General features: G+C 65.5%; 109 protein-coding genes, 2 tRNA genes and 1 pseudogene (2 of these 112 only partly in view). 30 read left to right on the forward strand and 82 right to left on the reverse strand.

The features are described from left to right. The 10 genes from IV088_RS00395 to IV088_RS00440 form a co-directional block, all read right to left on the reverse strand. On the reverse strand, nt 1-508 hold the start of the coding sequence (locus IV088_RS00395; RefSeq protein WP_291096512.1) for a phage integrase family protein. It extends 1,484 nt beyond the left edge of the window; 508 of the gene's 1,992 nt are visible here — the first part of the coding sequence; its start codon is at nt 506-508; the stop codon falls past the left edge of the window. A 7-nt stretch (nt 509-515) separates the two neighbouring features. Then, complete coding sequence (locus tag IV088_RS00400) at nt 516-965, reverse strand: hypothetical protein (protein ID WP_291096514.1); 450 nt, start codon at nt 963-965, stop codon at nt 516-518. Nucleotides 966-991: 26 nt separating this feature from the next. Then, entirely contained in the window at nt 992-1,576 is a 585-nt protein-coding gene (locus tag IV088_RS00405) for a hypothetical protein (protein ID WP_291096516.1), read from the reverse strand. Between the two features lie 4 nt (nt 1,577-1,580). Further along, nucleotides 1,581-2,729, reverse strand: coding sequence for a PFL_4669 family integrating conjugative element protein (locus tag IV088_RS00410; RefSeq protein ID WP_291096518.1), 1,149 nt, complete (start codon nt 2,727-2,729; stop codon nt 1,581-1,583). Between the two features lie 20 nt (nt 2,730-2,749). After that, nucleotides 2,750-3,199 carry a hypothetical protein gene (locus IV088_RS00415; protein WP_291096520.1) on the reverse strand — a complete coding sequence of 150 codons (450 nt, stop codon included), beginning with the start codon at nt 3,197-3,199 and terminating at the stop codon, nt 2,750-2,752. Nucleotides 3,200-3,339: 140 nt separating this feature from the next. Further along, nucleotides 3,340-5,361: a hypothetical protein gene (locus tag IV088_RS00420; protein ID WP_291096522.1), complete on the reverse strand. Its 2,022-nt coding sequence runs from the start codon at nt 5,359-5,361 to the stop codon at nt 3,340-3,342. Nucleotides 5,362-5,400: 39 nt separating this feature from the next. Further along, nucleotides 5,401-6,108, reverse strand: coding sequence for a hypothetical protein (locus IV088_RS00425; protein WP_291096524.1), 708 nt, complete (start codon nt 6,106-6,108; stop codon nt 5,401-5,403). A 28-nt stretch (nt 6,109-6,136) separates the two neighbouring features. After that, on the reverse strand, nt 6,137-6,751 hold the full coding sequence (locus tag IV088_RS00430) for an STY4526/YPO1902 family pathogenicity island replication protein (protein WP_291096526.1): 615 nt from the start codon (nt 6,749-6,751) through the stop codon (nt 6,137-6,139). Nucleotides 6,752-6,790: 39 nt separating this feature from the next. Beyond that, on the reverse strand, nt 6,791-8,419 hold the full coding sequence (locus tag IV088_RS00435; protein ID WP_291096528.1) for a ParB N-terminal domain-containing protein: 1,629 nt from the start codon (nt 8,417-8,419) through the stop codon (nt 6,791-6,793). 196 nt (nt 8,420-8,615) lie between these two features. Beyond that, nucleotides 8,616-9,572 carry a ParA family protein gene (locus IV088_RS00440; RefSeq protein WP_291096529.1) on the reverse strand — a complete coding sequence of 319 codons (957 nt, stop codon included), beginning with the start codon at nt 9,570-9,572 and terminating at the stop codon, nt 8,616-8,618. A gap of 331 nt (nt 9,573-9,903) precedes the next feature. Between IV088_RS00440 and IV088_RS00445 the strand changes: the two genes are divergently transcribed. Further along, nucleotides 9,904-10,029, forward strand: coding sequence for a hypothetical protein (locus tag IV088_RS00445; protein ID WP_291096531.1), 126 nt, complete (start codon nt 9,904-9,906; stop codon nt 10,027-10,029). A 39-nt stretch (nt 10,030-10,068) separates the two neighbouring features. Here IV088_RS00445 and IV088_RS00450 read toward each other — a convergent pair. Then, nucleotides 10,069-10,320, reverse strand: a pseudogene (locus tag IV088_RS00450) (substrate-binding domain-containing protein); the annotation flags it as partial. A 13-nt stretch (nt 10,321-10,333) separates the two neighbouring features. Here IV088_RS00450 and IV088_RS00455 point away from each other — a divergent pair. Beyond that, the gene (locus tag IV088_RS00455; protein ID WP_291096533.1) at nt 10,334-10,753 is read left to right on the forward strand and encodes a nucleotide-binding domain containing protein; all 420 of its coding nucleotides are present in this window, start codon (nt 10,334-10,336) and stop codon (nt 10,751-10,753) included. A 141-nt stretch (nt 10,754-10,894) separates the two neighbouring features. Here the strand turns inward: IV088_RS00455 and IV088_RS00460 are convergent, their stop codons facing one another. The 8 genes from IV088_RS00460 to mltG form a co-directional block, all read right to left on the reverse strand. Then, a complete protein-coding gene (locus IV088_RS00460; protein WP_291096535.1) occupies nt 10,895-12,406 on the reverse strand; it encodes a tripartite tricarboxylate transporter permease in 1,512 nt (503 codons plus the stop codon). A 15-nt stretch (nt 12,407-12,421) separates the two neighbouring features. Beyond that, nucleotides 12,422-12,910 (reverse strand): tripartite tricarboxylate transporter TctB family protein, encoded by a 489-nt coding sequence (locus IV088_RS00465; protein WP_291096536.1) that lies wholly within the window; start codon nt 12,908-12,910, stop codon nt 12,422-12,424. Nucleotides 12,911-13,042: 132 nt separating this feature from the next. Beyond that, entirely contained in the window at nt 13,043-13,699 is a 657-nt protein-coding gene (locus IV088_RS00470; RefSeq protein WP_291096538.1) for an ankyrin repeat domain-containing protein, read from the reverse strand. A gap of 25 nt (nt 13,700-13,724) precedes the next feature. After that, on the reverse strand, nt 13,725-14,537 hold the full coding sequence (locus tag IV088_RS00475) for a TatD family hydrolase (protein WP_291096540.1): 813 nt from the start codon (nt 14,535-14,537) through the stop codon (nt 13,725-13,727). A gap of 59 nt (nt 14,538-14,596) precedes the next feature. Continuing rightward, a complete protein-coding gene (locus IV088_RS00480) occupies nt 14,597-14,968 on the reverse strand; it encodes a PilZ domain-containing protein (protein WP_291096542.1) in 372 nt (123 codons plus the stop codon). A gap of 43 nt (nt 14,969-15,011) precedes the next feature. Continuing rightward, nucleotides 15,012-16,049 carry a DNA polymerase III subunit delta' gene (locus IV088_RS00485; protein WP_291096544.1) on the reverse strand — a complete coding sequence of 346 codons (1,038 nt, stop codon included), beginning with the start codon at nt 16,047-16,049 and terminating at the stop codon, nt 15,012-15,014. Then, complete coding sequence (tmk, locus tag IV088_RS00490) at nt 16,046-16,738, reverse strand: dTMP kinase (protein ID WP_291096546.1); 693 nt, start codon at nt 16,736-16,738, stop codon at nt 16,046-16,048. Before tmk ends, IV088_RS00485 begins: the two co-directional genes overlap by 4 nt. Nucleotides 16,739-16,744: 6 nt before the next feature. Continuing rightward, on the reverse strand, nt 16,745-17,755 hold the full coding sequence (mltG, locus tag IV088_RS00495; RefSeq protein WP_291096548.1) for an endolytic transglycosylase MltG: 1,011 nt from the start codon (nt 17,753-17,755) through the stop codon (nt 16,745-16,747). A gap of 100 nt (nt 17,756-17,855) precedes the next feature. On the opposite strand from mltG, the gene IV088_RS00500 reads away from it, so the two are divergent. Continuing rightward, nucleotides 17,856-18,794, forward strand: a complete 939-nt coding sequence (locus IV088_RS00500; RefSeq protein WP_291096550.1) for a folate-binding protein — start codon at nt 17,856-17,858, stop codon at nt 18,792-18,794. Between the two features lie 16 nt (nt 18,795-18,810). After that, nucleotides 18,811-19,656, forward strand: a complete 846-nt coding sequence (locus IV088_RS00505; RefSeq protein ID WP_291096552.1) for an NRDE family protein — start codon at nt 18,811-18,813, stop codon at nt 19,654-19,656. An 8-nt stretch (nt 19,657-19,664) separates the two neighbouring features. Here IV088_RS00505 and IV088_RS00510 read toward each other — a convergent pair whose 3' ends face one another. Then, entirely contained in the window at nt 19,665-20,534 is an 870-nt protein-coding gene (locus IV088_RS00510) for a YbgC/FadM family acyl-CoA thioesterase (protein WP_291096554.1), read from the reverse strand. Beyond that, entirely contained in the window at nt 20,535-21,518 is a 984-nt protein-coding gene (locus IV088_RS00515) for an alpha/beta hydrolase (protein ID WP_291096556.1), read from the reverse strand. A 115-nt stretch (nt 21,519-21,633) separates the two neighbouring features. On the opposite strand from IV088_RS00515, the gene IV088_RS00520 reads away from it, so the two are divergent. Beyond that, nucleotides 21,634-22,770, forward strand: a complete 1,137-nt coding sequence (locus IV088_RS00520) for an iron-containing alcohol dehydrogenase (protein ID WP_291096558.1) — start codon at nt 21,634-21,636, stop codon at nt 22,768-22,770. Nucleotides 22,771-22,828: 58 nt separating this feature from the next. On the opposite strand, the gene IV088_RS00525 is transcribed toward IV088_RS00520, so the two are convergent. The 5 genes from IV088_RS00525 to IV088_RS00545 all read right to left on the reverse strand — a co-directional run bounded on the left by IV088_RS00525 (nt 22,829) and on the right by IV088_RS00545 (nt 26,061). Further along, nucleotides 22,829-23,335, reverse strand: a complete 507-nt coding sequence (locus IV088_RS00525; protein ID WP_291096560.1) for a hypothetical protein — start codon at nt 23,333-23,335, stop codon at nt 22,829-22,831. A gap of 150 nt (nt 23,336-23,485) precedes the next feature. Next, nucleotides 23,486-24,085, reverse strand: coding sequence for a DedA family protein (locus IV088_RS00530; protein ID WP_291096561.1), 600 nt, complete (start codon nt 24,083-24,085; stop codon nt 23,486-23,488). Then, on the reverse strand, nt 24,082-24,495 hold the full coding sequence (locus IV088_RS00535; protein ID WP_291096563.1) for a hypothetical protein: 414 nt from the start codon (nt 24,493-24,495) through the stop codon (nt 24,082-24,084). Before IV088_RS00535 ends, IV088_RS00530 begins: the two co-directional genes overlap by 4 nt. Nucleotides 24,496-24,534: 39 nt before the next feature. After that, the gene (locus IV088_RS00540) at nt 24,535-25,512 is read right to left on the reverse strand and encodes a DUF533 domain-containing protein (RefSeq protein WP_291096565.1); all 978 of its coding nucleotides are present in this window, start codon (nt 25,510-25,512) and stop codon (nt 24,535-24,537) included. 93 nt (nt 25,513-25,605) lie between these two features. Beyond that, a complete protein-coding gene (locus IV088_RS00545; RefSeq protein ID WP_291096567.1) occupies nt 25,606-26,061 on the reverse strand; it encodes a hypothetical protein in 456 nt (151 codons plus the stop codon). A 165-nt stretch (nt 26,062-26,226) separates the two neighbouring features. On the opposite strand from IV088_RS00545, the gene IV088_RS00550 reads away from it, so the two are divergent. From IV088_RS00550 to IV088_RS00575, 6 genes are all read left to right on the forward strand, one after another. Further along, entirely contained in the window at nt 26,227-26,778 is a 552-nt protein-coding gene (locus tag IV088_RS00550; RefSeq protein ID WP_291096569.1) for a septation protein A, read from the forward strand. Further along, on the forward strand, nt 26,778-27,056 hold the full coding sequence (locus IV088_RS00555; protein ID WP_291096571.1) for a BolA family transcriptional regulator: 279 nt from the start codon (nt 26,778-26,780) through the stop codon (nt 27,054-27,056). The genes IV088_RS00550 and IV088_RS00555 overlap by 1 nt, the downstream gene beginning before the upstream one ends. A 76-nt stretch (nt 27,057-27,132) precedes the next feature. Then, entirely contained in the window at nt 27,133-27,912 is a 780-nt protein-coding gene (locus IV088_RS00560) for a peptidylprolyl isomerase (RefSeq protein WP_291096573.1), read from the forward strand. A 170-nt stretch (nt 27,913-28,082) separates the two neighbouring features. Beyond that, complete coding sequence (locus IV088_RS00565) at nt 28,083-29,426, forward strand: glutamine synthetase family protein (RefSeq protein ID WP_291096575.1); 1,344 nt, start codon at nt 28,083-28,085, stop codon at nt 29,424-29,426. A gap of 14 nt (nt 29,427-29,440) precedes the next feature. Further along, a complete protein-coding gene (locus IV088_RS00570; RefSeq protein WP_291096577.1) occupies nt 29,441-30,826 on the forward strand; it encodes an aspartate aminotransferase family protein in 1,386 nt (461 codons plus the stop codon). Beyond that, nucleotides 30,823-31,470: a GntR family transcriptional regulator gene (locus IV088_RS00575; RefSeq protein ID WP_291096578.1), complete on the forward strand. Its 648-nt coding sequence runs from the start codon at nt 30,823-30,825 to the stop codon at nt 31,468-31,470. Before IV088_RS00570 ends, IV088_RS00575 begins: the two co-directional genes overlap by 4 nt. Before the next feature lie 6 nt (nt 31,471-31,476). On the opposite strand, the gene IV088_RS00580 is transcribed toward IV088_RS00575, so the two are convergent. Next, nucleotides 31,477-32,232 carry a heparan-alpha-glucosaminide N-acetyltransferase gene (locus tag IV088_RS00580; protein ID WP_291096580.1) on the reverse strand — a complete coding sequence of 252 codons (756 nt, stop codon included), beginning with the start codon at nt 32,230-32,232 and terminating at the stop codon, nt 31,477-31,479. A 9-nt stretch (nt 32,233-32,241) separates the two neighbouring features. Then, nucleotides 32,242-33,000, reverse strand: coding sequence for an alpha/beta hydrolase (locus tag IV088_RS00585; protein ID WP_291096582.1), 759 nt, complete (start codon nt 32,998-33,000; stop codon nt 32,242-32,244). Between the two features lie 94 nt (nt 33,001-33,094). Here IV088_RS00585 and IV088_RS00590 point away from each other — a divergent pair, with 94 nt between their 5' ends. Further along, a complete protein-coding gene (locus IV088_RS00590; protein ID WP_291096585.1) occupies nt 33,095-35,074 on the forward strand; it encodes a U32 family peptidase in 1,980 nt (659 codons plus the stop codon). A gap of 94 nt (nt 35,075-35,168) precedes the next feature. Here IV088_RS00590 and IV088_RS00595 read toward each other — a convergent pair whose 3' ends face one another. The 3 genes from IV088_RS00595 to IV088_RS00605 all read right to left on the reverse strand — a co-directional run bounded on the left by IV088_RS00595 (nt 35,169) and on the right by IV088_RS00605 (nt 36,430). Next, nucleotides 35,169-35,459, reverse strand: coding sequence for a hypothetical protein (locus tag IV088_RS00595; protein WP_291096587.1), 291 nt, complete (start codon nt 35,457-35,459; stop codon nt 35,169-35,171). A gap of 113 nt (nt 35,460-35,572) precedes the next feature. Further along, nucleotides 35,573-35,863: a hypothetical protein gene (locus IV088_RS00600; RefSeq protein WP_291096589.1), complete on the reverse strand. Its 291-nt coding sequence runs from the start codon at nt 35,861-35,863 to the stop codon at nt 35,573-35,575. A 195-nt stretch (nt 35,864-36,058) separates the two neighbouring features. Beyond that, entirely contained in the window at nt 36,059-36,430 is a 372-nt protein-coding gene (locus IV088_RS00605) for a hypothetical protein (RefSeq protein ID WP_291096591.1), read from the reverse strand. Nucleotides 36,431-36,559: 129 nt separating this feature from the next. On the opposite strand from IV088_RS00605, the gene IV088_RS00610 reads away from it, so the two are divergent. Both IV088_RS00610 and IV088_RS00615 read left to right on the forward strand, forming a co-directional pair. Then, a complete protein-coding gene (locus IV088_RS00610) occupies nt 36,560-36,931 on the forward strand; it encodes a hypothetical protein (RefSeq protein ID WP_291096593.1) in 372 nt (123 codons plus the stop codon). 68 nt (nt 36,932-36,999) lie between these two features. Beyond that, nucleotides 37,000-37,914 (forward strand): hypothetical protein, encoded by a 915-nt coding sequence (locus IV088_RS00615; RefSeq protein ID WP_291096595.1) that lies wholly within the window; start codon nt 37,000-37,002, stop codon nt 37,912-37,914. 6 nt (nt 37,915-37,920) lie between these two features. Here the strand turns inward: IV088_RS00615 and IV088_RS00620 are convergent, their stop codons facing one another. The 5 genes from IV088_RS00620 to IV088_RS00640 form a co-directional block, all read right to left on the reverse strand. Next, entirely contained in the window at nt 37,921-38,454 is a 534-nt protein-coding gene (locus IV088_RS00620; RefSeq protein WP_291096597.1) for a hemerythrin domain-containing protein, read from the reverse strand. A gap of 126 nt (nt 38,455-38,580) precedes the next feature. Continuing rightward, nucleotides 38,581-39,546: a DUF808 domain-containing protein gene (locus IV088_RS00625; protein WP_291096599.1), complete on the reverse strand. Its 966-nt coding sequence runs from the start codon at nt 39,544-39,546 to the stop codon at nt 38,581-38,583. 78 nt (nt 39,547-39,624) lie between these two features. Beyond that, entirely contained in the window at nt 39,625-40,443 is an 819-nt protein-coding gene (locus IV088_RS00630; protein ID WP_291096601.1) for a phytanoyl-CoA dioxygenase family protein, read from the reverse strand. A 4-nt stretch (nt 40,444-40,447) separates the two neighbouring features. Further along, nucleotides 40,448-44,455, reverse strand: a complete 4,008-nt coding sequence (purL, locus tag IV088_RS00635) for a phosphoribosylformylglycinamidine synthase (RefSeq protein ID WP_291096602.1) — start codon at nt 44,453-44,455, stop codon at nt 40,448-40,450. Between the two features lie 200 nt (nt 44,456-44,655). Then, a complete protein-coding gene (locus IV088_RS00640; protein ID WP_291096603.1) occupies nt 44,656-45,306 on the reverse strand; it encodes a hypothetical protein in 651 nt (216 codons plus the stop codon). A 116-nt stretch (nt 45,307-45,422) separates the two neighbouring features. On the opposite strand from IV088_RS00640, the gene map reads away from it, so the two are divergent. Genes map through IV088_RS00655 form a run of 3 tightly spaced genes read left to right on the forward strand, consistent with a single transcriptional unit; the run spans nt 45,423 to nt 49,778 of the window. Next, nucleotides 45,423-46,244: a type I methionyl aminopeptidase gene (gene map / locus IV088_RS00645; protein ID WP_291096604.1), complete on the forward strand. Its 822-nt coding sequence runs from the start codon at nt 45,423-45,425 to the stop codon at nt 46,242-46,244. A 15-nt stretch (nt 46,245-46,259) separates the two neighbouring features. Continuing rightward, the gene (locus IV088_RS00650) at nt 46,260-48,956 is read left to right on the forward strand and encodes a [protein-PII] uridylyltransferase (protein WP_291096605.1); all 2,697 of its coding nucleotides are present in this window, start codon (nt 46,260-46,262) and stop codon (nt 48,954-48,956) included. Nucleotides 48,957-49,001: 45 nt separating this feature from the next. Continuing rightward, nucleotides 49,002-49,778: an SDR family NAD(P)-dependent oxidoreductase gene (locus IV088_RS00655; RefSeq protein WP_291096606.1), complete on the forward strand. Its 777-nt coding sequence runs from the start codon at nt 49,002-49,004 to the stop codon at nt 49,776-49,778. 15 nt (nt 49,779-49,793) lie between these two features. Here IV088_RS00655 and IV088_RS00660 read toward each other — a convergent pair whose 3' ends face one another. From IV088_RS00660 to def, 4 genes are all read right to left on the reverse strand, one after another. Continuing rightward, the gene (locus IV088_RS00660; protein ID WP_291096608.1) at nt 49,794-52,946 is read right to left on the reverse strand and encodes an efflux RND transporter permease subunit; all 3,153 of its coding nucleotides are present in this window, start codon (nt 52,944-52,946) and stop codon (nt 49,794-49,796) included. A gap of 10 nt (nt 52,947-52,956) precedes the next feature. Continuing rightward, nucleotides 52,957-54,102 (reverse strand): efflux RND transporter periplasmic adaptor subunit, encoded by a 1,146-nt coding sequence (locus IV088_RS00665; protein WP_291096609.1) that lies wholly within the window; start codon nt 54,100-54,102, stop codon nt 52,957-52,959. Continuing rightward, nucleotides 54,099-55,517 carry an efflux transporter outer membrane subunit gene (locus tag IV088_RS00670; RefSeq protein WP_291096611.1) on the reverse strand — a complete coding sequence of 473 codons (1,419 nt, stop codon included), beginning with the start codon at nt 55,515-55,517 and terminating at the stop codon, nt 54,099-54,101. Before IV088_RS00670 ends, IV088_RS00665 begins: the two co-directional genes overlap by 4 nt. Before the next feature lie 155 nt (nt 55,518-55,672). Beyond that, a complete protein-coding gene (def, locus tag IV088_RS00675; protein WP_291096613.1) occupies nt 55,673-56,212 on the reverse strand; it encodes a peptide deformylase in 540 nt (179 codons plus the stop codon). A gap of 113 nt (nt 56,213-56,325) precedes the next feature. On the opposite strand from def, the gene IV088_RS00680 reads away from it, so the two are divergent. After that, nucleotides 56,326-56,649, forward strand: a complete 324-nt coding sequence (locus IV088_RS00680; protein WP_291096614.1) for a hypothetical protein — start codon at nt 56,326-56,328, stop codon at nt 56,647-56,649. A 7-nt stretch (nt 56,650-56,656) separates the two neighbouring features. On the opposite strand, the gene ligA is transcribed toward IV088_RS00680, so the two are convergent. From ligA to IV088_RS00725, 9 genes are all read right to left on the reverse strand, one after another. After that, nucleotides 56,657-58,744, reverse strand: coding sequence for an NAD-dependent DNA ligase LigA (gene ligA, locus IV088_RS00685; protein WP_291096616.1), 2,088 nt, complete (start codon nt 58,742-58,744; stop codon nt 56,657-56,659). Between the two features lie 121 nt (nt 58,745-58,865). After that, on the reverse strand, nt 58,866-60,011 hold the full coding sequence (locus IV088_RS00690) for a cell division protein ZipA C-terminal FtsZ-binding domain-containing protein (RefSeq protein WP_291096618.1): 1,146 nt from the start codon (nt 60,009-60,011) through the stop codon (nt 58,866-58,868). A gap of 34 nt (nt 60,012-60,045) precedes the next feature. Continuing rightward, entirely contained in the window at nt 60,046-63,567 is a 3,522-nt protein-coding gene (gene smc, locus IV088_RS00695) for a chromosome segregation protein SMC (RefSeq protein WP_291096619.1), read from the reverse strand. A gap of 80 nt (nt 63,568-63,647) precedes the next feature. Beyond that, entirely contained in the window at nt 63,648-64,100 is a 453-nt protein-coding gene (locus IV088_RS00700) for a DUF126 domain-containing protein (RefSeq protein ID WP_291096621.1), read from the reverse strand. A 61-nt stretch (nt 64,101-64,161) separates the two neighbouring features. Then, nucleotides 64,162-65,454, reverse strand: coding sequence for an aconitase X catalytic domain-containing protein (locus tag IV088_RS00705; protein WP_291096622.1), 1,293 nt, complete (start codon nt 65,452-65,454; stop codon nt 64,162-64,164). 39 nt (nt 65,455-65,493) lie between these two features. Then, nucleotides 65,494-66,297: an IclR family transcriptional regulator gene (locus IV088_RS00710; RefSeq protein WP_291096624.1), complete on the reverse strand. Its 804-nt coding sequence runs from the start codon at nt 66,295-66,297 to the stop codon at nt 65,494-65,496. Between the two features lie 101 nt (nt 66,298-66,398). Further along, nucleotides 66,399-67,388: a tripartite tricarboxylate transporter substrate binding protein gene (locus tag IV088_RS00715; protein ID WP_291096626.1), complete on the reverse strand. Its 990-nt coding sequence runs from the start codon at nt 67,386-67,388 to the stop codon at nt 66,399-66,401. A gap of 32 nt (nt 67,389-67,420) precedes the next feature. Then, nucleotides 67,421-69,136, reverse strand: a complete 1,716-nt coding sequence (locus IV088_RS00720) for a dihydroxy-acid dehydratase (RefSeq protein ID WP_291096628.1) — start codon at nt 69,134-69,136, stop codon at nt 67,421-67,423. 67 nt (nt 69,137-69,203) lie between these two features. Further along, on the reverse strand, nt 69,204-70,652 hold the full coding sequence (locus IV088_RS00725; protein ID WP_291096630.1) for an FAD-dependent oxidoreductase: 1,449 nt from the start codon (nt 70,650-70,652) through the stop codon (nt 69,204-69,206). Between the two features lie 155 nt (nt 70,653-70,807). On the opposite strand from IV088_RS00725, the gene IV088_RS00730 reads away from it, so the two are divergent. The 8 genes from IV088_RS00730 to IV088_RS00765 all read left to right on the forward strand — a co-directional run bounded on the left by IV088_RS00730 (nt 70,808) and on the right by IV088_RS00765 (nt 79,757). Continuing rightward, a complete protein-coding gene (locus IV088_RS00730; protein ID WP_291096632.1) occupies nt 70,808-71,842 on the forward strand; it encodes a tripartite tricarboxylate transporter substrate binding protein in 1,035 nt (344 codons plus the stop codon). A gap of 47 nt (nt 71,843-71,889) precedes the next feature. Continuing rightward, on the forward strand, nt 71,890-73,113 hold the full coding sequence (gene dapC, locus IV088_RS00735) for a succinyldiaminopimelate transaminase (protein WP_291096634.1): 1,224 nt from the start codon (nt 71,890-71,892) through the stop codon (nt 73,111-73,113). 56 nt (nt 73,114-73,169) lie between these two features. Continuing rightward, the gene (dapD, locus tag IV088_RS00740; protein WP_291096636.1) at nt 73,170-74,003 is read left to right on the forward strand and encodes a 2,3,4,5-tetrahydropyridine-2,6-dicarboxylate N-succinyltransferase; all 834 of its coding nucleotides are present in this window, start codon (nt 73,170-73,172) and stop codon (nt 74,001-74,003) included. Nucleotides 74,004-74,140: 137 nt separating this feature from the next. Beyond that, nucleotides 74,141-75,301 (forward strand): PilT/PilU family type 4a pilus ATPase, encoded by a 1,161-nt coding sequence (locus IV088_RS00745; protein WP_291096638.1) that lies wholly within the window; start codon nt 74,141-74,143, stop codon nt 75,299-75,301. After that, the gene (gene dapE / locus IV088_RS00750; protein ID WP_291096640.1) at nt 75,301-76,470 is read left to right on the forward strand and encodes a succinyl-diaminopimelate desuccinylase; all 1,170 of its coding nucleotides are present in this window, start codon (nt 75,301-75,303) and stop codon (nt 76,468-76,470) included. The genes IV088_RS00745 and dapE overlap by 1 nt, the downstream gene beginning before the upstream one ends. A gap of 5 nt (nt 76,471-76,475) precedes the next feature. Continuing rightward, complete coding sequence (gene prmB / locus IV088_RS00755) at nt 76,476-77,369, forward strand: 50S ribosomal protein L3 N(5)-glutamine methyltransferase (RefSeq protein WP_291096642.1); 894 nt, start codon at nt 76,476-76,478, stop codon at nt 77,367-77,369. Beyond that, nucleotides 77,366-79,381 carry an ABC-F family ATP-binding cassette domain-containing protein gene (locus IV088_RS00760; protein ID WP_291096644.1) on the forward strand — a complete coding sequence of 672 codons (2,016 nt, stop codon included), beginning with the start codon at nt 77,366-77,368 and terminating at the stop codon, nt 79,379-79,381. The genes prmB and IV088_RS00760 overlap by 4 nt, the downstream gene beginning before the upstream one ends. A gap of 127 nt (nt 79,382-79,508) precedes the next feature. Further along, complete coding sequence (locus IV088_RS00765; protein WP_291096646.1) at nt 79,509-79,757, forward strand: GlsB/YeaQ/YmgE family stress response membrane protein; 249 nt, start codon at nt 79,509-79,511, stop codon at nt 79,755-79,757. 97 nt (nt 79,758-79,854) lie between these two features. Here IV088_RS00765 and IV088_RS00770 read toward each other — a convergent pair. The 7 genes from IV088_RS00770 to tolB form a co-directional block, all read right to left on the reverse strand. Then, nucleotides 79,855-79,930, reverse strand: a tRNA-Lys gene (locus IV088_RS00770). Between the two features lie 75 nt (nt 79,931-80,005). Further along, a tRNA-Lys gene (locus IV088_RS00775) sits at nt 80,006-80,081 on the reverse strand. Between the two features lie 44 nt (nt 80,082-80,125). Then, nucleotides 80,126-80,932 carry a tRNA threonylcarbamoyladenosine dehydratase gene (locus IV088_RS00780; protein WP_291096648.1) on the reverse strand — a complete coding sequence of 269 codons (807 nt, stop codon included), beginning with the start codon at nt 80,930-80,932 and terminating at the stop codon, nt 80,126-80,128. Continuing rightward, complete coding sequence (locus IV088_RS00785) at nt 80,929-82,041, reverse strand: YeeE/YedE family protein (RefSeq protein ID WP_291096650.1); 1,113 nt, start codon at nt 82,039-82,041, stop codon at nt 80,929-80,931. The genes IV088_RS00780 and IV088_RS00785 overlap by 4 nt, the downstream gene beginning before the upstream one ends. A 69-nt stretch (nt 82,042-82,110) precedes the next feature. Beyond that, the gene (ybgF, locus tag IV088_RS00790) at nt 82,111-82,884 is read right to left on the reverse strand and encodes a tol-pal system protein YbgF (protein WP_291096652.1); all 774 of its coding nucleotides are present in this window, start codon (nt 82,882-82,884) and stop codon (nt 82,111-82,113) included. 25 nt (nt 82,885-82,909) lie between these two features. Beyond that, nucleotides 82,910-83,485, reverse strand: coding sequence for a peptidoglycan-associated lipoprotein Pal (pal, locus tag IV088_RS00795; RefSeq protein WP_291096654.1), 576 nt, complete (start codon nt 83,483-83,485; stop codon nt 82,910-82,912). A 68-nt stretch (nt 83,486-83,553) separates the two neighbouring features. After that, nucleotides 83,554-84,864: a Tol-Pal system beta propeller repeat protein TolB gene (gene tolB, locus IV088_RS00800; RefSeq protein ID WP_291096656.1), complete on the reverse strand. Its 1,311-nt coding sequence runs from the start codon at nt 84,862-84,864 to the stop codon at nt 83,554-83,556. Nucleotides 84,865-85,096: 232 nt separating this feature from the next. Here tolB and msbA point away from each other — a divergent pair, with 232 nt between their 5' ends. Further along, nucleotides 85,097-86,857: a lipid A export permease/ATP-binding protein MsbA gene (gene msbA / locus IV088_RS00805; protein WP_291097064.1), complete on the forward strand. Its 1,761-nt coding sequence runs from the start codon at nt 85,097-85,099 to the stop codon at nt 86,855-86,857. A gap of 44 nt (nt 86,858-86,901) precedes the next feature. Here the strand turns inward: msbA and IV088_RS00810 are convergent, their stop codons facing one another. From IV088_RS00810 to IV088_RS00850, 9 genes are all read right to left on the reverse strand, one after another. Then, nucleotides 86,902-87,540, reverse strand: coding sequence for an outer membrane beta-barrel protein (locus tag IV088_RS00810; protein WP_291096658.1), 639 nt, complete (start codon nt 87,538-87,540; stop codon nt 86,902-86,904). A 49-nt stretch (nt 87,541-87,589) separates the two neighbouring features. Then, nucleotides 87,590-89,140 carry a ribonuclease G gene (gene rng / locus IV088_RS00815; RefSeq protein ID WP_291096660.1) on the reverse strand — a complete coding sequence of 517 codons (1,551 nt, stop codon included), beginning with the start codon at nt 89,138-89,140 and terminating at the stop codon, nt 87,590-87,592. 39 nt (nt 89,141-89,179) lie between these two features. Then, nucleotides 89,180-89,797: a nucleoside triphosphate pyrophosphatase gene (locus IV088_RS00820; RefSeq protein ID WP_291096662.1), complete on the reverse strand. Its 618-nt coding sequence runs from the start codon at nt 89,795-89,797 to the stop codon at nt 89,180-89,182. A gap of 100 nt (nt 89,798-89,897) precedes the next feature. Beyond that, nucleotides 89,898-90,365: a 23S rRNA (pseudouridine(1915)-N(3))-methyltransferase RlmH gene (gene rlmH / locus IV088_RS00825; protein ID WP_291096664.1), complete on the reverse strand. Its 468-nt coding sequence runs from the start codon at nt 90,363-90,365 to the stop codon at nt 89,898-89,900. Further along, a complete protein-coding gene (gene rsfS, locus IV088_RS00830; RefSeq protein ID WP_291096666.1) occupies nt 90,362-91,150 on the reverse strand; it encodes a ribosome silencing factor in 789 nt (262 codons plus the stop codon). The genes rlmH and rsfS overlap by 4 nt, the downstream gene beginning before the upstream one ends. After that, the gene (nadD, locus tag IV088_RS00835) at nt 91,147-91,821 is read right to left on the reverse strand and encodes a nicotinate (nicotinamide) nucleotide adenylyltransferase (protein ID WP_291096668.1); all 675 of its coding nucleotides are present in this window, start codon (nt 91,819-91,821) and stop codon (nt 91,147-91,149) included. The genes rsfS and nadD overlap by 4 nt, the downstream gene beginning before the upstream one ends. Then, on the reverse strand, nt 91,818-92,732 hold the full coding sequence (hemF, locus tag IV088_RS00840) for an oxygen-dependent coproporphyrinogen oxidase (protein ID WP_291096670.1): 915 nt from the start codon (nt 92,730-92,732) through the stop codon (nt 91,818-91,820). Before hemF ends, nadD begins: the two co-directional genes overlap by 4 nt. 14 nt (nt 92,733-92,746) lie before the next feature. Further along, nucleotides 92,747-94,021: a phosphoribosylamine--glycine ligase gene (gene purD, locus IV088_RS00845; protein WP_291096672.1), complete on the reverse strand. Its 1,275-nt coding sequence runs from the start codon at nt 94,019-94,021 to the stop codon at nt 92,747-92,749. Further along, nucleotides 94,018-94,743 carry a YebC/PmpR family DNA-binding transcriptional regulator gene (locus IV088_RS00850; protein ID WP_236965484.1) on the reverse strand — a complete coding sequence of 242 codons (726 nt, stop codon included), beginning with the start codon at nt 94,741-94,743 and terminating at the stop codon, nt 94,018-94,020. Before IV088_RS00850 ends, purD begins: the two co-directional genes overlap by 4 nt. A gap of 89 nt (nt 94,744-94,832) precedes the next feature. On the opposite strand from IV088_RS00850, the gene IV088_RS00855 reads away from it, so the two are divergent. From IV088_RS00855 to IV088_RS00865, 3 genes are read left to right on the forward strand one after another with little or no spacing between them, the layout of a single operon-like run. Further along, complete coding sequence (locus IV088_RS00855) at nt 94,833-96,374, forward strand: helicase HerA-like C-terminal domain-containing protein (RefSeq protein ID WP_291096676.1); 1,542 nt, start codon at nt 94,833-94,835, stop codon at nt 96,372-96,374. After that, on the forward strand, nt 96,371-96,874 hold the full coding sequence (locus tag IV088_RS00860; RefSeq protein WP_291096678.1) for a DUF1499 domain-containing protein: 504 nt from the start codon (nt 96,371-96,373) through the stop codon (nt 96,872-96,874). The genes IV088_RS00855 and IV088_RS00860 overlap by 4 nt, the downstream gene beginning before the upstream one ends. A gap of 27 nt (nt 96,875-96,901) precedes the next feature. Next, complete coding sequence (locus tag IV088_RS00865) at nt 96,902-97,675, forward strand: SGNH/GDSL hydrolase family protein (protein WP_291096680.1); 774 nt, start codon at nt 96,902-96,904, stop codon at nt 97,673-97,675. 80 nt (nt 97,676-97,755) lie between these two features. Here the strand turns inward: IV088_RS00865 and clpA are convergent, their stop codons facing one another. The 17 genes from clpA to nifD all read right to left on the reverse strand — a co-directional run. After that, a complete protein-coding gene (clpA, locus tag IV088_RS00870) occupies nt 97,756-100,092 on the reverse strand; it encodes an ATP-dependent Clp protease ATP-binding subunit ClpA (RefSeq protein WP_291096682.1) in 2,337 nt (778 codons plus the stop codon). Nucleotides 100,093-100,184: 92 nt separating this feature from the next. Then, entirely contained in the window at nt 100,185-100,550 is a 366-nt protein-coding gene (gene clpS / locus IV088_RS00875; protein WP_291097066.1) for an ATP-dependent Clp protease adapter ClpS, read from the reverse strand. Nucleotides 100,551-100,902: 352 nt separating this feature from the next. After that, the gene (locus IV088_RS00880) at nt 100,903-101,361 is read right to left on the reverse strand and encodes a nitrogen fixation protein NifQ (protein WP_291096683.1); all 459 of its coding nucleotides are present in this window, start codon (nt 101,359-101,361) and stop codon (nt 100,903-100,905) included. Nucleotides 101,362-101,367: 6 nt separating this feature from the next. Next, a complete protein-coding gene (fdxB, locus tag IV088_RS00885; RefSeq protein WP_291096685.1) occupies nt 101,368-101,682 on the reverse strand; it encodes a ferredoxin III, nif-specific in 315 nt (104 codons plus the stop codon). Nucleotides 101,683-101,795: 113 nt separating this feature from the next. Next, the gene (locus IV088_RS00890; protein WP_291096687.1) at nt 101,796-101,993 is read right to left on the reverse strand and encodes a CCE_0567 family metalloprotein; all 198 of its coding nucleotides are present in this window, start codon (nt 101,991-101,993) and stop codon (nt 101,796-101,798) included. Between the two features lie 143 nt (nt 101,994-102,136). Continuing rightward, entirely contained in the window at nt 102,137-102,625 is a 489-nt protein-coding gene (locus tag IV088_RS00895; protein ID WP_291096689.1) for a NifX-associated nitrogen fixation protein, read from the reverse strand. Next, complete coding sequence (gene nifX, locus IV088_RS00900) at nt 102,622-103,032, reverse strand: nitrogen fixation protein NifX (RefSeq protein WP_291096691.1); 411 nt, start codon at nt 103,030-103,032, stop codon at nt 102,622-102,624. Before nifX ends, IV088_RS00895 begins: the two co-directional genes overlap by 4 nt. Before the next feature lie 140 nt (nt 103,033-103,172). Then, nucleotides 103,173-104,576 (reverse strand): nitrogenase iron-molybdenum cofactor biosynthesis protein NifN, encoded by a 1,404-nt coding sequence (gene nifN, locus IV088_RS00905; RefSeq protein WP_291096693.1) that lies wholly within the window; start codon nt 104,574-104,576, stop codon nt 103,173-103,175. 24 nt (nt 104,577-104,600) lie between these two features. After that, nucleotides 104,601-106,103: a nitrogenase iron-molybdenum cofactor biosynthesis protein NifE gene (gene nifE, locus IV088_RS00910; RefSeq protein ID WP_291096695.1), complete on the reverse strand. Its 1,503-nt coding sequence runs from the start codon at nt 106,101-106,103 to the stop codon at nt 104,601-104,603. 134 nt (nt 106,104-106,237) lie between these two features. Continuing rightward, nucleotides 106,238-106,717, reverse strand: coding sequence for a ferritin family protein (locus IV088_RS00915; RefSeq protein ID WP_291096697.1), 480 nt, complete (start codon nt 106,715-106,717; stop codon nt 106,238-106,240). A 14-nt stretch (nt 106,718-106,731) separates the two neighbouring features. Then, on the reverse strand, nt 106,732-107,088 hold the full coding sequence (locus IV088_RS00920; RefSeq protein ID WP_291096701.1) for a hypothetical protein: 357 nt from the start codon (nt 107,086-107,088) through the stop codon (nt 106,732-106,734). Further along, entirely contained in the window at nt 107,085-108,791 is a 1,707-nt protein-coding gene (locus IV088_RS00925) for an ATP-binding protein (protein WP_291096703.1), read from the reverse strand. The genes IV088_RS00920 and IV088_RS00925 overlap by 4 nt, the downstream gene beginning before the upstream one ends. Nucleotides 108,792-108,810: 19 nt before the next feature. Then, nucleotides 108,811-109,296 (reverse strand): hypothetical protein, encoded by a 486-nt coding sequence (locus IV088_RS00930; RefSeq protein WP_291096705.1) that lies wholly within the window; start codon nt 109,294-109,296, stop codon nt 108,811-108,813. Nucleotides 109,297-109,473: 177 nt separating this feature from the next. Then, nucleotides 109,474-109,848: a hypothetical protein gene (locus tag IV088_RS00935; RefSeq protein ID WP_291096706.1), complete on the reverse strand. Its 375-nt coding sequence runs from the start codon at nt 109,846-109,848 to the stop codon at nt 109,474-109,476. 2 nt (nt 109,849-109,850) lie between these two features. Beyond that, entirely contained in the window at nt 109,851-110,198 is a 348-nt protein-coding gene (locus IV088_RS00940) for a 2Fe-2S iron-sulfur cluster-binding protein (RefSeq protein ID WP_291096708.1), read from the reverse strand. Between the two features lie 147 nt (nt 110,199-110,345). After that, the gene (gene nifK, locus IV088_RS00945) at nt 110,346-111,905 is read right to left on the reverse strand and encodes a nitrogenase molybdenum-iron protein subunit beta (protein ID WP_291096710.1); all 1,560 of its coding nucleotides are present in this window, start codon (nt 111,903-111,905) and stop codon (nt 110,346-110,348) included. Nucleotides 111,906-111,976: 71 nt separating this feature from the next. Next, on the reverse strand, nt 111,977-112,257 hold the end of the coding sequence (nifD, locus tag IV088_RS00950; protein ID WP_291096712.1) for a nitrogenase molybdenum-iron protein alpha chain. Its footprint extends 1,183 nt past the window's final position; the window shows 281 of its 1,464 coding nt (coding positions 1,184-1,464); its start codon lies beyond the right edge, outside the window; its stop codon occupies nt 111,977-111,979.

Consider the following 112,257-nt stretch of genomic DNA (forward strand, 5'->3'; position numbering starts at 1 on the left):
GGACGATGCTCAGTGCGCGCAGCACCGCATCGGTTGAAGCAACTGGGGCTCTGGTGTTAGCGGCTGCAGGCAACGTCGCCAGCTGCTCGCCATAGCGTTCCTGGTACAGCTCCTGGATCTCCCGCTCGCTAAAGTCCTCTGCACCGATCTCCTCGGCGAACTCGTCAAGGCTGGGTACTTTGGGAACTGATTGAGCGGTAGCTGGGTTTTCGTAATTCGTTGAATTAACTTGTGATTTTGTGAATTTGGCGAAATTCACCAGCTCGCGCGCAAGCCCTTGCTCCCCGTGGCCACCGAGGATGTCGCTCGCCATCTCAACCACGCGGCGCAGATATGCACCGGCTACTCGCTCGTCTGCCACCAACTCAGGCAGGTAGCGCTGCGCCGCCACTGCTGGCGCCAAGCCCTGCACGACGGCCCGCACGAAAGACAGATCGTGAAGCCGCAGGCCCGCCTCGCGCCAGACCTGGGCTTTGCCGGGTGGTCGCCCGCCACGGGTGGTGGGCATGGCGAGTTCACACGTCAAGATAACTTCCATTATCTTGACGCACGAAAAACCCCTCTAAATCGGCTATCTGAAAAGTGCGCAGGTTGGCCATGATCGATTTATCGTTTTGAATCAAGCACTTGATTGCCGTAGAGCGTTGAATTTCTGAGAAAATGCCGTCGGCACGCTGCCACAACCCATTTCCTGTGTTGAGCATTCCAACGATGCGGCAGCGTGTCACCTTCATTTCAATGGGCGCCAGTTCAGCAGTCCCGGTTCTGACGCAAGCGACTGTCGGCTGAATTCCAGAGGACTCGGGACCGTGGTCCGGGACCGCCGTGACCCCCACACGTTTTGCCTTCGAATCGCTGACTTGAAGCGCGGCACACCATCCGTTCAGTCCACCAAAGATCAGCTCCGAGAAGTCTTCCGGGGTCATGCCTGATTCCTTGGCGGCCAATGTGACGACGTCCTCCATGAATGACATTTGTGATGGCACTTGGGTCACGGCTTCGTTCTTTCCAATGAAATCGGTCTTGCGAATACCGCGGATGTTTTCCTCATGACCACCTTGCGTGCGGTGGCAATTGCGCGGCGCAGATCTTTGTGTCGCTCGTTGAGCGTCATGGCCTGCTCGGTGGCCTGTCGATACCAATCTCCCACGTCCAGGGTGAGACAGGTGATCCGGTCCTGTGCCTCAGGCCAGGGCACATGTCTGCATGCACCTGTCCGCTCCCGCCAACGAAGGAAGGTCAAACCCGTGGCCGTCTTCACGTGCAGCATCAGGTACATCTGCGCGTCTTGAACCAGCTTGGTGATATCGGACAAGTGCTTCATGGCCTCGACGGTCACGTCCAGCTCAGTCAACAGTTGGCGCAGTTCCAGCAATTTGCCCCTACCCGTAAAGGCTTTTGTGTCAGCCTGGTTTTGACAGGCCTGCTCCTTCACAGCCTGTCTCGCCCACTGGGCCGGATTGACGATGGGCTCCATGCGCGTCTTGCTGCTCTTACCGGCCCTTTCAAACAGAACCCTTTCAACATCAAAGGCCCTTTCATCCAGGGCGTTTGATTGCGGCAGATTCATGTTCATGGCTTCACACCAGCTTTTCTGCAATTTCGTTCATGCCCGCGTCATCGAGTTCACCTGCCTCTGCAGCTCGCTCCATGCGCAGCATTTCGCTGCTGATGACCTGCAGGAGCTTTCGCTCGGCCGTGGAAATCTGGATACGCCGGCGTGAATGGCGCGGTTGCAGCTTGCCGGCGTAGACCTCCGAAGGGCATGGCCCGAAGACCTCTGCCGCAAACTGAACACGTTTGACCCCCAACGGGTCACCATCCGGCACAAAGTCGGTCCGGCACAGTCCCTTCATTTCTTCGCGCATGAGCCAACGATCGAACCGAGCCGTTTCGTTGAACACCCGGCGAATCACGCGCGTCGTCTCGGTGATGATCTGTCGCACCTGAGCGTCCGAACGCAGGTTCTTGCGCTCCAAGGTCTTCTGAAGCCGAACGAAGAAGTCGAAGTCCGAAACCAGCTGGGCCACGGCATAGCCATAGGGCGACTTGAACCCCAGGTTCAATACCTGAGGGCTCGATGACTGCAGCACGGAGAAGGTGAGTCCCCGAGACTTCTGCTGATCCAGGGCTTCACGAGCCTCTTTGATGTGCTTTTCCAGGAGCTTGCCGACCTCCTTCATCGTCTGCTCATGACGCAGCAGTCCCCAGTCGGCGTAGGGGTTGTCATTGCTGGTGAGCATCCACAGCGCCCGCAAGGCTGCGGCGACACGCTTGCCACCGATGATCGGCTGCAGCTGTTTGCCTGGATCGCGCGCGCGGCCCATGAACATTCGGAACGCTTCCTTGGTGTGGAGGGCCATTTGGTCCACCTGCTCATCCACCAGTGACCCCAGGAAGTTCATCGAGATGGCTTCTTTTTGCTCCACCACAGACTCGGCGCCTTTGCGTGACTGGTAGCTCGCCTGCATGGTTTCCAGACGGTCCTGTCGGTCGATCATTTCGATGTAACGGTCATACATCGGGTCAAGCTCGTTGAGCATCCGACCTTCATCCGAGAGGAATTCAGCCAATGCTGCCTTTTCACCCTCGATGCTGTAGCCATCGGAGAACGGTGAATTGGCAGAAGTGGCGTACAGCATCTGCTTGGAAGCGGGTACCGGGACCTCAGAGATGCTCGCTGCATCCTTGGTTTTGGTTGACTTGGCCGTCTTCGCGGTTGTTGCCATGTTGTTTCCTCCTTCAGGTTTCAGGTGTGTTGAACGGGTTGAGGCACGACCTCGGGTTTGAGCGGCTCATTGGCCGCGTCGGCCGATCCGGCCGTTGTTTGAGCGGCTTTCCATTCGTCAAGGAAGGGAAAATGACGTTCATCAATGCCGGGCAGGTTTCGGGGCAACGGCTTGGCCAGCAGCGCAAGCACAGCCTCGCGATTGACCGTGAAGTGGGTTCGTGTGTTGGCGTGAACTCGGGTCGAAATCAAGCCCAGTTGGCTCAGCCGATCAATCGATCTCTGAACCTCCCACCTATTCAGACACCCTGCAAGTGCGTCAAGGGCTACCTTGACAGCTGTTGACTTGAACTCCGTTTCGTCAGCACCTTGACGAAGTAGGTAGTGCAGCAACATTGCATCGCTGTATTTGCCGTCCTCGTGTTTGCGCAAGCGATGGAGCAATTCATTGAAAAGCGCTTTACTGTCCATGGTTCATCTCCCTAAAAAATATGGCCTGTCTCGGGATTCTTTGCACCGGGCGCCTAGTTGCGCGTTTTGCGCTACCCGGCACGGCGTGCCAAGTGGCGCAAATTGCGCTACCTGTTCTTGTTCGATGTTTACGTGCGACTTCATTTCAGGTCACCCCGCGATGTTGTGAACTCCGCCTTGAGCTCCAGCAGGCGCTGCCGATGGGTGCGCTTGATCTCGGAATCCAAAGGCGCTGGTTCAACTTCACGGCCCTGCGTGCTCGTGGGCATTTGTTGCTCAGTACTGCAAGCGACCACCCCGGCAAGCCGCTCCTGGTGCCGGCGCTGACGAGCTCTCAGGTCCGCGACTTGGGGTGCCATGGCCAGATCAACGAAGCCCTCGGCGTGGCGCCGAATCAGGCTGTGCAGCCAACCGGCTGGGTTGTGGATCTTCTTGCTGGGTATCGCCAGGTGACCAGCAAGCTCGTCCAGAAACGCCTGCCTCAGTTCACTGGGAGCCTGAGCCACAGTGGCCAGCACCCCCGCACGAAGCGAGGCATCCAGCCGACTCGGCAGAACGAGTTCCGTTGCCTGCTTGCCGATTGACCTCGGTTCTTGCCCCGATGGACATTCGAGGCTTGCGGGCGACTTCCCAGGCTTGCACCCATGAATTCCGACGGCATTGCTTGGATTGCCACCGACCTCCTGAGGTGAACCGCCATCGTCGATCTGGTGAACGACAGTTGCCTTCGGTCGTTCGGTTTCATCTTTTTCAACCCGACGACGACGAGACGCGCTGTGCTCCGAGTTGTCCACAGACTGCGATGTTGTCGTTTGAAAATACCTTGGAATACCTTGTTCTTTAGAGTTTCGACAAAAGGGCAAATTCGGTTCGACAAAACGGCGGATCGGGTACGACAAAAGGGCAATTCGACCAACAGATGCAAGCGCGTCTGTGGACAACTCGATGGACACCGGACCGTTTGGCACAGCAGCGAGCACACCAGGCGACAGCGATCTGTGTTGAATTGCCGCAGATTCTTGTGGTTGTGTGCGCTCGACCCCTGCTGGTGCAAACAGAGACATGACCAACCCTGCTGGTGAGTCCGATGCCGCAAAGCGTGTGTTGACCAGTGTTGCGGCATCGTCCTGAGGTGCGAGGCGGTCATTGGCTACCCGGTCGAGATGCCATTTGGAAATCAAACCTACCGGCGAAAACAGGTGGAGTTGCCGTTGCGGCAGGGTCGTGCCTGTCCTGTTGAGCAGAGCGGCACCGCCAAGCAGATTGGTTCCAGAAGGCACCACTGCGAGTTCGTGAACGGCAACTCGTACCGACCGCTTCCTGGGTGCGGTCCTGCGAATCGCGCGCTCACCCTGGGCCTGAAGACACGAAGCGATGGCAGCCAAGTTCACACGGGTCGCCACCATTTCTTGAATGGAACGACCTTCTCGAATGAACCCAGCAGCCTTGAGCTTTTCGCGCGCGTTGCGCTGTGCCTTGCTGCCAAGGCACAGTGCGATGCGAGCTTGTTCTGGGCGGTAGACAAACTCTCCAGGGAACATCTCGACTGCAGCGCTGCTCGTCTCTGGGTTGCGCATCGCGAACGACTGACGCTGCAACAGATACGACAGGTACAGACCAGCGCCTACGCTGCCACAGATGTCAACAAGTGGCTTGTAGAAGCGTATGCACGAACGGAACAGCTCGGTCATGCTGGCCCAGGTCAAGTCAGGCTGTCCCAGCAACTTGGCCGTTCGCCCCAGATCCACTTTGAAGTGCATCACAGCTGGGCGTCCGGCAAGGGCTTCCAGCAAGAGACCGCGCTCGACCAGCGCTGACCGGATAGAAACCTGTTCGCGCGTGGACAAGCCTGTGGCCTGTGTCCACTGCGCTGCGCTCATGAAGAACCAACCTTTGCGTTGCGGTTGAATTTGCGCCAGGTGTTTTGACCAGTACAGGGCATGACCCAAGAAGATGGCTGCCTTGAAGTCGTCTAGCCGCTGCGCAAGCAACGGGTGGAATTGAATGAAGCCACGGGCATTGAGGTGGCTCAACGCAATGTCATGGGCACGCATGTCTCCCAGATCTGCCTGATCAGTCGGCACCATGAAAGGGTGGTTGTTCGACAAGCCAGCGTCCCAATCTGGTTCAGGCGGCTTCAACAAAAATGGGGTGCGGAACAAGTCTGTGGCCCTGTGAGCGTGCGAAAGGTGACTTGTTTCTCATGCGCGGCGGCGCATTGAACGAGCCTGGGCCTGTCGCTCAAGCGCCTGAACGTCCAAGGTTGGTGCCAAGGCCGCCGAGTGCCTCACCATCTCCGCCAAACCTTCGCTGCGAGCCAACAGCAACGCTGTGAGCTTTCGCAGATCCAGCTTGAAGGTCGGAGACGGGGTTCTGCTTGGATGTGTTTCGTTCTTCTTGGAATAGCTGACAGACAGGACGCCGGCTTTGACCAATTGCCTGTGAGCCTTGCGCTGCTCAGATTCAGTCAAGCCTGTTTCAGCTTCACACTGGGTTCTGGCAAGGGTGAAGTTGTGGATGCCCGTGGCACCAATTTGCTCGCTGGAGATACCTGACATGCGCGAGAGCACCAACGACAGCCAGACTGCGGCTGTCACGCTTCCGCTGATGTCCACATAGATTCGATGAAATGCGATGGGCTGTTGGCCCAGCCAATCGAGAAGAATTGCCTGCGTGAGGCTTGAATCGGCTAGTCGTAACGCATCCACGCCCTCCTCCACAGGTGATGGAAATGATGGCAAGGTTGGCAAAGCTGTTGGAGCGTCAACGGCTTGTCCGGCAATTCGGCCGCCCCAACTCACGGGTGTGAAGTCAGGGCGAACAACCTTCGCTCGTCGTTGCCGACGATTCTTAAAGACAGGACGCTCCTGCACATAGGTCGAGATCGTGATCGGGAGATTCAATGCCATGGATTCACTCCTGTGAGGGTGCCGAGATTCAGGTGGTGGCAGAGTCCAGGACCACGGAGGCCTGGATCAACTCGCGCGTGCCGCTGCCCAGTTCTTTGAATTCATCGGTGCAGCGGTGAATGGACGCCATCGAGTACGTCGGGAACTTTTGATGCAGCCTCCACAGGCGTTCACGTTCGGGCTCATCCTTGAAGCTGTGGCAGATCGCATGCCATTCGCAATGGATGTGGTCCCGGATCGCTGTCGGAGGAAGTCGGGGCCGACCGTTCGTTGCCTTCTCAGTCAGGTCCAGTTCAACGCGCAAGCGTTGAAGCTCTTGCTTGGACAACGTGAACAGCGTGCGCAGCAAAATGATCGAAGCGCCATGTCGTACGAAATACTCCTTGAGCATTTCATCGCGGCGCGCCCGGTCTCGCATCCACAGACAGGACATCAGCTTTTGTGTGTCGATGGACACCTTGATGGCCAAGCCCTCAAACTGAGCTGCATGGAAGAAGTCCCGTGTCGGTCGCTTGCGCAAATCGTCAATCAGTTCAGGGCTGAAACCGTTGGCCAGCAAGCTGTCCAATCCGCCTGAGTCAACCTGTTCGACCAGGTGCTCCAGAACCATGCGCTTGATCGTCGTATTGATGATGTTGAACATCTATTTTTTCCCCTGTCGTTGGTTTGTGAAATCGGTGGTCTATCGCGGGAGGTCTGGATCGGGTGTGACAGCCCTGACGAATCGCTCAGGGTGATCCAGGCGCAATTGCTCCATGGCGCGCAGCAGTTGCACGGTGAGATAGCCCAGCTCGGTCTGGCTGAACATGACGTAGACCTCAGCCAGCAACATTGCTGGGTCTCCACTGTCTGCGGTCACGCCTCTCAGGGCTCGTACATAGTTCTGACGGAAAACGTCGGGGCCAGCTTTGGCAAAACGTGTCCAGTTCGAGATGTCTTCACTGACATGCGTAAACCACTGCGGGTCGAGCTGCCCGCTGAGTGAAGCCAAGAACTTCCATGACGCGGCGCGGATTTGTACCTGCCCATCCGGCAATGCTTCATCGCCCATCTGTTCAAGGTTTTTGGGCAAGTCCATGCAGTACCCAAATGGCATGTCCTTGACATGCAGGATGCAGTCATGAAGCAACGCCAGGTCACTGATGTCCAGCACCAGACTCAAGACATGAGCAGTAGGGTCGTCCGTCCCAACGTTTTCTGGCAATCCTGGATTGCGCTGACGCGAAGAAACAATGGGTACGCTCTGGTCTTCTTGGCCCATGGAGGCCTGTGAAGCTGAGCGTGCTGCCGGAGTTTGGTTGGTAGGTGGGATTGGCGGTGCTGCTGGAGCTGGCGGCACTCCAGCGAGCATGCCTGTCAACAAGCGCTGCTGTCCCTGGGAAGCATTGGCGTTTGATGCGTTCAGCGCAGGAGGCTGTTTTGGCTCAATAGGCTTGCGGATCTGTATGGCCTTCAGTTCCTCCGATGTGATCCTGCTGTTCGACTCCACCGCGCTGATCATCAGCGGCATGATTTCGGGCGTGACGCCTACGGCCATTGCCAAGGCCTCATGCAAGTCCGCCACGAGGTCCGCAGCGTCCAGCTCGACCGGTTTTCGCTGGGATTCTTCCGCCTCCTTGTTGTAGGTGATGGTGGCAAGGACTTGATCCCGGTGCTTTAGCAGAACGGGTTCAAAGATCGACCGTTGCAAATCGAACTTGGTTGCTACGGTCATCGCGCCCGATATAGCTGGACGAAGGATTTCGTTGACCTCCGTTGCCTTGAGCCAGGGACCGATGGGTGACAGGTGCTCCACAGCGAAGGCAAAGTTCTGGATGACCCGAACCCCGAAATTGATCCCATGGGATTTCAGTTCACGGCCCAGGTCCCCGGTGCTGAGAACCGCACCGTGTTCCTTTTCGTGCGCTTTCTTGAAGGTGGCTACGCCCTGGGCTTTCTCCCAGAATGAAATGTCCCCTCGGTTTTCGTTTTCAGCGAGGTGAGCCGAGATGACGTTGGCATCACCTGGCCACGCCTTGACGATGACCTTGAGAGTGTTGAATCGGGTATCACCACTGGCCTGCAATTCCTTGACAATGGCCAGCCTCGTGTTGCCGCCGCCGTAGGGGTGGTATTTAGACGACTCAGGCCGGCGCGTGACGGTGATCGGGTTTGTGATTCCGTCCGCAATGATGCTCGCACGGATGTCGTCATACCTTGGGTTGTTACCGGTTCGAGGGTTGTACTCATAGGTCTCAACCTCGCCAATTGGCAAGATTGAAAACGAGTCGTCTGCATCGGCACGAGGGTCCAGCGACGGGATCGGGGTCATGAGCTTGCTCGACCGACCAATCTGACCAAGATTCGCCCGTGCTTGATCTGCAACAGCCGCGTTTCTGGCTTCAGTTCTCGAAGTGCTCTGGGGCCTGGGTAAAAGGCTTAATCGAGGCAATGGCGCTCCATTGCGAGCCAGCGTCGCTGCACGCTCAACGGCTGTCAGCGTTTCGGGAGTTTTCCGGCTGGCCATTTCACACCTCCGTTGCGAGGTCTGTGTCTGGCTCGTGGGTTGCAACGGCTCGCGAAAGCACAGTCAAATCACCCTTGTGGTTTGGCGTGAACTTCCCCTCCAGAGAGGGGATGAGTTCCCACATCAACCGGTGCATGATGTCTCCTGCTTTGCCCGGGTCTATCCAGTGAACTGGTACTTGTGCAGTCGAGGCTTTCGGAAAAGCAGCGATGGCAGGAACCATCGTGTCCATCACGGTCACCTTTCCTCGCAGCTCGATGAACTGCTCACGAATCAGGGTTGTGATCGTGCGGCTGTCTACCGTGTTCTGGTAGTGGTTGATCACCGCCTTCATAGGGGGAACCGAGTAACCCATGTTCCCGGCAGATTCGTGACGGTCGATCAGTAGGAGTGAGCCCGAGATGAATTCACGGGCAGACACGATGTCCGGCTTGGCCGGTATCAGCAGCATGTCGGCAGCATTCACCGCTGCATCCTGCAGGTGCCCTACGGCACCCTGCGTGTCGATGATCACAACGTCATATTTGGCCGAAACAGCGTCGTTTTTGATGGCCATCCGAATTCTGACCAGGCGGTCCAATCTGTTCGCAAGCCAGTCTTGAAGAGCGCTGTCGTACTTGAATACCCCGCGCTCTTCATCCCAAGTTTGGGTATCTGAGCGAACCAAGTGCAGGAAGCCACCCCGGACATTGAGTACGGAGATGTCACCCCGGAAGGTTTCGGGTGGGAGGCTTACGTGGCTGATGCAGTCGTCGGCGAGAGCGCCGCGCTGGAGCATGGTCGTGAGGCCATGCTCTGCCACATGAGAAAGCTGAAAGTGGCGCGTCAGGGCCGGCTGGATGTCGGCGTCGATAAGTAAGACACGGTATCCCATGTCCGCCAACAACCCGCCAATGTTGGCACAGAGTGTGGTTTTGCCTACGCCGCCTTTGGTTGCGACTACTGAGAGTGTGAGCATTCGATCCTCGCTGAACTGGGTTAAACCTGTTCAGACGAAATCGACGCTTATTTATCAATCACACTTCGTATATGCGTACTTAATGTTCTACTATTTATCAAATGTATCGATAAAAGTAATCCAATAATATACATCGTGGAATATAAAAACCGAAAATCCATCGCCACTCAGATGCAACTGGAGACACTTCTTACTGGAGATCACCCAAGACCGCTCAAGCCCTGAAGCGATGTAGCCGAACACATGAAGACAAGAACACTCGCGACGAACTTCACATGTCGGCACGGCCCCGGTTCACTTGACTTTCAGCTTCTACAAGGAAGGTATCGCTATGTTCCGCATGTCTGACCACATTGCCACCGCGTTCGAGCTTCTGATCTTTTGGGCCGTTGCGCTGTCGCCTGTCTGGCTGTTCATGCAGTTGCTGATCTGGGCGGCGAGTCACATACCCGCTTGAGCCCTGTGCTTCGCGAAATCACACAAAAAGTCGGCTGAGTCACGGCAGGTTTTCGCGAAAGATCACCTGGCTGCGTGTCGTCTCCACGCCGCTGGTCGGCTCACGCCCATCGCGCAGGTTGGCAAAGATGCGCACGCAGCTCATCACCGCACCCTGCGGGTTCTGGGTGATGACAGCGTCCATGGTGCCGTCGATCAGCAAGGCGCGGGTGTCGGGCGTGAGGCCGTGGCCGATGAAGACGACCCTGCGGTCAGCCCCGGCCTCTTTCAGGGCCTGGCCGACGCCTTCTGCGCAGCGCATCGCCGTGGACGCGCAGCGCCTCAGCGACGATGCGGCGTACGCCCAGACCATTCAGGACGGCATCTGCGCCGGGCTGCGATCCGGCCAGCATGTCCTGGCCTACACCGCCCCCGCCAACGGCCAGGCGACCAACACCGCATCGGCGGCCCGCGTTGCCCAGGCCAGCGCCGACCTGATCGCGCGTGTGGTGCAAGCCCGGACGGACCACGGCACGCCGCTGCGTCGAGTGGGCATTGCCGGGGGGGACACCTCCAGCCATGCCGTGCAGGCCTTGCGGCTCTGGGGCCTGTCCTATCTGGCCACCATCTGCCCTGGCGTCACCCTGAGCCGCGCCCACACGGCCCGGGACGGCCTGGAGTTGATGCTGAAGGGCGGGCAGATGGGGGGCGTGGATCTGTTTGAGCAGCTGCTCGGGGGTTTCTAGTTCGGGGTGCCCTCCACCAGCCCGTGGTGCTGGCGGGTGCAGCAGATCCATTTGCGTTTTGCCGCTGGAATCCAAGGTGTCGCAGGCATGAAAAAAGCCGGCGGGCTTGGCACCCGCCGGCTGGTTCGACGCAGACCTTGGTCAGTCTTCGACGAAGGCTTCTTCGCGCTTCTTCTTGATCGACGGCAACAGCACAACGGTCAGCAGGATCGCGGCCACCGCCAGCAAGCTGGCCGACAGCGGACGGGTCACGAACACCGACCAGTCGCCCCGCGAGATCAACAGCGCGCGGCGCAGGTACTCTTCCATCATCGGACCCAGGATCAGGCCCAGCAGCAAAGGTGCGGGTTCGCAGCCCAGCTTGATGAACAGGTAGCCGATGAAACCGAAGATGGCGACCATCCAGATGTCGAAGCTGTTGTTGTTGGTCGAGTACACACCGATCGCACAGAACAGCAGGATGGCCGGGAACAGCCAGCGGTATGGCACGGTCAGCAGCTTGATCCAGATGCCGATCAGCGGCAGGTTCAGGATCACCAGCATCAGGTTGCCGATCCACATCGAGGCGATCAGGCCCCAGAACAGCTCGGGGTTGCTGGTCATGACCTGCGGACCGGGCTGGATGTTGTGGATGGTCATGGCACCGACCATCAGCGCCATCACGGCGTTGGGCGGAATGCCCAGCGTCAGCAGCGGGATGAACGAGGTCTGCGAACCGGCGTTGTTGGCCGACTCGGGCGCTGCCACACCGCGGATGTTGCCCTGGCCGAACGGCACTTCGCCGGGCTTGAGCTTGGTCTTCTTCTCGATCGTGTAGGCCGCAAAGGCCGACAGCAGCGCACCGCCACCGGGCAGGATGCCCAGCGCCGAGCCCAGCGCCGTGCCGCGCAGCACGGCCGGCACCATGTTCTTGAAGTCTTCCTTGGTCGGCATGATGCCTTCCACCTTGCCGGTGAACACCTCGCGATGCTCTTCCGGTTGCGACAGGTTGTTGATGATCTCGCCGTAGCCGAACACGCCCATCGCGATCACGATGAAGCTGATGCCGTCGGTCAGTTCGGGGATGTCGAAGCTGAAACGCGCCACGCCGGAGTTCACGTCGGTGCCCACCAGGCCCAGCAGCAGACCCAGCAGGATCATGGCCAGGGCCTTGATCAGCGAGCCGGACGCCAGCACCACGGCACCGATCAGGCCGACGATCATCAGCGAGAAGTACTCGGCGGGGCCGAAGTTCAGCGCCATCTCGGTCAGCGGCGGCGCGAAGGCGGCCACGATCAGCGTGCCCACGCAGCCGGCGAAGAACGAGCCCAGACCGGCCGCCGCGAGAGCGGGGCCTGCCCTGCCCTTGCGCGCCATCTGGTAACCGTCGATCACGGTCACGACCGACGACGATTCACCCGGCAGGTTCACCAGGATGGCGGTGGTCGATCCGCCGTACTGCGCACCGTAGTAGATGCCGGCCAGCATGATGAGCGCGGCCACGGGTGGCAGACCGTAGGTGGCGGGCAGCAGCATGGCGATGGTCGCCACGGGGCCGATGCCTGGCAAGACGCCGATCAGCGTGCCGAGCAGGCAGCCGACGAAGGCGTACATCAGGTTCTGAAGGGTGAACGCAACGCTGAATCCCAGCGAGAGGTTGTCAATCAATTCCATGGTCGTTCCTTGTGATCAGTTGGTCAGGAACGCAGGCCACACGGGGAACTGCAAGTTCAGCAATTTGACAAAGGCGCCGTAGCTGCCGGCGGCCAGGATGGTGGCGAGGATGAGCGTCGACTTGAACTTCATGCCCGGCTGCGCCATGCTGGCGATGAACACCAGGGCGTAGATCGCGACGATCAGGCCCATCGCTGGGAAACCGAGCGATGGCAATCCGACCAGCAGCGCACCGAAAGCCAGGTTGGCCCCGAGCACAAAGCCCAGCGGGCGCCAGGCGAACGAACCGATCTTGTCGCCGCTAGGCCCTCCCTGGGTGAACGACTTGAACGTGATGATCACGCCCAGAATCGCCAGGATGATGCCCAGCATGAGTGGGAAATAACCGGGTCCCATGCGGGCGGCACCGCCCACCTGGTAGCTTTGGGCTCCCCAGGCAAAGCTTCCACCTACTGCGGCGAACATGAGTCCCGAAAAAAAGTCTTTTTGACTGGCGATGGCCATGGCTTGTCTCCTCGGATAAAGAACATGCGCGATTCTGGGGGGCTTTGGCCCTGAGGGGCATGTGGGTTACACCTACAGCAGCCCCTCCAAACGACGCCGAGGTGATGGCGCACCCGCCTTCACCTGGGTTTTTTACCGACCCTTGGTTTGCCGTGCGCGCAGCGCGGCCGCCAACAGTTCGGCCATGTCGTCCCGGCGCGCCCGCCGTGCGAAGTCCACCGCGGTCAGCCCTTGTTCGTTGCGCAGCGAAGGATCGGCGCCCTCCTCCAGCAGCAGGCGCACCACGTCGCTGTAACCGTAGTGCGCAGCCATCATCAGCGGTGTGCTTTTGTTCGGAGATTCGGCATCGATGTAGGCATGGTGTTGCAGCATGAGGCGCACCATGTCCACGCCATCGGGTTCGGTGCGCGAGGCCGCGTAATGCAAGGGCGTCCAGCCCGTCTTGTTGACCTCGGCACCGCGCTCGATCAACCGCTTTGCCGACGCCAGCTGGCCCCTGATGGCAGCGATCATCAACGGGCTTTCCCCTTGAGCATTGCGCGACTCCACTTTCACCGTGCGCTGGCTGAGCAGGAAATTCACCACCTTGATGGAATCTTCGCGCAGGGCCACGTGCAGCGCGTGGTCGCCTCGCTCGTTGCGGGTATTCAGGTCGAAGCCGCGCAGAGCCAGCTGGACCATGGCCGACTCGTTGTCGAGCTCGGCGGCCTTGAAAAAGTCGTCAAATGAGCCCGCAGACGCGGCGAAAGAAATCCAGAAAAGAACATTGAAAACAATGTTCTTTTTCAAGTTCTTGAAGTGATACATCTGCATTTCAGCACACCACCCGGTTGAACAGCTGCTCAAAATTGCGGCTGGTTGCTTCGCCCACTTCGGCCACGCTCAAGCCCTTGATCTCGGCGATCTGTTGCGCCACGTGCGGCACGTAGGACGGGTTGTTGGTTTTGCCACGGTGAGGCACCGGTGCGAGATACGGGCTGTCGGTCTCGATGAGCAAACGGTCCAGTGGCACGAACCGGGCCACTTCACGCAGGTCGCTGGCGTTGCGAAACGTCAGAATGCCTGAGAAGGAGATGAAGAAGTCCAGCTCCAGCGCTGCACGGGCCACGGCCTCGGTTTCCGTGAAGCAATGGAACACGCCACGGGATCGCGGCAGCGCTTCACCGCTCGCGGTGGAGGTGAACCCGCCCTCGTCTTTCAGAATGGCCAGGGTGTCGTCGGAGGCGCTGCGGGTGTGAATCACGAGCGGCAGGTCGGTCTGGCGACCTGCCTGGATGTGGACCCGGTAGCGGTCACGCTGCCATTCCATGTCGGCGACGCTGCGCCCATTCAGGCGGTAGTAGTCCAGGCCGGTTTCGCCAATGCCCACCACACGCTGGCGCGCCGCACGCTCCAGCAGGTCTTGCAGGCTGGGCTCCTGAACGCCTTCGTTGTCGGGGTGCACCCCCACGGTGGACCACAGGTTGGCGTGGTCGCGCGCCAGCGCGTGCACCGCCTCGAACTCTTCCAGGGTGGTACAGATGCAAAGGGCGCGGTCGACCTGTGCCTGTTCCATGGCCGAGAGAATGGCCGGCAACTGGGCGGTGAGCTCGGGAAAGCTCAGGTGGCAATGGGAGTCGGTGAACATGCAGGGGAACCGGGTTCAAGGCGCGCAGGCCAGGCGGCCCGGCCTGGGCAACAGACGGGTCAGATGGTCTGGGTGGCGCGGTCAGAACCCAGGCTCGCGCCCAGGATCTCTTCGATCTTGATCTTGAGGTGCCTGGACTTTTCGTCGGCAGGGAAGCGGATGCCCACGCCCTGGGTGCGACCGCCTTGCGCCTTGGCCGGCGTCACCCAGGCCACCTTACCGGCCACCGGATACCGCTGGGGATCGTCGGGCAGGCTGAGCAGCACGTACACATCGTCGCCAATGCGGTAGTCGCGCGACGAGGGAATGAAGATGCCGCCCTCGGTGAACAGGGGGATGTAGGCGGCATACAGAGCCGCTTTCTCCTTGATGGAGAGTTGAATCACGCTCGGCCGCGACGACGCTGGGGTAGGGACGGGGCTGGTGCTCATGGCGTTGAAGTTTAGCGGCAAACCCGGCCCGTGGCGCCTGGCATCAGGTTCGCGGAGACGTGCGCGCGAGTGCCTGTCGCGTCGCCGCGACCCAGGCCTCCTGCATCAGGCCCGGGTTGTAGGGGTGCTCCACCGTGCGGGCGGCCTGCATCAGCGCACTCGACCAGCGCGCCAACGCCATCCAGCGCGGCGCGGGCGGCAGGCTGTCGGCGGGAAAGAAACGTGGCGACGCACCGGCGGCCACCGACATCAGGTCGTGACACAGCTTTTGCAGCAGCTCCAGCTGTTGCGCGGCGGTCCAGTCGGACAGCAGGGACCAGTCGCCCTTGGCCAGCGCGCGCGGCAACTCGCTCCAGCGCGAGGCCGCGAGGCCGCTGCGCCCCCAGGCCAGCGCGTCGTCGGGTCGCCCGCCTGCCGCCTGCAGCCACACACGCGCCTGTTCGGGGCCGGGGTCTTTGGCGCCATCTGCCCGCGCCCGTGCCTGCAGCCAGTCGAGCGCTTCGGCTTCGGCGGGCCAGGTCATCGCGTGGGTCTGGCAGCGGCTGCGGATGGTGGGCAACAGCTGGTGGGTGGCTTCGCTCGCGAGCACGAAGCGGGTGTCGCCGGCCGGTTCTTCCAGCGTCTTGAGCAAGGCGTTGGCGGTCACGTGGTTCATGCGCTCGGCCGGGTACACCAGCACCGCCGTGCCGCGCCCGCGTGCGCTCGTGCGCTGCGCGAAGGCCACCATGTCGCGCATGGCGTCGACGCGGATTTCCTTGCTGGGCTTGCGCTTCTTGTCGTCGATCTCTTTCTGGGCGGATTCCGAGAGCGGCCAACCGCGCTCCAGCAGCACCGTCTCCGGCATCAGCACCACCAGATCGGGGTGCGCCCGGCTGCCGACCAGGTGGCAACTGCCGCAGGTGCCGCAGGCGCCCGCCGGCGTGGGGTTTTCGCACAACCAGGCCTGGGCCAGACCCATGCCAAGATCGTATTGACCCAGGCCGGACGGTCCCTGCAGCAGCCAGGCGTGGCCGCGCTGGCCGAGCAACTGGGACAGCTGCCGCTGAATCCACGGCGCGGCGATGGCAGGTGTGTTGCTCATCGGGGACCGCTGTTGGCCGGGACCATGATGGACAACCAACCGCGCCGCACGAAGGTGCTGGTGAGCTGTTGCCAGACCAGGTGGCGGGCCTGATCGGCCTGGATGCGGGCAAAGCGCGTTGGATCGGCCGCGGCCCGCGCCGCGTAACCGGCGGCCACGTGGCGGAAGAAGTCCAGCGGCTGAGCCTCGAACCGGTCGGGCGCACGCGCGTCGGCCAGTCGGGCGGCGGCCGTTTCGGGCGGCAGGTCGAACCACACGGTCAGGTCCGGCTGGCGCAGCGCGCCCTCGCCCACCGCAGGTGTGGCCTGCACCCAGCGCTCCAGGGTCCCCAGCACATCGAGATCAAAGCCGCGTCCGCCACCCTGATAGGCAAAGGTCGCGTCGGTGAAGCGGTCGCACAGCACCACCTCACCGCGCGCCAGCGCCGGCTCGATCACGTTCATCAGGTGGTCGCGCCGGGCGGCAAACACCAGCAGCGACTCGGTGAGTGGGTCCATCGAATCGTTCAACAGCAGTGCGCGCAGCTTCTCGGCCAGTGGCGTGCCACCGGGCTCGCGCGTCAGCGTGACAGTGCGGCCCTGGCCCCGGAACGCATCGGCCAGCCCGGCGATGTGGGTGGACTTGCCGGCGCCGTCGATGCCTTCGAAGCTGATGAAGAGGCCTCGGGCCTGGGGATTCGGGTGGGGCATATATGTTCAGCGCTGCAGCTGGTATTGCCGCACCGCAGCATTGTGCTCTTCCAGCGTGGCGCTGAAGGCGCTGCTGCCGTCGCCGCGCGCCACGAAGTACAGCGCCGGCGTGGTGGCCGGCTGGACGGCGGCCTTGAGCGACGCCCAGCCCGGCATGGCAATGGGCGTGGGCGGCAACCCCGCGCGGGTGTAGCTGTTGTAAGGGGTGTCGGCCAGCAGGTCGGCGCGCCGCAGGTTGCCATCGAAGCGTTCGCCCAGGCCGTAGATCACGGTCGGATCGGTCTGCAGCCGCATGCCGATGCGCAGCCGGTTGCTGAACACGCCGCCCACCATCGCGCGATCGGCTTCGGTACCGGTTTCCTTTTCAATGATGCTCGCCAGGATCAGCGCCTCGTCGGGAGCGCGCAGCGGCGAGGCCGGGTCGCGTTGCGCCCAGGCCTGGCCCAGCCGCTCCTCCATCGCCAGGGCGGCCTGGCGCAACACGCTGGAGGCTGCCGCGTGGCGCACCATGCGGTAGGTGTCGGGGAAAAACCGGCCTTCGGGATGGCGACCGGGGAAGCCGATGCGCGCCATCACGCCGGCCGCGTCCAGTCCCTCCAGGTCTTGCGTCAAGTCGGGCGAGCGCCGCACGGCGGCCAGCAGCTCGCGGAAGTTCCAGCCTTCCAGCAGCGTGAGGCTGCGCAGCGCCTGCTCGCCCTTCACCAGCTGGTTCAGCAGGCCGCGCGGGGTGGTGCCGGGCTTGATTTCATAGGTGCCGGCCTTGATGCCCCGCGCCTGGCCCGACCACCGGAACCAGGCGTACAGCAGGGCGGACGGCGTGTTCACGCCCGCCTGGGTGACCGCTTCGGCCGCGCCGCGTGCCGACGACCCGGGGGCGATCTGAAACTCCAGCGGCGCGGCCGCACTCGTCCCGGCCGGCAACGGCAGCGGCTGCCCCAGCCACCACCAGGCGCCCGCGGCGGTCACACCGGCCAACAACGTGGGCACCAGCAGGAGCCAGACAAAAAAACGTTTCACAGCAAGGAGGTCAGGGACTGGGCGCGCGGCGGGCGCTGAAAAGGTCGGCGGATGATAATCGACCGCACTGTTTTCACCCCACGAACCCGATCGCTCGCGAATGACCACCAGCCCCACCGGACTCCCTCCCGCCACCGCCCTCCACGGCGTGTCGCTCCTGCCCCACCTGGGCGTGATCCGCGCTCAAGGCGAAGAGGCGGCGAAGTTCCTGCACGGACAACTGACCAACGACTTTTCACTGCTCGGCCTCTCGGAAGCGCGCCTGGCCGGGTTCTGCTCGGCCAAAGGGCGCCTGCTGGCCAGCTTCATCGGATTCAAACGGGCTCACGACGACATTCTTCTGGTGTGCAGCGCCGACCTGCTGCCGGCGACGCTCAAGCGCCTGTCCATGTTCCTGCTGCGCGCCAAGGCCAAGCTCAGCGACGCCAGCGCGGAGTTCCAGCTCTGGGGTCTGGTTGGCGATGCCGTGCCGGCCGCGCTGCCCGCCAGTCCCTGGAGCAAGCTCGACGCCGATGGCGCGCAGCTGGTGCGGCTGTATCCGGGTGCGGGCGTGGGCCGCGCGATGTGGGTGGCGCCGGTCGACACGCCGGCTCCTGGCGGCGAGCGGCTGGGTGAGGCCCAGTGGCGCTGGCTGGAGGTGATGAGCGGCGTGCCCACGCTGTCGTTGCCGGTGGTCGAGGCCTTCGTGCCGCAGATGCTCAACCTCGAATCGGTCGGTGGCGTGAACTTCAAAAAAGGTTGTTACCCCGGTCAGGAAGTGGTCGCGCGCAGCCAGTTTCGCGGCACGCTCAAGCGGCGGGCCTACGTGGTGCAGGGCGACGCGGCCATGGCCCCGGGCCAGGAGGTCTTCCACGACAGCGACGCTGCCCAGCCGTGTGGCACCGTGGTCGAGGCCGCGCCCCACCCCGAGGCCGGCTGGAACGCCATCGTCTCCATGCAGACCAGCGCCGCCGAGGGCGGTCGTTTGCGCCTCGCCGCCGCCGACGGCCCCGCGCTGAACCTGCTGCCCCTGCCCTACCCGCTGCTCGCGGACATTTGAAACCACCGGCCCCGGCATGTGCCTGATCGCCTTCGCCATCGACGCCGACCCGGCCTGCCCGCTGCTGATCGCCGCCAACCGCGACGAGTTCTTCGACCGCCCCACCGAGCCACTCCACCGCTGGGCCTTGCCCGACGGCACGGTCGTGCTGGCCGGGCGCGACCTGCGCGACGGCGGCACCTGGCTGGGGGTGAGCGACAGCGGCCGAGTGGCCATGCTCACCAACGTGCGCAGCGCCCAACCTGGGCCGGGCCGGCGCAGCCGGGGTGAACTCCCGGCGCGCTGGCTTCAGGCCCACCTCAACGCGGACGCGCTGATCGCCGGCATCGACCCCGCCGGGTACGGCGGGTTCAACCTGATCGTGGGCGATTTCCGGTCGGGTGTCTGGGCCTGGATCACCAACCGCGATCCCCTGCAACCCCACCACGACGGCGCCGCAACGCTGCACAGCCAGCGGCTGGCGCCTGGCATCTATGGGCTGTCCAATGCGGCGCTGGACACGCCCTGGCCCAAGACACAACGGCTGAAATCAGCGGTGGGCGAAGCGCTGCGCACGCCGTCGATGCAGGACCAGCACCGGGTGCTGAGCGAGGCACTGGCCGACCGCTCCACCGTCGCCGCTCAGGCTCTGCCGCAGACCGGTGTGCCGCCGGACATCGAGCAGGCGCTGTCCAGCCCGTTCGTGGACATGATCGGGCGCGGTTACGGCACCCGCAGCAGCCTGATCGCCAGCGTGACGCGCCATGGCGATGCGGGCGGGTCCTGGCAGGTGCAACTGGACGAGTGGACCCACCGGACCAATCGCGCCGACCGGCACCACTGGTCCGGCGACGAACGCCGCACCCACCAGATGGTCTGGTGATCCGCCGCTCACACCAGGGGCAAAAACATCTCCTGGTGCTCGATGCCCGCCTCGACAAACGCTTCGCCCCTTTTCTGGTACCCCAGCCGCTCGTAGAAACCCACCGCGCTGCGCTGGGCATGCAGCATCACTTCGTGGTCTCCGCGCGCCCGGGCCGCATCCGTCAGCACCTGCAGCACCTGCTTGCCGAGCGATCCCCCGCGCAGCACCCGGTGGACCGCCATGCGGCCGATCCGGCCAACGCCGGGCTGCTCGCTGACCATGCGCCCGGTGGCCACCGGCCGGCCCAGGCGGTTGAAGGCCACGGCGTGCAGCGCGGTGGCGTCGGCCGCGTCGCTGACCAGCTCCTTGGGAATGCGCTGCTCGTCGACAAAGACATCCATGCGCAGCACCTGGGCGTCGGTGCCCAGCGTGGCCCAGTCGCCAAGTTTCACCGTGGTCATGGCCTCGCCCGCCTCAAAGCCGAGCAGGATGTGGCGCAGCGCCTCGGGCACGGGGCTCGAGGTCTGCGTGGCCGGGTCGGCGAACACGTAGATGAGCTCCCCGGTGATCAGATGATCATCGCCCCGGAAGATGGCGCCGGTGAAGGTGATGGACGAGCTGCCGATGCGGCTGCACTTCATGGCAATGTCGATCTGATCGTCGAGTTGCGCGGAGGCGTGGAATTCGACCGTGGCCTTGACCACGTAGAGATCGCCTTCGAGTTGCCGCATCGAGGCCTCGTAGGGCAGTGCCAGCGCCCGCCAGTAGTCGCTGATGGCGGTGTCGAAGTACATCAGGTAGTGGGCGTTGAAGACGATTTTCTGCATGTCCACCTCGGCCCAGCGCACGCGCAGGCGGTGGAAGAAGCGGAAGTGTGATCGTTGCAGGGTGGTCATTCAGCGGGCTCCAAAAGCGTGTCTGAGGGCGCGGGCGGCGTCGTTGTGGGCGGTCAATGCCGGCGGGATGGCGCGCCCGAACTGGATGAAGCCGTGCACCACGCCGGCGTAGATCTCCAGGTCCACCGCCACCCCCGCCATGCGCAGGCGGTCGGCGTACATCACGCCTTCGTCGGTCAGCGGGTCGCATTCGGCCAGGCCGATCCAGGCCGGTGCCACGCCGTCGAGGTCGCGCACCTGCCCTTGTTCATCGACACCGTCCAGCGGGGCGAAGCGCCAGTGATTGCGGTCTTCCGGGCTGCGCAGGTACTGGTTGAAAAAGTAGGTGATGTGTGGCTCTTCCAGCAGGAAGCCGTCGGCGAAGGTCTTGTGGCTGGGCGTGTTCTGGTGGCCGGCGGTGCCGGGGTAGAACAGCAGCTGCAGTGCCAGCGGCAAGCCCGCGTCGCGCGCGGCGATGGCGGTCACGGCGGCGAGCGTGCCGCCGGCGCTGTCACCGCCGACCGCGATGTGGGCACCGTCCAGCCGCAGCGCGGTGGCGTTCTCGCGCAGCCAGGCCAGGCTGTCCCAGGCGTCGTTCGCGGCGGAGGGGAACTTTGACTCAGGGGCCAGCCGGTAGTCGACCGAGACCACGGCGCAGTGCGCCAGGTGGGCCAGGTGGCGGCACAGCGGCTCGTGCGTGGCCACGCTGCCGACCGTGAAACCGCCACCGTGGAAGTACAGCAGCACGGGCAGGGGATGTTCGCACGCCGGGGCGAACAGCCGGGCGTGCAGCTCGACGCCGTCCCGCGCGGGGATGGCCAGGTCCTCGGCCCTGGCCAGCTTGTGCGAAGGGATGTCGAGCACCCCCGCACCCGCGGCGTAGGCGGCCTTGGCCTGGTCGGGCGTCAGGGCGTGCATGGGCGGGTGCCCGGCGCGGGCGATGCGGTCGAGCACGCCGCGCATGGCGGGCGACAACAGGGCTCTGGGGTTGCGGTGGTGCGACATGGGACGGCATTGTGGCTGTCTTTTGCGCGACCGGCAGCCGTGTGGGCGACCTTCTTGGCCGAAGCTGCGGGCCGTATAGTTTTCCCTCCCAACACAACAGCCCAAGAGACACGCCATGGCCCAGATTCTTTACGTGACCAACATCCTGATCGACTTCGGCGCGCTGTCGCAGCTGCAGGCCGAGTGCGAACGCGTGGGCATCCGGCGCCCGCTGATCGTGACCGACGCGGGCGTCAAGGCCGTGGGCCTGCTCGACAAGGCGCTGGCCGCCCTGCCCGGCCTGAAGCCGGCCGTGTTTGACCAGACCCCCTCGAACCCGACCGAAGCGGCGGTGCGTGCCGCGGTCGCGGTGTACCAGGCCGAGGGCTGCGACGGCCTGATCGCGCTGGGTGGCGGCAGCTCCATCGATTGCGCCAAAGGCGTGGCCATCGCGGCGATGCACGAAGGCCCGCTCAAGAACTACGCCACCATCGAAGGTGGCTCTCCGAAGATCACCGACCGCGTCCCGCCGCTGATCGCCGTGCCCACCACCGCTGGCACCGGCAGCGAGGTGGCGCGCGGCGCCATCGTGATCGTGGACGACGGCCGCAAGCTCGGCTTCCACAGCTGGCACCTGGTGCCAAAGACCGCCCTGCTCGACCCTGAGCTCACGCTCGGTCTGCCGCCCATGCTCACCGCCGCCACCGGCATGGACGCCATCGCCCACTGCATGGAAACCTTCATGGCGCCGGCCTTCAACCCGCCGGCCGACGGCATCGGGCTCGACGGCCTGGCGCGTGGCTGGGCGCACATCGAGCGCGCCACCACCAACGGGCAAGACCGCGAGGCGCGGCTGAACATGATGAGCGCGTCGATGCAGGGCGCGATGGCGTTCCAGAAAGGGCTGGGCTGCGTGCACAGCCTGAGCCACAGCCTGGGCGGCGTGAACCCGCGCCTGCACCACGGCACGCTCAACGCGATGTTCCTGCCCGCCGTGATCCGCTTCAACGCCGAGGCCGAATCGATGAAGAAAGACCGGCGGCTGGACCGCATGGCCCACGCGATGGGCCTGGCCAGCGGCAGCGACGTCGGTGAAGCGATCAAGGCGATGAACGCCCGCCTCGGCCTGCCCAGCGGCTTGGCCGCCATGGGCGTGACGCCCGACCTGTTCGACAAAGTGATCGAAGGTGCCCTGGCCGACCACTGCCACAAGACCAACCCGCGCCTCGCCAGCGCCGACGACTACCGGGCCATGCTCGAAGCCGCCATGTGATGAAAAAGAAAGGGCCGGAGCGTGAGCCCCGGCCCTTTCCAAAAGTCGCGTAAAAACCTTACTGGATGCGTTTGAGCGTGTAGCGGCTGTCAAAGAAGGTGTTGGCGTAGCCTTCGGCATCTTCGGGGCCGTCCACGTCACCCAGTTGCAGGGTGTTGCCGTTGGCGTACATGACCAGCTTGCCGTTCTTCTGGGTCGAGGTGCCGGAGAACTTGTCGACCGTGACGCCGCCCAGAGCCTTCGTGCCGGCGTGGGTCATCGACAGGCCGGTCAGGACTTTTTCATCCTTGACACTGGGGCCTGAGCAGGACGTGCCGACGTAGGCGTAGGCGATCACGTCACCGGTGAAGCTGGTGGCTGAGGTCTTGGTGAAATCGGCGCGGGCTTTGCCCGAGGCACTGCCCTCTTCGAAGCAGTCGGATTCCCAGGAGCCGATGTATTTGGCCACCACATCGCCGGTCGTGTCGCCTGGCAACGGGTCTTCGTCACCTCCACCACAGGCGGCGGTGAAGGCGGCAACGGCCAGGCACATGGCGATCAGCTTGAAACGGGGATGCATGGTCATCGGGGTGATCCTAACAATGGGGTGTCAAAAGTGCTTGTGCGGCCACGCCGCACAAGGGCTTGTTCCTGCAGCCTCGGCATTCTGCCCGAGAACCCTTGCGCACGAAGACTGTTACCCAGGCAACGCCCGGTTGCAGCCAAGGGCATCGGTTCAGCGCGCCGTGCCTTGCCGGTGCTGCAGCCGGCGAAGGCCCCATGCGCCCAGCGCCACCAGGGCCGCGCCCAGCAGCAGACCGGCCGAGTCGTCGGCCCAGGCGCTGACGCGTTCCCAGCTTTGCGCGAACGCGTAACCGAGCCCGCCGAACAGCAGCACCCAGGCGATTTCGCCCACGACCACCGGCAGCAGGAAGCGCGCCAGCGGGTACCGCGTGCTGCCCGCGAGCAGGTTCACGGGCAGCGCCAGCGGCGTCAGCAGGAAACGCGTGACCAGCACCGCCCATACGCCCCAGCGCCCGAACATGTCTGCCGCACCCCGCCAGGTGTCGCCCTCGCGCCAGCGATCCGGCAAGCGCGTGCCCAGTCCGCGCCCGAGGGCGTAGCTGGTGAGGTCACCGCTCACGGCGGCCACCGAGCCGGTCAGGGCCGCCGAAAGCGGGTCCAGCACACCTTGTCGGGCGAACGCCCCGGCCGCCAGGAGCAGCACGCTGGCCGGCAGCGGGACCCCCAGGGCCGCCAGAAACAGCACCGCGCCCAGCAGCCACTGCCCGTGGTTGATGAGCGCGGTCAGCAGCGCGCCGGTGATGTCGGTCACCGCGGGTCACGCGCGGGCGCGCTCGCGGGTGCCTGCAGGATCAGCGCCTCGATCTTCTGGCGCCCTTGCACCGGGTCGATGCCCTGCCGCTCGAACCAGTCGCGAAGGCTGCGCTCATCACCCCCCTGCGCAGGCAGCCCAAGGGCCTCCCGCATCCGGGATTGCGGGACGCCATGCGTCCGTTCGATGTAAGGCAAGGTCATCCAGCCGCGCAGGGTTTCGACCTGCACCTGGCCCGACGTGAGCCGCTGTTCGTACTCGTGCTGGCGCCATGCGCGCCAGGCGAACACGGCCGTGACCAGCAGGCCCGTCACCAGCGCGAGAACGGCAAGGGCGCGCGGAACGCGGCTGCTCACTGGCGGCGTGGTTCGGGGGGATGCGGGCTGTGTGGGTTCGGGTGGTGTGGGCATGGATGGCAATCAGGGCAGTGCCATGATGCCACCAGCGATTCACCGGGCCCCGCGCACCATGTTGAGCACCTGGCCCATGTCCAGCGTGCGGGAGAGGTCCTGCATCTGCGGCAGGTACTGTGCCTGCATCTGCTTGGCCGGCGCCAGCAGCTTCTGGAAGCTCTCCTGCAGCAGCGCGGTGCTCATGACCCGGCCCTCGGCGTAGTAGCGCTTGGCCACATGGCCCAGCGCGTAGGTGGTGGCGAAGGACAACGCGACGCCGGTGGCCGCGCTGCCGATCCCGCCGATGGTGCGCCCGGCGATCTTGCCCAGCAGGCCGCCCAGCAGCTTGCGCCCGAACTGTTCGACGTATTGCGAGGTCAGGCCCACACCGACGGCGGCGATGAATTCCTTGATGTGGCCCTGATCGAGTTCGATGCCGTGCGCCTTGCCGATGTTGTAGACCAGGCGCACCTGCAACGGGATGATGGCCATGGAGGCCCACGACTGGGGCAAGAGTTCCAGGGCGCCGTTGAGCTTCGCCGCGCTCAGGATGAGGGCGTCCAGTTCGGCGTCCTGCATTGAAGGGGCTTTCGGGAGCGGCGTGGCCACGGGTGCCGCCACCACCGCCGGCAGCGAGGCGGGCGCGGCCGCCTCGGCGGCGTCGACCACCGCGTCCGCTTCGCGCTCGAACGCCGCCGCCTGGGCCGCATCGGGTTTCAGGCGGGCCTTCAGGTCGCTCAGGAAGGCCGTCTCGGCCGGGCTCTGGCGCCCGTCGGCGTCGCACACGCACACCGCCATTTCATAGGCAAGTTGCCGGTGGCTGGGGTCGGTCAGCGCGCCGACCGCGTCGGCCAGCGTCACGCGCTTGAGCAGCACGTCCTGGTACAGCCCGGCCAGGCCCGCGCCCACGCTGTCGTGCCCCAGGGTGTCTGAGAGTTGACGGATGGCTTCGCGTTCGGTGTCGGCCTTGTCGCCGTCGGCGAACGCGGCGAGCAGCGCGATGGTGAGAATGGCTTTCTGTGCCTGGATGTCCATGGTGGTGATGCCTTTGTGGTGCGGAAGAACCGCACTGTAGAGCCCACCGGGTCACCCAAGTTCCGACGCTGACCGCGCCAGACCACCGAACGATCAGCTGCGCGCCACGTCGATCGCGTCCTGGGTGGAGCGCAGGAGGCCTCGCACCAGCGGGAACATGTCGCCGATCGCGTCCAGCAGGCTGCCCACGGTCAGGCTGCACACGCCCAGCAGGTGGGTCTGGGCGAAGCTCGCGGTGCCGTCCGGCGCCGCAGCGAGCGACAGGCTCTGGCTGATCGCGGCAGACAGCCCGTCGAGTTCCAGGATCTTGAGCCGGGCCGGCGTCGAGGTGGAGGTCATGCCCATGCGGGACCAGTAGGCCAGAGCGACCTGCTCCACCAGCTCGGTCTCCATCGATGCCGACATCACCTCGCTCACCCAGGGCACCAGCGGTGCCAGGTGCGACTTGTGGGTTTCATCGGACAGCACGCGGTCGACCAGCGCGTGGGTCTGTCGCATGAACGCAGACAGGGCGGTTTTGAAACTCTCGAACTGGTCGTCATCGGTCATGGCGCACACCTTGATACAGATTGCAGATGGTGAAAAAAGGCCGGCGTGCCGGCCCTTGGCCAGCCCGGCGGCGCGGGGCATGCCCCTGTATCGGCAGATCGGTGGGGAACCTTGATCTTCCCCACGGGTTCTGATGCCTTGCCCACTCCGCCGATAATCCACCCCATGCGCTTCCTGATCGACTTTTTCCCCATCGCCCTCTTTGTCGCGGCCTACAAGCTCGGCGACATCTACACCGCCACGGGGGTGCTGATGGTGGCCACATTGCTCCAGACCGGCCTCATCTACGGCATCGACCGCAAGCTGCAGGCCCTGCAGAAGGTCACGTTGGTGCTGGTGATCGTGTTCGGCGCGCTGACCCTGCTGCTGCACGACGAACGCTTCATCAAGTGGAAGCCCACGGTGCTCTACGCGAGCATGGCCATCGTGCTCGCCGCCGCGCTCTGGATCTGGAAGAAGAACTTCCTGCAGATCCTGCTGGGCAGCCAGCTCTCGCTACCCGAAGCCGTGTGGGCGCGCCTGACGGTGATCTGGGTCGCCTATTTCCTGTTCATGGCCGCCATCAACGCCTACGTTGCCGCCTATTACTCCACCGAAGACTGGGTGAACTTCAAGCTCTGGGGCTACGTGTTCCCGGTGGTGTTCATCGTCGGGCAAGGCCTGTACATCGCGAAATACCTGAAAAACGACGGCGAAGCCGGCACCGGATCCTCATGATGCCCTCCCCAACTTTTGCCCCCACGGCCGGTGGCCTGCAGGCGGCCCTCGACGCGGCGCTCACCCCCACCCACCTCGAAGTGCTCGACGAAAGCGCCGCCCATGCCGGTCACGCCGGGGCCAATGGCCTCGGTTACGGCACCCATTTCAGGGTGCGCATTGCCTCCCCGGCGTTTGCCGGCAAGAGCCGCGTGGCGCAGCACCGCCTTGTGTATGATGCGCTGCAAAATTTCACCGATGCCGGGCTGCACGCGCTGGCGATCGAAATCGTCACCTGAACACCATCGAAGACGCTGCGGTGCCGTCATTGCACCCACGGAAGCGCTCAACCCTTTTTCACACCCGAGGATCACCATGAAATTTTCCCTGTCGGCCCTGACCGCGGCCGCCCTGATCGCCACCGCTCCCTGGGCCGCGGCCCAGAACGTGGCCATCGTGAACGGCAAGGCCGTGCCCACCGCCCGTGTCGCGGCACTGGAGCAGCAGATCGTTGCCTCCGGTCGCCAGATCGACGACGCCACCCGTGCGCAAATCAAGGAAGAAGTGGTGTTGCGTGAGGTCTTCGTGCAGGAAGCGCAAAAGCGCGGCATCGCCGCCACCGCCGACTTCAAGAGCCAGATGGAGCTGGCCCGCCAGACCATCATGATCCGCGCACTGTTCGCCGACTACCAGAAGAAGAACCCGGTCACCGACGCCGAGATCAAGGCCGAGTACGACAAGTTCACCGCGGCCAACGGCGGCAAGGAATACCGCGCGCGCCACATCCTGGTCGAGAAGGAAGACGAAGCCAAGGCCATCATCGCGGCCATCAAGGGCGGCGCCAAGTTCGAAGACCAGGCCAAGGCCAAGTCCAAAGACCCGGGCTCCGGTGCCAACGGTGGCGATCTGGACTGGGCCAACGCCGCCAGCTACGTGACCGAGTTCTCCGAGGCCATGATCAAGCTCGACAAGGGCCAGATGACCCCGGAACCGGTCAAGAGCCAGTTTGGTTTCCACATCATCCGCGTGGACGACGTGCGCCAGGCCAAACTGCCGGCCTTCGAAGAGTTGAAGCCGCAGATCGCCCAGCAGATGCAGCAACAGAAACTGGCCGAGTTCCAGAGGAGCCTGCGCGAGAAGGCCAAGGTTCAGTAAGCCGGCGCCAGCCTGTTTTCACCCCAAAAAAACGCGACTTTCGTCGCGTTTTTTTATGCCTGAACAGATGGGTGGCATGCAAGACACCTCCCTGAATTTGATCAAATGCTTGCTTGTTTGGCGAATTAATCAATAATCCGTGAATTATTTGATCAAATCAGAGAGATCGCATGCCATCCAATCCCGACATTCAGGCCTTCCTGGCCGAACACCGCATCCACGAGGTGGAGTGCGTGATCCCTGACATGACGGGCATCGCCCGGGGCAAGATCCTGCCCAAGGACCTGTTCCTCAACTCGGGCCACATGCGCTTGCCCAAGAGCGTGCTGCTCAACACCGTGAACGGCCAGCAGCCCGACAACGCCGCCTTCGTGGGCGACACCGACCCCGACATGGTCTGCGTGCCCGACCTGGCCACCGCGCGCATGGTGCCGTGGGCGGCCGAGCAGGTGGCGGTGATCATTCACGACTGCGAGGAGTTCGACGGTTCGCCAGTGGCGCTCGCCCCGCGCTCGGTGCTGAGGCGCGTGCTCGCGCTGTACGAGGTGCAGGGCTGGCAGCCGGTGGTGGCGCCCGAGATGGAGTTCTACCTGGTGGCGCGCCACCAGAACCCGCACGAGCCGCTGCAGCCGCCGCTGGGCCGCACCGGCAAGCCCGAGGCCGGGCGCCAGTCGTATTCCATCGACGCGGTGAACGACTTCGACCCATTCTTCCTGGAGCTCTCGCGCTTCTGCGAGGTGCACCGGCTGGGCGTGGAGACGTTGATCCACGAGGCCGGCGCGGGCCAGATGGAGATCAACTTCACCCACGGCGATGCCATGGACCTGGCCGACCGGGTGTTCCTGTTCAAGCGCACGGTGCGCGAGACCGCGCTGCGCCATGGCATCTTCGCCACCTTCATGGCCAAGCCCATGGAGGCCGAGCCGGGCAGCGCGATGCACATCCACCAGAGCATCCTCGACGCGAAGACGGGCCAGAACATCTTCAGCGACGAAGCCGGCGCAGCGACACCCGCCTTCCGGCACTACATTGCCGGCCTGCAGCGCTACGTGCCGCAGATCATGCCCATGCTCGCGCCCTACGTGAACTCGTACCGCCGGCTCTCGCGCTTCATGTCGGCGCCGATCAACGTGCAGTGGGGTTACGACAACCGCACCTGCGGCATCCGCGTGCCCGAGTCCGACCCGGCCAACCGCCGACTGGAAAACCGGGTGCCGGGCGTGGACGTGAACCCCTACCTGGCCATGGCCGCCACACTGGGCGCAGGCTACCTCGGCATGGTGGAAAAACGCCTGCCCACCGAACCCATGAAAACCAGTGCCTGGGACATGGACTTCGAGCTGCCCAGCCACATGGAAGACTCGATCCGCCGCATGCGCGAGTGCGAGCCGGTGCGCGACGTGTTCGGTGGCGCCTTCATCGATGCGTTTCTGGCGGTGAAGGAGCTGGAATACGCCACCTACAACCGCGTGATCAGCTCCTGGGAGCGTGAGCACCTGTTGCTGCTGGTTTGAAGGAGGAGGCACCCATGGACAGCACGACCACCCCACGCGCCAGCCGCCGCGGCATTCACTGGCCACGCGCCCTCGCCTTCCTCGCCCGCGAACGCCAGTCGTTCATCGAGCGCAACCCGGCTTCCGCCGCCCTCGCCGAGCAGGCCAGCGAACACCTGCTGTTCGGCGTGCCGCTGCACTGGATGAGCGATTGGGGCACGCCGTTTGCCCTGCACGTCTGCCAGGCCAGCGGCGCCCAGGTCACCACCGTGGACAGCCACCGGCTGGTCGATTTCTGCCTGGGCGACACCGGCGCCATGTTCGGCCATTCGCCCGCACCCGTGGCGGCCGCCCTGGTCAGGCAGGCCACGCGCGGCTTCACGACCATGCTGGCCACGGCCGACGCGGCCGCCGTCGGCGCCCTGCTCGCCGAGCGCTTCGGCCTGCCCATGTGGCAGTTCGCCATGAGCGCGACCGACGCCAACCGCTACATCGTGCGCTGGATCCGCGCCGCCACCGGACGCCAGAAGATGTTGGTGTTCAACGGTTGCTACCACGGCACCATCGAAGACGTGTTCGTCGATCTGGTGGACGGTCAGCCAGTGCAGCGCGGCAGCCTGCTCGGCCAGGTGCACGACCTGACGGAACACACGGTGGTGGTCGAGTTCAACGACCTGGTCGCGCTCGAAGCCGCCCTGAAGTCCGGCGACGTGGCCTGCGTGCTGGCCGAGCCGGTCATGACCAACATCGGCATGGTGCTGCCCGAGCCGGGTTTCTGGGCCGAGGCGCAGGCTCTCATCCGCCGCCACGGCACGCTGCTGGTGATGGACGAAACCCACACCATCAGCACCGGCCCCGGCGGTTACGCCCGCGCCCACGGCATTCAGCCCGACGCGCTCGTGCTCGGCAAGCCGGTGGGCGGCGGCGTGCCCTGCGCGGTCTACGGCATGAGCGCCGACCTCGCCGCCCGCGCCGTGAAGGCCAAACACGACGCCCCGCCCGGCCACAGCGGCATTGGCACCACGCTCACCGGCAACATGCTGGCCATGGCCGCCATGCGCGCCACGCTGAGCGAGGTCATGACCCCCGCCGCCTACGACTACATGCTGGCGCTGGCCGAGCGGCTGGCCGCTGGCTTGCGCACGGTCATCGCGAGCCACGACCTGCCCTGGTGCGTGACCCAGGTCGGCGCGCGCACCGAGTTCCAGTTCTGCCCCACGCCGCCGAAGAGCGGCAGTGAGGCCGACGGCGTGCTCGACGGTGAGCTGGAGCACCTGATCCACCTCGGCCTGCTCAACCGCGGCGTGATGATCACGCCCTTCCACAACATGATGCTGGTCTGCCCGCAGACCACGACCGACGATGTCGCGCAACTGATCGGTGCGCTGGACGAGGTGCTTGCGCAGATCACGACGGCATGAGCGACACACCGTCGACCAAACAGGATGAAACCTATGCGCGCCTGCGCCAATGGGTCACGGTGGGTCAGTTCCAGCCCGGCGAGCGGCTGAAGATCCACGCCATCGCCGAGAAACTGGGCGTGGGCGTCATGCCGGTGCGCGCCGCGCTGCAGCGGCTCGCGGCCGAGGGCGCGCTGGTCAACGTGCCGCACAGCGGCATGATCGTGCCCAAGCTCTCGCTGGCCGAGTTCGACGACGTGCTGCAGACCCGGCTCTTGCTCGAAGGCGAGGCCGCCGAGCGCGGCGCCCACCGGCTGGACGCCGCCGGCGTGGCCGAGCTGCTGGCCCTGGAGCAGCGCATGCGCGACGCGCTCAGGGTCAACGACGCCAAGGGCTACCTCGACGCCAACGAGCTGTTCCACCTGCGCCTCTACCAGGCGGCCGCCTCGCCCACCCTGCTCTCGCTGATCGAAACCGTGTGGCTCAAGGTCGGGCCGCTGTCCAACAAGCTGTTCGAGGTGCCGGCCTCGCTGCGCGTGGTCAACGAGGCGCACGGCGACGCCGTCATGGCGCTGCGGCTGAAGGACAGCGCGGGCGTGCGGCGGGCGATTGAGAAAGACCTGTTCGTGGCCGCGCAGTTTCTGCGGCCGTTCTGTTCGGGCTGAGGTCGTTCAGCCGCGCCACCAAACGAACGCCGCCAGCAGACCAATCATCACCGGCTGGTGCACCAGGTAGTAGGTAAGGCTCCAGCGCCCGAGCACGACCAGTCCTTTCTTCATTCCGCTCGAAGGCGGATCGCCCGCGCCCAGCCAGTCCGGCCGGTTCAGCAGCGCCCAGCGCCCTGCCGCCACGCCCCACCACATCACGCCCAGCCAGGGCAGCACCGGCGCGTAGTCTTCGGTGATGGGCAGTTGGCTGATGAAGCCCAGCGCGTTGAAGCCCGGCTGGTTCAGGAAGGCGAGCGACGGCAGCGCACCGATCACCAGCGGCGCGACCCATTTCATCGAGATCGCCAGCGCCCCCAGCGGCCAGAGCCATGCGCCCCAGCCCGCCGTCAGCCGCACCAGGACCAGCATGACCGCGACGCCGTGCAGGATGCCGAAGTAGATGAAGGTGTCCGGGAACATCAGCCAAGACCCGAAGCTCACCAGAAGCGCACCGCCCGCCACCTGCGCCCAACGTTTCCAGAAGCGCGCCCAGCCCGGCCCCTGGTGGAACGCCACCGCCTGAGACAGCCCGGCGATGAACAGGAACAGGCTCACGATGGCCGACCGCTGCCAGGTCCAGAACGGGTCTTCGTGAAAGTCCTGCACGATGAAGCCGAAGTGGTCGAGGTCGAAGCCGAAATGAAACGCGGTCATCCACAACATCGCCGCTGCGCGCAACAGGTCAATGCGGTCCAGGCGACGCGACGGAGGCTTCGGCACGATCAAGCCTCAACCCCGACTGGACTGGTGATGGATCGCCAGCAGCAACTGCGCCAGCTCCCTGGGCGCGCTGACCATCGGGTCGTGCCCGGTCGCCAGCTCAAAAACCTTCCAACCCGGTTCGCTGCGCACCCGCTTTCTCGCCGCATCGATCGTCGGCAATGGTGGGTTCGTGCAGTCGATGAAGCTGTGCGGCACGGCCCAGACCCGCGCCGGGTCGAAGTTCAGCGGCTCCTGGTACAGCCGGAACGGCTGCGGTGTCTGGCGGCGGTTGACCCAGTCGCGGTCGGCGCCTTCGAGGCCGAACACGCTCGCGTCCGGCGGCGGAAAACTGATGCCGCCGCTCGCCTGGCCCTCGGCCACGCGTTTGGCCACGGTCTCGGGCGAATGCGGCGTGCTCCAGCTGCTGCCCGGTGTGGGGATGCCCGCGTCCAGATAGACCAGGTGGCGCAACAGACCCGGGTGTGAGCGCTGCAGTCGGTCGGCCACGCAGGTGATCAGGTTGCCGGCGTAGCTGTGGCCCACCAGCACCACGCGCTGCAGCTCCTCGGCTTCGATCAGGCCGACCACGTCCTGAATGTGGGTCTCGATGCCGACACCGGGGCTCAGCAGGTGCGCGCGTTCGCCCACGCCAGTGAGCGTGACGGCGTGTGTTTCAACGCCTGCGCCGCGCAGCAGCGGCAGCACGCGCTTCCAGCACCAGGCGCCGTGCCAGGAGCCGTGGACCAGCACGATGGCTGTGCTCGAAAGATCAAGGGGTGCAGACATGCGGGTTCTCCGGGACAATAACGGGCTGTTTTCGACGGGCGGCTTTCACCTCCTGCGCCGCCCGATTCTGCACTGCCCTTTTTGTCGAGTCACCATGCTGCCCCACCAACTGGAACTGCTTGCCCCCGCCCGCGACGCACACATCGGCATCGAGGCCGTGAACCACGGGGCCGACGCGGTCTACATCGGCGGCCCGTCGTTCGGCGCCCGCACCAGCGCCGACAACAGCGTGCAGGAGATCGCCCGCCTCGCGACCTACGCGCACCGCTTCAACAGCCGCATCTTCGTCACGATGAACACCATCCTGCGCGACGACGAGCTGGAGCCGGCGCGAAAGCTGGCCTGGCAGCTGTACGACGCCGGCGTGGACGCGCTGATCGTGCAGGACATGGGCCTGCTGGAGATCGACCTGCCGCCCATCCAGCTGCACGCCAGCACGCAGACCGACATCCGCACGCCCGAAAAAGCCCGCTTCCTGCAGGACGCGGGCCTGTCGCAGATCGTGCTGGCGCGCGAACTGACGCTGCAGCAGATCGCCGCCATCGACGCCGCGCTGGGCCCGAAGGACGCGCCGGGCCGCGCCATCCTCGAATTTTTCGTGCATGGCGCGCTCTGCGTGGCCTACAGCGGCCAGTGCTTCATCAGCCACGCCCACACCGGCCGCAGCGCCAACCGCGGCGACTGCTCGCAGGCCTGCCGCCTGCCCTATGAGGTGAAAGACAGCCAGGGCCGCATCGTCGCGCACGACAAGCACGTGCTCTCGATGAAGGACAACAACCAGAGCGACAACCTGCGCGAAATCATCGACGCCGGCGTGCGCAGCTTCAAGATCGAAGGCCGCTACAAGGACATGGCCTACGTCAAGAACATCACCGCGCACTACCGCGTGCTGCTCGACGAGATCCTGGAAGAACGGCCCGAACTCGCCCGCGCCAGCAGCGGCGAATGCACCTTCCACTTCCAGCCCGACCCCGGCCAGAACTTCAACCGCGAGTTCACCGACTACTTCGTGCAGGGCCGCCAGGAAGACATCGGCGCCTTCGACACGCCCAAGAACCCCGGCCGCCCCATCGGCTTCGTCACCCAGGTCGGCCCCCAGTTCGTCGAACTCGAGACCGACGACCCAGCCACCGTGATCCACAACGGCGACGGCCTGTGTTACCTGGACCTGCAGAAGGAACTGGTGGGCCTGCAGATCAACCGCGCTGAAGCCACGGCCAAGAAGGGTGTGTGGCGCGTCTTCCCCAAGGACCCGATGCCCGGCTTCAAGGACCTGCGCAAGGGCGTGCAGGTCAACCGCAACCGCGACATGGACTGGGTGCGTGGGCTGGAAAAGAAATCGGCCGAGCGGCGCATCGGCGCCTGGATCACGCTGATTGAGGAGGCCGACGGCCTGCAACTGACCGTCACCGACGAAGACGGCCACAGCGGCAGCGCGACCCTGCCCGGCCCGCTGGACAACGCCAAGGACCCGAGCCAGGCCGAGGCCACGCTGCGCGACAACCTCTCACGCCTGGGCGACACCCTCTACCAGCCGCTGGACGTGACCCTGAATCTCAACGGACCGCGTTTCGTGCCCGCCTCACAACTCAACGCCCTGCGCCGCGACGCGGTGGCCCAGCTCGAAGCCGCCCGCGCGGCGGCCTGGCACCGCCTGCCACGAGCGAAGCCCGTTGAGCCGCCCGTCAACTACCCCGAAGACACCCTCACCTACCTCGCCAACGTCTTCAACCACAAGGCACGGGACTTCTACGCGAAACACGGCGTGAACGTCATCGCCGCCGCCTACGAGAGCCACGAAGAGGAAGGCGAAGTCAGCCTGATGATCACCAAGCACTGCGTTCGCTTCTCGCTCAGCCTCTGCCCCAAACAGGCCAAGGGCGTGACGGGCGTGCAAGGCACGGTCAAGGCTGAGCCCATGCAGCTCATCAACGGCAAAGAGAAGCTCACCTTGCGCTTCGACTGCAAACCCTGCGAAATGCACGTGGTGGGCAAGATCAAACGTAGCGTGCTGAACGCGGTGCCGGCGAGTCCGGTGACGTTCTATCGGACGCGGCCGGTGGCTAGGGTCTGACGTATCGCAAAGAAACGGCGCTGCGCGGTTTTGTCGCGTTGCGTCCAGCGACCGACGTGGACGGGTTTGGGCGCCTTGTCAGGGCCACAGGCGCTCAGAGGTCGGTTCTTTCCTTTTTCCAGAGCAATGCGGTAACGACTGCCGCAGAAACCAGAAAAATCAACCCAACACCCAAACCGGGAAGCACGATCCCTTGCAGCAAACCAAGATCTCTCCATGCCGCAAACGTGTTGCCCCACCACTTTGGGTTGCTGCCAATCCTGCCGAGCATGGACAGGGAGAAGAGGATGGTCACCACACCGATCCCAATGAACCAGGTGCGAACCAGCCGAAGGCGCTCGATCTGCACCAATCGCTTTAAGTTTGAGGTCGGAGAATTGGTCATTGAGGTTTGGGCGCTATCGTTGGCAATGATTGGACGACAACGGCGCACTCACGGCCAAAGAACGAGAGTGTGATAGCCGCCGTTGGTGGTCGATCAACGGATTGTGAGGCTCGCTACTCATAGATTTTTCCCAGGTACAGGAACGTGGCGAATTTCCTCAAAGGGGATGCATCACTCAGATCCTGAGACTCGCCAAAGCCGGTGTCTTCTGCCCAAGAACATGCCGACTCAAGAAAAGACTCGATCGTCACGTTTTCCCAACCACCCTGGGTTGGGCCATATGGACCGGAGGGCGACGCCTTTTCAGCAGTGGCCTCTATTTCGCGATCCTCTCGCAGTGCCTTCACGAACGCCAAAAACGACTGTTCGTCCGTGACCGATTCAAGAAGATCATGGAGTTTCATTGCTTGACTAGGATCTTATAAAGCGATGTATCCCGCAGATACCTGCGGTACAAAACAGTGCTTGCAGGAAAAGCTGGAGAAAAAATACCGGCAATTTTTGTTTCAAAACATGCTTCTACAAGCGAAATCTAAAGTAACTTGTTCAGATGAAAATTCAAGAAAATTCAGCAGCCCATCGGGTTTGACCCCTGCTTCTCACACGTCTTCCCGCGCCTCCACCACCAGCTGCCGGACCCGCACCCCCTTGACCGCCGCCACCGCCCGCACGCGCAGGCCCTGCTCCGCTTCCAGCCGCACCCGCTGGTGGTACTCCAGCCCGTCGGTCTGACCCGGGTTGTGGGCGGGGATGCGGCGCGACCACTGGCGCCTCCCATCGAACTCCACCGTCAGCTCCAACCAGGCGCCCTCGCCTTGCGGCGGCACGTCCACCAGCAGGCTGGCGTCCACGTCGAACACGCGGGTACGGCCATTGAGGCCGGGGATGTTCAGCACACCGACGCTGTCGCGGCTTTCGACGCACCAGTGTTCTGGTGGATGGTGGGGGGAATGGCTTTGTCCGGATTTCATACCGCTCGGACTGTAGTGCAGGCGCGACCAAGCGCCTTAAACGGACCATTTGTAAACACCTGTAGACGCTCAAGAACAGGCTGTTCGCCTGCCTATACTGCGCTTTCTTATTATTTCAGGGGGTTTTAGATGCATTTGACCGGCCGATTCATTGGGCTTGCCCTTTCCGCTTGCGGGCTGCTGATCACTCTGACCGCATGCGCCGCCACAGGGGGGCAGGCGGTCAATCAACCGGGCGAGTTCACGGGCAAGATCGTCGGCCCGCTCGAATTCGGTCAGCCGGGTGAAGGTGCCGGCCTGAAGGCCTATGGGCTGGAGCTCGCAGCGCCCCTGAAGCTCGACGACAAGGCCGAGTGCGGCGAGCAGACCGCCTCGGTCTTGGCGGTGGAAAGCGCTTCAGTGGCAGCCCACGTCGGCAAGACGGTGGTGCTGCGTGCCACACCTTACTGCCGCGTCAGCCGCTCGGGCAAGTACCACCTCAAGGACGTCTCCGTCCGTTGACGCTGGCCGCCCGGCTTCACGGCGAGTGGCGCGCCTCGATCGCCACATTCTTTCAGGGAGCAAACAACATGGGTGATCCCCACAAAATCACCGGCTTGATCCGGACAGAAGGCAAGACCCGCGTCTACCAGATGGGCGACGGGTCGGTCGAGACGCGCGAAGGCGGTACCGTGTCCTGGCGCAACAACAACCCCGGCAACCTCAAGTTCGAGTACGCCAACAGCGCCGACAAGACCGTTCACACGGCGCGGACCAAGGGGGTCGCGCTGACCGCAGCTCAAGGGCGGTACGAGGGTGTCGTGGCGCTGGACCAGTGGGGCAATGCGGTGTTTGAAACGGACGCCGCTGGCCGGGCCGCCAAGGCGCAACTGCTGCGCCACAGCCATGGCGGCAAGACCATTCCCGAGATGCTCAAGGCCTATGCGGTGGACGACTACACCGGCAAGGCCAACACCGACGCCTATGCCCAATCGGTCTACGCTGTGGGCGACAGCCAGGGTGTCGATCTGCGGAGCAAGAAGATCAAAGATCTGAGCCCGAAGGAATTCGAAGCCTTACTGGACGGCATGAAGAAGGTCGAAGGTTTTCAGGAAGGCACCGTGACGCGCACCCAGCCACGCGCCGACACCGGACCTGAGGCGCTGAGCCCCGGTCAGCAGAGGGTTCACCAGATGGCTTCGCAGGCACTGACGCTTCAGTTGGGCGCCACCCACTCGCCGGCACAGATCGACACCCTCATCCGTTCGGCCGTGGCGGTCGCGGCCGAAAATGCGGGGCGCGGTGACGTGCAGGGCGTGTTCCTGAGCAAAGACCAGCAGACCATTGCGCTGAAGCAGGCGTTCGGCATCAGCGAAATCGGCGTGCAGGAGGCGCTGAACTGCTCGCTCACCGATCCGGTCCGGAAGGAAGTTTGCAGCGAGACCCTTCAGCCCAGCCTGCAGGCACAGCCGCAAGCGCCGCAGGTGGCGGCGCTGTCGAGGTAGGCCCGATCAGATGTAGGCGGTCACCGGCTTGGCGTGCCGCATGTGCAACGACAGCCCCAGCGCCGCCATGTGATTGCTGTTGCGTCCGAGGATGACTTCGGACAGGGGCAGGAATTCGGCTTCCTCGTAGGCGGCGTGGGCGGTGTATTCGGTCACCAGGCGCTGCAGCTCGCTCACATCGAGGTCGGTGCTGTGGCCTTTGGCGACGGGTTTGAGGCCTTTTTCCAGCCGCTTCCACAGTGCCTCGACCATGCGGTGTTCTTCGGTGAGGCGTTTGACCATGCCTTTGATCCGTTCCATTTCTTCGCCGGGCTGGGCGCTGGCCAGGACGGCGGGGAAGAGCTCGCGCTCTTCTTCGAGGTGGTGCTCGAAGATGGCTTCGCGGAAGAAATCCAGCGACTCCTCCGCGATCTGGCGCGCGCGGGCCGCCGGGGCGAGCAACGTGGGCAACTCGTCGAGTGCGTTCAGGCGCTTGATGATGCCGACGTGGCAGTTGGTGAAGCTGTTGATGGGCGCGTCGTGGTCGGCGGCGGTGTTCATGGCGGTGTCTCCTCGAAGGTTCGCTTAGGCCGCTGAGGAACATCCCCAGCCCCTTCACGATGGGCCTTCAGAGTCTAGACAACCGGATCCTGAATGCCTTGACTCAGGTCAAGACGGACTCTGCATTCAGTGTGCTGATTTGCCACGCAGGCGGTTGAAGGCGTTGAACAGCATGACACACAACGCCCCCGCGATCAGGCCGGCCACGCCGCCCGCGAGGTTGTTGACGATGCCTGCCATCCAGCCCAGGCCCTCAGCGAAATGTTCAACGGCGTGGCCGAGCGCGGGCACGCCGTGCAGCAGGATGCCGCCGCCCACCAGGAACATGGCGGCGGTGCCGACCACCGAGAGGGTTTTCATGAGCCAGGGGGCGAAGGCCAGGATGCCGCGGCCGATGGCCTGTTGGGCGGCTGAGGCTTTGCGGGTCAGGTAGAGGCCCAGGTCGTCGAGTTTGACGATGCCACCGACCAACCCGTAGACGCCCAGGGTCATGATGATCGAGATGCCTACGAGCACGGCGACCTGGCGCGCGAAGTCGGCGTCGGCCACGGTGCCGAGCGTGATGACGATGATTTCGGCCGAGAGGATGAAGTCGGTGCGGATGGCGCCCTTGACCTTGTCTTTTTCAAACGCCACAAGGTCGACTTTTTGATCGCTCACGGCCTTGAGCAGCTCGGCGTGGTGGGCGTCGTCTTCGCTCTTCTTGTGGAAGAAGGCGTGCAGCAGCTTTTCGGCCCCTTCGAAGCAGAGAAACAGGCCACCGAGCATGAGCAGCGGCGTGATGGCCCAGGGCGCGACGGCGCTGATGAGCAGCGCCGCCGGCACGAGGATGGCTTTGTTGAGCAGCGAGCCTTTGGCCACGGCCCAGACCACGGGCAGCTCGCGGTCGGCGTTGACCCCGGTCACCTGCTGCGCGTTGAGCGCGAGGTCATCGCCCAGCACCCCCGCCGTCTTTTTGGCGGCCAGCTGGGTCATGGCGGCGACGTCGTCGGCGGCTGACATGCCCTGGCGGGCCGCGACCTTGGTCATGACGGCGACGTCGTCGAGCAGGGTGGCGATGTCGTCGAGGAGTGCGAGAAGGCTGGAGGCCATGTTGGATAAGCTCGAAAATGAAACAGACAGCGAGACTCTAGCAGCGCGGCGTTGTGGCTGCCGGCGGTAGGCCGACGCTCAGGCGATGGGCCAGACGTCGGGAAACAGGGGGTGTTCCATCGGCTCGCCGTCGGGCAGGACCGCGTCCAGGCCCGGAAACGGCGGCGAGGTGCGCCAGCGGCGCGGCGCATGCGTGGCGTCGTCGCCCAGATAGCGGGCAGAAAACACGCGGCGCCGTGCGCCGGGCCCGGTGCCGCTGCTGGCGTGCAGGCTGAGCATGTGAAAGGCCACGCAATCGCCGGGTTCCAGCGCCCAGGCCAGTTGCCGGTAGGTGTCGGGCTCGGCATCAATGGGGGGCAGTTCGGCCAGCGCGCCTTCGGGGAACCACCTGGCCTGCTGGTCGCGGAAGGTGCGCGGCATGTACCAGGTGCCGGCGTGCGAGCCAGCCACGAAGCGCAGCGTGCTGGCCAGCGGCACCGGATCGACCGGAATCCAGAAGCTGACGTTCTGCGTCCCGCCGACGTTGTAATACGGCTGGTCCTGGTGCCAGGGCGTGGGCTGGCGCGTGCCGGCTTCCTTGACCAGCAGGTGGTCGTGGTACAGGCGCACCGTGCGGCTTTGCATCAGCTGGGCGGCCAGGTGCGGCAGGGCCGAGTCCTTCAGGATGCGCTGGTAGTCCGGGTTGGCCTGCCAGGAGCAGAAGTCCTCGACAAAGCGGCCCGGATCATCCGGTTCGCTGGCCACCAGAGCCAGCGGGCTCAGGTGGACCAGGTTGTGCTCGATGCCCGCTTCCAGCGTGCGCAGGTCGTCGGCGTTGAGCACGCCCCGCAGCACCACCGCGCCGTCGCGGGCGTAAGCATCGACGATCTCGGCGGGCAGCGCGTGTGGGCGGGCCATACGGTCAGCCGACGAACTTGCGGGCGTTGCGCCAGATGCGCATCCAGGGGCTGAGTTCGCTGCCGTTGCCACTGGTCCAGCTCATCTGGATGTTGCGGAACACGCGCTCGGGGTGCGGCATTATGGCCGTGAAGCGGCCGTCGGCCGTGGTCACCGCCGTCAGGCCAGCCGGGCTACCGTTCGGGTTGAACGGGTACTGCTCGGTCGCGGCGCCGGCGTTGTCCACAAAGCGCATGGCGGCAACCGCCTGCGCCGGGTTGCCGCGGTGCTTGAAGTTGGCAAAGCCCTCGCCGTGCGCCACGGCGATCGGCAGGCGGCTGCCGGCCATTCCCTGCAGGAACAGGCTGGGCGACTGCAGCACCTCGACCATGGACAGGCGCGCCTCGAAGCGCTCGCTCTGGTTGGTGGTGAAGCGCGGCCAGGCCTCGGCGCCGGGGATGATGTCGGCCAGCTCGGCGAACATCTGGCAGCCGTTGCAGACGCCCAGGCCGAAGGTGTCGGCGCGGCCGAAGAAGCCCTGGAACTGCTCGGACAGCAGCGGGTTGAAGGTGATGCTGCGCGCCCAGCCGATGCCGGCGCCCAGCGTGTCGCCGTAGCTGAAACCGCCGCAGGCGACCACGCCCTTGAAGTCGGCCAGCTTGACCCGGCCCGACTGCAGGTCGGTCATGTGCACGTCGTACGCTTCAAAGCCGGCCTGGGTGAAGGCGTAGGCCATTTCCACGTGCGAGTTCACGCCCTGCTCGCGCAGGATCGCGACCTTGGGGCGGGTGAGGTGCAATGCGGGCGCGGAGAGGCCCTCACCCAGCGGGCGAGGGAGGAAGACGTGCAGGCCTGGATCGTCGGGCCGGCCAGCCGCCGCGTGCTCGGCGTCGGCGCAGGCCGGGTTGTCGCGCTGCTGGTTGATCTTCCAGCTCACGCTGTCCCAGACCTGGTGCAGGTCGAACAGGCTGGCGCTGAACACCGCCTTGGTGTCGCGCCAGACCTGCAGCTGGCCCTTGCCCACGTCGATGGACGAGGACGCCGGGCGGGTCTTGCCGACGAAGTGGCTGTGCTTGGACAGGCCGTGTTCGCGCAGGGTCTGCATCACCACGTTGCGGTCTTCGGTCCTGACCTGCAGCAGCACGCCCAGCTCTTCGCTGAACAGGGCCTTGAGGGTGAGTTCTTCGCGGCGGGCGCTGACCTGCTGCGCCCAGTTCTTCGCGTCACCGCTGTCCATGCGGCTGTCGGAGATGCCGTCGCCTTCGGTGACCAGCATGTCCACGTTCAGCGACACGCCCACGTGGCCGGCAAAAGCCATTTCGGCCGCGGCGGCCAGCAGGCCACCGTCCGAACGGTCGTGGTAGGCCAGGATCTGGCCCTGGGCACGCAGCGCATTCACCGCGTTGACCAGGTTGATCAGGTCCTGCGGGCTGTCCAGGTCGGGCACCTCGTCGCCCGGCTGGCCCAGGGTCAGGCCCAGCACGCTGCCGCCCAGGCGGTTGCGGCCCTTGCCCAGGTCCACCAGCACCAGCGTGGTGTCGTCGATGTCGCGGTTGAGCTGCGGCGTGAGCGTGCCGCGCACGTCGGCCAGCGTGGCAAAGGCGGTGACGATCAGGCTCACCGGCGAAGTGACTTTCTTCTTCTCGCCGTCGGCGGTCCACTGCGTGCGCATGGACAGGCTGTCCTTGCCCACCGGCACCGACACGTCCAGCGCAGGGCACAGTTCCATGCCAATGGCCTTGACGGTGGCGTACAGGTCGGCGTCTTCGCCGGGTTCGCCGCAGGCGGCCATCCAGTTGGCCGACAGCTTCACGCGCGGCAGCTCGATGGGCGCGGCCAGCAGGTTGGTGATGGCCTCGGCGACGGCCATGCGGCCCGATGCCGCGGCGTTGATCGAAGCCAACGGCGTGCGCTCGCCCATGGACATGGCCTCGCCGGCGAACCCGGCGTAGTCGGCCAGGGTCACGGCGCAGTCGGCCACCGGCACCTGCCAGGGGCCGACCATCTGGTCGCGGTGGCTCAGGCCACCCACGGTGCGGTCGCCGATGGTGACCAGGAAGCGCTTGGACGCCACGGTCGGGTGGCTCAGCACGTCGATCACTGCCTTTTCCAGCGACACGCCGGTGAGGTCCATGGGCTTGAACTCCCGCTGCACGGTCTTCACGTCGCGGTGCATCTTGGGCGGCTTGCCCAGCAGCACGTCCATGGGCATGTCCACGGGCGATTCGTTGCCTTCATCGACCAGCGACAGATGCCGCTCTTCGGTCGCGACACCGACGACGGAGAACGGGCAGCGCTCTCGCTCGCAGAAGGCCTTGAACTGCTCCAGCGACTCGGGCGCGATGGCCAGCACGTAGCGTTCCTGGCTCTCGTTGCACCAGATTTCCTTGGGCGCCAGGCCGCTCTCTTCCAGCGGCACGGCGCGCAGGTCGAAGCGCGCGCCCCGGCCAGCGTCGTTGGTCAGCTCGGGGAAGGCGTTGGACAGGCCGCCCGCGCCCACGTCGTGGATGAACAGCACGGGGTTCTTGTCACCCTGCGCCCAGCAGTGGTTGATGACCTCCTGCGCGCGGCGCTCGATCTCGGGGTTGCCGCGCTGCACGCTGTCGAAGTCCAGCGAGGCGGCGTTGGTGCCGGTGGCCATGGAGCTGGCGGCGCCGCCGCCCATGCCGATCTTCATGCCCGGGCCGCCGAGCTGGATCAGCAGCGAACCGGCCGGGAAGTCGATCTTCTTCGTTTGCGTCGCGTCGATCTGGCCCAGGCCGCCCGCGATCATGATGGGCTTGTGGTAGCCGCGGGTCACGCCGCCCACGTCCTGCTCGTACTCGCGGAAATAGCCCAGCAGGTTCGGACGGCCGAACTCGTTGTTGAACGCCGCGCCGCCCAGCGGACCCTCGGTCATGATCTGCAGCGGGCTGGCGATGTGCTCGGGCTTGCCGCCCGGCTGGTCGGTCAAACCGCCCCAGAGTTTGGAGACGGTGAAGCCGGTCAGGCCGGCCTTGGGCTTGGAGCCGCGGCCGGTCGCGCCCTCGTCGCGGATCTCGCCGCCCGCGCCGGTGGATGCACCGGGGAACGGGGAGATCGCGGTCGGGTGGTTGTGGGTTTCCACCTTCATCAGCACGTGGTGCGTGGCTGTTTCTGCCGCATAGGCGGGCGAGGCCTCACCGCCCGCGCGCGCCACGAAACGTTCGACCACGCTGCCTTCCATGATGGAGGCGTTGTCCGAATACGCCACCACCGTGTGCTGGGGCGCGAGCAGGTGGGTGTGGCGGATCATGCCGAACAGGCTCTTGTCCTGCGCCACGCCGTCGATGGTGAACTGCGCGTTGAAGATCTTGTGGCGGCAGTGCTCGCTGTTGGCCTGCGCGAACATCATCAGCTCGACGTCGGTCGGGTTGCGCTTGAGACCGTTGAAGGCGTTGACCAGGTAGTCAATCTCGTCATCGGCCAGGGCCAGGCCCCAGGCGATGTTGGCTTTTTCCAGCGCGGTGCGACCGCCGACCAGCACGTCCACATGCGCCATGGGCTCGGGGTGCAGTTCGGTGAACAGAGCCTCGGCCTGGCGGCGCTCGGTGGTCACGGCCTCGGTCATGCGGTCGTGCAGCACGTCGGCCACGGCGCGCAGCTGCTCGGGGCTCAGGCTGGCCTTGCCCAGCAGGCCACTCTTCAAGCCGATGCGGAATTCAACCAGGCGCTCGACGCGGTGCAGCGCCAGACCGCAGTTGTGCGCGATGTCCGTGGCCTTGGACGCCCAGGGCGACACGGTGCCCAGGCGCGGCATCACCAGCAGCGCCGGTGCACCGGCCTTCTCAAGGGCCAGGTGCGCCTCGGTGGCGGGCTCGCCGTAGGTCATGAGCTGGCCCACGCGCTCCAGCGTGGCGGCGTCGGGCTCGGCGTCGAACGACGCCAGGTGCACGAAACGGGCCGAAATGCCGTTGATCTTGTCGGAAACCGCTTGCAGGCGGGGCAGGAGTTGCTGGACTTTGAAGTCGCTGACGGCGTTGCCGCCTTCGAAGAAGCGCAGGAGCAGGGTCACGGTGGGTGGCCTTGGGGCTGGCGGGCGCCACATGCAGATGCAGGCCCGGGGGATGGGTGGAAACCCGGAATTTTACCCGGGGCGCCCTGCCGGATTGCAACAGAGCCCCGATCACCAGGCCAGCGCGGAACCGGCTTCGCCGGGCCGCTGCTGGCGCCCCTTGGGGGGTGACGCGCAGCGGCGCGGGGGGAGCGTCAGAGTCAGAACTGATACCCGACGCTCACCTTGATCACCGGCAGCACCCTCGCGCTGTTCAGGTCGTCCTGCACCTTGCGTTCTTCGGCCGCGATGGCCGCGGATGCGCCCGGCTGGGCCAGCAGACCGCCCGAGCCCACCAGCGACACCTTGGGCTTGCCGATCGACACGCCCAGGTCCAGACCGAAGGTCCAGCCGGGCTCGTTGAAGCGGCCGTGGCCCCAGCCCACGCCCACGTAAGGCATGTTGTCCGGGTACTTGATGTTGGCCCGCAGCGAGTTGCCCGCCGCATCGAACCGCTGACCATCAATGGTCACCGAGCCGTTCGTGGCCTGGGCGTCCAGCGCCGCCGCCGAGCCGCCAAACGTCACGCCACCCACCAGGCGGAAGGTGCCCAGGAACGGGCGGAAGTCGGCGAACACGCCGTTGCCCTTGAGTTTCAGGTCGCCCTTGTAGGTGATCTGGTCTTCGGTGTAGGTGTCGGACTCGGTCAGGCTGGCCAGCTCGCCGCGCAGGCCGAAGGCCGGGCCGATGGGCAGGTTCAGGCCGACGCCGAGGCCGCCCGTGCCGGCCACGCCGTACACGCCCACACCTTGTGCCATGGCTGAGCCGGACAACAGCGCCAGAGACAACCCCACGGTATGCAGCTTATTCATCGCAAACGCCTCACTTGAGTGTTGAAAGTGGGCGAGTATAGGGAGACACACCCTGAAACGACCCTGTATTGACCCTTCGTTTCAAACCGTTTCGCGCCGCGGGATAATTGCGCCCCATGAGCATCACCTACAAAGACGAAGCCGGCATCGCCGGCATGCGCACGGCCTGCCGTCTGGCCTCCGAAGTGCTGGATTTCCTCACGCCCCACATCCAGCCCGGCGTGACCACCCTCGAGATCGACCGCCTGTCCGCCGACTACATGAAGCAGCAGGGCACGCGTTCGGCCACCATCGGCTACCAGCCCAGTGGCTACCCGCCCTACCCCGGCCACCTCTGCACCTCGATCAACCAGGTCGTGTGCCACGGCATCCCGAACGAGAAACCGCTGAAGAAAGGCGACATCCTCAACGTCGACGTCACCGTGATCACGCCCGAAGGCTGGTACGGCGACAACAGCCGCATGTTCCTGATCGGTGGCGAAGCGGCCTGCAGCGTGCAGGCGCGGCGCCTCTCCCTGGTGACCTTCGAGGCCATGTGGAAAGGCATCGTGATGGTCAAGCCCGGCGTGCGCCTGGGTGACATCGGCCACGCGATCCAGACCTTTGCCGAGGGCAACGGCTACACGGTGGTGCGCGAGTTCTGCGGCCACGGCATCGGCCAGCGTTTCCACGAAGAACCGCAGGTGCTGCACTACGGCCGCCCCGGCACGATGGAAGAGCTCAAGCCCGGCATGACCTTCACCATCGAGCCCATGATCAACGCCGGCAAGCGCGACATCAAGGAAATGGGCGACGGCTGGACCATCGTCACCAAGGACCGCTCGCTGTCCGCCCAGTGGGAACACACCATCCTCGTCACGCCCACCGGCTACGAGGTGTTGACACTGTCGGCCGGCAGCCCGCCGCTGCCGGCGTTCGTCACCACCACCAGCTGCTGAACCGGGAGACCGCGCATGGGTGACGCCAAAGGCGAAATCGGCGCCCTGCGCCTGCAGTACCGCAGCGACAAGGCCGCGCTGCTGGCGAACCTGGGCTTGCAGGGGTCGGCCACCCGCGGTGTGCGGCAGGCGCTGCAGCAGCTGGCGCGCCTGACCGACCAGACCTTGCGCAAGCTCTGGGACACGGCCGGCTTCGGCCCGGGGTTCGCGCTGATCGCCGTGGGCGGCTACGGCCGCGGCGAGCTCTTTCCCAACTCCGATGTGGACGTGCTGGTGCTGCTGCCGGACGGGGCCTCGCCCGAGACCGACGCCACCCTCAAGGAGCGCATCGAGGGCTTCATCGGCTCGTGCTGGGACGTGGGTCTGGAAATCGGGTCCAGCGTGCGCAACGCCACCGAGTGCGTGGACGAAGCGAGCCGCGACGTGACGGTGCAGACCTCGTTGCTCGAATGCCGTCTCATCACGGGGTCCAGGCCGCAGTTTAACGCCCTCGTCAACCAGCTCGGCGAGGCCATGGACCCCAAGGCCTTCTTCGTGGCGAAGACGCTGGAGATGCGCCAGCGCCACAACAAGTTCGAGAACACGCCCTACTCGCTGGAGCCCAACTGCAAAGAGTCGCCCGGCGGCCTGCGCGACCTGCAGATCATCCTCTGGGTGGCCAACGCCGCGGGGCTGGGCCGCAGCTGGGACGAGCTCGCCCGCAAGGGCCTGGCCACGCCGCTGGAGGCGCGCCAGATCAAGGCCAACGAGGCGCTGCTCAGCCTGATCCGCGCGCGCCTGCACCTGCTGGCCAACCGGCGCGAAGACCGGCTGGTGTTCGACCTGCAGACCGCGGTGGCCGAATCGTTTGGCTACAAGGCGGAAGTGCCGGCGGTGATCACCTCGGGCGGTGCGCAGGCGATGCCCACCGTGCGCATGGCGCGCCGCGCCAGCGAACAGCTGATGAAGCGCTACTACTGGGCGGCCAAGGCCGTGACCCAGCTCAACCAGATCCTGTTGCTCAACATCGAAGAGCGTCTCAACAGCGACGAGATGGGCGTGGACCGCATGCGCCCGATCAACGAACGCTTCTTCGACAAGGCCGGCATGCTGGAGGTCTCCAGCGACCACCTGTATGTGCAACAACCGCACGCGATCCTGGAGACCTTCCTGCTCTACCAGACCACGGTGGGCATCAAGGGGCTCTCGGCGCGCACGCTGCGCGCGCTGTACAACGCGCGGCCGGTCATGAACGCGAAGTTCCGTGCCGACCCGGCCAACCGCGCCATGTTCATGCGGATCCTGCAGCAGAACGACGGCATCACGCACGCCATGCGCCTGATGAACCAGACCTCGGTGCTGGGGCGTTACCTCTGGGTGTTCCGCCACATCGTGGGGCAGATGCAGCACGACCTGTTCCACGTCTACACCGTGGACCAGCACATCCTGATGGTGCTGCGCAACGTGCGCCGCTTCTTCATCGCCGAGCACTCGCACGAGTACCCGTTCTGCTCGCAGCTGGCGGCCGGCTGGGACAAGCCCTGGATCTTCTACATCGCGGCCATCTTTCACGACATCGCCAAGGGCCGGGGCGGCGACCACTCCGACCTCGGCGCCAAGGACGTGCGCGTTTTCTGTCGCCAGCACGGGATCGACCGGGAAGACACCAAGCTGATCGAGTTTCTGGTGTCCGAGCACCTGACCATGAGCCGCATGGCGCAGAAGGAAGACCTGAGCGACCCGGACGTGATCAATGCCTTTGCGAAACGCGTGGGCAACGAGCGTTACCTCACCGCCCTGTACCTGCTCACCGTGGCCGACATCCGGGGCACCAGCCCCAAGGTCTGGAACGCCTGGAAGGGCAAGCTGCTCGAAGACCTGTACCGCTACACCCTGCGCGCGCTCGGTGGCCGAGCACCCGACCCGGACGCTGTGGTCGAGTCGCGCAAGCGCGAGGCCCTGTCGATGCTCGCGCTGCACGCCCTGCCCCACCTGGCGCACAAGGCGCTGTGGGACACGCTGGACGTGGGCTATTTCATGCGCCACCAGGCTGACGAAATCGCCTGGCACACCCGGGTGCTCACGCGCCAGATCGCGATCAACGCGCGCGCCGAGACGACGCCCCCCGATCCGGCGGCGCCTGCCGAGCCCGACGCCGCCATCGTGCGCGCCCGCCTCTCCCCCGAGGGTGAAGGCCTGCAGGTGCTGGTGTACGCACCCGACCAGAACGACCTGTTCGCGCGCATCTGCGGCTACTTCGACAACGCCGGCTTCAGCATCCTGGACGCGCGCATCCACACCACCATGACCGGCCATGCGCTCGACACCTTCCAGGTCGTGGCACCCACGCTGTCGGACCACTACCGTGAGCTGATCGCGATGGTGGAGAAGAACCTGGCCGGCACGATCGACCAGCACGGACCGCTGCCCCCGCCCAGCAAGGGCCGCCTGTCGCGCCGGGTGAAAAGTTTCCCGATCACACCGCGCGTGGACCTGCGTCCCGACGAAAAGGCCCAGCGCTGGCTACTGAGCGTCTCGGCCAGCGACCGTGCCGGTCTGCTCTATTGCATCTCTCGCGTGCTCGCGCGCCATGAGATCAGCGTGCAGCTGGCCAAGGTCACGACGCTGGGCGAGCGGGTGGAGGACACCTTCCTGATCTGCGGGCGCGAGCTGCAGATGAACAAGCGCCAGATCGAGATCGAGACGGAGTTGCTGGAGATCCTGGAGGGCTGAACGCCCTCCGGCGCACGGCCCATTCAACCCACCCGGAAACCTCTCATGGACCTCGGACTGCAAGGCAAGCGTGTGCTGATCACCGGGGGGAGCAAAGGGGTGGGCCTGGCCTGTGCCCGCGCTTTCCTGGCCGAAGGCGCCCACGTTGCCCTCGTTTCGCGCTCACAGGCCCACCTGGACGCGGCCCGGGCTTCGCTGGGTGACGCCTTCACCGTGGCGGCCGACCTGATCGACCCGGAGGCCGCGGCGCACATGGTGCGCGAGGTCGAAGCCGGTTTCGGCCCCATCGACATCCTGGTCAACAGCGCCGGCGCGGCCTTGCGCACCAGCGCCGAAGCCCTCACGCCGGCCGCCTGGCGCGCCGCGATGGACGCCAAGTTTTTCAGCTACATCCACGTCATCGACCCGGTGGTCAAGCTCATGGCCGCGCGGGGCGCCGGCGTCATCGTGAACATCATCGGCAACGGCGGCAAGGTCCCCACACCCGTCCACCTGGCCGGTGGCGCCGCCAACGCCGCCCTGATGCTGGCCACCGCGGGCCTGGCCCACACCTACGCCCCGCGCGGCGTGCGCGTGGTCGGGCTGAACCCGGGCCTGACCAACACCGAGCGCGTGTCCGAGGGCCTGAAGGTGGAGGCCCAGCGGGCCGGCATCACCGAGCAGCAGGCGCTGGAACAGGCCGTCAGCCGCCTCGCCATGGGGCGCCTGGCCGAGCCCGACGAAATCGCCGGCATCGTGGTCTTCGCTGCCTCGGCCCAGGGCACCTACCTCACCGGCGCCAACATCACGGTGGATGGTGCCTCGTCGCCCACCGTGGTCTGAGTCTCCAGAGGCCGATCAGGCCTCGCTCGGCTGTGGGGGCACAACCACCGGCGACCGCCTGAACAGCCTGCCGAACCACAGCGACACATCGTCCACGATGGTGAACACCGCCGGGATCACCAGCAGGCTCAGGAAAGTCGAGGTGATCAGGCCGCCGATCACGGCCACGGCCATGGGCGAGCGGAAGCTGCTGTCGGCCGCACCCCAGCCCACCGCGATCGGCAACATGCCAGCGCCCATGGCGATGGTCGTCATCACGATCGGACGAGCCCGCTTGTGGCAGGCGTCCAGGATGGCGTCCAGGCGGTTCATGCCGTGCACGCGGCGCGCCTCGATGGCGTACTCCACCAGCAGGATGGAGTTTTTCGTCGCCACGCCCATGAGCATGATCAGGCCGATCAGCGACGGCATGGAGAACGCCTTGTTGGTCAGCAACAGCGCCACGAAGGCCCCGCCCAGCGAGAGCGGCAGCGCCGCCAGGATCGTGAACGGGTGCAGGAAGGCCTTGAACAGCAGCACCAGCACGATGTAGATGCACAGCACGCCGGTCAGCATGGCCAGGCCGAAGCTGGCGAACAGCTCGCCCTGCACCTCGGCGTCGCCGATCTCGAGCACGGTCACGCCCGGTGGCAGGCTCTTGATGCTGGGCAGTGCGTCCACCGCGGTCTTCATGTCGCCCAGCGCGATGCCCGCAAGTTCGACCTCGAAGTTGATGTTGCGCGAGCGGTCGTAGCGGTCGATCACGGCCGGGCCACCACCGAAGGTCAAGGTGGCGACCTGGCCGAGCATCACCGGGCCCTTGGCACCGGGCACGGCGAGCCGACCCAGCACCTCCAGGTCCTCGCGCGCACCGGCTTCGAGCTTCACGACGATGGGCACCTGGCGCTGGGGCAGGTTGAGCTTGGGCAGCGCGCTGTCGTAGTCGCCCACGGTGGCGATGCGCAGGGTCTCGGCGATGGCACTGCTGGTCACCCCCAGGTCGGCGGCGCGCTCCAGATCGGGCGTGACGATGATCTCGGTGCGCACCAGCGCGGCCGACGACTGGATGCTGCCCACGCCGCTGATCGTGCGCAGGTCGCGCTCGATGGCGCGCGCGGCGGTCGACAGCGCGTTGGCGTCGTTGCCCGTGAGCGTGAGGATGTATTTCTCACCCGAACCGCCCAGCCCCACCTTGCTGCGCACCCCCGGCAGGTTGGACATGGCCTCGCGCAGCTGGTTTTCGATCACCTGCTTGCGGGGGCGTTCGCCCCGCGCGTCGAGCTGGATGGTCAGCGCCGCCTTGCGCGACTCCTGCGCGCCCTGCGGCGCAAACGGGTCGGTGCCCGCCGAGCCGGAGCCGATGGTGGTGTAGACGGATTTCACGTGCTTCACGCCGTTGACCAGCACGCGCGCCTGTTCGGCCGTGGCCACGGTCTGTTTCAGCGTGGCGCCGGGCGGCAGCTCCAGGTAGACCTGCGTCTGCGAGTTGTCGTCGGCCGGGATGAAGCCCTGCGGCAGCAGCGGGATCAGCATGATGGAGCCGACGAAAAACGCCCCGGCCAGGACCATCGTGATCCAGCGGTGGCGGATGCACCAGGCGGCCCAGCCCTGGTAGGTGTGCAGCCAGGCGGGTTCGTCCTGGTTGGTCATCCAGGCCCAGATGCGGCCCAGAAGCGCGTTCTTGCGCGCCCATTGCGGCCGGTCCTTGGCCAGCACGATGGGGCGCATGATGTACGCCGCCATCATGGGCGTGAGGGCCCGCGCCACGATCAGCGAGGCAAACACGGCCAGTGCGGCCGTCCAGCCGAACTGCTTGAAGAACTTGCCCGGGATGCCCGACATGAAGGCCGTGGGCAGGAACACCGCGATCAGCGTGAAGGTGGTGGCGATCACGGCCATGCCGATCTCGTCGGCCGCCTCCATCGAGGCCTGATAGGGTGATTTGCCCATGCGCATGTGGCGCACGATGTTCTCCACCTCGACGATGGCGTCGTCCACCAGGATGCCGACCACCAGCGAGAGCGCCAGCAGTGTCACCACGTTGATGGTGAAGCCCAGGTAGTGCATGCCGATGAAAGCCGGAATGGCCGACAGCGGCAGCGCCACGGCCGACACGATGGTGGCGCGAAAGTCGCGCAGGAACAGCCAGACCACCAGCACGGCGAGCAAGGCGCCCTCGTACAGCAGTGTCATGGAGGCGTTGAACTCGTCCTCCACCGGCGTCACGAAGTCGAACGACTCGGTGATCTGGAGGTCCGGCCGGCTGGCCTGCAGCTCCTTGAGCTTGTCGCGCACACCGTGACCGACCTCAACCTCGCTGGCGCCCTTGCTGCGCGCCACCTCGAAGCCCACCACCGGCTGGCCGTCGAGGAAGGCGGCGGCGGTGGGTTCGGCGATGGTGTCTTTCACGCTGGCGATCTGGTCCAGGCGGATGCGCCGGCCGTCGGAGAGCGACAGCTCCAGCGCCGCCAGTTCCTCGGCCGATTTCAGCGAGGAGAGTGTGCGCAACGGCTGCTGGCTGCCACCGATGTCGGCTCGGCCACCCGCGCTCTCGATCTGCACTTTGGCGAGCTGGCGCGAGATGTCGGCCGCCGTGGCGCCCAGCGACTGCAGCTTGAGCGGGTCCAGCAGAATCTGCACCTCTCGGTTCACACCGCCCACGCGGTTGATCGCGCCCACACCGCGCACCGAGAGCAGCAGCTTGGCCACGTCGTTGTCGACAAACCAGGACACGGCCTCGTCGTCCATCTTGTCCGAACGCACCGTGTAGGCCAGCACCGCGCCGCCGGCGAGTTCGAGCTTGTTGATGATGGGCTCGCGCAATTCGGTCGGCAGGTCACCCCGCACCTTGGCCACCGCCGAGCGCACATCGTCCAGCGCCTCTTGCGTGGCCTTCTCGATGCGGAACTCGGCCGTGATCGACACCGTGCCGTCCTGCACCTTGGTGTAGATGTGCTTCAGGCCCTGCAGCGAGGCCAGGCTGTTCTCGATCTTGCGCGCGACGTCGTTTTCCAGCTGGTTGGGGGCGGCCCCCGGCAGGCTGGCGACGATGGTGATGTTGGGAACGTCCAGGTCGGGGAAGTTCTGCACCTTCATGGCCTGGAAGGAAAACAGGCCGGCGAGCGTGAGCATGACGAACAGCATCGCCGCCGGGATCGGATTCTTGATGGACCAAGCGGAAACGTTCATGACCGGTCCTTCACTGAACAATCTTCACGAGGTCACCCTCGTTCAGGAAGCCTGCGCCCTGCACCGCCACCGATTCCTCGGCCTTGAGGCCCTGCAGCAGTTCCACGCGCTCGCCCACGCGGCGGCCGGTCTCCACCTTGCGCTGGGCGGCCTTGTTGTCGGCACCGACCACGAACACGTAGTTGTGGCCGTCGCGCACCACGATGGCCTGGGCCGGCACGGTGAGCGCCTGGCTTTCCCCGAGCAGGAAATGGCCGCGGGCAAAGGTGCCGGCCTTGAGCTCGTCGTGGCGCGGCAGGGCGGCAAACACCAGCACGTTGCGGGTCTGTGGATCGGCCGTGGGCGCGATGGCGCGCACCGTGCCCTTGACCTCCAGGCCGCTGGCGGCGGTCACGTCCACCTTCTGCCCGACCTTGATGCGGCCCACTTCGGCTGGCGTCACTTCGGCGCGCCATTCCATGCGGCTCTGGCGCACCAGCCGGAACAGCTCCTGCCCGGCACCGGCCACCGCGCCCACGGTGGCGCTGCGGGCGGAGATCACGCCGTCGTCCGGGGCCAGCACCTGGGTGTTGCCCAGCCGCACCCGGCTGGCGGCGTACGAGGCCTTCGCCGCTTCCCACTGGGCCCGGGTGACCTTTTCCTGCGTCAGGTACTGCGCAATCTGCGATTGCGACAGGGCGCCCGTGTCCTGGATCGAGCGGGCGCGGTCCGCGTCGGCTTTGGCGTTCTCGAACGCGGCCTCGGCCTGCATCACGCTGGCCTGGCCCTGCAGGCTTTCGGCGGCCGTGGTTTCGCGCGCGAAGGTGGCGAGCACCTGCCCCTTGCGCACCGCGTCGCCGATGTTGACGTTCACCGTGGCCAGGCGCAGGCCCGGCAGTTCGGCACCCACGCTGGCCTCTTGCCAGGCGGCGATGTTGCCGTTGGCCTGCAGCTGCAGCGACAGCTTGTCGGTCGTGGGCTTGGCCAGCGACACGGTCATGGCCGGTTTGGGCGCGGGGGCCGCCGCGTCGGCCGGCGCGGGCGCTGCGGCAGCGCCCGCCGCACCGGTCTCACCCTCGGCGGGCTTGCTGCAGGCGGCCACGATCAGGGCGGCGGCGATGGCCACCCAGCTGAGCCGGTGCAGACCGGCGGACGAAGAAGCGGGCATGACGTTCATGAGGGTTTCCGGACGGGTTCTGGGGTGATCTGGGGATCGAAGCCGCCGCCGAGGGCGACGTACAACCCGATCCAGGTGTTGAGCTGTTCCAGCTGCAGCGCGACGGCGCCGCTGTCGGCGTTGAGCTTGAGGCGGCGCGCCTCTTCCAGCTCATTGAGGTTGGCCAGGCCCACGCGGTAACGCGCCTGCGTGGCGTCGAACGACCGGGTGTAACCCGCCACCGCATCGCGGCTGGACGACTGCTGTTGCTGAAGGGCCGAGAGCGCCACCAGCGACCGCTCCACCTCGGCCACGGCCTGGCGCAGCGTGGCGGCGTAGGCGAGGCCCGCCGCTTCGTAGCGCGCCTGGGCTGCGTCGGCGGCGGCGTTCAGCCCGCCCCGCCCGGTCAGCGGCAGGCTCAGGGTCAGCGGGCCGACGGACCAGGTGTTGAAGCTGGTGTCGCCCGCGCTGGTGGAAAAACGGTTGCGCAGCCAGCTGCCCGACAGGCTGAGGCTGGGCCACAGCGCGGCGCGGGCCACGCCCACCCCTTCAGCGGCCGCCGACAGCTCGCGCTGCGCGCGCGCCACGTCGGGCCGCTGGCGGATGACATCGGCCGGCACGGCGCCGACGCTCAGGCGCTCGGCCATGCGCTGCGGGTCCGGCAGCGCGCTGGTCGCACCCAGGCGCTCGCGCAACGCGGGCTCGGCCTCGCCCGTGAGCGCCACCATCGCCTTGAGCTGCTGCTCGCACTGGCTGGTCTGCTGGGCCAGGCGGCCCTCGGCGTCGGCATTGCTGGCACGGGCCAGGGCCGACACGGCCGGCGCGGTGAGGCCAGCGCGCTCGGACACGGCCGCGCTGTCGGCGGTGGCGCGGCGAGACTGCTGGTCGCCCCGCGTGATCTCCAGCTGCACGCGGCAGGCGCGGTGCCCCTGGTACAGGCGCGCCGTTTCGGCCGCCACCAGCACACGCGCTTCGTGCCAACCAGCGTTGGCGGCGCCTTGCTGCGCACTGGCCTGGCGCACGGAGGCGGCGTTCTGGCCCCACACGTCGAGCGCCCACGACGCCTGAAGACCCGCGCCCACCGCGTTGCCCAACGGAACACCTTGCTCCTGCAGGCGGGAGGCGCTCGCCACGGCGGCGAGTTGCGGGCCCGCCGCGCTGTCGGCGCCGGCCAGCGCGGCGCGGGCCGCCGCCACCTGGGCGCGGGCCGACGCCACGCTGGCGCTGCGCGCTTGCGCCTGCGCGATCAGGTCGGCGAGCACGGGGTCACCCAGCTGCGCCCACCAGTCGGTGAGCGAGGTCGCTTGCCCCTGGTGCGGCAGCGGAGGGGCGTACCAGGCACCCGGCAGCGGTTCGGCCAGATCGGTCGGCGGCGGCGCCACAGCGCAACCGCCCAGCACGGCCGCGCCGACCACCACGGCATACATTCGTTTCATAAACTCCAGATCCTTGGTCGGTGGGGATAAGGGAAAACACTCTAGTTGATTTCCCACGACGAACGTGTCGGTTTGTTTCAGACAGGTTTCGATCCTCGTCCGGTGACTTTTTTGCAACTGTTTCGGCGCCATCTGCCTGCGACGCTCGCGCCTTTTCAGTCGTCCTCGGCCGGGTCCAGGCCGGGAAACAGCACGTCCGTGTAGCCAAAGCGGCTGAAATCACGCACCCGCATCGGGTAGAGCACGCCCAGCAGGTGGTCGCACTCGTGCTGCACCACTCGGGCATGAAAGCCCTCGGCCTCCCTGTCCACCCGACTGCCGTCGGGGGCAAAGCCCTGGTAACGGATGCGCTTCCAGCGCGGCACCACGCCGCGCAGGCCGGGCACCGACAGGCAGCCCTCCCAGCCCTCTTCCTTTTCGTCGCCCAGGGGCGTGATCACCGGATTGATCAGCACCGTGCGCGGCACGACCGGCGCCTCCGGGTAACGGGGATTGGGGGCGTCGGTGCCGAAGATCACCAGCTGCAGGTCCACACCGATCTGCGGCGCGGCCAGCCCGGCGCCGTTGGCGGCCGCCATGGTCTCTGCCATGTCGGCGATCAGCCCGTGCAACTCGGGGGTGTTGAACGCCGTGACGGGCTGCGCCTGCCGCAGCAGCCTGGGGTCGCCCATCTTGAGGATCGCGTGGATGGCCATGTGTGGAGGTGGAAGTGGGGGTTTTGCCCGGGTGGCGCGCGATTGTGGCGCAGCTACAGTGGTGCTCGATACCCACCACCGTAATTGCTGACACCCCGTTGTCAGGAGGCCCCATGAAACCGATGCTGATTGGCACCACCCTGTTGACGCTGTGGCTCCACGGAGCAGCCTTCGCCCAAGGGGCCGACATCTTCAAGGGCGCCGATCTGGCGCTCGGCGAAAAGATGATCGCCGAACACAAGTGTGTGGCCTGCCACGTGGGCAAGGTCGGCGGCGACGGCAGCGCCATCTACAGGCCGCTGGGCAAGATCCACAGCGCCGGCCTGCTGCGCGGCATGGTGGAAGGGTGCAACACCACCATGAACCTGGGCATGTTCCCGGAAGAGGTCAACGCCGTGGCCGCGGTGCTCAACCGAGACCACTACAAGTTCAAGTGACGGGTGTTCAACCCTGAGGCGGCTCCAGCAGCGCCAGCATGGCCGCTTCGTCGATCACGGCCACGCCCAGCGCCTGGGCCTTGTCCAGCTTGCTGCCGGCCTCGGCACCGGCCACCACGTAGTCGGTCTTCTTGCTCACCGAACCGGCCACCTTGGCCCCGGCGGCTTCGAGCAGGTCTTTGGCCTGATCGCGGCTGAGGGTCGGGAAGGTGCCGGTCAGCACGAAGGTCTTGCCCGCCAGCGGCAGCACCGCGCGCTCGGCGGGCTCACCCTCTTCCCAGGTCAGGCCGCAGGCCCGCAACTGCTCCACCACCTCGCGGTTGTGCGGCTGCTCAAAAAACGTGCGGATGCTCTGCGCCACCACCGGGCCCACGTCGTTGACCTCCGAGAGCGCCTCCACGCTCGCATCCATGATGGCGTCGAGCTGGCCGAAGTGGCGCGCCAGTTCCTTGGCCGTGGCCTCGCCCACGTGCCGGATGCCCAGACCGAACAGGAACCGCGGCAAGGTGGTCCGCTTGGATTTCTCCAGCGCGGCCACGATGTTCTGCGCCGACTTGTCGGCCATGCGGTCCAGGCTGGCGAGCGCGGTGAACCCGAGCCGGTACAGGTCGGGCAGGGTCTTGACCACGCCCGCGTCCACCAGCTGCTCCACCAGCTTGTCGCCCAGGCCCTCGACCTCCACCGCACGGCGGTGGGCGAAATGCAGGATGGCCTCCTTGCGCTGGGCGCCACAGAACAGGCCGCCGGTGCAGCGGTAGTCCACCTCGCCCTCTTCGCGCACGGCTTCACTGCCACACACCGGGCACACGCGCGGCATGGAGAACACCTCGGCCCCCTCGGGCCGCTTCTCGGGCAGCACGGCCACCACCTCGGGGATCACGTCGCCCGCGCGGCGCACGATCACGGTATCGCCCACGCGCACGTCCTTGCGGCGCGCTTCGTCTTCGTTGTGCAGCGTGGCGTTGGTCACCGTGACGTTGCCCACGAACACCGGCGCGAGCTTGGCCACCGGCGTGAGCTTGCCGGTGCGGCCGACCTGCACGTCGATGGCGAGCACCGTGGTGAGCTGCTCCTGCGCCGGGTATTTGTGCGCCACGGCCCAGCGCGGCTCGCGGGTGACGAAGCCGAGCTGGCGCTGCAGCGCCAGCGAGTTGACCTTGTAGACCACACCGTCGATGTCGTAGGGCAGCTGGTCGCGCGCCGCACCGATGCGCTGGTGGAAGGCGATCAGCTCATCCGCGCCCACCGCCACCGTGGTCTGCCCGGCCACCGGAAAGCCCCAGGCCTTGAGCCGCATGAGCAGATCGAAGTGTGTCTCGAACACCGGGCCGCCCAGCTCTTGCGGCGTGATCTCGCCCAGGCCGTAGGCGAAGAAGCTCAGTGGCCGCTGGGCGGCAATGCCCGAGTCCAGCTGACGCACGGCGCCGGCCGCAGCGTTGCGCGGGTTCACAAAGGTCTTTTCGCCTTTGGCGCCGGCGGCGATCTTCGCGCGCTGCCTTTCGTTGAGCGCGTCGAAATGATCGCGGCGCATGTAGACTTCACCACGCACCTCCAGCACGGCAGGCGCATCGGCGGGCAGGCGCAAGGGAATCTGGCCGATGGTGCGGATGTTGTTCGTCACATCCTCGCCCACTTCGCCATCGCCACGCGTCGCGGCCTGCACCAGCAGGCCGTCTTCATAGCGCAGGCTCATCGCCAGACCGTCAAACTTGAGCTCGGCCACATAGGCCACCGGCGGATCGACCTCGGTCAGCCCCAACGCGCGGCGCACGCGGGTGTCGAAATTGCGCGCGCCGCTGGGTTCGGTGTCGGTCTCGGTGTTGATGGAGAGCATGGGCACGCGGTGCCGCACCGGCGTGAAACCGTCGAGCACGGTTCCGATGACCCGCTGCGTCGGCGAGTCGGGTGTGAGCAGCTCGGGGTGTGCCGCTTCCAGCGCCTGCAGCTCGCGAAACAGCCGGTCGTACTCCGCGTCCGGAATCTCCGGGTCGTCCAGCGTGTAGTAACGGTGGGCGTGGTGGTGCAGCGCCGCATGCAACTCGGCCGCGTGCTCGGCCGGCGATGGCTCAGACGAAAAAAGATCAGAAGTGCTCATGCAGACAAGATCACACAGCGAGTGAGGGGAAGTCAACCCAGAACGCCGCGGAACCGGCTTCGCCGGTCCGCCAGCGTTGCCCCCTGGAAGGGGGTGACGCGCTGAAAGCGCGGCGCGGGGGTTAGGAAAAAAGCCGGCGCGCCTGCGGCGAACCCGCCGACAGATCGTGACTGTCCAGCGCGTCGTACAGGCCTTCGAGGTCGGAGCCGATCGCGTCCATGGTGTCGGTCGAGAGCATCTGGCCGGCGTCGTCGGTGATGACCCCGTCCATGGCCTCCGCCAGCGCGGTGGCGGCCTGGCGCATGCGCACGAAGGGCTGCTCGCTGCGCGGCACGTGGGTGACCTCCAGCGAGAGCGCCACTTCGCGCAGGGCGCTCTGCTCGGGGTCTTCGGCCATGGCCGCCTGGGGATCGAAGGCCAGGCTCAGGATCGGTGCCTGACCGGCCAGGCTGCCGGGCAGCACCATGCGGCCCGGCAAGACACCGGCCACAAAACCGAAACGGGCGGCATTCTGCGACACATAGCCCGGGCTCCAGGCGGCCCGCCGCGCGCGCAGGGTGAAACCGAGCTGGGCGTCGTGGCCGCTGGCGAACGCGTCGAGCTCGCGGGCCCGGGCGACCTCGCCGCGCATGTCGGGGAAGTCGGGCATGGCACCCACCGCGTCGGCAAAGGCCTGTGCTTTGACCACGAACTCGGAAAACTCGATGTCGTTGAGCGCACCGGCGCGGTTGGCGAGCTGCACACCGACCTGCAAGGCCCGGTAGCGTTGCCCGGGGCGCGGACTTTCCCAGTCGCCGCCTTCTTCGATCGACGCTTCGACGGCAAAGGGCTTGCTGCCCACGCGGCGCGTGCCAGGCAGCGCGGCCAGCAAGGCCTCACCGGACACCTCGCCTTCGAGCTGCAGCGGCGCGATCACGTCGATCAGCGCGTCCAGGCCGGGCTTCTTCTCCGGCGTGCTCACCACGTGGTTGAGTGTCACGGCCACGGCAGGGATGGCGCGCGGCTCTTCGCGCACCCGGACCGCAGACACCGGCGCGTCCTGGAACACCGGGTCGATGCGCTCGGCGTCCCCGGGCTCCCCAGCCACAGGGTGGTCATTCAGGGGCAACTCGTCTTCGGTGTTCGCCGCCGCAGCGGGCGCTTCCGGGCCCGGTTGCTCGCGCGCCGTGCGCGGCACGTTGCGGCTGGTGACCCAGGCGTTGTAGGCGACCACGCCCGCGAGGACGAGACCTCCAACAATGGCCAAGCTGATCTGCAAGGTGCTCATGGGGTGGTGACTTGCGATGGGGTGGGTCGTGGGATCAGGCGGATTCGAGCATGCCGGCGGCGGACTCCATGTCCACCGCGACGATACGCGAAACGCCCTGCTCTTGCATGGTCACGCCGATCAGTTGTTCGGCCATTTCCATGGCAATCTTGTTGTGGCTGATGAACAGAAACTGGGTGCCCTGCTTGCTCATGCTCGTCACCAGTCGGGCATAACGTTCGGTGTTGGCATCGTCCAGCGGCGCGTCCACCTCGTCCAGCAGACAGAACGGCGCCGGGTTGAGCTGGAAGATGGCGAACACCAGCGCGATGGCGGTGAGCGCCTTTTCGCCACCCGAGAGCAGGTGGATGGTCTGGTTCTTCTTGCCCGGCGGCTGCGCCAGCACCTGCACGCCCGCGTCGAGGATTTCTTCGCCGGTCATCACCAGCCTCGCGTTGCCACCGCCGAACAGCTCGGGGAACATGCGGCCGAAGTGCTCGTTGACGGTGTTGAAGGTGCTGCCCAGCAGGTCGCGGGTTTCTGCGTCGATCTTCTTGATCGCGTCTTCGAGCGTGGTCATGGCTTCGACGAGGTCGGCCGTCTGCGCGTCGAGGAAGGTCTTGCGCTCGCGCGACGCGGTGAGTTCGTCGAGTGCCGCGAGGTTGACGGCGCCCAGCGACTGGATCTCGCGGTGGAAACGGTCGATCTCGCTCTGCAGACCCACCAACCGCACATTGCCTTCGGTGATGCTCTGCGCCACCGCGGCCAGATCGGCCTGGGCTTCGTCCAGCTGCTGGCTGTACTGCTCCACGCCCAGGCGCGCTGCCTGTTCCTTGAGCTGGAAGTCGGTGATGCGCTGGCGCAGCGGGTCAAGCTCGCGTTCCAGCTTCAGGCGGTGCTCGTCGCTGGCGCGCAGCTGGGCCGTGAGGCCGTCGTACTCGCTGCGCAAGGCCCCCAGGGTCTGTTCGCGTTCGAGTTTCACGGCGAGCACGTTCTGCAACCCGGCTTCGGCCGCCGCGGCGCTCAGGCGCGAGAGTTCCTCGGCGGCGCGCCGTTCTTCATCGGCCAGCGACTTTTCCTGCGAGGCCGCCGTTTCCAGCGAACGCTGCAGTTCGCCCTGCCTCGCCTGCAGGCTGCGCAGGGTGAAGGTGGCTTCCTGCGCCTGGCGCTCCAGACCGCGCTGCTGCTCGCGCGCGGCATTGAGGGCGCGCTCGGCGGCGATCACCTTGTCGTCGAGCTGGGCGTGGCGCTCCTGGCTGTCGGCGAGCTGCATGTCCAGCTCTTCGAAGCGGGCTTCGGCGGTGACGCGGCGTTCCTGCAGGTCGTCCAGCTGGGCGTCGACTTCGGCCAGGTCGGCGGCGATCTGTTCGCTGCGGGCGCGGGTCTGTTCGGCCAGCTGGGTCAGGCGCAGGGTTTCCACCTGCAGCTCGTGCGCGCGACCGCGCGTTTCGGCTCCCTCGCGGCGCGCGATCACCAGCCGCTGCGAGGCGTCGGTGTAGGCGGCCTCGGCACGGATCAGCGCCGCCCTCGCCTGCTCGGCGATCAGGATCTGGGCCTTGGCGCTTTTGTCGAGGTTCTCGATGTCCTGGGCCCGGGCCAGCAGGCCGGCCTGTTCGCTGTCGGGCGCGTAGAAGCTCACGCTGTGCGCGGTGACCACGTGACCCGCAGGCACGTAAATGGCTTCACCAGGTTGCAGCTGGGCGCGCTGGGCCATGGCTTCGTCGAGGTTGGCCGCGCTCCAGCAACCGCTCAACCAGTCGGCGAGCAGCGCTTTCTGGCCCGCGTCGTTCAGGCGCAGCCAGTCGGCCAGCGGCTTGAGGCCCGGGCGAACGGGTGCCGACACCTCGGCCGCCGGCGGGCTGTAGAAGGCCAGCTTGGCGGGCGGAGCGTCGTTGCCGAAGGCCCGCACCATCTCCAGACGGGACACCTCGAGCGCACCCAGGCGCTCGCGCAAGGCGCCTTCCAGCGCGTTTTCCCAGCCGCTTTCCACATGGATGCGGCTCCACAGACCCTGCAGGCCGTCCAGACCGTGTTTGCTGAGCCAGGGCTTGAGCTTGCCGTCGGTCTTGACCTTCTCCTGCAGCGCTTTCAGCGCTTCCATGCGTGCCGAGAGGTCGGCCTGTTTCGCCGACTCCTGGTTGACGGCGGTTTGCGCGGCGCGGCGGTGTTCGTCCAGCTCTGGCACGCTGTCCTGCAGCTCGTGCAGGATGGCATCGGCCATCTCGGCCGCCTGCAGCGCCTGCTGCAGGTTGTTCTGGGATTGCAGCAGGCTGGCTTCGTCGGGCGCGGCCAAGGCGTTGCGATCGGCCGCCAGGCGCTCCCGGCGCTGGGTCAGCTGCCGGCTCTGCTCTTCGATGTTGCGTTGTTCGGCAGCCAGCACCTGGATCTGTTGCTGCACCTGGGTCACGCTGCTGCGCTGCTCGTTGGCCGCGTTCTGCGCCTGGCGCAGGCTGTCTTCCAGCGTGGGCAAGGCCCCGGCCTGCTCTTCGCCCTGGGCCGCGAGCACGACCGATTTTTCTTCGGCGTCCACCATGGCTTCGGCCAGCTGCTCCAGCTCGACGCCCGCGTCCTCGCTGCGGGTGGACCACGAGGCGATCTGTTCTTTCAGCTGCGCCAGCCGCTGCTCCACGCGGGTGCGGCCTTCGATCACGAAGCGGATTTCGGCTTCGAGCTTGCCCACCTCGGCACTGGCTTCGTAGAGCTTGCCCTGCGCCTGATTGACCTGATCGCCGGCGGCGTAGTGCGCCTGGCGGATGGTTTCCAGCTCGGACTCGACCCGGCGCAGGTCGGCCGTGCGCGATTCGAGGTCGTTGATGGCTTGCGCGGCATCGGTCTTGACCTTGATCTGGTCGGCCTCGGCTTCGCTGCGCTTCAGAAACCAGAGCTGGTGCTGCTTGAGCGTCGCGCCGGCCTGCAGGGTGTTGTAGCGTGCGGCCACCTCGGCCTGCTTCTCCAGCTTGTCGAGATTGGCGTTGAGCTCGCGCAGGATGTCTTCCACCCGCGTCAGGTTCTCGCGCGTGTCGGTCAGGCGGTGGGCCGTTTCGCGACGGCGTTCCTTGTATTTGGAGACGCCGGCGGCCTCTTCGAGGAACAGGCGCAGCTCTTCGGGCTTGCTCTCGATGATGCGGCTGATGGTGCCCTGGCCGATGATGGCGTAGGCGCGCGGGCCCAGACCGGTGCCCAGGAACACGTCCTGCACGTCGCGGCGGCGCACCGGCTGGTTGTTGATGTAGTAGCTGCTGGTGCCGTCGCGCGTGAGCACGCGCTTGACCGCGATCTCCAGGAACTGGCCCCACTGGCCACCGGCGCGGTGATCGGCGTTGTCGAACACCAGCTCCACGCTGGAGCGGCTGGCCGGCTTGCGGTTGTTGGTGCCGTTGAAGATCACGTCCTGCATGGACTCGCCACGCAGCTCGGAGGCCTTGGACTCGCCCAGCACCCAGCGCACGGCGTCCATGATGTTGGACTTGCCGCAGCCGTTCGGCCCCACCACGCCCACGAGCTGCCCCGGCAGCAGGAAGTTGGTCGGCTCGGCGAAGGACTTGAAGCCCGAGAGCTTGATCGAATTGAGACGCAAAGGGAGACCCTGACGAGTATCGGATGGAGGCCCGAAATGTTACCCCAGCCGTCCTCGCGCCCTTCGGGGGCTCCGCTCCCTCAGGCGCGCTTGGTGATTTCCACCACGCCGGCGTCGGCGTCGACCCGCACCCAGTCGCCTGTTTCGATGCAATCGAGCGGATCGCGGTCGAAATCCGTCATGGCCGGCGCATGGGTGACCACGGCGCCCAGCGCCATCTTGGTGGTCATTTCATTGAACAGGAAGGCGGCCGGAGCGCTGTTGAGCAGACGGGTCATGTGAAACATGGCCGACCAGCCGGAAGAGCCCTTGGCGCCGGGAAACACCAGCACCTTGCCCGCAAAACTCTGGCCCTTCAGCTCGTGGCGGGTCTCGATCACGCTGCCGGTGCGGGGGTCGATGCCCCCCCAGCCCGAGATGCGGTCGCGGGTGACGAGCGCCTCACCCTCGCACACGCCACCCACCACCTTGCGACCACGGATGACGATCACAGGGGCAGGGGCTGCGGCAGGAGACACATGGATCGCGCTCATGGGGCAACCCTCCGTGCTGCGCACTGCGGGACTGAACACCTTCGGAACGGCCGGGCGGCGCTCATTGCAGTCCCCCTGTCCAACGGCCCGTGCAGGCCGCGTCGATGCATTCGCTGGTCGTGCCAAACCAGGCCTGTATCCCGAGAATGGCCGGCAGGTAGTGCGCCTGCTTGGCCGAGTCCAGCGCCACGGTTCGCGTGCCTTTGGGCACAGCGCGGCTCATGGCCGAACAACTGTCTGACATGAGGATGCCGCCAGCCTCCTCGATGATTCGGGTGTAACCATTGCGGTCGGCCAGGGCCTTGATGGCCCGCGGCGTGAAGATCCAGAGTTCGCAGTCTGGGTGCACCTTGCGCCCTTCCAGCAATTGGGCGGCTTCCCAGATCTGTTCGATGGTGTAGTGCGGGCAGCCCAGCATCACGTACTGAATGTCGGCCGAGGTCGCGGTGGTGTTGAGCTTCTCGTAGGTCCGACGGCGGTCCGCCTCGCCGTAGCGCAGCACTTCGCGCGGCGCCTGGCCGCCCAGCGCTTGTTCCAGGGTCAGCGCCTCGGGCGTGACGCCGACGATGTGGTACATCTCCACCCCGCCCGAGGACGAGGCGGCCGCACCGAAGTGCTTGAGCCGGGGCAAATTGGGCACCCGGGCGATGCCACGGCGGCTGTGCACCACGGGCACGCGCTCCTGCACGTGTTCACCGATGAAATAGCCCAGCAGGCCCCAGTCCTGCACCGATTCGATCTCGACGTCGAGCTCCACCACGTGCGTGGCGAGGCGGTGGTCGGGCAAGTGGTAGCCCCAGTAGGGAATGCGCCCGGTCAGCATGGCCGCGCCGCAACTCTCACGCCCTTCGGTGTTGGTGCGCGCCCCCAACACCGAATTGCAGTAGATCACCGCCGAAGACTCCATCCACGCGCAGTGCTCACCCCGGGTCGGGATGTTGCCCAACTGGTACGGGGTGCAGGTGTTCATGATCTGAGCGCCCAGGCCGGCGGCGTGGCGCTCGCTCTTCTCATAGAACCGCACGGTTTCCTCGCTCACCCCCATGCGCTCGGGCTGACCCGGATCGAAGCCGAGCTGCAGGTGACTCGTGAAGGTCTTGAACTTCGGGATGGCCACCACCTCCTGGCTGTCCAGGCTGAATTCGGAGAACACCGCGTCCATGCCGCCTTTGGCTTGCGCGAAGTCGCGCTGGAACGGCGTGGTGGAGGTGATCGTGGCGCAGACATTGTTCGTCTCCACCAGGCGCTCGGCATCCAGCGCTTCGCCGTAGCGCACCAGCAGGTCCATCGCCTTCTGCACGGCTGGGCCGTCGCGGCCGTCGTACATGGCTTTCTCTTCGTCGCTGAGGTGCATGGCAGGGGTCTCGATGAAGTCCAGGGGGATGGTCTGGGGCTACGGCAACGCGGGCAAGTGACCACCAATGGCGTGTGCGATGGCCTGCGCGATGGTGCGCAGCCGCGGGGCGAGTTCCTCACGCAGCCGTTGCTCGGTGAACATGAAGGCCGCGCCGCCGCAATTCAGCGCCATGACCTCACCGCTCGGACCGATCAGGGCGACCGACACCGAATTGATTTCGCGGTGAAACTCGCCCAGCGAAAGGCAGTAGCCCAGGTCGCGCGCTTCGGCGATGGCGCGATGCATCGCAGGCGCCACGCTGTCCCATTCAGGCCCGCGCTGCAGGCGCAGCGAGTCGATCAGCTGCTGGCGCTGGGGTTCATCCACTGCGGACAGGAAGGCTCGGCCCAGTGCAGACACCGGCAATGGCGCTCTCGAACCGACGTCAAGCCGCGCCGCCAACATGGACGTGCGCGGCCGGCAAGCCTCGATGATCACCATCTCCATGCCATCGCGCACCGCCAGGTAGGTGGAGACACCCACCTCTTCGGCCAGCGACTGCAGGTAGGGCCGTGCCACGCCGCGCACGTCCAGGCTTCCCAGGAACACGCGTGCCAGCGACACCACGCCCGGCCCGAGCATGAAGCGGTCGGCCACCGGCGCGGGCTTGAGCATGCCGGCGCCCACCAGCGTGGCCACCAAGCGGGTGACGGTCGGTCGTGGAATGCCGGTCAGGCGCACGAGTTCGGCATGGCCCAGCTGGGGGCGATCTTCTGAGAAGCTGCGCAACACCGCCAGGCCGCGCTCGAGTGCGCTGACCGTGTCGGCGCTCTTGGCGCGTGGAGTGTGGGATGCGGTCATGGTCGGGCGATTGTGCAACGAGGCAGGACGGCTGCGCGGCGACCGCATGGCCTTGGACGGCCCCTCCCGCGCACCCTCGTCCATGGTGGTTCCTGCGTGGTTCACTCGAACTTGACGTTGTTCTCGCGCACCGTGGTCGTGAAGGCGTCCCACTGCTTGCGATGGAAGGCCGCGAACTGGGCCGGCGTCATGCCGTAGCCCGAGAAGCCTTGCGCCACCAGTTGCTCGCGCACCTCAGGGCGACTCAGCGCCTGGCGCAGCATCTGGCTGAGCCGCTCGGCGATCACGGCGGGCATTTTCGCGGGACCGAAGAAGCCGGCCCAAGGCGTGATCGTGACCGCGCCCAGCCCCAGCTCGGCCGCCGTCGGCACCTCGGGCAGCAGGGGGCTGCGCTCGGGCAACAAGGTCAGCAGCGGGTGGATTTTCTTGTCCTTGGCGAAGCCGGGAACCAGCGTGCCGGTGGAGAACATCATTTGGATCTGTCCGCCCACCAGGTCCGTCATGGCCTGGGCGTCACCTTTGTAGCGCACGTTGACCACCTTGGTGCCGCGGTTGGCCAGCAGTTGCAGCATCGCCAGTTCCGAAGCGCTGTTGCTGGAGCCCGAGTTGTACTTGTTGGGGGTCGCCGCCACGTGGTCGAGGAATTCCTTCAGGCTGCCCGAGGGCAGTGCGGGCGACACGGCCAGGAACATGGAAAACTCACCCGCCGTGGTCAGGGGCGTGAAGGCCGTGAAGGGGTCGTAGGGCGGATTGGGGCGCAAGGCCGGCACGGCCACCATCGCCGTGTTGGTGCCCAGCATGAAGGTGTAGCCGTCGGGTGCGGACCGCAGCACCTCCTGCGCGGCGATGATGCCCTCGGCGCCGGGCTTGTTGTCCACCACCACCGGCTGCCCGGCCTGGGCCGCCAGGCCCTTGGCGATGACGCGCGCAATCGTGTCGGCGCCACCGCCGGCCGAGAAGGGAACGATCAGGCGGATGGTTTTGTCGGGATAGGTCTGCGCCGAGGCGGTCGTGGGCAAGACCAGCGCAGCGGCTGCGCCGGCCAGCGCCAGCAGGGCACGACGGTGCATGACGAAAGTGGCTTTTTTCATGGTGTGTCTCCTCGGTTGAATCACGGCTTCACTCACTTGACCAGCACGGCGCCCCGGGCGGGCGCACTGACGTTGTTGCGGTAGATCTGCAGCCAGCCGCGGTCGAACTGCGGTGGCGCGGGGGTCCAGGCGGCGTGGCGACGCTGCATCTCGGCGTCGTCCACCAGCAAGTCGCAGCACCGGGTATCCAGATCAATGGCGATCGGGTCGTCATTGCGCACCAGCGCCAGCGGCCCGCCCAGCGCCGCCTCGGGCGCCACCTCGGCCACCACCAATCCCTTGCAGACCAGACCCGAAAGGTGGCCATCGGTCACCAGCGCCACCAGATCGCCCAGCCCCGCGCCATCGATGGCGAAGACCACGCGCGAGGCGCCGCCGCCCATGGCCGGGCCGCCGCGCGTGCCGGCACCGCGCATGACGACCACGTGGCCGGGCTGGATGCGGCCCTCGTTGAGGGCCGCGAGGGCCGCGTCGCTGGTGTCGAAGCAGATGGCCGGCCCCTCAAAACGACGCTTCTTGCGTTCCAGGATGCCTGTCTTGACGATGCCCGTGTCGGGGCACAGGGAACCGCGCAGCACCACGATGGCCGGGCGCGCGGCCACGGGGCGGTCCAGCGGGCGGATGATCTCCGGGTCGCGCACCGACACGTCGTCCAGATCGGCGGCCAAGGTGCGGCCCGTCACGGTGAGCACCCGCGTGTCCAGTTGCGGCGTCAATTGCTTGAGCACGGCCTGGCAGCCGCCGGCTGCCTCGAACTGCTCGATGCTGTGCACCCCCACGGGACGCACGCCGGCCAGCACCGGCACCTCGGCACCCAGCTCCTCGAAGAGGCGGTACACATCCAAGTCCAGCCCCGCCTCGGTGGCCACGGCCTGCAGGTGCTTGACGCAGTTCACCGAGCCGCCCACGGCCAGCACGGCGCGCACGGCGTTGGCGAAGGCGCCCGGCGTCAGGATCGCGCGCGGCCGCAGGTCTTCCCAGACCATCTGCACGATGCGCGCGCCGGCACGCTGCACGTCGGCCATCATGCGCTCGCTCATCGCGGCCACGGGCGCGCTGCCCGGCAGCGCCATGCCCAGCGCCTCGCAGACGATGTGCATGGAGTTGGCCGTGCCCATGCCCGAGCAAACGCCCGGCGAACGGATGGCCTCGCGGCTCATGCCCACCAGCGTGTCGCGATCCAGCGCGCCGGACACCACGTGCATGGCGCCGATGAATACCTCCTCGATGTCGCAATGGTGCCCCTGGTAGCTGCCGCTGGCCTGGTACCCGCAGGGCACCAGCAGCGCTGGAATGTCCAGCCGGGCCGCAGCCATCAGCTGGCCGGGCACGGTCTTGTCGCAGGAGGTCAGGCAGACCATGCCATCGAGCTGCGCGCCTTCCACCGCCACCTCGATGTCGTTGGTGATGAGGTCCCGCGCCGCCAGCATGTAGGCGCCACGCGCGCCGGCGCCGGTGATGAAGTCGCTGGGCGCGGCCGTGCGGATCTCGAAGGGCACGGCCCCGGCCGCGCGCAGGGCTTTCTTGAGCTCGGCCGCCACCTGATCAAGATGGCTGAAACAACTGGCCAGCTCGCTGCTGGAGTTGACGATGGCGATCTTGGGCTTCTCGCAATCCGCCTCGGGAATGCCGAGTGCGCGCCACTGCGCGTTGCGCACCGACCAGAGATAGGAGCCGCGGGGAAAGTTGCTGCGCAGTGCGCGCGTGGGCTGGGGCCGGGTACCGGCAGGTGAAGCGGGGGCGTTCATCAATGTCTCCTTGCGTGGCCTAGGGCGGTACGGGGCGGATGCGGCGCAGGGCGAACCGGGGGGCGATTCAGGCGGCGAGCGCGGACTGCGTGAGCGCGACGGTCGCGCCCGGCCGCAGATACACACCCTGCGCCAGCAATCCCTGCTGCAACCGGGCGATGTCCACCGCGCGAGGCTGCACGCCTCCGGCCACGGCCAGCGCAGCCGCCACGCCCGCGGCCTGGCCGGTCAGCCAGCACTGCGGAATTTCGCGCATGAAGCCATGCGAGTTGCGGTCGCAGGAAATGTGTCGACCGCAGGCCAGCAACCCATCGAGCGCCTGGGGCACCAACGCACCGTAGGGAATGGAGATGTTGGGGAATTTGGGTGACACCGCTGGCGACACGGCCACCTCGTCCGGCAGGGCCTGGCCATCGGGCCAGCGGTGACGCCAGACCCCGTCCGTGCCCACCAGCCGACGGGCGTGGCGCACGCCGATTTGCGGTGCACTCTGTAACAGATAGGCATCTTCAAAGCCAGGCGCATGGGCCTTGAAATAGTCCAGATGGGCGGCCATCGCCCGGTGCGAGCGCACCTCCACCGCCGTCAGGTCGTCCACGTCCAGCGCCGAATAGCCGGACTGACGCGGTCCCATGAAGAGCGCGATGTCGTTGCGCCAGGACACGAAGGGCCGCTCGAACAGTTTGAGCGCCTCGCGGCCACGGGCCATGAAGGCGGCGTGGTCGTCGGGTCGCTGGGTCTTGAAGTCGATCCAACGGTTCATGTCGACGCCGCCGAACAACCACGAGGTGTTCATGCAGTGGTGCACGTCGGCCTGCTCGATGTCGTTGACGAAGGCAGCGCCGGCGCGCGCGAACAGGTCGCCGTCGCCGGTGGCGTCCACCACCACGTCGGCCATGATCGCCATGCGCCCTTCCTTGCTTTCAAACACCACGCCCTTGACCGTCCCGCCCTCAACGATGGGGGTGGCCGCCCAGGAGTGGTAGATCAGCTTGACGCCGCGCTCGATCACGATTTCCTGCGAAAGCAGCTTCAGGCGTTCCGGATCGATGGTGGGCGACCAGGTCACGACGCCGTGAAACCCGGCGGTGCGGTGCGACCAGTACCCGGCCTTGTCCGTGTTCTGTGAACCCCAGTCCTCGCGAGCAGGGCCGGCAACCGCCTCGGCCGGCAGGCGTTCAAACAGCTCCTGGGCAAAACCTCGCACCACCAGATGCCCTTCCCAGTCGGTCATGCGATCGATCCAGATCACCAGTCCACCGGTGGACAGTCCGCCCAGGTGGTTGTAGCGCTCAAGCAGCGCCACGTCCGCACCGGCCGCCGCCGCCGCCGCTGCTGCCGCCGTGCCCGAAGGCCCACCACCCACCACGAGCACGCCACAACGGTGATAGATCGGAATGCGCTTGCCCGGCTCATCCCAGTCGCCGTGGACGGGGCGTGGCACGCGCTGGTCGCGGTCAAACACGTCGGACGTCAGAAAGCGCTCGTCGGTGCGTGTCAGGGTCTGTGTTGTCACTCGTCTCTCCTGTGGGTTTTGTTGAATTATGGACTTTCTTTCCATTTTTACAATGTACTTTTGAATTTACTGGGGTAAACACCGATAAAAATCGATTGATTCATTTTTTAGTGGACATACAGTTCAATATTCAAGCAACCCAACCAGGAGACTCCATGTCCAACCCCACGCGCCCCGCTGCCACTGTCACCCCCACCCGCACGGGCTCACGCACCCGCCGCCAAGCCCTAGCGCTGGTGGGTGTGGCCGCCCTGCTGGGCGCTTCTTTGCCAACCTGGGCACAGGACTTCCCGCAAAAGGGCCGTTCGATCCGCATCGTGGTCGGCTTCACCGCCGGTGGGGGCACCGATGCACAGGCGCGCGCTGTGGCCCAGAAGCTGGGCGAGGTGCTGGATGCCAATGTGATCGTGGACAACCGCCCCGGCGCCAGCACCATGCTGTCGGCCAGTGAGGTGGCGCGTGCCGCGCCAGACGGCTACACACTGATGTACGCACCCTCTTCGACCCTGACGCAGAACCCCCACACCTTCGCCAAAGTGCCCTACGACCCGTTCAAGGACTTCACCCCAATCACCGTGGGTGGACGGGGACCGCTGGTGCTGTCCATGAGCACCACCGTGCCCGCCAACAACGTGCGCGAACTGGTCGCACACATCAAGACCCGTCCAGGCCAGACCAGCTATGCCTCGTTTGGGCTGGGCACGTCATCCCACATCTATGGAGAGGCCTTCACCCGGCAGACGCAGATCGACTCTGTGCACGTGCCCTACAAGGGCGGTTCCGACGCGGCGAAAGACCTGATTGGTGGTCGGATCCAGTACATGTTCGACTCGGCCCCCTCGGCCATCATCGCGTCGCAGAGCGGCAAGGTGAAGATTCTGGCCATCGCAGCGTCGCAGCGCATCAGTGCCCTGCCCGACGTACCGACCTTCGCCGAACAGGGATACAGCGGTCTCGACCTGCCCAGCTGGCTTGGCTTCTATGGTCCGGCCAACATGCCACCAGCCGTGTTGAAGAAGCTGAACGAGGCGCTCGTCAAGGTGTTGGCCATGCCCGACATCGTCAAGTTCTACCGTGATGGCGGTTATGAGGCGGGTGGCAACTCACCCCAGGAGTTCGCGACGCTGACCCAGGCCACCTACGACCAGTGGGGCTCGATGATCCGCAATCTGGGTCTGCCCAAACAGTGACGCGCGTGGAAGCGGCGCCAGAGGGGCATGGCCGATAATCTCGGCCCATGAATCCCCTGCTTTCCCGCCTCCAGCCCTACCCTTTCGAGCGGCTGCGCCAGCTGTTCGCGGGTGTCACGCCCTCCCCAACGCACCGACCGATCAGCCTGGGCATCGGCGAACCCAAACACGCCACGCCGCAGATGCTGAAAGACGCGCTGGCCGCCGCGCTCGACACCGGCCTGACCGGCTACCCGGCCACCGCCGGCGAGCCGTCGTTGCGTCAGGCCTGCGCCGACTGGATGCGGCGGCGCTACAACGTCACGGTGAACCCGGCCACCCAGGTGCTGCCGGTGAACGGCTCGCGCGAAGCGCTGTTTGCCTTTGCCCAGACGGTGCTGGACGCCTCCCAACCGAGCGCCACGCTGGCCTTTCCCAACCCGTTCTATCAAATCTACGAAGGCGCGGCCCTGCTCGGTGGCGCCCAGCCGTACTACGTGCCGAGCGTGCCGTCGCGCAACTTTGCGGTGGACTGGGACAGCGTGCCCGACGAGGTCTGGGCGCGCACGCAGCTGATCTTCGTCTGCTCGCCGGGCAACCCCACCGGCGCGGTGATGCCGCTGGACGAGTGGAAGAAGCTGTTCGAGTTGAGCGACCGCTTCGGGTTCGTGATCGCGTCCGACGAGTGCTACAGCGAGATCTATTTCCGCGACGAGCCGCCCTTGGGTGGGCTGGAAGCGGCCGTGAAGCTGGGTCGCGCTGACTTCAAGAACCTGATGATGTTCACCAGCCTGTCCAAACGCAGCAACGTGCCCGGGCTGCGCAGCGGCTTCGTGGCCGGCGATGCCGCGCTGATCAAGGCCTTCCTGCTCTACCGGACCTACCACGGCGGCGCCATGAGCCCTGCCGTGCAGGCCGCGAGCGTGGCCGCCTGGAGCGACGAAGACCACGTGATCGACAACCGCCGCCAGTACCGCGAGAAGTTCGCGGCGGTCACGCCCCGGCTCGCCACGGTGCTGGACGTGGCCTTGCCCGACGCGGCTTTCTACCTCTGGGCGGGCGTTCCCCCCGCCTTTGAAAGCCGTGTGCCCGGCCTGAGCGCCGACGAGGCCTTCGCTCGCGAGCTGCTGGCTCAATACAATGTCACGGTTCTGCCCGGCAGCTACCTGGCCCGCGAAGCCCAGGGCGTGAACCCCGGCCGGGGCCGGGTGCGCATGGCCCTGGTGGCCGAGCCCGCCGAATGCCTGGAAGCCGCGGACCGCATTGTCCAGTTCTGTCAGACAAACCGCTGAGCCGCCCGTCCGGTCGGCCTCCGCCCAACACACACCCTGCAACTTCACTTCACAACATGACCCAACAACTGCAAGCCCTGATCGAAACCGCCTGGGACAACCGCGCTGAACTCTCCCCCGCTTCCGCGCCCAAGGAGGTGCTGGACGCCGTTGAACACGTCATCAGCCAACTCAACAGCGGCCAGCTGCGCGTGGCCACGCGCGAGGCCGTGGGCCAGTGGACGGTGCACCAGTGGATCAAGAAGGCGGTGCTGTTGTCCTTCCGCCTGAAGGACAACGTGGTCATGAAGGCCGGCGACTTGGCGTTCTTCGACAAGGTGCAGACCAAATTCGCCCACCTGAGCGAAGCCGAAATGAAGGCCACCGGCGTGCGCGTGGTGCCGCCGGCCGTGGCGCGCCGTGGCAGCTTCATCGCCAAGGGCGCGATTCTGATGCCGAGCTACGTGAACATCGGCGCCTATGTCGATGAAGGCACGATGGTGGACACCTGGGCCACCGTGGGCTCGTGTGCCCAGATCGGCAAGAACGTGCACCTCTCCGGCGGCGTCGGTATCGGCGGCGTGCTGGAGCCGCTGCAGGCCGGCCCCACCATCATCGAAGACAACTGCTTCATTGGCGCGCGCTCGGAAGTCGTCGAAGGCGTGGTCGTCGAAGAGAACTCCGTGCTGGGCATGGGCGTCTACCTCGGCCAGAGCACGCCCATCTTCAACCGCGACACCGGCGAGGTCTCGTTTGGCCGCGTGCCGAGCGGCAGCGTGGTCATCAGCGGCAGCCTGCCCAAGAAAACGGCATCGGGCAAGGACTACAGCACTTACGCAGCGGTCATCGTCAAGACGGTGGATGCTCAAACGCGCTCCAAGACCAGCCTGAACGACTTGCTCCGAGATTGACCCCCCTGCGCCGCTTCGCGTCTTCCCCCCAGGTGGAGAACACCTGCAGCCCGGCAAAGCCGGTTCTGCGGTGTTCTGGACTCAAAGCACGGTCGCCGACGAGTTTTTTTGTTTTTTGAGTTCTTGAAAGGTCTGGCATGAGCAGCGGAACGATGGAGCGCATCCTGCGTCTGATGGCCGAGAAGAAGGCGTCGGACGTGTACCTGACGGCGCATGCGCCGGCGATGATCAAGATCAACGGCCAGACCATCCCGATCAACAGCCAGGTGCTGCCGCCGGACGCGCCGCGCAACCTGCTGTCCGAGATCGTGCCGCCGGCGCGCATCGAAGAGCTGGTGGACACCGGCGAGCTCAACATGGCCGTGCCACTGGAAGGCATCGGCAACTTCCGCGTCAGTGCCATGCGCCAGCGTGGCAACTACGCGCTGGTGGTGCGCTACATCCCCGCCGACGTGCCAACGCTGGACTCGCTCAACGTGCCACCGATCCTGAACGACATCGTGATGGAGAAACGCGGTCTGGTGCTGATGGTCGGGGCCACGGGTGCCGGCAAATCGACCACGATGGCGGCCATGATCGACCACCGCAACGAGAACGCCACGGGGCACATCCTCACGATTGAGGACCCCATCGAGTTTGTGTACCGCAACAAACGCTCGGTGGTGAACCAGCGCGAGATCGGCAACGACACGGCCTCGCTGCAGATCGGCTTGAAAAATGCGCTGCGCCAGGCACCGGACGTGATCCTGATCGGCGAAATCCGCGACCGTGAAACCATGTCGGCGGCCATCGCCTACGCCCAGTCGGGCCACCTGTGCATGGCCACACTGCACGCCAGCAACAGCTACCAGGCGCTCAACCGGATCCTCAACTTCTACCCGGTGGAAGTGCGCTCGACCATGCTGGGCGACCTGGCCGCCGCACTGCGAGCCATCGTGTCGCAACGCCTGCTGCGCACCCACACCGGTGGCCGCGTGCCCGCCATGGAGGTGCTGCTCAACACCTCCCTGATCGCCGACCTGATCCAGAAAGCCGACTTCTCTGCGGTGCGCGAAGCCATGGAGAAGTCGCTCGCGGTGGGCTCGCAGAGCTTCGAACAAGACCTGGCCCGGCTGGTGAGCGATGGCCTGGTGTCTCGCAACGAAGGCCTGGCGCATTCCGACTCGCCCAACAACCTGCTCTGGCGTTTGCAAAACGACTTCAACGCGTCCAAGTCGAACCAGAACGCCACGCCGAGCGAAGACGACCAGAGCGACGCCGCCACCTTCACCGAGTTCACGCTCGACGTCAAATTCTGATGACCGCCACGCTGCGCCTGACCGAAGAACTGATCGCCCGCCCCTCGGTCACTCCCGCCGACGAGGGCTGCCTGGACGTGATCGCCGGTCGACTCGCGGCCATCGGGTTTCACTGTGAGCGCATCGACAGCGGCCCCGCCGAGTTCCGGGTGAGCAACCTCTGGGCGCGTCGCGGCACCGGTCAGCGGCCCACGCTGGTGTGGGCGGGGCACACCGATGTGGTGCCCACCGGCCCACTGGACGCCTGGGCGAGCGACCCCTTCGTCCCCTCGCACCGCGACGGCAAGCTGTTTGGCCGGGGCGCCAGCGACATGAAAGCCTCGCTGGCGGCCATGGTGGTGGCCTGCGAAGAATTCATCGCGTCGAACCCGAACCCCGCCATCGACATCGCCTTCCTGCTGACCAGCGACGAAGAAGGCCCCGCCAACGACGGCACGGTGATCGTCTGCCAGGAGCTTCAGCGACGTGGCGAGCGGCTGGACTGGTGCATCGTCGGTGAACCCACGTCGGTCGAGCGCACCGGCGACATGATCAAGAACGGCCGCCGCGGCACCATGAGCGGCAAGCTCACGGTCAAGGGCATCCAGGGCCACATCGCCTACCCGCACTTGGCGAAGAACCCGATCCACCTGGCCGCGCCCGCGCTGGCCGAACTGGCTTCTACCGTCTGGGACTTGGGCAACGCCTTCTTTCCCCCCACCAGCTGGCAGGTGAGCAACATCCACGGCGGCACGGGCGCGAGCAACGTGATCCCCGGCAGTGTGGTGATCGACTTCAATTTCCGTTTCAGCACCGAGTCCACGCCCGAGGGCCTGCAGCAACGCGTGCTGGACATCCTGCAACGCCACGGCCTGCAGGCGGGTGCCGACCATGAGCTGCTCTGGACCATTGGCGGGCGACCTTTTCTCACCGCGCCGGGCACGCTGGTGGACGCGGTGCAAGCCGCCATCCACACCGAGACCGGCATCGAAACCCAGCTCTCCACCACCGGCGGCACCAGCGACGGGCGTTTCATTGCCCAGGTCTGCCCGCAGGTGATCGAGCTCGGTCCGCCCAACGCCACCATCCACAAGATCGACGAACACGTGGCCGTGGCCGACATCGAGCCACTGAAGAACATCTACCGCCGCGTGCTGGACAACCTGTCGCAACAGGTCGCCAGCCGCTGAACCCCATGACCCTGCAAGACCTTCTGGCCGAGGCCACGGCGCGTCTCGAAGCCGCCCAACTGGCCTATGGCCACGGCACCCACAGCGCCCGCGACGAAGCGGCCTGGCTCGTGCTCTGGCAACTTCACCTGCCGCTCGACGGCGACCTGGACGAGATGGCCGAGGCCCCCGTCAGCGACGAAGAGGCCCTGGCCGTGGCCGACCTGATCACGCGCCGCATCCAGACCCGCCAGCCCGCCGCCTACCTCACGCGCGAAGCCTGGTTGCAGGGTGTGTCGTTCTACGTCGACGAGCGCGCCATCGTGCCGCGCAGCTTCATCGCGGAGCTGATCGCCGATGGCGGCTTTGACGCCTGGTTGTCCGAGAACACACGCAACGTGCTCGACCTGTGCACCGGCAACGGCAGCCTGGCCGTGCTCGCGGCGATGGCGTACCCCGATGTGCAGGTCACCGGCGCCGACATTTCTGCCGACGCACTGGCCGTGGCCCGCATCAACGTGGACCGGCACGACCTGCAGAACCGCATCACCCTCATCGAATCCGACGGGCTCAAGGCCTGTCCCGGCCCCTACGACCTGGTGCTGTGCAACCCGCCCTACGTCAACGCACAAAGCATGAGCGCCCTGCCCGCCGAGTACCTTGCCGAGCCCGAGCTCGCGCTGGCCGGCGGAGCCGATGGCATGGACTTCGTCCGCCATCTGCTGCGCGATCTCCCCTCCCGCCTGGGCCCGAACGGCGTGCTGGTGCTTGAAATCGGCAACGAACGCGAACACTTCGAAGCGGCGTTCCCGCAGCTCGAAGCCATGTGGCTGTCCACCAGCGCCGGCGACGACCAGGTTCTTCTTCTCACCTCCGATTCCCTTTCGGCACTGGCTTCCCAGCCAACGCCCCTCCCATGATCACATTGAAAAACCTGGTCCTTCGTCGCGGCACGAAGGTCCTGCTCGATGGCGCTTCCGCCACCATCAACCCCGGTGAAAAAGTCGGCCTGGTCGGGCGCAACGGCGCCGGCAAGTCCAGCCTGTTCGGTCTGCTCAACAAAACATTGCACGAAGACAAGGGCGACTTCTATGTGCCCGCCCAGTGGCGCATGGCCCAGGTGGCGCAGGACATGCCCGAAACCGACATGCCCGCCACGCAGTTCGTGATCGAAGGCGACGTGACCCTGCTTGCCGCCCAGCAGGAGGTGACCGCATCGGAAGACAGCAACGATGGCGAGCGCATGGCCCACGCCTACATGGCGCTGCACGACGCCGGTGCGCACGACGCCCCGGCCCGCGCGCAAGCCCTGATCCTCGGTCTGGGTTTCCGCATGGACGAGCTGGACCGCCCTGTCAACAGCTTCTCGGGCGGCTGGCGCATGCGCCTGCAACTCGCGCGCGCGCTGATGTGTCCCAGCGATCTGCTGCTGCTCGACGAGCCCACCAACCACTTGGACCTTGACGCGCTGGTCTGGCTGGAGGCCTGGCTGCAACGTTACAGCGGCACCATGCTGGTGATCAGCCACGACCGCGAGTTCCTGGACGCCGTGACCAACGTCACCATCCACATCGAACGCGCCCAACTCACGCGCTATGGTGGCAACTACAGCAAGTTCGAGGACATGCGCGCCGAGCAGATGGCGTTGCAGGCCACGGCGTACTCCAAACAGCAAGAGAAGGTCGCGCACCTGCAGAAGTTCATCGACCGCTTCAAGGCCAAGGCCAGCAAGGCCAAGCAGGCGCAGAGCCGCGTCAAGGCACTGGAGCGCATGGAGAAAATCGGCCCGGTGCTCGCCGATGCCGACTTCACCTTCGAGTTCAGCGAACCCCAAAACCTGCCCAACCCGATGCTGGCGATGCAGGACGTCAGCTTTGGCTACCCCGCGCCGGAAGACGGCGGCGAGCCCACCGTGATCGTGCGCAACGTCAGCCGCTCGGTGCTGGCCGGTCAGCGCATCGGCATCCTGGGCGCCAACGGCCAGGGCAAGTCCACCGTGGTCAAGACCATTGCGCGCGACCTTTCGGCGATCAGCGGCCAGGTCACCGAAGGCAAGGGGCTGAACATCGGCTATTTCGCCCAACAGGAACTCGATGTGCTGCGACCCGCCGACACCCCGCTGGAGCACATGATCCGCCTGGTGCGCGAATGCACCGCGCAGAGCCGCCTGAGTGGTCAGGCCACGCGCGAGCAGGACCTGCGCAGCTTCCTCGGCAGCTTCAACTTCACCGGCGACCAGGTGAAGCAGGCGGTGGGCAGCATGAGCGGCGGTGAAAAGGCCCGCCTGGTGCTGTGCATGATCGTCTGGCAGCGCCCCAACCTGCTGCTGCTCGACGAACCCACCAACCACCTCGATCTCGCGACGCGTGAGGCCTTGTCGATGGCGCTCAACGAATTCGAAGGCACCGTCATGCTGGTCAGCCACGATCGCGCGCTGTTGCGTGCGGTCTGCGACGAGTTCTGGCTGGTCTCACGCGGCGGCATCGGCCCCTTCGATGGCGATCTCGACGACTACCAGCGCTATCTGCTGGACGTGGCCAAACAGGCCCGCGAAGCCCAGCGTCAGGAACAGAAAGACCAGCGCAACGCGCCAGCGGCCACCCCGGTTGTGGCCGTGGCAGCGCCTGCCGCTGCGCCTGCTCAGGTGGTCAATCGCAGCCCGGAGCAACGAAAGCAGGACGCCCAACGCCGGCAGCAACTGACCGAGCAGCTGCGCCCTTTGAAGAAGGAGTTGGAGCAAAACGAAAAGCGCATGGCGGCGCTGTCCCATGAAAAAGCGGCTTTGGAGGCTGTGCTGAGCCAGCAGACCACGCCGTCGGCCATGGCCGATGCGGGGCGCAAGCTCAAAGCCGTCAACGACGACATCGAGGCGCTGGAAGCGCGCTGGTTGGAACTGACCGACGCCATCGAATCGGCCAACAGCGTTGTGTGAGCCTTGATCGCCGGTGAGGGTTTCAATCCGCTTTCTTCGGCTGCAACAGGCGAGCAACAAGACATTGAACTTCGCGCTACATTCCCCACGTGTTTTTCAACCGCCCACTTGAAAGGTAAACCCTCACATGATGTCCATTCTCGGAACACTGTTCATTGGCCTGATCGCGGGCTTTGTCGCCCGTGCCATCAAACCCGGCGACGACGGCATGGGCTGGATCATGACCGCTGTGCTGGGCGTGGCCGGCTCGTTTCTCGCCAGCTATGGCGGTGCCGCGCTGGGTCTCTATGGCCCTGGCCAGATCGCCGGTTTTGTCGCGTCGGTGATTGGTGCAGTGATCCTGTTGGTGATCTACGGTTTCGTGAAGAAAAAGTAGGCTTTGAATGGGTTATCCGGGGTGAGCTTTCCAAGCGCATCCCCAGGACCAAACAAGCATGAAAAAAGCCCCGATCTTGCGATCGGGGCTTTTTATTTGGTGGGACGTGCGGGGGTCGAACCCACGACAAACGGATTAAAAGTCCGCTGCTCTACCAACTGAGCTAACGTCCCATCAACTGGGCGCTCCAGAAGACTCACATCTACCAGAACAGATTCACAACTGCGAGACCCGAACCATGAATCTCATGGTGGGGCGTGAGTGACTCGAACACTCGACCTACGGATTAAGAGTCCGCTGCTCTACCAACTGAGCTAACGCCCCTCTTGGTCTCGCAGTGTCAGGCTTGCATCCTGCGAAGCCTCGAATTATAGCGTCCTTTTTGCGTGATTTGAAGTGGAGGCAAAAGCTTTTCCAGAATTTGCCAGAGCGTTCATCAGCCACCCTGCTGCACACAGTCCAAAGGTGGCAGTGACACTCACGATGGAGCCGTATCCATGGCAATTCAGTGATCCGTCACCCGCTTCAATTTCGCAGGATGCATCGGGTGGCGCCACCGGTTCGCGGCTGAACACGCATGCGGTGTGCATGGGCCCGGTTCTGGCGGCGCCGTGGTCCTTGCGCAAACGGTAGCGGAGCTGGGCCAACAGAGGGTCGTGAGTGACCTCGGCCAGATCTGCCACCTGCACGGCCTGCGCAAGGCGTTTACCACCCGCTGCACCAACCGTCACAAACGGGACCTTCTCACGCAGTGCCCAGGCGGCCAGTGCAGTCTTTGCTCGCACCTGGTCGCAGGCGTCGATCAGACCCGAGGGCATGCCATCGTTGAGGGGCAACAACGCTGGCCAGTTGTCTGCGGTGACAAAATCGTCGACCACATTCACTTGGCAATCCGGGTGAAACAGCGCGATGCGCTCGCGCATGGCCTCGGCCTTGGATTGACCCAGCGTGGGCTCCAGTGCGTGTATCTGGCGGTTGATGTTGGATTCGGACACATGGTCCATGTCGATCAGCGTGAGTTGCCGCACGCCGCTGCGCGCCAGCGCTTCGACGGCCCAGGACCCGACACCACCGATTCCGACCACCACCACATGGGCATCAAAGATCGCCTGTGCACCGGACACACCGTAGAGGCGCCGCAACCCACCAAAGCGGCGCTCGAATTCAACGCTCATTCGCGCTCCAGCAACCAGATCTGGAAACGGAATCCCAGCCAGGCGCCAGTCATGATGCCCGCCACGGCAATCGCACTGGTGAGGCTGAGTGTTGAAAGACCCGACAAGCCTTGTCCGATCGTGCAACCGAGGGCCGTGACACCGCCCGCGCCCATGCACGCGGCGCCCACGAGATGCAGCGCCGTGTCCTGCGTGTTGCGAAAGCCCTCCCATCGAAAACTGCGGGACATGAGTGCTTCGATGAACGCGCCCACCACCACACCGGCGACCGACGCCACGCCCAGCGTGAGCACCTTGGAGGTGTCACTGAAATGAATGAGCCAGTCGAGCGTGTAGGCCATGGGCGCCGTAAAAGTCAGAGACTCCATGCGCCCGCTGTTGGTGGCGAGGTACACCGAGTCAAGCGTCTCGGGGTGCTCGGCCACAAAACCCAGGTGCCCGCTGATCCACCACATCAACGCAATCACCGACCCCAGCCCGAGACCGGCCAACAGGTTGTTGGCACTCCTGAAATCGGCGCTGGCCAGCGCCCAGATCACCAACGCACCGCCGATCAACAGCGCCGCCAACAGACCTGTTGTGGCCGGCGCCATGCCCGTGGCCTGCGTGAGCCACATGGGCAGCGTCCCACCCGAAGCGATGTCGAAAGCCACCAGGTCAACCGTATTGACCCGCAGCACAGCGAGAACACCGCGCAACGTGGCAAAGGCCACGAAACCCATGACGAAAAACACGACCAGCGATTTCAGGCTGCCCGTGCCGATGCGCACCAGTGTCTTGCTGCCGCAACCGGAGGCCAGCACCATGCCGAATCCAAACAGCAACCCGCCCACAGTGGCCGAGAGCCAGACGATGCGGCCAGAGGCGTAAATGGTCTTCCCGGTGTCGATCCACCCCAGCCAGCCCATCCCGTAGAACCCGATCGACGCGACGCCGACCGCCATGCCCCACATGCGCATGCGGGTCCAAGAACCCATGTTGACGATGTCGCTGACCGCGCCCATCGTGCAGAACTGGGTGCGTTGCGCGATGAAGCCAAAAAGCAGTGAGGCCGCGAAAGCGGCCCACAGCACAAGCGTTTGCAATTGTTGAAAGTCAGCGATGTCCATGCCGGCATTGTAGAAGCCGCCTCTCTCCGCTGAACCAGGCTGGCTTGAGGGTCCAGCTCTCAGCGGCTTTCAGCGCAGACGCGCGAGCCGCTCTCGGCCAGCAGCGGCGGCCTCCGACTGCGGGTAACCCTTCACCAACGCTTCAAGGGTTCGCTGAGCGGCCTTGCCGTCCTTCAGCTCCACCTGGCTGTTGGCCATGGCCAGCATGGCCTCGGGAGCACGCAAATGCGTCGGAAACTGGGTCACCAGGCGGCGGTGACTGTCGATCGACTCCTTGTAGGCTCGGGTGGCGTACTGGGCGTTGCCCAACCAGTACAGCGCGGATGCCGTGTAACCGCTGCTGGGATACCGACGAAGCAAGCCCGCGTAAGCCGCAGACGCAGCGCCGAACTCGGACTTGCGCAGCAACTCCATGGCCGCATCGTAGTCGCGCTTCTCTTCGGGTGCGGCAACAAACTCTGCACCGTCGAGCGATACCCGTACGGGTTCGACCTGCTTCAGCCGTGCATCCACGCCAGCCTGCACGTCTTTTTGCAGGCGCTGCAACTCCGATACATCACGGGCCAGTTGCTCATTCTGACCACGCAGCCGGGCGATTTCAGCACGCAACTGCTCGTTCTGATTGGACAACTCCAGCAGGCTGCGCTGACTCGTGGCGCTGTTTTCACGCAATTCGTTGATGAGGCGACTCAAGGCGGCGTCGTTCGATTGCCGGTAGGCATCGAATTTTTGGCGCACGTCCAGAATGGCCTTGCGCGCCTCGTCGTCGTCAAACAGGGCATGGGCCTGCAGGGGCCACAAGCAGGCGCCCACCAGCGCCAAGGTGCCCCACAACGGTGTCAAGGAAGCGGGTGAGCGCAAGGTCATGTCAGCGGTAGGTGACTTCAACGCGACGGTTCTTGCCATAGGACGTTTCGTCCATGCCAATGGCGGCCGGCCGTTCCTCGCCGAAGCTCACCGGCTCCATCTGGGATTCGGACACGCCCAGCAAAGCCAGAGCGCGGCGCACCGCCTCGGCACGCTTCTGTCCCAGTGCGATGTTGTATTCGCGGCTGCCGCGCTCGTCGGTGTGACCCTCAAGCCCGACCCTGCGGTTCGGATTGGCCTTGAGGAAACGGGCATTGGCTTCCAACACAGCGGTGGAATCCGCGCGAACAGCAAAACTGTCGTAGTCGAAATACACCACACGCGACAACGCGGCGGGCTGTGGAACGTCAATGCCGGGCACTTGGACCTCGGCCACATTGCGTGGATCAACACCCGTGGTGCCGTCGCCCGCCTGCCCTGTGCTGGTGTTTCGGTCTTCCACAGGTGCGTCTTCGAGCTTCACGCTGGAGCCGCAGGCAGCGAGGGCGGACACAAGCAACAGGCTGGCGAAACGGGTTGCCCAGGTGCGGCTGATGAGCGCTTGCTCTTGTGGCATTGAAGTCGTATTTTTGAACATGTAACGGTCCCTTTCTGGATCGGTGTGAAAGCAAAAGTTGAAAGTGCGAGGTTTTGAAAAAACGGGCATCAGCGCACAAAAGGCCCCCAGTCGGGCTCGCGGATGTCGCCTTGAGGGGTGGCCAGGCGCGTCTTGACACGTCCGTCCACGGTGGACGTCATCAGGGCCTCCCGACCACCGGCGCGCGTGGCGTAAAGAATCAGGCGGCTGTTGGGTGCAAAACTCGGGTTTTCGTCGGAGCCGGTGTCACTGACCACCGTCACCTTGCCACTGGCGAGCTCCATCACGTGCACGCGATCACCGCCAGCGACCCTGGAAACGAAAGCCAGCCAACGGCCGTCAGGGCTGGGGGCCGGGGAGGTGCTCTCGCTGCCCACAAAGGTCAGTCGCTGGGGGTTATCACCCTGCGCACCCATGCGGTAGATCTGCGGGGAGCCGCCACGATCGCTCACGAAGTAGATGGAACGACCGTCTGGGCTGTACACCGGTTCGGTGTCGATGCTGGCGGACTGGGTGAGGCGCCTTGGCGCACCGCCGTTGGTGTCCAGGACATGAATCTGGGTATTGCCCGTGACCGCCAGGGCGGCGACCAGCTGGCGGCCATCGGGCGACCATGATGGCGCGCTGTTGGAGCCTCGAAAGTTGGCCAACAACCGCCTCCTGCCGGAGGCCACATCGTGCGAATAGATGACCGCCTTGCGCGCTTCAAACGACACATAGGCCAACTGGGCGCCGTTGGGCGACCAGTTGGGCGATGACAGCGGCATCGAGGAGGAGAATGCCGATTGCGCCCCCTCGCCATCGGAATCGGCGACATTCAAGGTGTGGCGCTGGCCAACCTTGGTGACGTAGGCGATGCGCGTGGCAAACACGCCTTTTTCGCCCGTGAGCTTTTCATACACGTAGTCAGCGACCTTGTGTGCCGCAAAACGCAGCTCGCGGGCCGAAGCGGGAAAACTCAGTCCGCCCATGTCCTGGGACCGCACCGCGTCCCACAGCCGGAAACGCACATCAAAGCGCCCATCGGCCAGGCGCGTCACGCTGCCCGTCAACAAGGCATCGGTGCCTTTCTCGCGCCACGGTGCCAGATCGGGTCGGGTGTTTTCGTCGATCTGGACGGGCAAGGGTTCCACGAACCGGAACTGTCCACTGCGCTCCAGGTCGGCACGGACGATGGTCGCGATGTCCTGATCCACCTGGCTGTTGCCCCGGAAGGCGGCCGTCGAAATCGGAATCTGGGTCATGCCGGCGCCGGATACTTCAACCCTGAACTGGGCCAGCGCGTCTTTCAGGGGCAGCGCCATCAGCGGGAGTGCGGCGGCATGGGTCAACAGATGCCGCCGGGACGGCAGCCATTCGGGTCGATTCAAATCCTGCATGCGTTGTTTGTGAGTGGTGATGCCTGTGCCAGCGCTGAGCCAGCGCCGCTTCAAGAGGGCCAACGGATAATACCGGATGAGCATGCCCCAGCCGTGACAAGATGTGCCATATCCTTGTCGCCCGGCGCCGTGCTCTTCGGACCGCTTCCTTCAGACGACCCCAGGCCCCGCTGCTTTGACCTCCACCCAAGCCCCAACACCTGATCCAGAGTCCAGCATCCGGCAGCGCTTGTTGCGTTTCTGGCCGTATTTCCGTTCGGCCAAAACGGGCATCGTGATGGCGGCCATGTGCACCCTGGTGGGGGCGTTGACCGAACCCATGATCCCGGCGCTGCTCAAGACGCTGCTGGACCGCGGATTCGCCCAGGGCAATGTCGCGCTCTGGATGGTCCCTGCGGCCCTGCTGGGCCTGTTCGGCGTGCGTGGTCTGGCGGGGTTTCTGGCGCAGTACGCCCTCTCGTACACCGCGAACCTGGGTTTGCTCAACCTGCGGCGCGCCATGTTCGCCAAGCTCAACGACGCACAGATGACGCTGTTTGCCCGGCAAAGCGCGAGCAAGCTGTCCAACACGTTGGTGTACGAGGTGCAAACCGGATCGACCATGCTGGTCAACGCCTTGCTCACGCTGACCAAAGACAGCCTGACGTTGCTGGCCCTGCTCGGGTACCTGATGTTCCTGAACTGGAAGCTCACCTTGATCGTGCTGCTGCTGTTCCCCGGCCTGATCGTGGTGATGCGGGTGCTTTCGCGCAGGCTCTACCGGCTCACCCGCTCCAGCCAGCAGGCCACCGACGAACTGGCCTACGTGGTGGAGGAAAACGCGCTGGCCCACCGCATGGTGCGCCTGCATGGGGCCCAGCAGCGCCAGTCGGAACGGTTTGAGGTGCTCAGCGTGGGCCTGCGGCGCCTGGCACTCAAGTCCACCATCGCACAGGCGGCCATGACGCCGCTGACGCAGATGCTGGCCGCCGTGGCGCTGTCTGCCGTCATCGCCGTCGCTTTGTGGCAAAGCAGCAGCAGTGGTGTCACGGTGGGCAACTTCGTTGCGTTCGTGACCGCAATGCTGATGCTGGTCGCACCGATCCGCCATCTCGCCGAAATCGCCGGCCCGATCACGCGAGGTCTGGCGGCACTGGAACGTGGTCTTGAATTGATCGAAGAGACACCCGAACAATCCAGCGGCGCACACCAGGTCGATAGGGTGCGAGGCGCCATCGAACTGAACGACGTGTGGGTCCGCTACCCCTCACGCGACGACGCCCCCGAATCCGGGGATGACGACCTCAACCGGACCGCACTGCGGGGCATCTCCTTGAGCGTGCGTCCAGGTGAAGTGCTCGCACTGGTGGGGCCGTCGGGGTCGGGCAAGACGACGCTGGCGAACCTCCTGCCCCGTTTTGTCGAGGTGTTGCGCGGCGAGGTGTTGCTGGATGGGGTCGCCCTGCCCTCGTGGGATCTGAAGTGCCTTCGACGGCAGTTCGCCATGGTCAGCCAGGACGTGATCATGCTCAACGACAGCCTGGCGGCCAACGTGGCCCTGGGTGCGGCCGACGGTGCGCTGGACGAACACCGCGTGCACGCAGCACTGTCGTCAGCCAACCTGGGAGACCTCATCGCGCGCCTGCCCAGGGGCATCCACAGCAACGTGGGGCACAACGCGGCCGAACTCTCAGGCGGCCAACGCCAGCGCTTGGCCATCGCCAGGGCCATCTACAAGGACGCGCCCATCTTGATCCTGGACGAAGCGACCTCGGCACTGGACAACGAGTCCGAACGGCTTGTCCAGGAGGCCCTGGCCCGGCTCATGAAGGGGCGGACCACGCTGGTGATCGCCCACCGGCTCTCCACGATCGAACATGCGGACCGTGTCGTGGTGCTGGCCAATGGACAGATCTCGGAACAGGGATCACACAGCGAGCTGCTCAAGGCCAACGGCCTGTATGCGCGCCTGCATGCGCAAGGTTTCAAGAGCGACGTGGCCACGCCCACCTGAACAGCCCATCCGGCTCAACACCACAGACGCCGCGAGCGTTCGGTTCAGTAGCTGTACTGCAGGCCCAGCCCGAAAAAGTCGAGGTTGCCCCACCCGGTGTCTTGGTCGTTGCGCCGCTGGAAGACGTGATCGGCGTCGGCCCGCAGGGCCAGGCGGTCCGTCAGCCGGTAGGTCAGGCCAAAACCGAGCAATGAGCGGGACTGGCGGTTGCTGTAGGCCTGGCCTTCGGCCGCGGCGCCCCACTGGGCGCGGCCACTGTGAATCACGCGCGCCAGGCCGGCCTTGCCAAACAGGCGCAGCCGGTCCGTGACATCGCCGCCCAGCGTCAGGCGAGCGCCAAAGGTTCGCACAGCCTGCGCCTGAAGCTGCCCATTGGCCGCCACATACCCATGTCGCTTGCCGCCCTGAACAAACCCTTCCGCGCCCAGCAACTCGTTGAACTGCATGCCAGCCCCCAGCTGCAGCGCCGTCTGGCTGTCGCTCGCTCCCACGCTCTGCCCCAGTTCACCGGCGATGTGGATCACGCTGTCATGCGCGCTGCCGAGCGACCCGAAAAGATACGGCGTCATGCGGGCAGCCGTTGAGGCCACGGGCGATGCACTCAAAGGCTGCGAGTGGGCCGGCAGCGCCAGCATGGCGCAGCCGATCAGCGGCAGCAGGAAACCGGTGTTGACCATGGACATTCGCATCCCCAAAAACCAAACTGGTGCAGCAAAGGCTGCCTACCCCAGTTCACAGCAGCACGATGTCGTACTGCTCCTGGGTCATTGAACCCTCGGACTGGAGCGAAATCGGCTTGCCAATGAAGTCGGACAGACCGGCGAGGTGCTGGCTCTCTTCGTCCAGGAACAACTCCACCACCTGTGCAGAGGCCACGACACGAAACTCCCGCGGATTGAAAGCGCGCGCCTCGCGCAGGATCTCGCGCAGGATGTCGTAGCAGACACTGCGCGCCGTCTTCACCACTCCCTTGCCGCTGCAGGCCGGACAGACCTCGCTGAGCATGTGGGCCAGCGATTCGCGGGTGCGCTTGCGCGTCATCTCCAGCAGGCCGAGCTGAGAGAAACCACCGGTCATGGTTTTCACCCGGTCACGGGCCAGCTGTTTGCGGAACTCGGTGAGCACAGCGTCACGGTGGTCTTCCCGGACCATGTCGATGAAATCCACGATGACGATGCCGCCCAGGTTGCGCAAGCGCAGCTGACGCGCAATCGCCTGGGCCGCTTCAAGGTTGGTGCGGAACACCGTGTCGTCGAAATTGCGGGCGCCGACAAAACCGCCGGTGTTCACATCGACCGTGGTCAGTGCTTCGGTCTGGTCGATCACCAGGTACCCGCCCGACTTCAAATCCACCCGACGGCTGAGCGCGCGGACGATGTCCTCGTCGATGTTGAACAGGTCGAAGATGGGCCGCTCGCCGGTGTAGTGCTGCAGCTTCTTGCCGGTGTCCGGCATGAACTCGGCGGCGAAGGTTTGCAGCAGGCCAAACTGCTCTTTCGAGTCGATGCGGATGGACTGCGTCTGGGCGCTCACCAGGTCGCGCAACACACGTTGCATCAGGTTCAGGTCTTCGTGCAGCAACGAGCCGGGTGGTTGGCGCGAGCCCGCCTCCTTGATGCGCTGCCAGGTCTTGCGCAGGTACGCGATGTCTTCCGACAGCTCTTCGTCGCTCGCGTCCTCGGCGTTGGTGCGCAGGATGAATCCCCCGGTGGCACTGCCGTCCTTGGGCGCGGCCAGCCCCATCACCCGCTGTCGCAAGGCCTCGCGCTGGGCGGGAGGGATCTTCTGTGACACGCCGATGTGGTTGTCTTGCGGCAGGAACACGAGCAAGCGGCCAGCAATGCTGATCTGCGCCGTCAGGCGCGCGCCCTTGGTGCCGATCGGGTCCTTGAGCACCTGCACCATCAGCGCCTGCCCTTCGAAGATCTGCCGTTCGATGGGCTGGACCGGGTCGGGTGCCAGCACACGGTTGTTGTGCCCATTGGCAACCTCCCCCGCCCTGTCGGCGGGCGGCGCGGGGGCCTTGTCGCGCGGGGTCGCGTGTTTGGCCGCGATGTTGGGCATGAGGTCGGCCACGTGCAGAAAAGCCGCCCGATCCAGCCCGATGTCAATGAACGCCGATTGCATGCCGGGCAGCACGCGGGACACCTTGCCCAGGTAGATGTTGCCCACCAGACCACGCTCGAGCGTGCGTTCGAGGTGCACTTCCTGGACAGCGCCCTGCTCCACCACCGCCACTCGGGTTTCCTGGGGCGCCCAATTGATCAAGATGTCCTGGCTCATGGCGTCTTGGCGTTCCTGTTCATGGTTGTTTCCACGGCGTCACAGCAGCCTCACGCCGGCAGCGCCCAGCACCTGCGCCGTCTCGTGCGCGGGCAGGCCCATGATGCCCGAATAGCTGCCGCTGATGTGCTCGGTCCACAGCGCGGCCTGCCCCTGGATGGCATAGGCCCCGGCTTTGCCCATGGGCTCGCCGCTGTGCACATAACGACGGATCTGCGCGGGGGTGAGCGGCGCGAACGCCACCCAGGAGGTGGACAGTGCGGCCCACTGCCGGTCTTTGCGAGCGCCTGGCAGGCCCACGGCCACGGCGGTCAACACGCGGTGGCGGCGCCCCGCCAGATCGGCCAGCATGGCGCAGGCATCGGCCGCATCGGCCGGCTTGCCCAGGATGCGCCGCCCCAGCGCCACCGTGGTGTCCGCACACAGCACGGGGGCCGCTGGCAGGCCCCGGCGCTTGAGCCGCGCCAGCGAAGCCTGCAGTTTGAGACCGGTCACGCGTTGCACGTAGGCCGCCGGCGCCTCGCCGGGCAGCACCGCTTCCAGCGACTCGGCATCTTCGTCGGCGTCGGGCAGCAGCAACTCGCAGCGCACGCCCCACTGTTCCAGCAACTGCTTGCGGCGTGGACTCTGGGAGGCGAGGTAGATGAAATCGGTCATGTCATGAATGAAGGTGCGTTGTGCCGCCGGACCAATCCACGCAAAAACAGCCCGCCCCCTTGGGGCAACGACCTGCACAGCGGAGGCGAGAGAGGGCCATTCACTCGCGGTGGTAAGGGTGGTTCGCGTTGATCGACCAGGCGCGGTAGAGCTGCTCGATCAGCAGCACCCGCACCATCGCGTGGGGCAGCGTCAGGTCGGAAAGCCGGATGCGCTGGTGAGCCGCTGCGCGGAACGCCGGCTCCAGACCGTCTGGCCCGCCGATCACCAGCGCCACGTCGTCTCCACCCAGTTGCCACTGCTGCAGTTGCTGGGCCAGGGCCTTGGTCGTGAGCGTGGTGCCGCGCTCGTCGAGCACCACCGTGCGACAGCCTTTGGGCAAGGCCGCCACGATGCGCTCGCGCTCGGCGGCCATGACCGTTTCCACGGTCTTGGAGCCGCGCGGCTCGGTCTTGACGGTCTTGATCTCTACCCGCAACTCGGGCGGAAAGCGCTTGGCGTAATCGTCGTAGGCGGTCTGGGCCCAGTCGGGCATGCGCTGCCCGACCGCGACGATCACCAGCTTCATGCCCTTTTCTTGGGAGCCGACTTGGCCGCAACCTTGGCTGCGGGTGCGGCGCGCTTGGCCGCGGGTTTGGCCGCTGATTTTGCGGCCGGGCGGGTGGCCGACTTGGGCTTGACCACCACCGTTTTCAAGGGCGTCTTCGTGGGCGCGGCCTTGGCCGCGGGCTTGCGCGTTGCGGTGGGCGCGGCGGTTTTTGCACTGGCTTTTGCAGTGCTCTTGGCCACGGCCTTCACACCGGTTTTGGTGCCCGGCTTGGCCGCGGTTTTTGCCGGTGCGGCGGACGCAGCGGCAGAGACCGCCTTGGCGGCCTTGCGGGCCACCGACTTCGCATCCACCGGCTTCACGTCCTTGACCACGCCCTTCTTGGTCGTCTTGGTCGCGGCCTTCTTCGCCACAGGCTTGACCTCCGCGACCTTTTCGTCGCCATGCTTCAGGCGCACGGGCTTGGCGCCCCAGATCTCTTCGAGACGGTAGTACTGGCGGATCACGGGCTGCATCACGTGCGCCACGGCAGCGCCGCAGTCCACGATGATCCATTCGCCGTTGTCTTCGCCTTCGATGCGGGGCTTGTCAAAACCGGCCTCGCGCACGGCGTCGCGCACGCTGGCGGCGAGCGCCTTGGTCTGGCGGTTGGAGGTGCCGCTGGCGATGATCACGCGCTCAAACAGGGGCGACATCGACTCGGTGTTGAAGACCACGATGTCTTGTCCCTTGACGTCTTCCAGTCCATCCACGATGGCCCGCTGGAGTTTCTGAATGTCTTTTTTGGCGGTGGTTTCGCTGGTCATGGAGGCTTTTGATAGAGGGAATGTTGTGAAATATAGCTTGCGACGGCTTCGGGCACCAGAACCGCCAGCTCGCTGCTGCCGCTGACGGGCTGGCCCACATGGGCGCGCACGGCAGTGGCGCTGATGTTTTTGAGTGGCATGGCCAGCCGCCGGAACGGCAAGTCAACGCCCGACAGGTCCATCTCTTCGCCGTCGTCGTGCACGGCGTCGGCGCCGATCTGGGTGGCGCGGTTGGCCACGGCGAGTGTGGCCTGGGCCAGCACTTCGGGCCAGCGCACCCAGCTCTTGAAGGCAAGCAGCTGGTCGGCCCCCAAGACCAGAAACAGCTCGGCGCCCGGGTACTCGGCCCCCAGCTCCTGCAGGGTGTCGGCGGTGTAGCTCGGGCCCTGGCGGCGCACTTCCCTGCTGTCGATCCGGGTGTTCGGCAGGTCGCCAAAGGCCAGCTGGCACATGGACAACCGGTGTTCGGCCGTCGTGAGCACACGCGATTTGTGCCAGGCCTGCCCGGTGGGCAGGATGTGCAGCACGTCCAGCCCCAACTGGGTGAGCGCGGCTTCGGCCAGCGTGCGGTGCGCCCGGTGGGGCGGGTCGAAAGCGCCACCGAACATGCCCACCCGCAGCGGTCTGCTGGCCTTGTCAACACCCTGCGGCGCCTCGGGGTGCGGTGTCAAATCCAGTCCTTGCGCACCAGGAAGTCGCTGATCAGGCGCGCTTCCGGCGAGCCATTGGCGCTCTGGCGCTGGTAGGACCAGCTCACCAGCGGTGGCATGGACAGCAAGATGGATTCACTGCGTCCGCCCGACTGCAGGCCGAAGTGTGTGCCCCGGTCCCAGACGAGGTTGAACTCCACATAGCGGCCGCGGCGGTAGAGCTGAAAGTCGCGCTCTCGCTCCCCGTGGGCAGTGGGCTGGCGCCGGTCCACGATGGGCAGGTACGCGTCCAGGAACGCATCACCGACCGAGCGCAACATGGCAAAACTGCCGCCGAAACCGAACTCGGCAAAGTCGTCGAAGAACACACCGCCGACGCCGCGCTGCTCGTCGCGGTGCTTCAAATAGAAATACTCGTCGCACCACCGCTTGAAGCGCGGGTATTTGTCCATGCCGAACGGATCGAGCGCCGTCTTGCAGGTGCTGTGGAAATGCACCGCGTCTTCTTCAAAACCGTAGTAGGGCGTGAGGTCCATGCCACCGCCGAACCAGCACACCGGCTCGCCACCCTTGGGCGTGGCGGCGATCATGCGCACGTTCATGTGCACCGTGGGCACATAGGGGTTGCGCGGGTGAAACACCAGCGAAACGCCCATGGCCTCGAACGGCGCGCCCGAGAGTTCGGGGCGGTGCTGCGTGGCTGAGGGCGGCAGGCGCGGGCCGGACACGTGCGAGAACCCACAGCCGGCGCGCTCGAACACCGCACCACCCTCCAGGATCTGCGTGATGCCCTGGCCCTGCAGGCTTTCGCCGGCGGGCTTCTGCCAGTGGTCCACCACAAACTGGCCGCCATCGACCAAGGCCACGGTGGAGGTGATGCGGTCTTGCAGGCCGGTCAGGTAGTCGCGCACGCGCTGGGTCTGTTGACTCATGGTGTCGAGGCTGCTCAGAGGGCCCGGAAGCCGATGTCGCGGCGGCACTGCATGCCGTCGAACCGGATGCCGTTCACCACACCGTAAGCGCGTTGCTGCGCCGCGGCCACGGTGTCGGCCAACGCGGTGACGCACAGCACCCGGCCGCCCGAGACCACCACCTGGCCGTTGGCATCGGCCGTGCCGGCGTGGAACACCATGGCATCGGCCGCGTCGGCCGGCAGACCCGTGATGGCATCGCCCTTGCGGGGGTTCAGCGGGTAGCGGGCGGCGGCCAGCACGACGCCGAGCGCCACGCGGGGGTCCCAGTCCAGCGTCACCTGGTCCAGTTCGGCGCGGGTGGCCGACAGCAGCACCTGCGCCAGGTTGCTCTTGAGTCGCATCATGATCGGCTGCGTTTCCGGGTCGCCCATGCGGCAGTTGAACTCCAGCGTTTTCACGCGGCCATCGGGCGTGATCATCAGGCCGGCGTAGAGGAAGCCGGTGTAGGGAATGCCATCGGCCGCCATGCCGCGCAGCGTGGGCAGGATCACCTCGTTCATGGCGCGCTGGTGCACCGCGGGCGTGACCACCGGCGCGGGCGAGTAGGCGCCCATGCCACCGGTGTTGGGGCCCTGGTCGGCGTCGAGCAGCCGCTTGTGGTCCTGGCTGGTGGCCAGCGCGAGCGCGTTCACGCCGTCGCACAACACGATGAAACTGGCTTCTTCGCCTTCAAGAAACTCCTCGATCACCACGCGCGCGCCGCCTTCGTTGTGCGCCACGCCCAGGGTGTTGTCCAGCAGCATGAAGTCGATCGCTTCGTGCGCCTCGGCCGGCGACATCGCCACGACCACGCCCTTGCCCGCCGCCAAACCGTCCGCCTTGATCACGATGGGGGCACCTTTGGCGTCCACATAGGCGTGCGCCTGCACCGGGTCGGTGAAGGTCTGGTACTCGGCCGTGGGGATGCCGTGGCGCTGCATGAAGGCCTTGCTGAACGCCTTCGAGCTTTCCAGCTGAGCGGCCTTCTGCGTGGGGCCGAAGATGGGCAGACCGTGGGCCCGGAATTCGTCCACCACGCCGGCCGCCAGCGGGGCTTCCGGGCCGACCACCGTGAGCGCCACGCCCTGGGCCTGCGCCCATTCACGCAGCGCCACCTTGTCGGTGATGGGCAGGTTGATCAGTTGCACATCACGCGCGGTCCCGGCGTTGCCGGGCGCCACGAAGACCTGGCTCACGCCTTCGGACTGCTTCAGTTTCCACGCCAGTGCGTGCTCGCGGCCACCGCCGCCAATGACCAGGACTTTCATTCGGAGATTTCTGCGTTGTGGAACACGTCTTGCACGTCATCCAGATCTTCCAGCACGTCCAGCAGCTTCTGCATGCGGGCGGCGTCTTCGCCACCGAGCTCGATGGTGTTCTCCGGTCGCATGGTGACTTCGGCCACTTCCGGCTTCAGGCCCGCCGCCTCCAGCGCGTTTTTCACCGCCTCGAAGTCCGTGTAAGCGGTCAGCACCTCGATGGCACCATCGTCGTCGGTGATCACGTCCTCGGCGCCGGCTTCCAGTGCCACTTCCATCACCTGGTCTTCCGAGGTGCCGGGGGCAAAGATGATCTGGCCGCAATGCTTGAACTGGAAGGCCACCGAACCGTCGGTGCCCAGGTTGCCGCCGTACTTGCTGAAGGCGTGACGCACCTCGGCCACGGTGCGCACCTTGTTGTCGGTCATGGTGTCCACGATGATCGCGGCGCCACCGATGCCATAACCTTCGTAGCGGATCTCTTCCAGCGCCTGCCCTTCGAGTGCGCCTGAAGCCTTGTCCACGTTGTATTTGATGCGGTCGGCCGGCATGTTGGCGGCCTTGGCCTTGTCGATCGCCAGACGCAGGCGCGGGTTCATCGCCGGATCACCGCCGCCGGTGCGCGCGGCCACCGTGATCTCACGGATGACGCGTGTCCAGATCTTGCCCCGCTTTTCGTCTTGACGGCCCTTGCGGTGTTGAATGTTGGCCCATTTGCTGTGTCCAGCCACGAGTGAGTCCTTTTTTTTGACCAGAATTTGGTCTAATGACCGGCGATTTTACGATTCCCCACCCACCGCACCCGACGAGGATGACCACCATGGCCGAACCGATGCTGATTGCCCAGAACCAGAACATTCAGTGCCACCTGCTGCCCGGCCTCGCGAACCGCCACGGCCTGATCACCGGCGCGACCGGCACCGGCAAGACGGTGACGCTGCAAACCCTGGCCGAGCAGTTCTCCAACATCGGCGTGCCGGTGTTCATGGCCGACGTCAAGGGCGATCTCTCGGGCATCAGCCAGAAGGGCAGCTTCGGCGAGAAGATCAGCAAGGTCTTGCAGGAGCGCGGTATCACCCTTCCTGCCTCGCAGGCCTGCCCTGCCATGCTGTGGGACGTGTTCGGCGAACTCGGCCACCCGGTGCGCGCCACCGTCAGCGACATGGGCCCGCTGCTGCTGGCGCGCATGCTCAACCTCAACGACACGCAGTCGGGCGTGCTCAACCTGGTGTTCAAAATCGCCGACGACAACGGCCTGCTGCTGCTCGACATGAAGGACCTGCGGGCCATGCTGCAGCACATCGGCGACAACGCCAAGCAGTTCACCACCGAGTACGGCAACATCAGCGCGGCCAGCATCGGCGCCATCCAGCGCGGGATGATGCAAATCGAACAGCAAGGCGGCGACAAATTCTTTGGCGAGCCCATGCTCGACATCAACGACTTCATGCAGACCGAGCGCGGCAAGGGTGTGATCAACATCCTCGCGGCCGACAAGCTGTTGAATGCCCCTCGCCTGTACGCGACCTTCCTGCTGTGGATGCTGTCGGAGCTGTTTGAAAGCCTGCCTGAAATCGGCGACCCCGACAAACCCAAACTCGTGTTTTTCTTCGACGAGGCCCACCTGCTGTTCGACGAAGCGCCCAAGGTGCTGGTCGAGCGCATCGAGCTGGTCGTGCGCTTGGTTCGTTCCAAGGGCGTGGGCGTGTATTTCGTGACCCAGAACCCGCTGGACATTCCCGACAGTGTGCTCGGCCAGCTGGGCAACCGGGTGCAGCACGCCCTGCGCGCGTTCACCCCGCGCGACCAGAAGGCCGTGAGGTCCACCGCGCAAACCATGCGCCCCAAGGCCGGGCTGGACATCGAAGCTGCCATCACCGAACTGGCCGTTGGCGAAGCCTTGGTAAGCCTGTTGGACACCAAGGGCCGCCCAAGCGAAACCGAGCGTGTGTTTGTGCTGCCGCCGGGCAGCCAGCTGGGCCCGATCACCCCCGAGCAGCGCCAGGCCCTGCTCCAGAACTCGCTGGTGGCCGGTGTGTACGAAAAGGTGGTGGACCGGGAAAGTGCCTACGAAATGTTTCGCAAGCACGCAGGCGCCACTGAAGAAGCGCCGGCCGAAGCCGACGATGCCCCCAGGGCGCCGCGCATTCCAGGTGCCGCGAAAAAGGAGGCAGAGGCACCAGGCGGCGGTATCGGTGGCATGCTCAACGAAGCCTTGTTCGGCCGCACGGGTCCCCGCGGTGGCCAGTACGACGGCCTGGTGCAGACCATGGCCAAAACCGCCGCGCGCAGCGTGGCCAGCGGCATCGGTCGCCAGATCGTGCGCGGCGTGCTGGGCAGCTTGCTGGGTGGCAAGCGTTGAAGGTCGTCAAAGTGCTGGTCTACGCGCTGCTGGCCTTGGTCGTGGCCTTGCTGGCAGCGGCCCAGATGGGGATGCTGACGGGTCGGCAACCCGCCGACCTGGGCGTGAAGCAAGGGCGCCTGAAAGCACCATCGAACACCCCCAACAGCGTGTCGAGTCAGGCCGATCTGTACCCGGATCACCCGCAACGGGCCGAAGCGATGATCGAGGCGCTGCCGCTCAAACACGGCGATGCATCGGCCTCTGTCCAGGCACTGGTCACCGCGCTGTCTTCGCTGCAAGGTGTGTCGATCATTGAACAGCGGCACGACTATGTGCATGCCGAGGCCCAGACGCCCTGGCTGAAGTTTGTCGATGACATGGAGTTCTGGGTGAACCCGGAGCGCCAGGTCATTGAAGTCCGCAGCGCCAGCCGGATGGGGCGCAAGGACTTTGGGGTCAACCGCCTGCGCATCGAGGCCCTGCGAAGAACCTACCTGGCGGACTCAGCCGCCTCCTGAACCGATTTGCCACCGCAAGGACTTCACATGCCCGCGCTCCGCCCTCTCCTTCCCCGCGGCCTTCTGGCCCTGTCCGCCTTGTTGTCGGCCTGCGGTGGCGGCAGCAGCAGCGACGACGCCGGCAGCGGGACGACCGCCCAGAAGGTGGCCAGTTGCGGCACCGACGGCGGCACCCTGCGCATCATGCCGCTGGGCGACTCGATCACCGAAGCCGAAGCCGGCCACAACAGCTACCGCCGCGTGCTCTGGCAGCGCCTGAACGGCGCAGGCTGTGTGGTCGATCTCGTGGGCAGCAAATCGGGCGTCTCCCGTGGGTCCCGGGACAGCGGCCCCACGGCGCCCCCGAACGCCGACTTCGACCAGGACCACGAGGGGTACTGGGACTACTCAGTGAATCAACTCCTGCCCCGGATTTCCGGTCTTGTGGGCCAGTCCAACCCCGATGTGGTCCTGATCCATCTGGGCACCAACGATGTGCTGGCCGGTCAAGGCGCCAGTGGCATTGCCCAGGAGCTGGGCGGTGTGATCGACGCGATCCGCGCCAGCAAGGCCGACACGCACATCCTGCTCGCGAAGATCATCCCCGCCAGCCCCGACCCGTCCGGCACGGCGGCGCTGAACCGGCTGGTGGATGGTGTGGCAACGACGCGCTCCAGTGCCACCTCGCCCATCGCGGTGGTCAACCAGGCCGCTGGGTACTCGCTCGGCGACAACTACGACGGTGTGCATCCCAACCCGACGGGTGAATCGAAGCTCGGCAACAAGTGGGCGGACGCGGTGCTGGCCTGGCGCACGCGCTGACCCGGTCAGCGAGCAAGCCATGAAAAAAGCCCGGCATGCCGGGCTTTTTTGTTGGTGGGACACGGGAGGGAACTGACCGCTCAGCCCGTGGTGGCCTCTTCCGGCTTGGCCTTGCCTTCTTTCTTGGGCACGGGGAGGATGTCGAGCTTCACTTCCTGCGTCTCTTTGCCGTCTTCACCGGTCTTGGTTTCCAGGTCCACCGTCAGGCGCCCGCCATCGACCAGGCGACCGAACAGCAGCTCGTCGGCCAGCGCACGACGGATCGTGTCCTGGATCAGGCGCTGCATCGGACGCGCCCCCATGAGCGGATCGAAACCCTTCTTGGCCAGGTGCTTGCGCAGCGCGTCGGTGAACGTGACTTCCACCTTTTTCTCGGCCAGCTGGCCTTCGAGCTGCAGCAGGAACTTGTCCACCACCCGCATGATGACGTTCTCGTCGAGCGCCTTGAAGCTGACCATGGCGTCCAGCCGGTTGCGGAACTCGGGGGTGAACAGGCGTTTGATGTCGCCCATCTCATCACCCGATTCGCGCGGGTTGGTGAACCCGATGGTGGCCTTGTTCATGGTCTCGGCACCCGCGTTCGTCGTCATGATGATGATGACGTTGCGGAAGTCGGCCTTGCGCCCGTTGTTGTCGGTCAGCGTGCCGTGGTCCATGACCTGCAGCAACACGTTGAAGATGTCCGGGTGCGCCTTCTCGATTTCATCGAGCAGCAGCACGCAATGCGGCTTCTTCGTGATGGCCTCGGTCAGCAAGCCACCCTGGTCAAAGCCCACGTAGCCCGGAGGGGCGCCGATCAGGCGGCTCACCGCGTGACGCTCCATGTACTCGGACATGTCGAAGCGCAGCAGGTCGATGCCCATGATGTAGGCCAGCTGCTTGGCGGCCTCGGTCTTGCCGACACCCGTGGGGCCGCTGAACAGGAAGGCGCCGATCGGCTTGTCGCTCTTGCCCAGGCCGGAGCGGGCCATCTTCACACTGGCCGCCAGGACTTCCAGCGCCTTGTCCTGACCGAACACCACGCTCTTCAGGTCGCGCTCCAGGGTCTGCAGCTTGCCGCGGTCGTCGTTGGAGACGTTGGCCGGCGGGATGCGCGCAATCTTGGCCACGATCTCTTCGACCTCGGTCTTGCTGATGGTTTTCTTGCGCTTGGACATCGGCAGGATGCGCTGGGCGGCACCGGCTTCGTCGATCACGTCGATCGCCTTGTCGGGCAGGTGGCGGTCGTTGATGTACTTGGCGCTGAGCTCGGCCGCGGCCTGCAGGGCGGCCAGGGCGTACTTGACGCCGTGGTGCTCTTCAAAGCGGGACTTGAGCCCCTTGAGGATGTCCACCGTCTCCTGCACGGTCGGCTCGACCACGTCCACCTTCTGGAACCGGCGGCTCAGCGCGGCGTCTTTCTCGAAGATGCCACGGTACTCGGTGAAGGTGGTCGCGCCAATGCACTTGAGCTGGCCACTGGACAGCGCGGGCTTGAGCAGGTTGGACGCGTCCAGGGTGCCGCCCGAAGCCGCACCCGCACCGATCAAGGTGTGGATTTCGTCGATGAAGAGGATCGCGTTGGGCTTGTCCTTCAGCGACTTGAGCACGCCCTTGAGGCGCTGCTCGAAGTCCCCGCGGTACTTGGTGCCGGCCAGCAGCGCGCCCATGTCCAGGGAATACACGCTGGACTCGGCCAGGATCTCGGGCACGTCACCCTGCGTGATGCGCCAGGCCAGGCCCTCGGCAATGGCGGTCTTGCCCACGCCAGCCTCGCCCACCAGCAAGGGGTTGTTCTTGCGGCGGCGGCACAGGATCTGGATGACGCGCTCGACCTCGTACTCGCGGCCGATCAGCGGATCGATCTTGCCGTCTTTGGCCAGCTGGTTGAGGTTCTGGGTGAACTGCTCCAGGGGCGAGGCCTTTTCGTTCTGCTTCGCTTCGCCAGCCTCTTCGTTTTCGGCCGCGCTCTCGCCGGGCTTGTTCGCCTCGGGTGGATCGCTTTTTCGGATGCCGTGAGCGATGAAGTTCACCACGTCCAGGCGCGTGACGCCCTGCTGGTGGAGGTAATAGACGGCGTGGGAATCTTTCTCACCGAAGATCGCCACCAGCACGTTGGCACCAGTGACTTCCTTCTTGCCGTTGCCGGTGGACTGCACATGCATGATGGCGCGCTGGATCACGCGCTGGAAACCCAGCGTGGGCTGGGTGTCCACCTCGTCGGTGCCGGCGACCTGGGGCGTGTTGTCCTTGATGAAATTGGTCAGGGACTTGCGCAGGTCGTCGATGTTGGCCGAACAGGCCCGCAACACCTCGGCGGCGCTGGGGTTGTCGAGCAAGGCGAGCAGCAGGTGCTCGACCGTGATGAATTCGTGTCGCTGTTGCCGGGCCTCGACGAAGGCCATATGCAAGCTGACTTCAAGTTCCTGGGCAATCATGGACGCTTCCTTTGGGCTGGGGGTGGTCTGAAACGCGAACGTCTGCGGGGTGAATTAGAGGGAAGAGACCATCAAATGGGGCGGATACGTCTTTATTCAACAGGTTCGCTCAGGCATTGCAGCGGATGACCTGCGCCACGGGCCGCTGCCAGCACCTGATCGACCTTGGTGCCAGCCACATCGCGGGAATACACCCCGCAGATGCCTTTGCCTTCAAGGTGGATCTTCAACATGATCTGGGTCGCGGTCTCGCGGTCCTTGCTGAAAAATTCCTGAATCACATGCACCACGAACTCCATGGGCGTGAAATCGTCGTTGAGGAGCACCACCTGAAACATCTGCGGCGGTTTGACTCGCTGCGTGCGACGCTCAAGCACCACCGAGTCGTCACTGCCCACGCCGGGTGGCAAGACGGGATTGGGAGGTTTTTTCGGATTCTGGGTCGCCATGAAAACCATTCTAGCGGTCCCGCCCGAGCATCCCCGCGGTGGGGACAAATGGTGGAGCGAATCGCCACGGATGGGCTGGAAAGGGCCCGGGATGGCGCATGGCAAGGGCGGGTCGGCATGGTCTGATTGTGGGCCGCCCGGCAAGTTCAAAACCACCGAGTAAGCGCACTTCCAGGGGGTATATGTGATTTTTAAGGCATTGACGGCGGTGGACCGAGGTGGGGATCGCCCCCTCAGCGATCGGCCGACCGCCAGCCACCCCAGCGGTTCGGCCATGTCCGACCGATGGCGGCTCCCCAGCCGTGCCCCTGCCCGGCTCGCCAGCCGAGAGGGTTCCCCGGGGTTCGCCATCGCCACGGGATCAGCCGCCCGATGACGCGTTCACCAGGGTCGCTCGCGGTTCAAGGCGATCTGGCGCACCCAGCTCCGGGCCGAAACACACCCCATGATCGGAACAGTCGCCGCAGCTGGGCGACTTGCAGATCAGGATCTCTTCCCGTTCGCACAGCTGGCGGTAGAGAAACTTCTTCCACCTCATGTTCTGCGTGTTGCGCGCGGCCAGCGCGGGAAAGATGTGGGCGATCAGCGCCGACAGCGCCTCGCGCGACGGCATGCCCAGGTCCTGCCACAGGTGCCGGTCCCCCAGGGTGGCGCAGGCCAGCGTCCACGACAGCTCCAGGCGCTCGGCCGACGTGGTCGCCGAGAGGTCGGCATGCGCCAGCAACAGGCTCTGCACCTCGTCCACCTCGTCGCGTCGCACGCGGATCAGCGGCTCCAGGGCGGCCCAGTCGGGAGCAGGTTTCACCAGCAGCGTGGCCATGGCCGCTCACGCCGCCGGGGCCGCGGCGTGCGTGTAGCACTTTTTCGGGCAGATCTTCGAGCAGGCGGTGCAGCCGATGCACAGCTCCTGGTGCGCGATGGTCATGACCTTCTTCTCGTATTCCTCGTCGTCATCATCGTCGTCGAGGCTGACCGAGATGCGCTCGCCCTCGTCGGTCAGGCCCACGAGTTCGAGCACGCCGCGCGGGCAGACCTTGAAGCAGCGGCCGCAGCCGATGCATTTTTCCTCGTCGAGCGAGGCCACAAAAGTCGGCGTCCAGGTGGCGCCGCTGGGCAGGGTGACGCTGAAATGTTCGCTCATGAGACAAACTCCTTGGCGGTGTGAGCGGCTTCGTGCAAGGCACCCGTGGAACCGGCTGTGCCGGGCCACCAGGTGCGTCCCCGTGGGGGAAGACGCGAAGCGGCGCAGGGGGATCAGGTGATGGCGGCGACGGCCTTGCGCAGGTCCATCAACGTGGCGTGGGTGTCGTGGCAGCGCTGGGCCACCGAGAGGATGTTTTCCCACCCTGTCGGCAGGTCCTCGGACAGGTCGTGCAGGTCCATCTTGGCCTGCGTGGCCTGGGCGTTGGCCTTCTTCAGGCGCGCCTTGAGTTCGTCGGTGGTTTCACTCATGGTGATACTCCAAAGGGTACAGATCGAGCGAAGTGACTTCGCCGGGAACACCGCGGAACCGGCTTTGCCGGGCCGCAGGTGTTGCCCCCTTGAGGGGGGATTCGGCTACACGCAGTGAGCAAGAAACGGGGGTGGGCTCCATTTCAGGCTCCGTATTGAGCAACTGCGGGGAACTCGCGGATCATGGCAACGGCCTCGGTCAGGAACTTGCTGCCCGCGTCGGACAGCTTGGCCAGCGAGGGGAAACCGAAGCGGTGCACGTCGCGCAGCTGCTTGTTGACCACCACCAGGCGGCCGGCGATCAGCACCATGCGGCCAAAGCCTTCGTGGCTCATCTTCATCATGGGTGAAACCATCTGGCCGGTCTCGCGCTCGATCGCCACCGCGATGGCGTTGTAGAAGATCTCCAGGTGCCACAGCGTCTCAGGGTCCGGGTCGCCCATGATGGGCAGCGCGCGACGTTCCTCCTCGGTGTGGATGAAGGGCTTGAGCAGCTGCAGGTCGGTCTTGCCTTCCCAGCTGCCGTGCGTGTCCTGCGCGCGCATCTGCTTGATCAGCTGCTGCACGAAGGGCGTGGTGAGAAAAGCCTCATCGCTCTCAGGCGCGAGTTCGGGGGTGGCGGTGGCGTTCATGGGGTGACCTCGTCGTCTTCAAAATCGAATGCGCGTTCTTCGTCCTTGGCCAGGGCCTTGCGCAGCCAGGGCGGCGGCGTGCCTTGCAGCACGGCCTGCAGCTTGTCCAGGATCTCGTTGATGTTCTCGGGCTGCGGCACCTTGATCGGGTGGATCTTCATGGCCACGACACGCGCCGCGCCCGAGCCTCCGATGGCCGCCACATAGAGGATCGCGCAGTCCTTGATGGCCTCGAGCTTGGGTGCGAGCTTGTCCTCGTCGCCGTCTTCTTCGAGCTTGTCGCCGAACTCGAAGCTCTCGACAAACTGGTGGCCGGCGGCCGAGATCTCGTAGACAACGATGCTCTTGGCCCAGCCGAAGTGCGCGTCCACGCGCTCCTTGTCCTGGGTGGCGAAGGCGATCTTCATGGCGTTTCTCCTGGGTGGGTCAAAAGTTCCTGAATGCAGACGCCGGTCCAGAGCACCCGTGGAACCGGCTTCGCCGGGCCACAGGGTGCGTCCCCCTGCAAGGGGGAAGACGCGAAGCGGCGCAGGGGGTGTCTCATATTTCAGGCGCTGGCGGCTGCCAGCTGGGTGGATGGGAGGCGATCGCTGCCGCTGCCGTCGAGCCGGCGTGTGGCGAGCTGCGCTTCGGGCGTGAGCGGCCAGTCGCCTGCGTGGTGGTGGGCGATGCGCTGAATCATCAGGTTGGCGATTTCAAAGATCAGGTTCATGGTGCCGCGGTAGCCCACGCTCACCTTGTGCGCGTTGCCGATGCGGTCGAACACCGGAAAGCCCACGCGCAACAGCGGTTTGTCCAGGCGCTCGGCGGCCTGCCGGCCATGTGAATGCGTGACCAGCAGGTCGCAGTCGGCACCAGCGGTCTCCAGGTCTTCGAGATCGCCGAGCAGCACCTGCTCGGCCGGCAGCAGGGCATGGGCGGGCGACTGCGTGGTGCTGATGCAGCACTTCAGCTCGGCGCCCATGTCGTGCAGCAGACCGCCCAGGGCCAGCAGAAGGTCGGGCTCGGCGGCGATGGCCACCTTCACGCCACCGGTGTAGAAATGGCCGTCGAGCATGGCGTCGAGCAGCTGGCTGCGCTGACGCCGGTACTTGGCCGGCACGGGCTTGCCCGACAGCTGCGAGAGGCGCAGCAGGAAGCGGTCGTTGCAGGCCAGGCCGGTCAGGCGCTCGAAGATCTCCAGCGGCGTGCCGGCGATGGCTTCCAGCGCCTCGGCGCCTTCGCGCGTCTGCTCGCCGATGCCCAGCGTGAAGGCCGAGGCGCCCGCGGCGCGGATCTGCTCGAGCGTCGTACCGCCCAAGGTGGTGCCGCGCCAGTCGGGCGCGATGTGGCCGTCGAGCGAGCCCGAGATGTCGGGCAACACGATGGGGTTCAGGCCAAAGGCCTGGACGATCTCGCGCAGCTCGTCGATGTCGCTCGGCGTGAGGTGGCTGCCGGGCAGCAGTGTGACCTGGTCAGCCACCACCGGCAGCGGTTTGACCAGCGCCTTGGCGATGGCGGTGATGGCGTGTTTGAAGCCGTCTTCGAACGCGCCCACGTAGTCGGGCGTCGACACGTACACGATTTCCGTGTCGGCCAGCTCGGGGTGGCGCTGGCGCGCGGTAACGAGGTAGCCGTCGACGTCGTCACCCTTGGTTTCGGTGAGACCGGTGGAGCAGATGGCAATCACCTGGGGCGCATTGCGTTTGCGGATGTTGAGCAGCGCCGCTTCGAGGTTCTCGTAGCCACCCATGATGGTGGTGACCTCGTTCATGGCCGTGGTCTGCAGCGGGATCGCTTCCTTGAAATGGCGCACCAGCAGCACCAGGCCAAACGAGGTGCAACCCTGCGAGCCGTGCATCACCGGCATGCAGGCGTCCAGCCCCAGAAAGGCGAAGCTCGCGCCCAGCGGCTGGCTCATCTTGAGCGGGTTGACGGTGCAGGCTTTTTTGGATTCGACGACGCGTGCCATGACTGTGCTTTCGGTGCGGGTGAATCAGACGGGGATTTCTTCGGGCTCCAGGCCCATGGCCTTGGCGGCGACTTGGCTCAGGTGATCGGTGGACGTTGCTGTCACGGTGGGCGTGACAGCGCCCAGGGTTTCGCCGTCGTCGCCCCAGGGCGCGGGGATGCGCACCTGCTGCCACACCGGGTTGAAAATGGCGCGGTCAATCTCGTGCACCAGCTCGACCATGCCCTCGTAGCCGCCGTAGGGGTGGTGGCGTTCCTGGTTGATGTCCAGCCAGGGCATGCGCGCCTTGAGCGCCACGAACTGCGAACGGCCGCCGCTGAGCATGATGTCGGCGCGCGCTTCTTTCAGCATGGCGTACATCTCGCGCGGCGTCATGTCGTCGATCATGTGGGCGTCGGCGCCCTCGCCCATGATCTCCTTGATTTTTTCCTTGTCTTCCTTGGTGCTCTTCTTGACGCTGGTGCCGACGATTTCCATGCCGCCCTCCTGCAGCGCGGCCACCACCGACCAGGACTTCACGCCACCCGTGATCAGCAGCACGCGCTTGCCCTGCAGGCGCTTCTTGTATTCGGCGATGCGCTTGTAGGCGCGCGCTTCTTCCACCTCGATCAGGCGCTCGGTGCGCTCGATGAGTTCGGCGTCGGCGCCCTGCTTCACCAGCAGACGCGCGATCTCGCGCAGGGTCTCGCTCATGTCGCTGATGCCGTAGAACGAACCTTCGAAATACGGGATGCCGTAGCGCTGCTCCATCTTGGTCGCGATGTTGATCATCGACTTGGAGCACACCATCATGTTGACCTTGGCGCGGTGCGCGCTGGCGATCTCGTTGTAGCGGCCGTCGCCCGAGATGCACGAGAGGATGCGGATGCCCAGCGCATCGAGCAGCGGCTTGACCTGCCAGAGTTCACCGACCAGGTTGTATTCGCCAATGATGTTGATGTCGTAGGCGGTGGTGTACTCGGGCTCGACGGTGCCGATCACGTAGTCCAGGATGGCTTCGGCGCCGAGCTTGTTGCCCAGGTTCTTGGGGCCAGCGAAGCCGGGCGCGTTGACCGGGATCACCGGCTTGCCGAACTTCTCGGCGGCGCGCTTGCACACGGCTTCGATGTCGTCACCGGTCAGCGCGGTGACGCAGGTCTGGTAGACGAAGACCGCGGGCGGGTCGTACTTTTCAATGATCTCGCGGATGGACTTGAACAGGCGCTTCTCACCGCCGTAGATCACGTCGAGCTCGTTGATGTCGGTGGTGAAGCCGCTGCGGTAGATGGTGGAGCCGCTGGACGCGCTGTGGCGGTTGTCCCAGGAGTTGCCTTCGCAGGCGATGGGGCCGTGCACCAGGTGGGCCACGTCGACCACGGGTTGCAGCGCGATCTTGGCGCCGTCGAAAGCGCAACCGCCCGCCGCCGCGCCGGGTGAGAGCTGCTTGGTGCAGCCCTTCTTGCGTTCCTTCTCGCTCTTGCCCTGGTTGATGTCACAGCCGGGCTCTTCGAACACTTCGGCGATCTTGGCCTTGAGCGATACAGACATGTCGGACTCCAGACGGTGGGTTGAGAGTCACTCTGCAAGTTGGGTGCCAGGCTTTTTTCAGGCTTTTGGGCCGGTTTTTTGGCGATCTGTGGCGGGTTTGAAGGGAATGTCGCGGGCGCTTTGCGACAGGGGGCTCATCGACCCAGCGGTAGCTTCTGGCCGCTGCGGTGCAAGGCGATCCAGCGCTCCAGCTCGGCCACGTGCTGCGCCTCTTCTTCCACAAACTCTTTCGCCAGCACCTTGATCTCGTGGTCGGTCGTGGTCTGCAGCACGTTGTCGTAAAACGCCAGACCGGCGCTCTCGGCGTCGAGCGCCACCTGCAGCGCCTGCTCGATGCCGATGAAAGGATCGGCGGCCCAGATCGCGGCGGCTTCGGGGCTTTCGATGTCGGGCCACTGGTAGTCAGCTTCGCTCAACGTGGGCAGGTTGCGGTAGCCGGCGCGTTCGCGAGCGTCGCCCAGGTGCAGCAGCGAGTAGTCGGCCAACTGGCGGAACAGCTGGGCCACCTCGGTGTTGCCGGCCGTTCGCATGGCGTCGGCGAGCTGGCCGAAGCGCAGCGCGGCTTCGTTCTCCAGCTGGATGGTGTGGGCCAGAAATTCTTCTACGGATTCCATGATGTGTTCCTCGGTCAAAAACCCAATTCGAACCAGGCAGGCTCTTTGTGGCGCAGCTGGGCGATCAAATCCAGCGTGGCCGGCACCAGGGCGTGGATGCCGTACCAAACCTCTTCGCGACGCGGCTGGCCGTCGCCCTCCAGCAACTGCTGCAGGTGCGCCCAGCCGTGCCAGTCGATCTGCACCAGGCGCAGGCGCAGCGGCTCTGGCCAGTGCGCCAGGGTCTGCGCCATGCGCAACAAATGCATCTCCACGCAGGCCAGGGTGTTGGCGCTGGCGAACAGCTCGTCTTCGCCCTGCAGCTCGGCGAGCAGGCTTGTCATGACCTCGCCGCTGTTCTGCAGGATCAGGTACTGCATGCGGGCGATCATGGTGTGCTCACCGGGTCCAGCCCGCGGAACATGGCGCAGCGCAAAAACACCTCGCGGCTCGCGTCCACCTGCTTGTGGCGGCAGTACTTGGCGACCAGCTTGGCCAGGCCCTTGATGTCGCGCCCGGTCGCGGCCGGGAACAGATCGGCCAGCATGCCCGGCATGGCGGGCGCCAGATCCAGACCGAACTGTTCGCCCATCACACCCCAGATGCGCGCGCGGGCGGCCGCGTCGGGCGGGTGGTAGCGGATCAGTGCGATGCAGCGCGAGACGATGGCTTCGTCGATGTCGTCGACGCGGTTGGTGGTGAGGAACAGCAGGCCGTTGAAATACTCCAGCACGCGCAGGAAGACGCCCACCACAGCGTTCATGGTCAGGTTGTCGTCGCGCTTCTTGATGTAGACGTCGGCCTCGTCAATCAGCAGCACCGCGCCCCAGCGCTGGGCGCGCTGCAGCACCTCTTTCAGCGCCGTCTCCATGGTGGCCACGTTCAGGCCGAGCTGGCCCGAGTGCACCCGGTACAGCGGGCGCTGGATGTTCTCGGCGTAGACCTCGGCGGTGAGCGTCTTGCCCACGCCGGGCGGGCCGGCGCACAGCACCGTGGTGCCGCCCGACTTGCCCGCGATGATGTCGTCCATCAGCACGTCCATCTCGGCGGTCAGGATGTCGATCAGGTCGGTCTGCTCGGGCGGCAGCACCAGCAACTGCTTGAGCTGGGGTTTGTAGGCGTAAGGCTCGAGGTCGTCCACGTGCACCCAGACATGGTGGTGCAGCTCCAGGTGGAACATCAGGATCAGCGGGTGCACCGGCAGCTGGCGGAACAGGCGGGGTCGGTCCTGCAACGCGGCCTTCAGCGCCAGCACCTCCTGCTCGGCGTCGTATTGGCTGCTCTTGGCGGCCTTGTTCAGGTAGTTGGTGAGCAGCTCACCCGGGGTTTCCAGGCTGGTGTCGCGCTGCTGCAGCACGGCTTCGTCGTTCACCAGGCGCGCCGCTTCACCCTGCGCCGAGAGGATCACGATGTCCTTGCGCAGCCAGTCGCTGTCGCGGTGGGTGGCGCTCGGGTCGGACGCGTGATAGGCCAGGCCGCGGCCGAGGAACTGGGCACCGCTTTGCGCACGCCAGTCGAAGTACGTGGCCACCGAGCTTTCATACGCGCGCAGCAGCTCAGGTATTTCGCGCACCAGGCCACGCGCGAGCAGCAGCTCGGCCACGCTGCGGCCGATCACGTCGTTGCCCGAGAGGCGCAGGGTCTGGTTCACCAGCCCACCCTTGGCGTTGGCCTTGAGGTCGATGGTGACCTTGCCGGTTTCGTCGTTCGAGGGCGGTGTGTAGTCGATGCGTGTCGGGCACCAGGCCAGCGGCACGCCGTCGGTGTCGGCGCTGAACAGCCAGCCGTGGGTGCTGCCCTCGGCCAGGTAGGCCACCAGGGCGGGCACCACATCTTCCAGCGTGTCGGCCGTGAAGCGCTGGGCACCGGGTACGCCGAGCAGACCCCGCAGCGAACGCAGCTGCACGGCGCGGCGCTGCTGGGCCGGGCCGCCTGCGTCCCAGAGCTGGTCAAGCCGGTCCAGCACCGGCGCACTGAGCAAGCGCAGCCGGGTCTCGGCGTGTTGGCCGAAACGCAGCTGGTCCGTCAGACCGGCCAGCTCGGGGAATTCCCCGGCCAGGGTCTGGGCATGGGGGCGTTCGATGCGCAGCTTCATGGCCGTGGATCGGTGAGGATCAGTTGTCGTCGGCCAGCACTTCCAGCGCGACCAGCTGTTCGTAGAGCGCGCGCCGCGCGTGCCAGAGCGCTTTGCCGGCGATGCGCGGGTCGGCACCTTCAAATGCGCCGATGGCGTCGCGGTCGCCGCGGTAGACGCAGGTGAGCCCGCCGCGCGCGGCCAGCGCCGCTTCGAGTGCCGCGGCCTCGCTCACCGGCTCGGCGCTCAACACGCCGCTGCCGAGCAGGTGGTCTGCCCGGTACAGCGGCGCGTCCCAGCCGTGGCTGTCGCCGAGCGTGCAGATGGCCGGGTAGCGTTCGCGCGCCAGCGCATCGACCTCGGCGTGGCCGATGTCTTCCAGCAGTTCGCGCGGGCTCAGGCTGTCGAAGATTTCCCACGGCTGCAACGCATCGCCAGCCTCGACCTTGCGGGCGAAGTCGGCCTCGTCGTAGGCGAACCAGGCGCGCGGTGCGGCTTGTTCGGGCACTTCCACCACATAGATCATGGTTTTCTCCGTGGCCGCGAACGGCGCTGGTTCAATGCCAATTCAGATTTCAATACCGCCAGACCACAGGCCCTGCGCCTGAAGGGGAGCGCCCTAGGGCACCGCCGGGCCGGCTTTGCCGGACGGCCAGTGCCGCCCCCTTGAGGGGGGCGCGCGAAGCGCGGCGGGGGTGGGCCATCACTCCACGCCTTCGGCGGCGGTCTTGGCCCAGACCGCTTTTCTGAGGCGCTGCGTGATGCCGGCGGGGCTGGCATCGAACTGCCGCTGCGCAATCGACAGGGCGCCCTGGGCCACCGCCGCTTCAGGCAGGGTCAGGGGCAGGCGACCCGCCACATGGGTCGCGCCCAGCACCGCCTTGGCGATCGCCTGGCGGTTCGGGTGCTCGTCCATGGCGATCAGGTTGTCGGCCTCGCGCACACCACCCAGACACACCCAGCCGTCGATCACCTCGACCTTGCGGCCGTCCTGCGTGGTCTTGATGTAAACCGCCTCAAGGGCCATGCTTCCCGACCCATCGGGCGCCGGTGCTGTGGGGGTAGCGGGCGTGTTCATGATCAGAACTTCACGACGATGTCTTCATTGCGCACGATGAACTGGCAGGCCAGGCGCCACGGGGGCGGCAGGTCCTTGGTTTCGGCGTCGGTGATCTGCTGCGCCGTGATCTTGCCGGCCAGCTTCAACACGGTCTTCTCTTTTTCCGTCAGCGCCACGCCGTGCGGCGTGTTGCCCGACAGCACGGTCACCTGCAGCTGGCAGGAACCGCACTCGCCGTTCTCGCACTCGAAATCCAGCGGAATGTCGTTGGCCTTGGCCACCGCCAGCAAGGTCTTGGTATCCCCCGCGATGGCATAGACCGTGAGGTCCTTCTTCATCCGCGGAGAACTGAATGTCACGTTGGCCATAGGGCACCTCTAGAAAGATAAAAACTCCGACCGAGGCAGCACCAGACAAGCGAAGGGGAGCTCACCCAGTGCCGCCGCGGAACGGGCTTTGCCCGGCCGCCAGCGGCGCCCCCTGGGGGGTGACGCGAAGCGGCGCGGGGGGAGCACTCAACGAATGATGTCGTAGCTGTAGTCCGTCTTGCCGGGGATGATCGTGTTCGCATCCAGCGTCTCGAAGAACTCGTCAAGCAACGTGACCAGCACGCGCATGCCGCCTTCGTAGCCCCAGGTGGGGAAACGGTGGTAGTGGTGGCGATCGAAGATCGGGAACACCATGCGCACCAGCGGCGTCTTGGTGTCGCGCTCCAGGTACTTGCCGTAGGTGTTGCCGATCAGGAAGTCCACCGGCTCGGTGAACAGCAGCGAACGCAGGTGCCACAGGTCGCGCTTGGGGTAGACCTTGCAGCCGGCGCCGTAGGGCGACGAGTCGAACAGCTCCTGCACCTTCTTGGCCCAGGTTTCGGTGCCGTTGGTGGCCAGCACGTGCGAGGGTTCGGCGCCGAGTTCCAGCAGGAACTGGGCGTAGCCGAGCATCTGGTCCGGATCGCCGTAGAGGGCGTAGCGCTTGCCGTGCAGGTGGGCCTGGCTGTCGGCCATGGCGTCGACCAGCTCACCGCGTTCTTTTTCCAGCTCGGCCGGGATCGGCTTGCCGGTCAGGCGCGAGATTTCCATCAGGAACTGGTCGGTGCCGGCGACGCCGATGGGGGCGTTCAGCGTGACGACTTCCTGGCCGTGTTCGGCGATGAACTTGCTGGTCTTCTCGCAGCAGAACTCCTGGAACACGATGGTCGCCTTGGCGTGCAGGGCAGCCACGACTTCCTCTTTCGAGGTGCCACCGGCGTACATGCGGAACTCACCGTCGGTGGGCGTGTTCCAGTTGCCGCTCGGGTCGCAGATCACGTTGACCTTGACACCGAACAGATCAAAGATGCGGCGGATTTCCTTCATGTTGCCGACGACGTAACCGTCGAAGCCACCGATGAAGTTGATGCTCTCGTCGGGCACGCGCACCAGCGGTTCGGTGGTCTTGGCCTTGCCGTCCCAGAAGTGGCGCAGGATGCCCAGCAGCGCGTTGTCGTAGCCGGTGATGTGGCTGCCGACGAAAGCCGGGGTGTGAGCAAAGGGCACGTCGAACTCGTCGGGCACGCTGCCTTTTTGCTTGCTGGTCTTGATGAAGGCGTCGACGTCGTCACCGATCACTTCGGCCATGCAGGTGGTCGAGACGGCAATCATGTCCGGCTTGTACAGGCTGTAGGCGTTGGCCAGGCCGTCGACCATGTTGTTCAGGCCACCGAACACCGCCGCGTCTTCCGTCATCGAAGAGCTCACGCAGGACGTGGGTTCCTTGAAGTGGCGGCTGAAGTGTGAGCGGTAGTAGGCCACGCAGCCCTGGCTGCCGTGCACGAAGCTCAGCGTCTTCTGGAAACCGTTGGCCACGTACACGGCGCCCAGCGGCTGACAGGCCTTGGCCGGGTTCACCGACAGCGAATCGCGGGCGAAGTTCTTCTGTTTGTAGTCTTCGGTCTTGGTCCACTCGACGATCTGCTTGATGGATTCGTCGCTGTGGTTGAACTCGAATTCCGCTTTCTTGTTGCGGAAGATGTCCTGGTACTCGGGCTCACGGAACAGCAGTTCGTGGTCGAGGATCTTGTCGGCTGATTGGGGCATGGTGCTCTCCAGAGGATGTTGAAATTCAAGGAGCGGACGACCGGCTCTTGCCAGGCCGCCCGCAGTCTTCTTCAGGCGGCCTTTTTCCAGGGCGCTTTGGTCAGGCCCCAGATGGGAGAGCTGATCGCCATGTCCATGTCACGGGCGAAGATGGCGAAGCCGTCGTAGCCGTGGTAGGGGCCGGAGTAGTCCCAGCTGTGCATCTGGCGGAAGGGCACGCCCATCTTCTGGAACACGTACTTTTCCTTGATGCCGGAGCCGACCAGGTCGGGCTGAACCTGCTCGACGAACTTCTCGAATTCGTAGCCGGTCACGTCGTCATAGATCAGCGTGCCGTCCTTGACGTAGTGCG

The organism is Hydrogenophaga sp. (assembly GCF_018780075.1).
Taxonomy (GTDB): domain Bacteria; phylum Pseudomonadota; class Gammaproteobacteria; order Burkholderiales; family Burkholderiaceae_C; genus Hydrogenophaga.

Coding starts and splice junctions, on each gene's coding strand:
- tolB (WP_291096656.1), bottom strand. CDS start 84,864: ATGCAGGATTTGAATCGACCCGAATGGCTGCCGTCCCGGCGGCATCTG.
- IV088_RS00510 (WP_291096554.1), bottom strand. CDS start 20,534: ATGACCACCCTGCAACGATCACACTTCCGCTTCTTCCACCGCCTGCGC.
- IV088_RS00520 (WP_291096558.1), top strand. CDS start 21,634: ATGGCCCAGATTCTTTACGTGACCAACATCCTGATCGACTTCGGCGCG.
- IV088_RS00560 (WP_291096573.1), top strand. CDS start 27,133: ATGAAATTTTCCCTGTCGGCCCTGACCGCGGCCGCCCTGATCGCCACC.
- IV088_RS00760 (WP_291096644.1), top strand. CDS start 77,366: ATGATCACATTGAAAAACCTGGTCCTTCGTCGCGGCACGAAGGTCCTG.
- IV088_RS00920 (WP_291096701.1), bottom strand. CDS start 107,088: ATGATCGCCCGCATGCAGTACCTGATCCTGCAGAACAGCGGCGAGGTC.
- IV088_RS00445 (WP_291096531.1), top strand. CDS start 9,904: ATGTTCCGCATGTCTGACCACATTGCCACCGCGTTCGAGCTTCTGATC.
- IV088_RS00930 (WP_291096705.1), bottom strand. CDS start 109,296: ATGATCTATGTGGTGGAAGTGCCCGAACAAGCCGCACCGCGCGCCTGG.
- IV088_RS00650 (WP_291096605.1), top strand. CDS start 46,260: ATGGGTGACGCCAAAGGCGAAATCGGCGCCCTGCGCCTGCAGTACCGC.
- IV088_RS00600 (WP_291096589.1), bottom strand. CDS start 35,863: ATGAAACTCCATGATCTTCTTGAATCGGTCACGGACGAACAGTCGTTT.
- IV088_RS00590 (WP_291096585.1), top strand. CDS start 33,095: ATGCTGCCCCACCAACTGGAACTGCTTGCCCCCGCCCGCGACGCACAC.
- rsfS (WP_291096666.1), bottom strand. CDS start 91,150: ATGACCAGCGAAACCACCGCCAAAAAAGACATTCAGAAACTCCAGCGG.
- dapE (WP_291096640.1), top strand. CDS start 75,301: ATGACCGCCACGCTGCGCCTGACCGAAGAACTGATCGCCCGCCCCTCG.
- tmk (WP_291096546.1), bottom strand. CDS start 16,738: ATGCCCCACCCGAATCCCCAGGCCCGAGGCCTCTTCATCAGCTTCGAA.
- dapC (WP_291096634.1), top strand. CDS start 71,890: ATGAATCCCCTGCTTTCCCGCCTCCAGCCCTACCCTTTCGAGCGGCTG.
- IV088_RS00515 (WP_291096556.1), bottom strand. CDS start 21,518: ATGTCGCACCACCGCAACCCCAGAGCCCTGTTGTCGCCCGCCATGCGC.
- dapD (WP_291096636.1), top strand. CDS start 73,170: ATGACCCAACAACTGCAAGCCCTGATCGAAACCGCCTGGGACAACCGC.
- map (WP_291096604.1), top strand. CDS start 45,423: ATGAGCATCACCTACAAAGACGAAGCCGGCATCGCCGGCATGCGCACG.
- IV088_RS00615 (WP_291096595.1), top strand. CDS start 37,000: ATGGGTGATCCCCACAAAATCACCGGCTTGATCCGGACAGAAGGCAAG.
- IV088_RS00915 (WP_291096697.1), bottom strand. CDS start 106,717: ATGGAATCCGTAGAAGAATTTCTGGCCCACACCATCCAGCTGGAGAAC.
- clpS (WP_291097066.1), bottom strand. CDS start 100,550: ATGGTTTTCATGGCGACCCAGAATCCGAAAAAACCTCCCAATCCCGTC.
- IV088_RS00620 (WP_291096597.1), bottom strand. CDS start 38,454: ATGAACACCGCCGCCGACCACGACGCGCCCATCAACAGCTTCACCAAC.
- IV088_RS00430 (WP_291096526.1), bottom strand. CDS start 6,751: ATGTTCAACATCATCAATACGACGATCAAGCGCATGGTTCTGGAGCAC.
- IV088_RS00880 (WP_291096683.1), bottom strand. CDS start 101,361: ATGGCCACGCTGCTGGTGAAACCTGCTCCCGACTGGGCCGCCCTGGAG.
- IV088_RS00745 (WP_291096638.1), top strand. CDS start 74,141: ATGAGCAGCGGAACGATGGAGCGCATCCTGCGTCTGATGGCCGAGAAG.
- IV088_RS00785 (WP_291096650.1), bottom strand. CDS start 82,041: ATGGACATCGCTGACTTTCAACAATTGCAAACGCTTGTGCTGTGGGCC.
- IV088_RS00575 (WP_291096578.1), top strand. CDS start 30,823: ATGAGCGACACACCGTCGACCAAACAGGATGAAACCTATGCGCGCCTG.
- IV088_RS00705 (WP_291096622.1), bottom strand. CDS start 65,454: ATGCACCTCAGCGACGAAGAGAAAGCCATGTACGACGGCCGCGACGGC.
- IV088_RS00555 (WP_291096571.1), top strand. CDS start 26,778: ATGCCCTCCCCAACTTTTGCCCCCACGGCCGGTGGCCTGCAGGCGGCC.
- IV088_RS00605 (WP_291096591.1), bottom strand. CDS start 36,430: ATGAAATCCGGACAAAGCCATTCCCCCCACCATCCACCAGAACACTGG.
- IV088_RS00720 (WP_291096628.1), bottom strand. CDS start 69,136: ATGAACGCCCCCGCTTCACCTGCCGGTACCCGGCCCCAGCCCACGCGC.
- IV088_RS00595 (WP_291096587.1), bottom strand. CDS start 35,459: ATGACCAATTCTCCGACCTCAAACTTAAAGCGATTGGTGCAGATCGAG.
- IV088_RS00925 (WP_291096703.1), bottom strand. CDS start 108,791: ATGAAGCTGCGCATCGAACGCCCCCATGCCCAGACCCTGGCCGGGGAA.
- IV088_RS00810 (WP_291096658.1), bottom strand. CDS start 87,540: ATGTCCATGGTCAACACCGGTTTCCTGCTGCCGCTGATCGGCTGCGCC.
- IV088_RS00855 (WP_291096676.1), top strand. CDS start 94,833: ATGGCCGAACCGATGCTGATTGCCCAGAACCAGAACATTCAGTGCCAC.
- IV088_RS00585 (WP_291096582.1), bottom strand. CDS start 33,000: ATGTCTGCACCCCTTGATCTTTCGAGCACAGCCATCGTGCTGGTCCAC.
- IV088_RS00570 (WP_291096577.1), top strand. CDS start 29,441: ATGGACAGCACGACCACCCCACGCGCCAGCCGCCGCGGCATTCACTGG.
- IV088_RS00435 (WP_291096528.1), bottom strand. CDS start 8,419: ATGACCCCGATCCCGTCGCTGGACCCTCGTGCCGATGCAGACGACTCG.
- IV088_RS00730 (WP_291096632.1), top strand. CDS start 70,808: ATGTCCAACCCCACGCGCCCCGCTGCCACTGTCACCCCCACCCGCACG.
- IV088_RS00525 (WP_291096560.1), bottom strand. CDS start 23,335: ATGACCATGCATCCCCGTTTCAAGCTGATCGCCATGTGCCTGGCCGTT.
- IV088_RS00400 (WP_291096514.1), bottom strand. CDS start 965: ATGGAGGACGTCGTCACATTGGCCGCCAAGGAATCAGGCATGACCCCG.
- IV088_RS00680 (WP_291096614.1), top strand. CDS start 56,326: ATGAAACCGATGCTGATTGGCACCACCCTGTTGACGCTGTGGCTCCAC.
- nifK (WP_291096710.1), bottom strand. CDS start 111,905: ATGCCCCAATCAGCCGACAAGATCCTCGACCACGAACTGCTGTTCCGT.
- IV088_RS00710 (WP_291096624.1), bottom strand. CDS start 66,297: ATGACCGCATCCCACACTCCACGCGCCAAGAGCGCCGACACGGTCAGC.
- IV088_RS00505 (WP_291096552.1), top strand. CDS start 18,811: ATGTGCCTGATCGCCTTCGCCATCGACGCCGACCCGGCCTGCCCGCTG.
- IV088_RS00765 (WP_291096646.1), top strand. CDS start 79,509: ATGATGTCCATTCTCGGAACACTGTTCATTGGCCTGATCGCGGGCTTT.
- prmB (WP_291096642.1), top strand. CDS start 76,476: ATGACCCTGCAAGACCTTCTGGCCGAGGCCACGGCGCGTCTCGAAGCC.
- IV088_RS00535 (WP_291096563.1), bottom strand. CDS start 24,495: ATGCCCACACCACCCGAACCCACACAGCCCGCATCCCCCCGAACCACG.
- IV088_RS00865 (WP_291096680.1), top strand. CDS start 96,902: ATGCCCGCGCTCCGCCCTCTCCTTCCCCGCGGCCTTCTGGCCCTGTCC.
- IV088_RS00940 (WP_291096708.1), bottom strand. CDS start 110,198: ATGGCCAACGTGACATTCAGTTCTCCGCGGATGAAGAAGGACCTCACG.
- IV088_RS00500 (WP_291096550.1), top strand. CDS start 17,856: ATGACCACCAGCCCCACCGGACTCCCTCCCGCCACCGCCCTCCACGGC.
- rng (WP_291096660.1), bottom strand. CDS start 89,140: ATGAGCCAGGACATCTTGATCAATTGGGCGCCCCAGGAAACCCGAGTG.
- IV088_RS00820 (WP_291096662.1), bottom strand. CDS start 89,797: ATGACCGATTTCATCTACCTCGCCTCCCAGAGTCCACGCCGCAAGCAG.
- IV088_RS00480 (WP_291096542.1), bottom strand. CDS start 14,968: ATGAGCACCAGCCCCGTCCCTACCCCAGCGTCGTCGCGGCCGAGCGTG.
- IV088_RS00780 (WP_291096648.1), bottom strand. CDS start 80,932: ATGAGCGTTGAATTCGAGCGCCGCTTTGGTGGGTTGCGGCGCCTCTAC.
- IV088_RS00485 (WP_291096544.1), bottom strand. CDS start 16,049: ATGAGCAACACACCTGCCATCGCCGCGCCGTGGATTCAGCGGCAGCTG.
- fdxB (WP_291096685.1), bottom strand. CDS start 101,682: ATGAGCGAACATTTCAGCGTCACCCTGCCCAGCGGCGCCACCTGGACG.
- IV088_RS00565 (WP_291096575.1), top strand. CDS start 28,083: ATGCCATCCAATCCCGACATTCAGGCCTTCCTGGCCGAACACCGCATC.
- IV088_RS00415 (WP_291096520.1), bottom strand. CDS start 3,199: ATGGACAGTAAAGCGCTTTTCAATGAATTGCTCCATCGCTTGCGCAAA.
- IV088_RS00550 (WP_291096569.1), top strand. CDS start 26,227: ATGCGCTTCCTGATCGACTTTTTCCCCATCGCCCTCTTTGTCGCGGCC.
- IV088_RS00690 (WP_291096618.1), bottom strand. CDS start 60,011: ATGAGCACCTTGCAGATCAGCTTGGCCATTGTTGGAGGTCTCGTCCTC.
- IV088_RS00475 (WP_291096540.1), bottom strand. CDS start 14,537: ATGTTCACCGACTCCCATTGCCACCTGAGCTTTCCCGAGCTCACCGCC.
- nifN (WP_291096693.1), bottom strand. CDS start 104,576: ATGGCACGCGTCGTCGAATCCAAAAAAGCCTGCACCGTCAACCCGCTC.
- IV088_RS00425 (WP_291096524.1), bottom strand. CDS start 6,108: ATGGCATTGAATCTCCCGATCACGATCTCGACCTATGTGCAGGAGCGT.
- pal (WP_291096654.1), bottom strand. CDS start 83,485: ATGTTCAAAAATACGACTTCAATGCCACAAGAGCAAGCGCTCATCAGC.
- nifE (WP_291096695.1), bottom strand. CDS start 106,103: ATGTCTGTATCGCTCAAGGCCAAGATCGCCGAAGTGTTCGAAGAGCCC.
- IV088_RS00405 (WP_291096516.1), bottom strand. CDS start 1,576: ATGAACATGAATCTGCCGCAATCAAACGCCCTGGATGAAAGGGCCTTT.
- IV088_RS00410 (WP_291096518.1), bottom strand. CDS start 2,729: ATGGCAACAACCGCGAAGACGGCCAAGTCAACCAAAACCAAGGATGCA.
- IV088_RS00935 (WP_291096706.1), bottom strand. CDS start 109,848: ATGAACACGCCCGCTACCCCCACAGCACCGGCGCCCGATGGGTCGGGA.
- IV088_RS00670 (WP_291096611.1), bottom strand. CDS start 55,517: ATGAAACGAATGTATGCCGTGGTGGTCGGCGCGGCCGTGCTGGGCGGT.
- IV088_RS00440 (WP_291096529.1), bottom strand. CDS start 9,572: ATGCTCACACTCTCAGTAGTCGCAACCAAAGGCGGCGTAGGCAAAACC.
- nifX (WP_291096691.1), bottom strand. CDS start 103,032: ATGAAGATCGCCTTCGCCACCCAGGACAAGGAGCGCGTGGACGCGCAC.
- IV088_RS00715 (WP_291096626.1), bottom strand. CDS start 67,388: ATGAAAAAAGCCACTTTCGTCATGCACCGTCGTGCCCTGCTGGCGCTG.
- clpA (WP_291096682.1), bottom strand. CDS start 100,092: ATGATTGCCCAGGAACTTGAAGTCAGCTTGCATATGGCCTTCGTCGAG.
- IV088_RS00630 (WP_291096601.1), bottom strand. CDS start 40,443: ATGGCCCGCCCACACGCGCTGCCCGCCGAGATCGTCGATGCTTACGCC.
- IV088_RS00895 (WP_291096689.1), bottom strand. CDS start 102,625: ATGAACGCCACCGCCACCCCCGAACTCGCGCCTGAGAGCGATGAGGCT.
- IV088_RS00890 (WP_291096687.1), bottom strand. CDS start 101,993: ATGAGTGAAACCACCGACGAACTCAAGGCGCGCCTGAAGAAGGCCAAC.
- IV088_RS00540 (WP_291096565.1), bottom strand. CDS start 25,512: ATGGACATCCAGGCACAGAAAGCCATTCTCACCATCGCGCTGCTCGCC.
- IV088_RS00625 (WP_291096599.1), bottom strand. CDS start 39,546: ATGGCCTCCAGCCTTCTCGCACTCCTCGACGACATCGCCACCCTGCTC.
- IV088_RS00545 (WP_291096567.1), bottom strand. CDS start 26,061: ATGACCGATGACGACCAGTTCGAGAGTTTCAAAACCGCCCTGTCTGCG.
- IV088_RS00660 (WP_291096608.1), bottom strand. CDS start 52,946: ATGAACGTTTCCGCTTGGTCCATCAAGAATCCGATCCCGGCGGCGATG.
- purD (WP_291096672.1), bottom strand. CDS start 94,021: ATGAAAGTCCTGGTCATTGGCGGCGGTGGCCGCGAGCACGCACTGGCG.
- IV088_RS00460 (WP_291096535.1), bottom strand. CDS start 12,406: ATGGAATTGATTGACAACCTCTCGCTGGGATTCAGCGTTGCGTTCACC.
- ligA (WP_291096616.1), bottom strand. CDS start 58,744: ATGAGCACTTCTGATCTTTTTTCGTCTGAGCCATCGCCGGCCGAGCAC.
- IV088_RS00640 (WP_291096603.1), bottom strand. CDS start 45,306: ATGAATAAGCTGCATACCGTGGGGTTGTCTCTGGCGCTGTTGTCCGGC.
- IV088_RS00465 (WP_291096536.1), bottom strand. CDS start 12,910: ATGGCCATCGCCAGTCAAAAAGACTTTTTTTCGGGACTCATGTTCGCC.
- def (WP_291096613.1), bottom strand. CDS start 56,212: ATGGCCATCCACGCGATCCTCAAGATGGGCGACCCCAGGCTGCTGCGG.
- hemF (WP_291096670.1), bottom strand. CDS start 92,732: ATGAGTCAACAGACCCAGCGCGTGCGCGACTACCTGACCGGCCTGCAA.
- IV088_RS00655 (WP_291096606.1), top strand. CDS start 49,002: ATGGACCTCGGACTGCAAGGCAAGCGTGTGCTGATCACCGGGGGGAGC.
- IV088_RS00610 (WP_291096593.1), top strand. CDS start 36,560: ATGCATTTGACCGGCCGATTCATTGGGCTTGCCCTTTCCGCTTGCGGG.
- IV088_RS00700 (WP_291096621.1), bottom strand. CDS start 64,100: ATGAGCGCGATCCATGTGTCTCCTGCCGCAGCCCCTGCCCCTGTGATC.
- IV088_RS00665 (WP_291096609.1), bottom strand. CDS start 54,102: ATGAACGTCATGCCCGCTTCTTCGTCCGCCGGTCTGCACCGGCTCAGC.
- rlmH (WP_291096664.1), bottom strand. CDS start 90,365: ATGAAGCTGGTGATCGTCGCGGTCGGGCAGCGCATGCCCGACTGGGCC.